The organism is Sphingomonas sp. 1F27F7B (assembly GCF_005503355.1).
GTDB lineage: Bacteria > Pseudomonadota > Alphaproteobacteria > Sphingomonadales > Sphingomonadaceae > Sphingomonas.
Window position 1 is genome coordinate 220,074 of the sequence record NZ_SCMK01000002.1, and the last position, 105,072, is coordinate 325,145.

The 105,072-nt window shown below is 67.8% G+C and carries 102 protein-coding genes, 1 tRNA gene and 1 pseudogene (1 of these 104 cut by a window edge); 67 read left to right on the top strand and 37 right to left on the bottom strand.

Going from position 1 to position 105,072, the window contains the following annotated elements:
- On the top strand, nt 1–821 hold the 3' portion of the coding sequence (locus tag FFS08_RS02820; RefSeq protein ID WP_137861874.1) for an Hsp70 family protein. Its footprint begins 469 nt before the window's first position; 821 of the gene's 1,290 nt are visible here — the last part of the coding sequence; its start codon lies off the left edge, out of view; it ends in the stop codon at nt 819–821.
- On the opposite strand, the gene FFS08_RS02825 is transcribed toward FFS08_RS02820, so the two are convergent.
- The 3 genes from FFS08_RS02825 to copC form a co-directional block, all read right to left on the bottom strand.
- The gene (locus FFS08_RS02825) at nt 818–1,303 is read right to left on the bottom strand and encodes a hypothetical protein (RefSeq protein WP_137861873.1); all 486 of its coding nucleotides are present in this window, start codon (nt 1,301–1,303) and stop codon (nt 818–820) included. The genes FFS08_RS02820 and FFS08_RS02825 overlap by 4 nt on opposite strands.
- Nucleotides 1,304–1,505: 202 nt before the next feature.
- Complete coding sequence (copD, locus tag FFS08_RS02830) at nt 1,506–2,423, bottom strand: copper homeostasis membrane protein CopD (protein WP_137861872.1); 918 nt, start codon at nt 2,421–2,423, stop codon at nt 1,506–1,508.
- Between the two features lie 2 nt (nt 2,424–2,425).
- The gene (gene copC / locus FFS08_RS02835; protein WP_137861871.1) at nt 2,426–2,794 is read right to left on the bottom strand and encodes a copper homeostasis periplasmic binding protein CopC; all 369 of its coding nucleotides are present in this window, start codon (nt 2,792–2,794) and stop codon (nt 2,426–2,428) included.
- Between the two features lie 290 nt (nt 2,795–3,084).
- Between copC and FFS08_RS02840 the strand changes: the two genes are divergently transcribed.
- The 5 genes from FFS08_RS02840 to FFS08_RS02860 all read left to right on the top strand — a co-directional run bounded on the left by FFS08_RS02840 (nt 3,085) and on the right by FFS08_RS02860 (nt 7,353).
- Nucleotides 3,085–3,360, top strand: coding sequence for a hypothetical protein (locus FFS08_RS02840; RefSeq protein ID WP_137861870.1), 276 nt, complete (start codon nt 3,085–3,087; stop codon nt 3,358–3,360).
- Entirely contained in the window at nt 3,357–3,797 is a 441-nt protein-coding gene (locus FFS08_RS02845; protein ID WP_137861869.1) for a periplasmic heavy metal sensor, read from the top strand. The genes FFS08_RS02840 and FFS08_RS02845 overlap by 4 nt, the downstream gene beginning before the upstream one ends.
- A complete protein-coding gene (locus FFS08_RS02850; RefSeq protein WP_137861868.1) occupies nt 3,794–4,405 on the top strand; it encodes an RNA polymerase sigma factor in 612 nt (203 codons plus the stop codon). Before FFS08_RS02845 ends, FFS08_RS02850 begins: the two co-directional genes overlap by 4 nt.
- Nucleotides 4,406–4,477: 72 nt before the next feature.
- On the top strand, nt 4,478–6,355 hold the full coding sequence (locus FFS08_RS02855) for a copper resistance system multicopper oxidase (RefSeq protein ID WP_137861867.1): 1,878 nt from the start codon (nt 4,478–4,480) through the stop codon (nt 6,353–6,355).
- Nucleotides 6,352–7,353 carry a copper resistance protein B gene (locus tag FFS08_RS02860; protein WP_137861866.1) on the top strand — a complete coding sequence of 334 codons (1,002 nt, stop codon included), beginning with the start codon at nt 6,352–6,354 and terminating at the stop codon, nt 7,351–7,353. The genes FFS08_RS02855 and FFS08_RS02860 overlap by 4 nt, the downstream gene beginning before the upstream one ends.
- Before the next feature lie 18 nt (nt 7,354–7,371).
- Here the strand turns inward: FFS08_RS02860 and FFS08_RS02865 are convergent, their stop codons facing one another.
- Nucleotides 7,372–8,613 carry an MFS transporter gene (locus tag FFS08_RS02865; protein ID WP_502701995.1) on the bottom strand — a complete coding sequence of 414 codons (1,242 nt, stop codon included), beginning with the start codon at nt 8,611–8,613 and terminating at the stop codon, nt 7,372–7,374.
- Nucleotides 8,614–8,684: 71 nt separating this feature from the next.
- On the opposite strand from FFS08_RS02865, the gene FFS08_RS02870 reads away from it, so the two are divergent.
- The 11 genes from FFS08_RS02870 (at nt 8,685) to FFS08_RS02920 (ending at nt 23,626) form a co-directional block, all read left to right on the top strand.
- Nucleotides 8,685–9,461 carry an AraC family transcriptional regulator gene (locus FFS08_RS02870; RefSeq protein WP_137861864.1) on the top strand — a complete coding sequence of 259 codons (777 nt, stop codon included), beginning with the start codon at nt 8,685–8,687 and terminating at the stop codon, nt 9,459–9,461.
- 90 nt (nt 9,462–9,551) lie between these two features.
- A complete protein-coding gene (locus FFS08_RS02875) occupies nt 9,552–10,646 on the top strand; it encodes a membrane dipeptidase (protein ID WP_137861863.1) in 1,095 nt (364 codons plus the stop codon).
- Nucleotides 10,647–11,020: 374 nt separating this feature from the next.
- Nucleotides 11,021–11,785 carry an APH(3') family aminoglycoside O-phosphotransferase gene (locus FFS08_RS02880; protein WP_171012445.1) on the top strand — a complete coding sequence of 255 codons (765 nt, stop codon included), beginning with the start codon at nt 11,021–11,023 and terminating at the stop codon, nt 11,783–11,785.
- Nucleotides 11,786–12,207: 422 nt separating this feature from the next.
- Nucleotides 12,208–12,702 (top strand): RNA polymerase sigma factor, encoded by a 495-nt coding sequence (locus FFS08_RS02885; protein ID WP_171012436.1) that lies wholly within the window; start codon nt 12,208–12,210, stop codon nt 12,700–12,702.
- Between the two features lie 40 nt (nt 12,703–12,742).
- Nucleotides 12,743–13,618, top strand: a complete 876-nt coding sequence (locus tag FFS08_RS02890; protein ID WP_171012437.1) for a FecR family protein — start codon at nt 12,743–12,745, stop codon at nt 13,616–13,618.
- A 121-nt stretch (nt 13,619–13,739) separates the two neighbouring features.
- Entirely contained in the window at nt 13,740–17,102 is a 3,363-nt protein-coding gene (locus FFS08_RS02895; protein ID WP_212741944.1) for a TonB-dependent receptor, read from the top strand.
- A gap of 103 nt (nt 17,103–17,205) precedes the next feature.
- Complete coding sequence (locus FFS08_RS02900; RefSeq protein WP_137861859.1) at nt 17,206–17,700, top strand: PraA/PraB family alkane oxidation protein activator; 495 nt, start codon at nt 17,206–17,208, stop codon at nt 17,698–17,700.
- Nucleotides 17,701–17,768: 68 nt separating this feature from the next.
- A complete protein-coding gene (locus FFS08_RS02905; RefSeq protein ID WP_137861858.1) occupies nt 17,769–18,146 on the top strand; it encodes a hypothetical protein in 378 nt (125 codons plus the stop codon).
- A gap of 25 nt (nt 18,147–18,171) precedes the next feature.
- Nucleotides 18,172–19,803 carry an alkaline phosphatase D family protein gene (locus tag FFS08_RS02910; RefSeq protein ID WP_137861857.1) on the top strand — a complete coding sequence of 544 codons (1,632 nt, stop codon included), beginning with the start codon at nt 18,172–18,174 and terminating at the stop codon, nt 19,801–19,803.
- A gap of 28 nt (nt 19,804–19,831) precedes the next feature.
- A complete protein-coding gene (locus tag FFS08_RS02915) occupies nt 19,832–21,379 on the top strand; it encodes an amidase family protein (protein ID WP_137861856.1) in 1,548 nt (515 codons plus the stop codon).
- A gap of 183 nt (nt 21,380–21,562) precedes the next feature.
- Nucleotides 21,563–23,626: a porin family protein gene (locus tag FFS08_RS02920; protein WP_171012438.1), complete on the top strand. Its 2,064-nt coding sequence runs from the start codon at nt 21,563–21,565 to the stop codon at nt 23,624–23,626.
- 320 nt (nt 23,627–23,946) lie between these two features.
- On the opposite strand, the gene FFS08_RS02925 is transcribed toward FFS08_RS02920, so the two are convergent.
- The 3 genes from FFS08_RS02925 to FFS08_RS02935 form a co-directional block, all read right to left on the bottom strand.
- Nucleotides 23,947–24,408 carry an SMI1/KNR4 family protein gene (locus FFS08_RS02925; RefSeq protein WP_137861854.1) on the bottom strand — a complete coding sequence of 154 codons (462 nt, stop codon included), beginning with the start codon at nt 24,406–24,408 and terminating at the stop codon, nt 23,947–23,949.
- Nucleotides 24,409–24,487: 79 nt separating this feature from the next.
- Entirely contained in the window at nt 24,488–25,345 is an 858-nt protein-coding gene (gene nadC / locus FFS08_RS02930; protein WP_137861853.1) for a carboxylating nicotinate-nucleotide diphosphorylase, read from the bottom strand.
- Between the two features lie 201 nt (nt 25,346–25,546).
- Nucleotides 25,547–26,098 (bottom strand): carboxymuconolactone decarboxylase family protein, encoded by a 552-nt coding sequence (locus FFS08_RS02935; RefSeq protein ID WP_137861852.1) that lies wholly within the window; start codon nt 26,096–26,098, stop codon nt 25,547–25,549.
- Between the two features lie 85 nt (nt 26,099–26,183).
- Between FFS08_RS02935 and FFS08_RS02940 the strand changes: the two genes are divergently transcribed.
- Together FFS08_RS02940 and FFS08_RS02945 are read left to right on the top strand one after the other, a co-directional pair.
- The gene (locus FFS08_RS02940) at nt 26,184–26,516 is read left to right on the top strand and encodes a winged helix-turn-helix transcriptional regulator (RefSeq protein ID WP_212741945.1); all 333 of its coding nucleotides are present in this window, start codon (nt 26,184–26,186) and stop codon (nt 26,514–26,516) included.
- A 274-nt stretch (nt 26,517–26,790) separates the two neighbouring features.
- Nucleotides 26,791–27,201, top strand: coding sequence for an Lrp/AsnC family transcriptional regulator (locus FFS08_RS02945; RefSeq protein ID WP_137861851.1), 411 nt, complete (start codon nt 26,791–26,793; stop codon nt 27,199–27,201).
- 364 nt (nt 27,202–27,565) lie between these two features.
- Here FFS08_RS02945 and FFS08_RS02950 read toward each other — a convergent pair.
- Nucleotides 27,566–27,656, bottom strand: a tRNA-Ser gene (locus FFS08_RS02950).
- A gap of 78 nt (nt 27,657–27,734) precedes the next feature.
- On the opposite strand from FFS08_RS02950, the gene FFS08_RS02955 reads away from it, so the two are divergent.
- Nucleotides 27,735–28,607, top strand: a complete 873-nt coding sequence (locus FFS08_RS02955) for a peptidylprolyl isomerase (RefSeq protein WP_137861850.1) — start codon at nt 27,735–27,737, stop codon at nt 28,605–28,607.
- 3 nt (nt 28,608–28,610) lie between these two features.
- Here FFS08_RS02955 and FFS08_RS02960 read toward each other — a convergent pair whose 3' ends face one another.
- From FFS08_RS02960 to FFS08_RS02975, 4 genes are read right to left on the bottom strand one after another with little or no spacing between them, the layout of a single operon-like run.
- On the bottom strand, nt 28,611–29,210 hold the full coding sequence (locus FFS08_RS02960; protein WP_137861849.1) for an ABC-type transport auxiliary lipoprotein family protein: 600 nt from the start codon (nt 29,208–29,210) through the stop codon (nt 28,611–28,613).
- An 8-nt stretch (nt 29,211–29,218) separates the two neighbouring features.
- Nucleotides 29,219–30,184 (bottom strand): MlaD family protein, encoded by a 966-nt coding sequence (locus FFS08_RS02965; RefSeq protein WP_137861848.1) that lies wholly within the window; start codon nt 30,182–30,184, stop codon nt 29,219–29,221.
- On the bottom strand, nt 30,184–31,011 hold the full coding sequence (locus FFS08_RS02970; protein WP_137861847.1) for an ABC transporter ATP-binding protein: 828 nt from the start codon (nt 31,009–31,011) through the stop codon (nt 30,184–30,186). Before FFS08_RS02970 ends, FFS08_RS02965 begins: the two co-directional genes overlap by 1 nt.
- Nucleotides 31,008–32,120, bottom strand: a complete 1,113-nt coding sequence (locus FFS08_RS02975) for an ABC transporter permease (protein ID WP_137861846.1) — start codon at nt 32,118–32,120, stop codon at nt 31,008–31,010. Before FFS08_RS02975 ends, FFS08_RS02970 begins: the two co-directional genes overlap by 4 nt.
- Before the next feature lie 61 nt (nt 32,121–32,181).
- On the opposite strand from FFS08_RS02975, the gene FFS08_RS02980 reads away from it, so the two are divergent.
- On the top strand, nt 32,182–32,853 hold the full coding sequence (locus FFS08_RS02980; protein ID WP_137861845.1) for an HAD family hydrolase: 672 nt from the start codon (nt 32,182–32,184) through the stop codon (nt 32,851–32,853).
- A 233-nt stretch (nt 32,854–33,086) separates the two neighbouring features.
- Here FFS08_RS02980 and FFS08_RS02985 read toward each other — a convergent pair whose 3' ends face one another.
- From FFS08_RS02985 to FFS08_RS02995, 3 genes are read right to left on the bottom strand one after another with little or no spacing between them, the layout of a single operon-like run.
- The gene (locus tag FFS08_RS02985) at nt 33,087–34,343 is read right to left on the bottom strand and encodes a DUF445 domain-containing protein (RefSeq protein WP_137861844.1); all 1,257 of its coding nucleotides are present in this window, start codon (nt 34,341–34,343) and stop codon (nt 33,087–33,089) included.
- 37 nt (nt 34,344–34,380) lie between these two features.
- On the bottom strand, nt 34,381–37,533 hold the full coding sequence (locus tag FFS08_RS02990) for an efflux RND transporter permease subunit (RefSeq protein ID WP_137861843.1): 3,153 nt from the start codon (nt 37,531–37,533) through the stop codon (nt 34,381–34,383).
- 10 nt (nt 37,534–37,543) lie between these two features.
- Nucleotides 37,544–38,725 carry an efflux RND transporter periplasmic adaptor subunit gene (locus FFS08_RS02995; RefSeq protein WP_137861842.1) on the bottom strand — a complete coding sequence of 394 codons (1,182 nt, stop codon included), beginning with the start codon at nt 38,723–38,725 and terminating at the stop codon, nt 37,544–37,546.
- A gap of 263 nt (nt 38,726–38,988) precedes the next feature.
- Here FFS08_RS02995 and FFS08_RS03000 point away from each other — a divergent pair, with 263 nt between their 5' ends.
- Entirely contained in the window at nt 38,989–39,249 is a 261-nt protein-coding gene (locus FFS08_RS03000; RefSeq protein WP_086127930.1) for a GlsB/YeaQ/YmgE family stress response membrane protein, read from the top strand.
- 80 nt (nt 39,250–39,329) lie between these two features.
- Nucleotides 39,330–40,052: an SIMPL domain-containing protein gene (locus FFS08_RS03005; RefSeq protein ID WP_137861841.1), complete on the top strand. Its 723-nt coding sequence runs from the start codon at nt 39,330–39,332 to the stop codon at nt 40,050–40,052.
- A gap of 61 nt (nt 40,053–40,113) precedes the next feature.
- Here the strand turns inward: FFS08_RS03005 and FFS08_RS03010 are convergent, their stop codons facing one another.
- The 3 genes from FFS08_RS03010 to FFS08_RS03020 form a co-directional block, all read right to left on the bottom strand.
- Nucleotides 40,114–40,368 (bottom strand): GlsB/YeaQ/YmgE family stress response membrane protein, encoded by a 255-nt coding sequence (locus FFS08_RS03010; protein ID WP_137861840.1) that lies wholly within the window; start codon nt 40,366–40,368, stop codon nt 40,114–40,116.
- 179 nt (nt 40,369–40,547) lie between these two features.
- Nucleotides 40,548–40,847 (bottom strand): CtrA inhibitor SciP, encoded by a 300-nt coding sequence (sciP, locus tag FFS08_RS03015; protein ID WP_086127932.1) that lies wholly within the window; start codon nt 40,845–40,847, stop codon nt 40,548–40,550.
- A 104-nt stretch (nt 40,848–40,951) separates the two neighbouring features.
- Nucleotides 40,952–41,179 carry a hypothetical protein gene (locus FFS08_RS03020; protein ID WP_249341014.1) on the bottom strand — a complete coding sequence of 76 codons (228 nt, stop codon included), beginning with the start codon at nt 41,177–41,179 and terminating at the stop codon, nt 40,952–40,954.
- Nucleotides 41,180–41,336: 157 nt separating this feature from the next.
- Between FFS08_RS03020 and mnmA the strand changes: the two genes are divergently transcribed.
- On the top strand, nt 41,337–42,446 hold the full coding sequence (gene mnmA, locus FFS08_RS03025; protein WP_137861943.1) for a tRNA 2-thiouridine(34) synthase MnmA: 1,110 nt from the start codon (nt 41,337–41,339) through the stop codon (nt 42,444–42,446).
- A 216-nt stretch (nt 42,447–42,662) separates the two neighbouring features.
- Here the strand turns inward: mnmA and FFS08_RS03030 are convergent, their stop codons facing one another.
- Nucleotides 42,663–43,553, bottom strand: a complete 891-nt coding sequence (locus tag FFS08_RS03030) for an alpha/beta fold hydrolase (RefSeq protein WP_249341013.1) — start codon at nt 43,551–43,553, stop codon at nt 42,663–42,665.
- 172 nt (nt 43,554–43,725) lie between these two features.
- On the opposite strand from FFS08_RS03030, the gene FFS08_RS03035 reads away from it, so the two are divergent.
- Complete coding sequence (locus FFS08_RS03035; RefSeq protein ID WP_137861838.1) at nt 43,726–44,208, top strand: nuclear transport factor 2 family protein; 483 nt, start codon at nt 43,726–43,728, stop codon at nt 44,206–44,208.
- A 266-nt stretch (nt 44,209–44,474) separates the two neighbouring features.
- Here the strand turns inward: FFS08_RS03035 and FFS08_RS03040 are convergent, their stop codons facing one another.
- From FFS08_RS03040 to pdxH, 3 genes are read right to left on the bottom strand one after another with little or no spacing between them, the layout of a single operon-like run.
- Nucleotides 44,475–45,272 (bottom strand): PhzF family phenazine biosynthesis protein, encoded by a 798-nt coding sequence (locus tag FFS08_RS03040; protein ID WP_137861837.1) that lies wholly within the window; start codon nt 45,270–45,272, stop codon nt 44,475–44,477.
- Nucleotides 45,269–46,180: a cation diffusion facilitator family transporter gene (locus tag FFS08_RS03045; RefSeq protein WP_137861836.1), complete on the bottom strand. Its 912-nt coding sequence runs from the start codon at nt 46,178–46,180 to the stop codon at nt 45,269–45,271. The genes FFS08_RS03040 and FFS08_RS03045 overlap by 4 nt, the downstream gene beginning before the upstream one ends.
- Nucleotides 46,177–46,755, bottom strand: coding sequence for a pyridoxamine 5'-phosphate oxidase (pdxH, locus tag FFS08_RS03050; protein ID WP_249341012.1), 579 nt, complete (start codon nt 46,753–46,755; stop codon nt 46,177–46,179). Before pdxH ends, FFS08_RS03045 begins: the two co-directional genes overlap by 4 nt.
- Before the next feature lie 89 nt (nt 46,756–46,844).
- Here pdxH and FFS08_RS03055 point away from each other — a divergent pair.
- Both FFS08_RS03055 and ligD read left to right on the top strand, forming a co-directional pair.
- Nucleotides 46,845–47,186 (top strand): annotated as a pseudogene (locus FFS08_RS03055) (Ku protein); the annotation flags it as partial.
- Nucleotide 47,187: 1 nt separating this feature from the next.
- Nucleotides 47,188–48,399, top strand: coding sequence for a DNA ligase D (gene ligD, locus FFS08_RS03060; RefSeq protein WP_502701998.1), 1,212 nt, complete (start codon nt 47,188–47,190; stop codon nt 48,397–48,399).
- Here ligD and FFS08_RS03065 read toward each other — a convergent pair.
- A complete protein-coding gene (locus tag FFS08_RS03065) occupies nt 48,378–49,532 on the bottom strand; it encodes an acyltransferase family protein (protein ID WP_171012439.1) in 1,155 nt (384 codons plus the stop codon). The genes ligD and FFS08_RS03065 overlap by 22 nt on opposite strands.
- Nucleotides 49,533–49,721: 189 nt before the next feature.
- Here FFS08_RS03065 and FFS08_RS03070 point away from each other — a divergent pair, with 189 nt between their 5' ends.
- The 10 genes from FFS08_RS03070 to FFS08_RS03115 all read left to right on the top strand — a co-directional run bounded on the left by FFS08_RS03070 (nt 49,722) and on the right by FFS08_RS03115 (nt 60,911).
- On the top strand, nt 49,722–51,851 hold the full coding sequence (locus tag FFS08_RS03070; protein WP_249341011.1) for a TonB-dependent siderophore receptor: 2,130 nt from the start codon (nt 49,722–49,724) through the stop codon (nt 51,849–51,851).
- A gap of 23 nt (nt 51,852–51,874) precedes the next feature.
- Nucleotides 51,875–52,501, top strand: a complete 627-nt coding sequence (locus tag FFS08_RS03075; RefSeq protein WP_137861832.1) for a DUF4198 domain-containing protein — start codon at nt 51,875–51,877, stop codon at nt 52,499–52,501.
- A gap of 104 nt (nt 52,502–52,605) precedes the next feature.
- On the top strand, nt 52,606–55,089 hold the full coding sequence (locus tag FFS08_RS03080) for a circularly permuted type 2 ATP-grasp protein (RefSeq protein WP_137861831.1): 2,484 nt from the start codon (nt 52,606–52,608) through the stop codon (nt 55,087–55,089).
- The gene (locus FFS08_RS03085; protein WP_137861830.1) at nt 55,089–55,979 is read left to right on the top strand and encodes a transglutaminase family protein; all 891 of its coding nucleotides are present in this window, start codon (nt 55,089–55,091) and stop codon (nt 55,977–55,979) included. Before FFS08_RS03080 ends, FFS08_RS03085 begins: the two co-directional genes overlap by 1 nt.
- Nucleotides 55,980–56,076: 97 nt before the next feature.
- Nucleotides 56,077–57,030 carry a DnaJ C-terminal domain-containing protein gene (locus tag FFS08_RS03090; RefSeq protein ID WP_137861829.1) on the top strand — a complete coding sequence of 318 codons (954 nt, stop codon included), beginning with the start codon at nt 56,077–56,079 and terminating at the stop codon, nt 57,028–57,030.
- Between the two features lie 6 nt (nt 57,031–57,036).
- On the top strand, nt 57,037–57,987 hold the full coding sequence (locus FFS08_RS03095) for a YihY/virulence factor BrkB family protein (RefSeq protein WP_249341010.1): 951 nt from the start codon (nt 57,037–57,039) through the stop codon (nt 57,985–57,987).
- Nucleotides 57,984–58,787: an enoyl-ACP reductase FabI gene (fabI, locus tag FFS08_RS03100; RefSeq protein WP_137861828.1), complete on the top strand. Its 804-nt coding sequence runs from the start codon at nt 57,984–57,986 to the stop codon at nt 58,785–58,787. Before FFS08_RS03095 ends, fabI begins: the two co-directional genes overlap by 4 nt.
- Nucleotides 58,784–59,308 (top strand): GNAT family N-acetyltransferase, encoded by a 525-nt coding sequence (locus FFS08_RS03105; RefSeq protein ID WP_137861827.1) that lies wholly within the window; start codon nt 58,784–58,786, stop codon nt 59,306–59,308. The genes fabI and FFS08_RS03105 overlap by 4 nt, the downstream gene beginning before the upstream one ends.
- Nucleotides 59,308–60,378, top strand: a complete 1,071-nt coding sequence (gene aroC, locus FFS08_RS03110) for a chorismate synthase (RefSeq protein WP_137861826.1) — start codon at nt 59,308–59,310, stop codon at nt 60,376–60,378. Before FFS08_RS03105 ends, aroC begins: the two co-directional genes overlap by 1 nt.
- Nucleotides 60,379–60,638: 260 nt before the next feature.
- A complete protein-coding gene (locus FFS08_RS03115; protein WP_137861825.1) occupies nt 60,639–60,911 on the top strand; it encodes a hypothetical protein in 273 nt (90 codons plus the stop codon).
- Nucleotides 60,912–61,006: 95 nt separating this feature from the next.
- Here FFS08_RS03115 and FFS08_RS03120 read toward each other — a convergent pair whose 3' ends face one another.
- Together FFS08_RS03120 and FFS08_RS03125 are read right to left on the bottom strand one after the other, a co-directional pair.
- Nucleotides 61,007–62,296, bottom strand: coding sequence for an adenylosuccinate synthase (locus FFS08_RS03120; protein ID WP_137861824.1), 1,290 nt, complete (start codon nt 62,294–62,296; stop codon nt 61,007–61,009).
- A gap of 138 nt (nt 62,297–62,434) precedes the next feature.
- Nucleotides 62,435–65,788: a PAS domain-containing protein gene (locus FFS08_RS03125; protein WP_249341009.1), complete on the bottom strand. Its 3,354-nt coding sequence runs from the start codon at nt 65,786–65,788 to the stop codon at nt 62,435–62,437.
- Between the two features lie 97 nt (nt 65,789–65,885).
- On the opposite strand from FFS08_RS03125, the gene FFS08_RS03130 reads away from it, so the two are divergent.
- Nucleotides 65,886–66,890, top strand: coding sequence for a fumarylacetoacetate hydrolase family protein (locus FFS08_RS03130; RefSeq protein WP_137861823.1), 1,005 nt, complete (start codon nt 65,886–65,888; stop codon nt 66,888–66,890).
- 36 nt (nt 66,891–66,926) lie between these two features.
- Nucleotides 66,927–67,499 (top strand): methylated-DNA--[protein]-cysteine S-methyltransferase, encoded by a 573-nt coding sequence (locus FFS08_RS03135; RefSeq protein WP_137861822.1) that lies wholly within the window; start codon nt 66,927–66,929, stop codon nt 67,497–67,499.
- Here the strand turns inward: FFS08_RS03135 and FFS08_RS03140 are convergent.
- From FFS08_RS03140 to FFS08_RS03155, 4 genes are all read right to left on the bottom strand, one after another.
- Nucleotides 67,496–68,029: a 2'-5' RNA ligase family protein gene (locus FFS08_RS03140; RefSeq protein WP_137861821.1), complete on the bottom strand. Its 534-nt coding sequence runs from the start codon at nt 68,027–68,029 to the stop codon at nt 67,496–67,498. The genes FFS08_RS03135 and FFS08_RS03140 overlap by 4 nt on opposite strands.
- Nucleotides 68,029–71,382, bottom strand: a complete 3,354-nt coding sequence (locus FFS08_RS03145; RefSeq protein ID WP_137861820.1) for an error-prone DNA polymerase — start codon at nt 71,380–71,382, stop codon at nt 68,029–68,031. The genes FFS08_RS03140 and FFS08_RS03145 overlap by 1 nt, the downstream gene beginning before the upstream one ends.
- Entirely contained in the window at nt 71,379–72,908 is a 1,530-nt protein-coding gene (locus FFS08_RS03150) for a DUF6504 family protein (RefSeq protein ID WP_249341008.1), read from the bottom strand. The genes FFS08_RS03145 and FFS08_RS03150 overlap by 4 nt, the downstream gene beginning before the upstream one ends.
- A 208-nt stretch (nt 72,909–73,116) precedes the next feature.
- The gene (locus FFS08_RS03155) at nt 73,117–73,866 is read right to left on the bottom strand and encodes an ImuA family protein (protein WP_137861818.1); all 750 of its coding nucleotides are present in this window, start codon (nt 73,864–73,866) and stop codon (nt 73,117–73,119) included.
- 125 nt (nt 73,867–73,991) lie between these two features.
- Between FFS08_RS03155 and FFS08_RS03160 the strand changes: the two genes are divergently transcribed.
- The 8 genes from FFS08_RS03160 (at nt 73,992) to FFS08_RS03195 (ending at nt 82,387) form a co-directional block, all read left to right on the top strand.
- Nucleotides 73,992–76,130 (top strand): M3 family metallopeptidase, encoded by a 2,139-nt coding sequence (locus tag FFS08_RS03160; protein WP_249341007.1) that lies wholly within the window; start codon nt 73,992–73,994, stop codon nt 76,128–76,130.
- A 303-nt stretch (nt 76,131–76,433) separates the two neighbouring features.
- Entirely contained in the window at nt 76,434–77,705 is a 1,272-nt protein-coding gene (locus FFS08_RS03165) for a 3-methyl-2-oxobutanoate dehydrogenase (2-methylpropanoyl-transferring) subunit alpha (RefSeq protein ID WP_137861817.1), read from the top strand.
- Nucleotides 77,706–77,846: 141 nt separating this feature from the next.
- On the top strand, nt 77,847–78,851 hold the full coding sequence (locus tag FFS08_RS03170; RefSeq protein WP_137861938.1) for an alpha-ketoacid dehydrogenase subunit beta: 1,005 nt from the start codon (nt 77,847–77,849) through the stop codon (nt 78,849–78,851).
- Between the two features lie 5 nt (nt 78,852–78,856).
- The gene (locus FFS08_RS03175; protein ID WP_137861816.1) at nt 78,857–80,167 is read left to right on the top strand and encodes a dihydrolipoamide acetyltransferase family protein; all 1,311 of its coding nucleotides are present in this window, start codon (nt 78,857–78,859) and stop codon (nt 80,165–80,167) included.
- 2 nt (nt 80,168–80,169) lie between these two features.
- The gene (locus tag FFS08_RS03180; RefSeq protein WP_137861815.1) at nt 80,170–80,742 is read left to right on the top strand and encodes an MAPEG family protein; all 573 of its coding nucleotides are present in this window, start codon (nt 80,170–80,172) and stop codon (nt 80,740–80,742) included.
- A 9-nt stretch (nt 80,743–80,751) separates the two neighbouring features.
- On the top strand, nt 80,752–81,252 hold the full coding sequence (locus FFS08_RS03185; RefSeq protein ID WP_212741947.1) for a GNAT family N-acetyltransferase: 501 nt from the start codon (nt 80,752–80,754) through the stop codon (nt 81,250–81,252).
- 9 nt (nt 81,253–81,261) lie between these two features.
- Complete coding sequence (locus tag FFS08_RS03190; RefSeq protein WP_137861814.1) at nt 81,262–82,086, top strand: protein phosphatase 2C domain-containing protein; 825 nt, start codon at nt 81,262–81,264, stop codon at nt 82,084–82,086.
- A gap of 1 nt (nt 82,087) precedes the next feature.
- Nucleotides 82,088–82,387 carry a YciI-like protein gene (locus FFS08_RS03195; RefSeq protein ID WP_137861813.1) on the top strand — a complete coding sequence of 100 codons (300 nt, stop codon included), beginning with the start codon at nt 82,088–82,090 and terminating at the stop codon, nt 82,385–82,387.
- Between the two features lie 6 nt (nt 82,388–82,393).
- Here the strand turns inward: FFS08_RS03195 and FFS08_RS03200 are convergent, their stop codons facing one another.
- A complete protein-coding gene (locus tag FFS08_RS03200; protein ID WP_137861812.1) occupies nt 82,394–83,332 on the bottom strand; it encodes a hypothetical protein in 939 nt (312 codons plus the stop codon).
- A gap of 115 nt (nt 83,333–83,447) precedes the next feature.
- On the opposite strand from FFS08_RS03200, the gene rarD reads away from it, so the two are divergent.
- The 5 genes from rarD to FFS08_RS03225 all read left to right on the top strand — a co-directional run bounded on the left by rarD (nt 83,448) and on the right by FFS08_RS03225 (nt 86,411).
- Nucleotides 83,448–84,356 (top strand): EamA family transporter RarD, encoded by a 909-nt coding sequence (gene rarD, locus FFS08_RS03205; protein WP_137861811.1) that lies wholly within the window; start codon nt 83,448–83,450, stop codon nt 84,354–84,356.
- A gap of 352 nt (nt 84,357–84,708) precedes the next feature.
- Nucleotides 84,709–85,044 (top strand): ArsR/SmtB family transcription factor, encoded by a 336-nt coding sequence (locus tag FFS08_RS03210; RefSeq protein ID WP_137861810.1) that lies wholly within the window; start codon nt 84,709–84,711, stop codon nt 85,042–85,044.
- The gene (locus FFS08_RS03215; RefSeq protein WP_137861809.1) at nt 85,041–85,436 is read left to right on the top strand and encodes a VOC family protein; all 396 of its coding nucleotides are present in this window, start codon (nt 85,041–85,043) and stop codon (nt 85,434–85,436) included. The genes FFS08_RS03210 and FFS08_RS03215 overlap by 4 nt, the downstream gene beginning before the upstream one ends.
- Nucleotides 85,437–85,444: 8 nt before the next feature.
- Nucleotides 85,445–85,879 (top strand): SRPBCC family protein, encoded by a 435-nt coding sequence (locus tag FFS08_RS03220; protein WP_212741948.1) that lies wholly within the window; start codon nt 85,445–85,447, stop codon nt 85,877–85,879.
- On the top strand, nt 85,872–86,411 hold the full coding sequence (locus FFS08_RS03225) for an SRPBCC family protein (RefSeq protein WP_212741949.1): 540 nt from the start codon (nt 85,872–85,874) through the stop codon (nt 86,409–86,411). Before FFS08_RS03220 ends, FFS08_RS03225 begins: the two co-directional genes overlap by 8 nt.
- A 223-nt stretch (nt 86,412–86,634) precedes the next feature.
- Here FFS08_RS03225 and FFS08_RS03230 read toward each other — a convergent pair whose 3' ends face one another.
- A complete protein-coding gene (locus FFS08_RS03230; protein ID WP_137861807.1) occupies nt 86,635–87,828 on the bottom strand; it encodes an acetyl-CoA C-acyltransferase in 1,194 nt (397 codons plus the stop codon).
- Between the two features lie 97 nt (nt 87,829–87,925).
- Here FFS08_RS03230 and FFS08_RS03235 point away from each other — a divergent pair, with 97 nt between their 5' ends.
- Nucleotides 87,926–88,294 (top strand): DUF427 domain-containing protein, encoded by a 369-nt coding sequence (locus FFS08_RS03235; RefSeq protein ID WP_137861806.1) that lies wholly within the window; start codon nt 87,926–87,928, stop codon nt 88,292–88,294.
- Here FFS08_RS03235 and FFS08_RS03240 read toward each other — a convergent pair.
- Genes FFS08_RS03240 through FFS08_RS23365 form a run of 5 tightly spaced genes read right to left on the bottom strand, consistent with a single transcriptional unit; the run spans nt 88,284 to nt 91,723 of the window.
- Nucleotides 88,284–89,060 carry a crotonase/enoyl-CoA hydratase family protein gene (locus tag FFS08_RS03240; protein WP_137861805.1) on the bottom strand — a complete coding sequence of 259 codons (777 nt, stop codon included), beginning with the start codon at nt 89,058–89,060 and terminating at the stop codon, nt 88,284–88,286. The two genes, FFS08_RS03235 and FFS08_RS03240, sit on opposite strands and share 11 nt — an antisense overlap.
- A gap of 39 nt (nt 89,061–89,099) precedes the next feature.
- The gene (locus FFS08_RS23965) at nt 89,100–89,696 is read right to left on the bottom strand and encodes a winged helix-turn-helix domain-containing protein (RefSeq protein WP_249341006.1); all 597 of its coding nucleotides are present in this window, start codon (nt 89,694–89,696) and stop codon (nt 89,100–89,102) included.
- A gap of 49 nt (nt 89,697–89,745) precedes the next feature.
- Nucleotides 89,746–90,624, bottom strand: a complete 879-nt coding sequence (locus FFS08_RS03250) for a transposase (RefSeq protein WP_137861804.1) — start codon at nt 90,622–90,624, stop codon at nt 89,746–89,748.
- Complete coding sequence (locus tag FFS08_RS03255) at nt 90,612–91,529, bottom strand: hypothetical protein (protein WP_137861803.1); 918 nt, start codon at nt 91,527–91,529, stop codon at nt 90,612–90,614. Before FFS08_RS03255 ends, FFS08_RS03250 begins: the two co-directional genes overlap by 13 nt.
- Before the next feature lie 32 nt (nt 91,530–91,561).
- Nucleotides 91,562–91,723: a hypothetical protein gene (locus tag FFS08_RS23365; protein ID WP_171012440.1), complete on the bottom strand. Its 162-nt coding sequence runs from the start codon at nt 91,721–91,723 to the stop codon at nt 91,562–91,564.
- A gap of 123 nt (nt 91,724–91,846) precedes the next feature.
- Between FFS08_RS23365 and FFS08_RS03260 the strand changes: the two genes are divergently transcribed.
- Together FFS08_RS03260 and FFS08_RS03265 are read left to right on the top strand one after the other, a co-directional pair.
- A complete protein-coding gene (locus FFS08_RS03260; protein WP_137861802.1) occupies nt 91,847–92,287 on the top strand; it encodes a PaaI family thioesterase in 441 nt (146 codons plus the stop codon).
- Complete coding sequence (locus FFS08_RS03265; protein WP_137861934.1) at nt 92,287–92,658, top strand: PaaI family thioesterase; 372 nt, start codon at nt 92,287–92,289, stop codon at nt 92,656–92,658. The genes FFS08_RS03260 and FFS08_RS03265 overlap by 1 nt, the downstream gene beginning before the upstream one ends.
- A 2-nt stretch (nt 92,659–92,660) precedes the next feature.
- Here FFS08_RS03265 and FFS08_RS03270 read toward each other — a convergent pair whose 3' ends face one another.
- Nucleotides 92,661–93,893, bottom strand: coding sequence for a PQQ-dependent sugar dehydrogenase (locus tag FFS08_RS03270; RefSeq protein ID WP_137861801.1), 1,233 nt, complete (start codon nt 93,891–93,893; stop codon nt 92,661–92,663).
- Between the two features lie 166 nt (nt 93,894–94,059).
- Between FFS08_RS03270 and FFS08_RS23370 the strand changes: the two genes are divergently transcribed.
- The 12 genes from FFS08_RS23370 to truB form a co-directional block, all read left to right on the top strand.
- The gene (locus FFS08_RS23370) at nt 94,060–95,973 is read left to right on the top strand and encodes an alpha/beta hydrolase family protein (RefSeq protein ID WP_171012441.1); all 1,914 of its coding nucleotides are present in this window, start codon (nt 94,060–94,062) and stop codon (nt 95,971–95,973) included.
- Between the two features lie 282 nt (nt 95,974–96,255).
- On the top strand, nt 96,256–96,804 hold the full coding sequence (gene rimP, locus FFS08_RS03285) for a ribosome maturation protein RimP (RefSeq protein WP_137861800.1): 549 nt from the start codon (nt 96,256–96,258) through the stop codon (nt 96,802–96,804).
- The gene (nusA, locus tag FFS08_RS03290) at nt 96,804–98,414 is read left to right on the top strand and encodes a transcription termination factor NusA (RefSeq protein ID WP_137861799.1); all 1,611 of its coding nucleotides are present in this window, start codon (nt 96,804–96,806) and stop codon (nt 98,412–98,414) included. Before rimP ends, nusA begins: the two co-directional genes overlap by 1 nt.
- Complete coding sequence (locus FFS08_RS03295) at nt 98,414–98,641, top strand: tautomerase family protein (RefSeq protein WP_137861798.1); 228 nt, start codon at nt 98,414–98,416, stop codon at nt 98,639–98,641. The genes nusA and FFS08_RS03295 overlap by 1 nt, the downstream gene beginning before the upstream one ends.
- A gap of 61 nt (nt 98,642–98,702) precedes the next feature.
- Entirely contained in the window at nt 98,703–99,386 is a 684-nt protein-coding gene (locus FFS08_RS03300; protein ID WP_249341004.1) for a DUF448 domain-containing protein, read from the top strand.
- 8 nt (nt 99,387–99,394) lie between these two features.
- A complete protein-coding gene (infB, locus tag FFS08_RS03305; RefSeq protein ID WP_137861796.1) occupies nt 99,395–102,115 on the top strand; it encodes a translation initiation factor IF-2 in 2,721 nt (906 codons plus the stop codon).
- 106 nt (nt 102,116–102,221) lie between these two features.
- Nucleotides 102,222–102,695 (top strand): PaaI family thioesterase, encoded by a 474-nt coding sequence (locus tag FFS08_RS03310; RefSeq protein ID WP_137861795.1) that lies wholly within the window; start codon nt 102,222–102,224, stop codon nt 102,693–102,695.
- The gene (gene rbfA / locus FFS08_RS03315; RefSeq protein ID WP_137861794.1) at nt 102,692–103,102 is read left to right on the top strand and encodes a 30S ribosome-binding factor RbfA; all 411 of its coding nucleotides are present in this window, start codon (nt 102,692–102,694) and stop codon (nt 103,100–103,102) included. The genes FFS08_RS03310 and rbfA overlap by 4 nt, the downstream gene beginning before the upstream one ends.
- Nucleotides 103,095–103,499, top strand: a complete 405-nt coding sequence (locus FFS08_RS03320; protein WP_137861793.1) for a hypothetical protein — start codon at nt 103,095–103,097, stop codon at nt 103,497–103,499. Before rbfA ends, FFS08_RS03320 begins: the two co-directional genes overlap by 8 nt.
- An 11-nt stretch (nt 103,500–103,510) precedes the next feature.
- Nucleotides 103,511–104,086 (top strand): thymidine kinase, encoded by a 576-nt coding sequence (locus FFS08_RS03325; RefSeq protein WP_137861792.1) that lies wholly within the window; start codon nt 103,511–103,513, stop codon nt 104,084–104,086.
- Nucleotides 104,087–104,142: 56 nt separating this feature from the next.
- Nucleotides 104,143–104,538: a DUF6491 family protein gene (locus tag FFS08_RS03330; RefSeq protein WP_137861791.1), complete on the top strand. Its 396-nt coding sequence runs from the start codon at nt 104,143–104,145 to the stop codon at nt 104,536–104,538.
- Nucleotides 104,539–104,577: 39 nt separating this feature from the next.
- A partial coding sequence (gene truB, locus FFS08_RS03335; RefSeq protein ID WP_137871808.1) for a tRNA pseudouridine(55) synthase TruB occupies nt 104,578–105,072 on the top strand: 495 nt, incomplete at its 3' end.

The window sequence follows — 105,072 nt, forward strand, 5'->3', positions numbered from 1 at the left end:
GGTTCGGCGCCGAGATCCACTATGTCTACGAGCCGCTCGGCGCGGCGTTCAGCTATGCGACGCGGATCGAGGAGCCGGCGACTGTGCTGGTGGCGGATTTCGGGGGCGGCACCAGCGATTTCTCGGTGGTGCGGATCGAGGCGCCGGGCGCGGCGCGCCGCTGCACGCCGCTCGCCCATGCCGGCGTCGGCATCGCCGGCGACCGGTTCGACCAGCGGATCGTCGAGCATCTGATCCTGCCGCTGCTCGGCAAGGGCGGGAGCTACCGCTCGTTCGACAAGGTGCTGGACATTCCGGCGGGATGGTTCGCCGACTTTTCGGACTGGTCGCGCCTGGCGCTGATGCGCAACCGGAGGACGCTGGCCGAGCTGGAAAAGCTCAGGCGCGCGGCGCTCGATCCGGAAGCGATCGGGCGGATGATCGCAGTGATCGAGGGCGAGCTCGGCTATCAGCTCTATCATGCGGTCGGGGCCCTAAAGCGGGCGCTCTCCGCCGAGGACGCGGCGCATTTCCATTTCGACGGCGGCGACCTCGCGATCGAAGCCGATGTCACCCGCTGCGAATTCGAAGCGTGGATCGCGCCCGACATGGTGCGGATCGAGGCGGCGGTGGACCGGGCGCTGGCGCTGGCGGGCATGGAGGCGCGGGCGATCGATCGCGTCTTCCTGACCGGCGGCACGTCGCTCACGCCCCGGGTCCGCCGGCTGTTCGAGGAACGCTTCGGCGCGCTGCGGATCGCGACGGGCGGCGAGCTCACCTCGATCGCGCACGGGCTCGCGCTGATCGGCTGCCAGGAGGACGTGTCCGCCTGGAGCGCCTAGCGCCCCGGTCGCGGCTTCGCGACGCGGAATGCCTGCTTGGCGCGTGCGAGCAGGCGCCGCTCGATCGGTGCCCAGCGGTCATTGATCCGTTCGCCGGCGATCAGGTCGGTCGCGGCAACGCCTTCGCACGCCAGGTCTTCCATGTAGAACAGCAGCATCTCCTTGCGGCCCGTGCCGGTATCGCCCGCATCATCGGCCAGATGGACGAAGCGCACGTTCATCATGTCGGATGGGAAGATGTAGCCGGCCCGCGCGAGCAGACCGCGCACATGCGCCGCGTCGCTGCCGGGCTGCGGCGCGTCGGCAGTCGACCCGAAGCGCGCGCGGGTCCGGAAGGGCAGGTTCCACAGCTGTTGGCGGAGATTTAGCGGAGTCGAATAATCATATCGCACATCGGGCGCCGCGGGCAGGTATTTCTCGAACTGGATCCAGTAGAAGCGGCGGATCCGGCGATCGGCGCCGGCGTCGACAAAGACATGCACCTCGCAGTCTATCGCATCATATTGGATCCAGCGCTCTCCGCCGGCATCGCGGCGCCGGCGAGGACGATCGGCAGCAGGAAATGGGGCAACGTCGTTCCTTCCGGCGGCATCGGTCGAAGCGCGACCGTCGCGGGATCCTATTCTCCTCCGCCGGTTCGGAAATCCCGCCCCGCAGCGGAGCGCCGCAGTGGCGCCGCCATGGTCATCCCGCCGATATGATCGGCTGCAACGTCCCGAGCCATGCGACGAGTGCGAGGACGATCCCCGCGCACCCGGTTTCCAGCGCGAGGCTGACGCGCAGCGCGACGATCGCACTGCGATGGTCGCTCTGCGCGATGCGCGCGGAGAGCATCGGTGCGAGCCGATACCGGTTCATGGCCGCGCAGCCGAGCATCGCCGCGAACAGCGCAAGCTTGGCAAGAAGCAACTGCCCATAGAGTGTGCCCGGCAGCGCCCCGAGCCCGGACGGGCCGACGAGCAGCCATGCGTTCGCCAGCCCGCTGGCGACGATGACCGCCACCACGATCGTGCCGATGCGTGCGAAGCCGTCCAGCGCGCGGTGGGTGGCCCTTAGGTGGCCGGCATCCGTGCCGGCGGCGGGCCGCGCGACCAGCAGCAGGAGCGATAGGAGCGCGCCGATCCAGGCGCCGGCGGTGACGAGGTGCGCAATGTCGGCGGCCAGGTGGAACCAGCCGACAGCACCTTCGTCCATGGCGCCATGTCCCGCCCAGGCCAGGCTGGCGAGCGCGGTGGCGCCGCCGGCGGACGCGGCGACGAGTGCGGCGGCGGGCCGGCTTGCGATCAGGAACCCCGAGAGCACCAGAAGGGCAAGTCCGGCGATGCGCGCCGCCCAGGCGCTGCCCAGCGGCATGCCGGTCAATATCGCCGATATGCTTTCGGCATCCACTTGTCCGATCGGTACACCCGCCATGGCCGCCGCGATCACCACCAGGCCGAATGCCGACAGTCCCATGCCGACAAGGCCGGTTGCAATCATGATGCCGCGCAGGGGCAGCGCCGTGCGCACCCCGGCGGCGCACAGGGCGAAGAAGGGCACGCCGAACGCCGCGGCGAGGTCGGCATAAAGCGCGAACCGGACCGCGACGTCGAGCGCGGCCATGTTCACTTCACCTTGAAATTGTAGCTGCCCTGCACCCGGTGCGTGTCGTTGGAGACTGCATGCCAGTCGAGCTTGTAGGCGCCGCGGGGCAGGGGCTTGGCCAGCGTCACGACCAGGGTCTTGCCGTCCGGCGAGAGCGCGGTGGTGAGCTGCATCTTCATCGGCGCGGACATCTTCATGCCGGGCATGTCCGTCATCATCAGGTCGACGCCCGAGAATTTGTCGACCAGCGCCTCGGAGAAGACCAGTTGCAGCCTGGCCGGCGCGGCGACGAGCGAATCGGGCGCGGGCGTGGCGGACATCAGCTTCGGATGGGCCAGCGCGGGTGTGGCCATCACGAGCGCGGCGGCGGCGAGGATTGCAAGACGCATTGCGGAAACTCCGTGAACCGGCCAGGCGCCGGCAGGATCGATACGCGGCGACGGGATCGATCCCTCGCCGGGTGCGATCGCGCCGTTCCCGATCCCGGTCGAAGTTCGGCCGGCGGCGGCTTGCAATGTGGGATTCGGCTTGGTTGGCTGATGCGATCGAGCCGGGGCCGGCGACTCCTTTGGCGATCGGCGTCGCCTGTGATGTAGGATGGCGAGTCGAGCGCCGGTCTGGATGTGCGAGGGCTCTCGCGCTCGCCTGCGTATTGCAACCAAGGGAAGTGGAGCGGACTATGGAAACCGAGATCGACACCGCGCTGCGCAGGTTGGCCACCGCGGACCATCCCGGGCTCGACGGCATGGAGGATGCGGTGCTGACCGGGGTACGGGCGCGGCGGGAAGCCCGGGCGAGTGTCCGCATGGCCGCAATTGCCGGAATCGGCGCCGTGATGCTCGGCACGGTGGCCGCCGGTCCCGGCACTTCGCCGGCCGCCGCCGCGGCCCCGCTCGCACCGCTTGGCAGCGGCGCTTCGCTCGCGCCGTCGACGCTGCTGCTGGCCGAACGATGAGGCCGGGAAAGCTTGCGGCGATCGTCGCCGCCATCGCCTTTGTCGCCGCCATCGCCGGGGTCTGGGTGGGGCGCACGCTGATACCGGCGCAGGGCAGGCAGGGTTCGGAGCTTCACGAAGTCCTGCATCACCAGCTGAAGCTCGACGACGATCAGAAGGCTCGCATCGAAGCGCTCGAGCGGAACTTCGCGGTGCGCCGCCAGGCGCTGGAGCTCGAAATGAAGTCGGACAATGCCCGGCTGGCCGAAGCGATCGAAGCGGAGCATGGCATCGGCCCGGGCGTTACCGCCGCCGTCGATGCTTCGCATCGCGCGATGGGCGCGCTGCAGAAGGAAACATTGGCGCACATCTTCGCGATGCGGGCGGTCCTGCGGCCCGATCAGCAGGCCGTGTTCGATCGCGCGGTGGTGCATGCGCTCACCCCCGACGCGCGGTGAGGCCGGACTACGGTTCCCTGTCGGATGGCGATCTCGCCACGCTGGCCGTGGGGGGAGCCGATGCCGCCTATGCCGAAATCGTGCGCCGCCATCGCAGCCATGTCTATCGAGTGATCCTGGGCAATGTCGCCGATGCCGACGAGGCGCTGGACCTCACCCAGGAGACCTTCGTCTCGGCGCATGGGGCGCTGCGCCGCTACGATCCGGCCCGGCCGATGCGCGGCTGGCTGGCCGCGATCGCGCTCAACAAATGCCGGGATTGGGGCCGGCGCCGGACAGTCCGCCGGTTCTTCACTTTCGCCCGCGACATCGACGACGCGGCCGAAGCGATCGCCGATGACCGGCCCGATCCGGAAAGGGTGGCGGGCGATCGCCAGCAACTCGCCCGGCTTCGCCGCGCGATCGCCGATCTTCCCGCGGCGCTCCGCGAACCGCTCGTGCTCCATGCCGTCGAGGGCATGAGCCAGGCCGAAACCGCCTCGGTGCTGCGGATCACCGGAAAGGCAGTCGAGACGCGGCTTCGGCGCGCCCGCATCCGCCTGGAAGAGGCGCTTGGGCGGCGATCCGCGCGCGGCGGCCCCGGATCCCGGTCCGCATCCGCCGATTGACGCAAGCCGGTGAGGGCGCACCGCGCTCGCTGCGTAAGGGATAGCAAGGACATCACCCGGAGCAGGGACATAATGACGAACAGGATCGACCGGCGGGCATTGTTGCGCGGTGCCGGGCTTGGCGCCGGAGGGCTCGCGCTCGCCGCATGGATGCCGGCCTGGGCCCAGAGCGTGTCCGCCGGCCTGGCACCCGACCTGCCGACGGTCTCCGGCGAAGAGATTGCGCTCAGGATCGCCCGGCAGGCGATGGTGATCGACGGCAGGCGGTCGCGGGCGATCGGCATCAACGGCACCGTGCCGGGGCCGCTCATCCGCCTGCGCGAAGGACAGAATGTCCGCCTGCGCGTCGAGAATGCGCTCGACGAGGACAGCTCGATCCACTGGCACGGCCTGATCCTGCCGGCCCAGTTCGATGGCGTACCCGGCGTTTCCTTCCCCGGCATCGCGCCGCGCTCGACGTTCCTGTACGCGTTTCCGATCCGGCAGAACGGCACCTATTGGTATCACAGCCATTCCGGCGGCCAGGAACAGCTGGGCCTCTATGGTCCGCTGGTCATCGATCCCGCAGGGCCCGATCCGGTCGGCTATGATCGCGAGCACGTGATCGTGCTGTCGGACCACAGCCGGTCCAGCCCCGAGGCGATCCTGCGCAACCTCAAGGCGATGCCGGGCTATTACAATTATCAGCGCCAGACGCTGGCCGGGCTGCTGGCCGGGCGCGACCAGAAGGGCAAGGACCGCGCCGATTGGGGCAGGATGCGGATGGATCCGGCGGACATCTCCGACGTGACCGGTGCCGCCTATACCTATCTCGTCAACGGGCACGGTCCGTTCGACAACTGGACCGCGCTGTTCAGGCCGGGCGAGCGCGTGCGGCTGCGCATCGTCAATGCCGCGGCGATGACCGGCTTCAACGTGCGCATTCCGGGGCTGCGCCTCACCGTTGTCCAGGCGGATGGCCAGCATGTCGTCCCGGTCGAAGTCGACGAGTTCCAGATCGGCGTAGCGGAGACCTATGACGTGATCGTCACGCCGGAGGAGGACAAGGCGTTCACTCTGGTCGGCGAGGCCGTCGACCGATCGGGCATGGCGCGTGCCACGCTGGCGCCCCGGCCCGGCATGACCGCCGCGGTGCCGCCGCTGCGCCCGCGCCCGCTCGCGACCATGAAGGACATGGGAATGGACATGTCGTCGATGGGCGGCATGCAGGGGATGTCGCATGGCGCGATGTCCGGACCGCGGGGCGTCGACCCCAGCGTAGAGCGGAACGCCTCGGCGAAGCTCGGGGCCGTTGCTTCCGCGATGCCGGGCACGGATCATTCGCGGATGGATCATTCGGCGGCGGGCGGCGCGCCGGGTGCCGGCATGGACATGGCCGGCATGGACATGGGCGCGATGAAGATGCGCGACTTCTCCTATGTGCCCGAAGTGCGGAAGACCCCCGGCGTCCAGACGATCTCGCCGATGCCGATGGATCGCACCGGCGAGCCGGGCCAGGGACTGGAGGATGTCGGCCACCGGGTACTGGTCTACAAGGATCTGAGGGCGCGCGACCGGAACCCCGATGTCCGCGCGCCGTCGCGCAGCCTCGACATCCATCTCACCGGCAACATGGAGCGCTTCATGTGGGCGTTCGACGGGGTGAAGATGTCGGACACGATGGAGCCGATCCCCTTCGTCGAGGGCGAGCGCGTACGGGTCAACCTGATCAACGACACGATGATGGCGCACCCGATCCATATCCACGGGCATTTCTTCGAACTGGTCACCGGGCACGGCGATCACGCCCCGCGCAAGCATACGGTGATCGTGCAGCCGGGCGGCAAGGTGACCTGGGACTTCACTGCCGACGCCGTGGGCGACTGGGCGTTCCACTGCCATCTGCTGTACCACATGATGGCGGGGATGATGCGGACGGTGAGCGTGCGGCCGAAGGGAGGGGCGGCATGATCCGGCTCGCCGCGCTCCTCGTTGCCGGCATGGTCCTGGCGGCGAGTCCGCCCGCCGCCGCGCAGGACCATAGCATGCACGGCATGCCGATGCCGAAGGTCCCCGCGAAGCCGAAGCCCGCCGCCCCGAATGCCTCGCCGCCGCAACAGGATGCGAAGCCCGGCACGGACAAGCCCGTGCACGCCGAGCCGATCGATCATGGCGGGATGGACCATGGGACGATGCCCGCGGTGCAGCCGGCCGGCACTGCGCTCGAGGCCGGCGACGCTCCGGCTCCGGCGGCGCCGACCGACCATTATGCCGATCGCTTCTTCCCGGCATCCGCGATGGAGCGGTCGCGAAGAATGTCGATGCGCGAAATGGGCGGCCGGCCCTTTGGCTCGGTGCTGTTCAACCTCGCCGAATTCCAGCCGGGCGCGGGAGGCGATGGCTATCGCTGGGATGGCGAAGGCTGGTTCGGCGGCGACGTCAATCGCCTGACCGTCAAGAGCGAAGGCGAGGGGCGGGTCCGCGGCGGCATCGAAAGCGCCGAGGTCCAGCTGCTCTACAGCCGCGCCATCGATCCCTATTTCAACTTGCAGGCCGGCGTGCGGCACGATTTCCGGCCGGGCCCGTCGCGGACCTACGCCACGATCGGATTCGAGGGGCTGGCGCCCTATATGTTCGAAGTCGAGGGGGCGGTCTTCCTGTCGACCAGGGGCGAGCTTCTCGGCCGGCTGGGCGGCTATTACGACCAGCGCATCACCCAGCGGCTGATCCTCCAGCCGCGCGCCGAGTTCAATCTTTCGGCCCAGGACATGCCGGCGCAGCGCATCGGCGCCGGGCTGACGAGCGCGGAACTCGGCCTGCGGCTGCGCTACGAGATCACGCGGCGCTTCGCTCCCTATGCCGGCATTTCCTGGGAAGCGAAGGCGGGGCGCACGGCGGATTATGCCCGGGCCGATGGCGACAAGCCGTCCGCGTTCGGCCTGGTGGCGGGCGTCCGCTTCGGGTTCTGACCTTGCCCGATGCCCCGATCAGCGCGGCGCCGGCAGCGGGTCGGCCTTTGCCCGCTCCATATTGGGAAGCAAGGCGGTGAGGAGGCCGATCGCCGGCAGGAAGGCGCAGATCCGGTACACCGTCTCGATGCTGGTCGCATCGGCGAGCCATCCCAGCGCCGCGGCGCCGAGCCCGCCCATGCCGAAGGAGAAGCCGAAGAACAGGCCCGAGATCATGCCGACCTTGCCGGGCACCAGCTCCTGCGCGAAGACCACGATCGCCGGGAAGGCCGAGGCGAGGATCAGGCCGATCGGGAGCACCAGCAGGCCGGTCCAGAACAGGTTGGCATAGGGCAGCAGCAGCGTGAAGGGCAGGGCGCCCAGGATCGAGAACCAGATCACATATTTGCGCCCGAACCGGTCCCCCAGCGGCCCGCCCGCGATCGTGCCGATCGCCACCGCCGCGAGGAAGGCGAACAGATAGAGCTGGGCGCTCTGCACCGACACCTGGAAACGATGGATCAGATAGAAGGTGAAGTAGCTCGTGAGGCTGGCGAGATAGACATATTTGGAGAAGATCAGCGCGAGCAGGATGAGGATGCCGCGTGCCGCATGTCCCTTGGGCAGCAAGTCGGCCGTGGCGGTGCGGCGGCCCGCGTGCAGCCGCGCCAGCCCGTGATGACGATACCAGGCGGCGACGTTCCACAGCACCGCGCCCGAGAGCAATGCCAGCAGCGCGAAGAAGGCGAGGCTCGACTGGCCCCAGCGAACCACCACCAGCGCGGCGGCGAGCGGGCCGAGGGCCTGGCCGGCATTGCCGCCGACCTGGAACAGCGATTGGGACAGGCCGTGGCGCCGGCCCGCCGCCATGCGGGCGACACGAGAGGATTCAGGGTGAAACACCGAAGAGCCGATGCCGAGCAGCGCCGCCCCCGCCAGCACCATGCCGTAGCTGTGCGCGACCGACAGGATCGCCAGCCCCGCCAGCGAGAACAGCGTGCCGCCAGGGAGCGCCAGCGGCGTGGGACGCTTGTCCGCGTACAGCCCGATCGGCGGCTGCAGGATCGACGCGGTGATCTGATAGGCGAGCGTCACCAGGCCGATCTGGCCGAAGCTCAGCCCCAGGTCGGTCTTGAGATTGGGATAGATCGCCGGAAGCAGCGATTGCATCATGTCGTTCAGCAGATGGCAGAAGCTGATCGCGACGATCACCCCGAATACCGTGCCGTTCATTTCCGCCTGCGGAGTGTCCATCGCCATTGCCCGGGTGTCGCTCATCATTCGCTCCTTGTGAGCGCGGCACTAGCGGTCCAGAAAGCGTCCCGCTTCGTTGCATGGGATAAATAGTTTTGATGGTGGGACAGTCGCATTATCGCGCGCCGGACGATTATGAGGACGTGCCGCGCCCCGTTGTCGGCATCGGCAATGATTATCCCCCGGCGTTCGAACTCGCCGAGCACCGGCATCGCCGCGCCCAGTTTCTCTATGCCGCGAGCGGCGTGGTCGCGGTCAGCACGCCCGAGGGGGCATGGGTGGCGCCTCCGGAGCGCGCGGTATGGATCCCGGCCGGAACGCCGCATGCGGTGCGCATGGTGGGAGCGGTCCAGACGCGCAGCGTGCTGATCGAGGCGGGGGCCTGCCCGTCGCTCGGGCACGCCTGCCGAGTCGTCGCGGTATCGCCGTTGCTGCGCCAGCTGCTGGTCTGCGCGGCGGAAGTGCCGGTCGAATATGACGAGGCGGGACGCGATGGGCTGGTGATGCAACTGCTCGTGGCGGAGATCGACCGGGCGCCGATCATCCCCATATTGGTGCCGTTCCCGCGCCATGCCGCGCTCGCAGCGCGATGCCATGCCTTTCTCGAGGCGCCACGGGCAAGTGCCACGATCGACGAATGGGCGAACGGGCTGGCGATGAATCGCCGCCGCTTCACGCGGCTCTTTCGCCGCGAGACGGGCATGAGCTTCGCGGAATGGCGTCAGCAAGCCTGTCTCTCGGTTGCGCTGCCGAGGCTCGCCGCGGGAGAGCCGGTCACTGCTGTCGCGCTGGATCTCGGCTATGAGGGCCCGGCCAATTTCTCGACCATGTTCAAGCGCGTGCTGGGGGCGCCGCCGAGCCGCTATCGACAATGACCTTCCCTGGCGGGTTGGCGGCCGGGGCTGGCGCGGTCGGCGCGCGCGCGGCTATGAAATGGGCGGCAGGAGCTTGGGGAGGGGAGCCCGATGTGGACGAGACGATCGGTCGCCGGCGCGCTGGCGGCCACGCTTGGAATGCCGGCGCTGGCGCGGGGGACGGAGCGGAGCCGGCTGTTCTTCGACTCGCTCAGCTTTCTTCCCGAGGATCTGCGCCAGATCGCGGCCGCCGGGCTGGGCGGGATGATCGCCGACATCTCCGATCTGATCGCTTCCCGCGATCCGGATGGCGTTCCGCGCTACAGCCGCAATTTCGCGGCCAACGACCCCGCGATCGACAGGGCCGTCGAACGGTTGCGGAACACGCCCTTCGCCTATCTCGCCGAGAAGGGCAGCGATATCGGGACACGGCCCGGTTGCGCGGTGTTCCTGCAGTTCCAGTCGACCGAGATGATCGAGCGCGATCTCTCGCGGATTGCCTATTTCCATGAAAAGGGCCTGCGGGTCCTGCAATTCACGCATCACAACGATACGCCGTTCGCCGGCGGTGCGCTCGAGACGAGGCAGACCGGGCTCACGCCGCTCGGCATCGATGGCCTGGCCGAGATGAACCGGCTGCGGATATTGCCGGATGTTTCGCACGGCTCGGTTCCCACCATGATCGAGGCGGCGACGCGATCGAAGACGCCGATAGCACTGAGCCACGGCGCGGCGCGGGCGATCGTCGATCATCCGCGCTGTGCGCCGGACGAAGTGATCCGCGCGATCGCCGAACGCGGCGGCGTGATGGGGATCTTCATGATGAGCTTCTGGCTCACGCGCCGGAATCCGCCGACGGTTGCCGATTATGTGGCCCAGATCCGTCACGTCATACGGGTAGGCGGGCTGGAAGCGGTCGGTGTGGCGAACGACTTTCCGATGGCCGGCCAGCCCAACCTGATCAAGCTCGGCAACGACAATGGCAAGGGCGTGCAGGAATATCTCGATTGGTGGCTCGCCTTGCGGCGTCAGGGCGTGCCCGGGTTCGAATGGACGCCCCAGCACGTCGTCATTCCGGAGCTGAACCATATCGACCGCATGCTTCGAATCTCGCAGGCGCTGGAAAGGGCGGGCTTTCGTCCGCGTGAAGTCGACAAGATCATGGGCGGAAACTGGAAACGGCTTCTGACCGATGTCCTCGGATAGGCCGGGCAGCCACGCTTGCTGCCACCGGGGCTTGCGATCTGAGCCAGGCAGTGAAGTAATTATGGGCGATGCCCGTGGGGCTGCTGAAACGCGGCCGCAAGTGGCAGCGCATATTGTTGATTGCAAGCGTAACGTTCTCGATCTCCCCCGTAGAAAACGATTGTGGCGAGACAGGTTGCATGGACAAACGGCTGCTTTCGAGGGGCATTACCCTGCCGTGAACGTCCGATCAGGGAGCGCGTTGCCGTGCCTCAGGCTTGAAAGGCGATAGATCGGAACCTATCCGCCTGTACCTGCTCAGAACCCCCGGAACCCTCATGTCGCAGCTCCAAGATTTGCCGTCCGTAGCAGTTTCTCCGGACGCTGTGCGCCCGATGCCGCGCGCTTGGGGCGACCGGCTGCGGGGATATGCGTGGCACGCGCAGACCATCGGCTGTTCGGAAGCAGAGGTATTTCGCCTGACCGGCGATGGTCTGCCGTCGCTGTTCGTGAAATCCGAACCGATCGGTCCCTTTGCCGAGCTTCGGGGAGAGATCGACCGGCTGCGCTGGTTGGCGGGTCAGTCCCAGCTGACGCCGACCGTTGAAGCCGAGGTGGAAGAAAAAGGGCGGCTGTGGCTGCTGATGTCCGAAGTTCCGGGCCGTGACCTCGCCAGTTCCCCGGATCTTTCCCCGTTGCAGATCACCGAGATCGCTGCCGATTCGCTGCGCGAGCTCCACGCGCTCGACGTGGCACTCTGCCCATTCGATCAGCGGCTCGCGGCCAAGCTCGCCCAGGCCGAGGCCAATGTCGCAGCCGGTCGCGTGGACGAGGGGGACATGGACGAGCAACGGTTGGGGCGGACCGCAGCCAGTGTGCTCGAGGAGGCGCTTGCGCTGCGTCCCTCCAAGGAAGATCTCGTGGTCGCGCATGGCGACGCCTGCATGCCCAACCTGATGGCCGAGCGCGGGCGGTTCAGCGGCTTCATCGATTGCGGGCGTCTGGGCGTGGCCGATCGGCATCAGGATCTGGCTCTGGCCGCCTGGAGCATCGAGTGCAATTTAGGCGCCGCCTTCGTGCAACCGTTTCTCACGCGCTATGGCGGTACGGTCGATCGGGCAGGCCTGCACTATTACCGGCTTCTCGACGAACTCTTCTGAGCGCGTCGACGGATCGCGGCCAGCAGCCGGGACGCACGATCCGAACCCGAACAAACGTCAGCTTTCGGGAGCAGCCGGCGGTACACTCAATGACCGACATTGGGGCGCGTTGCCGTCGAGTCAGACCACGCGGTTCTCATCACCTCGAATGCCGCGCCGCCGCCGAGCAAGCGCTATGGCGTAGGCAAAGCCGTAACGGCATGATCCTCCATCACGTCGACGATGCGATGTGGCATTGCAATTGAACGTTCCGAGCTGACCCGAAGATCTCCTCCGCGACATCGTCCTCCGAAAGGCCGACGTGACGATCGACTTCTCCGCCAACCGCTCAAATCGGGAGGCGAGTATCCCTGAACCGACCGAAACCCCCATGTCACATCGAACGCATATGCACCTCTTCGATGGTTTCGAGTCCCGCCCATTTGAGCGCGCAACGCATTGGCCTGCTTGAATATGTGGGACGGCAGGTCCACGACTCGGCGCTCAGCGAGGACATTGTCCAGGAAGCCTATCTCCGGCTGCTGATCTTCGAAGCGAAGCCGGACAACAGCGTAAAGAATGCGCCTGCCCTGCTGCGTCGCATCTCGCTGAATCTGGTCAGGGACCATTTCCGCCGAGTCAGCCGGGCTCCGCTCGTTGAACTGTCCGACGCGATCCCCTGCCCCCAGCCGACGATAGATCAGCAATTGGCGCGCAAGCAGCTGATCGAGCTGATCGCGAACATCCTCAAGACCATGCCCTCCCTCAGACGGGAAGTCTTCATCCGGCGGCGGGTACGCGGACAATCGGCGAGCGAGGTGGCCATGGCCTTGGGCCTTTCCCCCAGCGCCGTGAGCAATCATGTTGCGCGCGCCATATTCGATCTCGATTCGGCGATCGAGAAGATCGAGAAGAGAGGCTGCCCTGTCCGAGACTAGCTCCATAAAATGGCAAGCGGCGCAGTGGATCGAGCGGCGCATGGGCGACGAGGCCTTCGATGAGGCTGCCTTCGACGCATGGCTTGCCGGCGATCCGCGTTGCCGACCTGCCTATGACACCATGTGGCGGCGCATCATGGGGTCCGACATGGACGCCGCGCTGCAAGCCTATGGGCGCCCGGGCAGATCGGGGCATGCCTGGCTGGTCGGCGGCATGACCGTCCTGCTCGTCATGCTGGGCGGCTACAAGTCGCTCCCCCTGATCGCTTTGTACCTCGCCCAGCCGCAGGACTATTCCGTGGCGGACGGCAAGGTGCGTGCAGTCACCCTTGCCGACGGTACGCAGCTGACCCTGGGAGGCAGCGCGCGGGTGAAGATCCGCTATACCCGCCATGACCGCGTGGTCGAACTGACCCAAGGCACTCTCTTCGCCAAGGTCGCACATGACGCGCAGCGTCCCTTCCGGATCGATACCGGAAACGCGCGTATCGTGGATGTCGGGACCAGCTTCGAGGTCTCGAACAAGCCGGGGAGCATCCGTGTCGCCGTCGCATCCGGCGTGGTTCGGTTCGGCAGGAACGGATGGTTTGACACGCCGATCCAGCTCCAGGCCCGGCAGGCAGCCATTCTGGACCAGGCGGGCCTCAACCGGATCGCCGACATGAAGCCGGATGAAGTCGCCCGCTGGCGCGGCGAGTGGATGGAGTATAGGGGGGCGCCGTTGCGGCAGGTGATCGCCGATCTGCAAAGCCTTTCCCCGCTGCCCATCGATATTGCCGACAAGGACCTGGCCGAGAAGCCGGTGAGTGGCCGGATAAGACTGACCGATCCGGTGGGCCAGCTCGAGAACCTGTCGATCACGCACGCATTCCGGGTTCACAAGACAGAGCGCGCATTGACGCTATCGAAGAGCTGATTGCTCTGAGCTACCCGCTCCAATCGCAACAAAACTGAAGCAAGAAACTTTGTGAAGTTTCGGCGTGCGCCGCGTCTTTCCCCTGAGGCCGCTCAATCCGAGCCCAAGGGGGGAATAGATAGTGCTGAAGTTCAAGGGGTCGCTTCGTACAGGCGTTGCCGTTTTCGCGCTCGCCATCGGCGCCATTTGCGCCGCTCCGCCAGCATTGGCGCAACATGGCATCACGCTTCCTGCAGCCAGCCTGGAGGATTCGCTGAACGTGCTGTCGCGCCAGTCCGGCGCGCAGATCCTGGTCGATCAGAATCTGGTGCGCGGCAAGAAGGCGCGCGCGATCAAGGGGGCTTCCTCCGTCGAGGTGGCGCTGATCCAGCTCCTGCACGGAACCGACCTGACCTATCAGAAGCGCGGCGATGCCTTCCTGATCATTCGGGGAGGCCATGCGCAACCTGCCGGGAAGACAGTCGCCGGTCCGCGGCCCAAGGCTGCAATCCGCGGGCAAGGCCCGGCCCTCGCGGCCGATGACGGACAGGCCTCCGAAGACGCCGGCAGCGGCAACGACATCGTCGTCACCGCGCAGAAGATGTCCGAGCGCCTGATCGATGTGCCCGCCGCGGTCTCGGCCTTCACGGCGCAGGACCTGTCGGACCAGAAGATCGAAGGCGGCCCCGAGCTGCTGCGCGCTATCCCGAACGTCTCCTTCTCGAAGGACAATTTCTCAGGCTATAACTTCACTGTCCGCGGGATCGGCACCAAGGCGATCTCCGTCACCGCCGATCCGGCGGTCGCGATCAGCTTCAACTATACGCCTTTGATCCGCAACCGACTGTTCGAGCAGGAATATTTCGATGTCGAGCGCGTCGAGGTGCTGCGTGGGCCGCAGGGCACGCTCTACGGTCGCAACGCGACGGCAGGCGTCGTCAACATGCTGCCGGCCAAGCCCAGGCTCGGCATATGGGGCGGCGAAATCCAGGGCGAGGTGGGCAATTATGCCTCCACCCGCCTGCGCGGGTTCGTCAACATTCCCCTGGGCGACACCCTGGCGTTCCGCGCGGCGGGCGCGTGGACGAAGCGCGACGGCTATGACTACAACACGGTAACGCAGAAGAATGTGAACGGCCGCAATCTCTATTCGACGCGGCTGTCGGCGCTGTGGGAGCCCGATCCGGCATTGCGCTTCAGCTTCTTCTGGGAGCATTTCAACGAGAACGACGACCGCGCACGCACCGGCAAACAGCTTTGCACGCGCGGCGAGACGCCGCAGAAGATCGATTATACCGACCGGAACGGCGTCGCCCAGTCGCAGCCCGTGGTCGGCGCGTGGAGCATTGGCGCGCTGACGCCGGGATGCCAGCAAAAGACCCTCTATTCCGATGCCGCCTATGGCGTGCCCAATGGCCGCGGATTTCCGATCGTGACGGCGCTCACCCTGGCGTTGGCCGGAAACCGGGGCCCCTATGGCAGCTACTATACCCCGATGGGTCTCGATCCGTTCGGTACCGTCAATGGGCAACAATCCCGTGACCTGCGAGAGATCGGCACCTTCTACGATCCGAAATACCGGGCACGGAACGACTTGTTCCAGTTCAACGCCGAGATCGACATCACCGATCGCCTGCATTTCACCGGTCAGCTTCTCTACACGAAGGACTATTACAGCGCTTCGCAGGACTTCTTCCGATTTCAGGCGGTGCCCTATTTCATTGCGCCGGAGCAATACGCCACCGGCGTCAAGGCAGCCTGGAAGCCATATCTCGGCTCTCGCAATGGCCTCGGCACGTTCAAGGATCCGCAGCTCGGCGAGCTGACCACCCCGGCGGCAATCGATCGCTCGGAGGCGCGCAGCGAGCAATGGGCACAAGAGGTCCGGCTGAATTCATCCTTTGACGGACCGGTCAACTTCAATCTCGGCGCCAATTACCTGTCCTACGAGACCACCGAAAACTATTACGTCTTCAGCAACCTCTTCACCATCGCCGCGCTGTCCGAGGGGCCGTATTGCGACGCCAAGGGCGTCGGCTGCGCCTATATCGACCCGAATCCCATCGACAAGATCAATGGCGAGGGACATAATTACTTCCGGAGCATTCAGCAGCTCAAGACCAAATCCTGGGCGACGTTCGGCGAAATCTACTGGAAGCCGACCGAGAATTTCAAGATCACCGGGGGCCTGCGCTACACCGACGATCAGAAGCTGATCATACCCTATGCCACCCAGTTGCTGAGCGACACCCGAGGGCTCAATAGCGGCACGGTTGATCGCGGCTATCCTGCGGATCCCGCCGAAACGATGCGATGGCGGCGCGTGACCGGCCGGCTTGCGCTGAACTGGAAGCCGCATCTGGCGTTCACCGACGAAACCGCACTCTACGCCTCCTATGCGCGCGGCTATAAGGGCGGTGGCGACAATCCCCGGGGGCAGGCCGACAAGCCCTGCGGCCCGAACGGGCTGCCGGTGGCGCCGGCGCTGGTGTGCGGAACCTATACGCGGCTTCCCACCAAATTCGAGCCGGAGGAACTCAACACCTTCGAAATTGGCATGAAGAACAAGATTGCCGGTGGCAAGATATTGCTGAACTTCTCCGCCTTCTTCAACGACTACAAGAATTACCAGATATCGCAGCTGATCAACCGGGCGATTAATACCGAGAACCTCAACGCTATCACCTATGGAGCCGAGCTGGAGGCTGCGTGGATACCCTCTCGGCACTTCAAGGTGGGTGCGACATTAGGGTATCTCAGGACCCGGATCGGCAACGGGCAAAGCTCGATCGACGTCATGGACCGCGTACAGGGCCATGACGACTGGATGACCGTCAATCCCTGGGCGCAGAGCCCGAACACCTGCATCGCGCCCAAGGCGCTGGTCGCCGCCTATCTCAAGAAGGTCAATCCCAAGGATATCAACAGCACCTCGGATTCGGGGATCAACTTCTTCTGCGAAGCGCCCCATGTATTCGGGTCCGCCGGCAATCCATTTGCACCTGGCGGGATAGGCCAGGCCCTTTACGGATTCACCTACAGCCCCACCGCGCCCTACGACCCGAGCAAGCCGGCGAACTATTACGGCCCGAACCCGTCCAACTATGGCGCGCCCAACAACGGCTATGGCTTCGCCGCCGATCTGAGCGGCCACGAACTGCCCAACGCGCCGCACCTCACCTTCAATATCGGCGCGGAATACACCCTGTTCCTCGACGATTGGCGGCTGTCGCTGCGCGGCGACTATTATCGCCAGTCGGCAAGTTTCGCCCGTGTCTACAACACCGATTATGATCGCCTGCGCGCCTGGGGCAACGCCAATCTGGCGATCACGCTCAGCCGCCCGGCCTCGAACCTGACGTACCAGTTCTACGTCAAGAACGTGTTCAACAGCACGCCGATCACCGACGCCTTCACCGGGCCGAACGAAGTCGGCACCTTCTCCAATGTATTCACACTCGACCCGCGCATCATCGGTTTCAGCGTGCGCGTGGGAATCAAATAACAATCACTAAAAATTCGAAGACGTGGTCGCACATATAACAAGAAACTACTCGTGAAGGACGTGCCTTGTTTCAAATTCATCCCAATTGAAAAGGAAACTCACGATGAATATCTTCACCAAGTCTGTCGCCGCTCTCATCAGCCTCGTTGCCTTCCAGTCGGCGGCGATGGCCCAGACCCTGTCGCCCGCCAACACGGCGGTGACCGCTTCGGGCCAGCTCACCCAGGACCTGAACGGCACCCTGACCACGGTGTGCAATGTCACGCTGAGCGGCACCACCGACTCGACGGGCATCACCTTCACCAGCTACACCGGTAGCGCCGTCAGCGGCCCGCTGGCGTGCGACGATGGCCTGGTGCTGCCGCTGCGCGTTCAGGCGAACTCCTCGACCAGCGTGACGATCAAGGACATGGCCGTCTCGACCCGCCTCGGCGACTGCGGTCCGCGCGATGTCGTCGGCCCGTGGAGCAACCTCACCTCGACCGCCGGCCCGCTCTCTGCGGCGCTGCCCGGCACCACCGGCTTCCTGGCCCTGATCGGCGGCGTCTGCAACGCCTCGGGCAGCCTCACGGTCTCGCCGGCGGTCACGATCAACTGACCCCCCAACTGGGCGATGCGGCGGCTCCACCCGCCGCATCGCTCCTTTGCTCAGCAAGGACAGCATGGATGCGCACGGGTTTTCGTATCTTGCAGCTCGCCATCGCCCTCCAGGCGATTGCCGCTCCGCTGCACGCCGTTGCCGGCCAGGACAAGCCCGCGTTCAGCACCAGGACGCCGATCGAGCAGCTCGCCGCCAATCCTGCGGCGAAGGCGGTGCTGGAACGCGAACTGCCGGGTTTCACGACCCACCCGCAATATGATCAATTCAAGGCGATGAGCCTGGAGACGCTGGAGGCGATGTTTCCCGATGCGATGCCGCATGAGCGCGTGAAGGCGATCGACGCGGCGCTGCGTGCGATCCCCGCTGCTGCGAAATCGCCCCCGGCCTCCGCCACGGCACCGTCGCCGTCGTCGTCGCCGTCGGCGCCGATCGATCCGCGATAGTCCCTCCTTTCCCGCGAGAACCGACATGACGATCATCATCGACCGCCGCAGCCTGGTCCTGGCAGGCAGTTTCGGAATCGGCGCGCTGGCGATGGGCGGTGCGGCACGTGCCCAGGCGTTGCTGACCGCGCGCGGCTTCACTCACAATGTCGCCAGCGGCGAGCCGGGACCGGACTCGATCCTGCTCTGGACCCGCTATGTGCCTGCCGATGGCGGCGACGTGCAGCTGACCGCGGAACTTTCCGAAACGCCCGATTTCCGGAAGAAGACGAGCGGCGGCGGCGGGGCGAGCAGAGCCGACGACCATACCGCGCGCGTCGTCGTTGGCGGCCTGCAGCCGGGGCGGACCTATTATTACCGCTTCATCGCCCCGGACGGTGCGGTTTCGCCGGTCGGGCGGACCAGGACGCTGCCGGCCGGGCCGGTCGAGCGCTTCGGCCTTGGCGTCTTCTCCTGCGCCAACCTGCCCTATGGCTGGTTCAACGCCTATGCCCATGCGGCCGCGCGGGACGATATCGACCTGATGGTGCATCTGGGCGACTATATCTACGAATATCAGCGCGGTTATTATCCCGGGGCGGACCAGGCGATCGCCGGCCGCCTGATCGAGCCGGCCGGCGAGGCGATCCGCCTGGCCGACTACCGTCTGCGCTATTCCAGCTATCGCGCCGATCCCGATCTGCAGCGTCTGCACCAGATGTTCCCGATGATCGTCCAGCACGACGATCACGAGACGGCGAACGACGCCTGGGCACATGGGGCCGAGAACCATCAGCCCGACGAAGGCGATTATGAGGAGCGCAAGCGCGCCTCGATGAAAGCCTGGAACGAATGGCTGCCGGTATCGGGCAAGCCCTGGTCGAGCTTCGAGATCGGCGACCTGGCGACGATCTTCCGCCCGGAAACCCGGCTGACCGCCCGCAGCGAACGGCTCGATCCGGTGGCGATCATCGGTACGAGCGGCGATCCGGTCGCCAAGCTCAAGGCGCTGCGCGACGGGCCATTGGCCGACCCGAAGCGGACGTTGATGGGGCCCGAGCAGGAGCAATGGCTCCAGGACGGGATCGCGCGCTCGAAGCAGCGCGGCGCGAAATGGCAGATCCTCGCGCAGCAGGTGGTCATGGGGCAGATGCGGCTGCCCGAGCTGCCGGCCGCATTTGTCGCCAGCCTCAAATTGCCACCCGAGCAGGCTGCGTTCCTCAACGTGCTCTCGGCCGCCGGCAAGGCCGGCACGGCACCCGACTTCGATTCCTGGGACGGTTTCCCCGCAGCGCGCGCGCGCCTGCTCGGCGCCGCCCAGGCTGCCGATGCGGACCTGGTCGTGCTGTCGGGCGACAGCCATAATGGCTGGGCATTCGATCTCGCTTCGCAAGGCAAGCCGGCGGGCGTCGAGTTCGGCGGGCACAGCGTCTCGTCGCCGGGGATCGAAGCCTATCTGGCGCTGCCGCCCCAGTTGACCGCCCAGTTCATCATGCGCGCCAGCCCCGAGCTCAAATGGGCCGATACCAGCAGTCGCGGCTACATGGCCGTCCAGCTCACGCCCGAACGGGTAACGGGCGAATGGGTGTTCATGGACACGGTCAAGGCACGCTCGCTCGCCATTCGCCCCGGCAAGACGATGTCGGTGGAACGGGGCCGCCGGATTTTCAGCGCCTGACCTCCAGAAAACCCGAAGGAAGCCGATCATGGTGGATTGCAACGACCTCTCGTCCGCCGGCACGCGCCGCGACTTCCTGCAGCGGGCCGGCGCCATGGGCGTCGGCGCGTTGCTCCCCGGCGCTGCCCTGGCGGGGCCGGCTGCGGCGAGCGACCTCGCCGAGATGGACGCGACGGCGCTGGCCGAAGCGATCCGCGCGCGCCGGATCCACCCGGTAGAGGCGCTGGACGCCGCCATCGCCCGCGCGGAAGCAGTGCTGCCCGACCTCAACTGCTTCAGCGAGAAGCTCTACGAGCGCGCGCGCAAGCGAGCGCTCGCCACGAAGCACTTCTCCGCGCCCTTCGCGGGCGTGCCGTTCCTGGTCAAGGACGAAGAGGACCTTGCCAGGACGCACGTGCATTTCGGTTCGCGGCTCGACAAGGTCACACCGATCGCCAGGCAGGACGGCCCGATGGCCGCGGCAATCGGCCAGGCGGGATTCAACGCCTTTGCGCGAACGACGATGAGCGAGTTCGGGGCATTGCCCACCGTCGAGACGCTGGCCTACGGGATCACGCGCAACCCGTGGGCGCTCGACCATACGCCGGGCGGCTCGTCGGGCGGATCGGCGGCCGCCGTCGCCGCCGGCATCGTGCCGATGGCCCATGCGGCGGACGGCGCGGGCTCGATCCGCATTCCGGCGAGCAATTGCGGTCTGGTCGGCCTCAAGCCGTCGCGCGGGCGCGTGCCCGATGCGCCGGGCCATCTCGCCCAGCTCGACCTGACCGAGCCGCTATGCGTCTCGCGGACGGTACGCGACACCGCCAATTTCCTCGCGGCGGTCGAAATCCGCCGAGGTGGCATCTATCCGCCGGTGGGACGCGTCGAAGGGCCGTCGACCCGGCGGCTGCGCGTCGGGTTGCTGATCGGCGGTCTCAGCGGGGCATTGCCGGACAAGGAAGCGCTCCTGGCGCTCGATGCCGCCTACAAGGTGCTGAGCGGCCTCGGCCATCCGGTCAAGGAAGTGAAATGGCCATTCGACACCAAGGCGTTCCTGGCCGATTTCACGCAAATCTACCTGCTCGAGGGCGCGCAGCTCAAACGCTATCTGCTCTCGGCCACCAAGCTCGACCCACAGCATCTCGCGGAACTGATCGAACCCGCATCCGCGGCGATCGGCGCGATGGGGGACCTCATCCCGCCTGCCAGTGCCGACCAGGCGCTCGGGCGCGTGAACGGCTATGCCAAGGGATATTACAGTGCATTCGACAAGGTCGATGTCCTTATGTCCCCGGTCCTGCTCAAGCCGCCGGTGAAGATCGGCGAGATCAACGGCTCGCTGCCGCTCGACATGCTGGCCTCGCGGCTGAACGGCTATGCCGACTACACGATGGTGCAGAATGCATTCGGCGGACCGGCGATCAGCCTGCCAGTCCACTGGACCGCCGAAGGCCTGCCGATCGGCGTGCAGTTCGCGGGCCGGCTGGGCGACGAACGGACGCTGCTGGAACTCGCCTTCGAGCTGGAACAGGCGGCACCCTGGGCCAGGCGGCGCCCGCCGCTCTGGGCGCCGGCGCGCGTCGCATCGCGAACCTAGAGCGCCTTCGGGAAGCCGCGAAACGGGCGTGGGCCGGGATGGCAGTTCGGCAGCTTGCCGGGCACGAGGAGGATGGCGCTTGCAATGCAGTTGCTAGTCTGCGCGCTTGCGGCTCTCGCGAACGTTGGGCAATCCGCTGGCTCCGCCCCCGTGCAGGACCATGGATCCCCGGCGGGACAGGAGGTGCCTGCCTCCCTGCCCCAGCACGACCAGATCGTGGTGACGGGACGCCGCGGAGCCGCGGACATGGCACCCGAGATCGAACTGAACGCGGATGAGATCGACGCGCTGGGCGCCTATGATATCGGCGAAGTGATCCAGCGCACTGTCCAGAGCAATGCGCTGGGAGACGATCCCGTCGTCATCGTCAACGGCCAGCGCGTCGCCAATCCCGGTGTCTTCTCCCGGTTTCCGTCGGATGCGCTGGTGCGGGTCGAAGTGCTGCCGCGCGGAGCGGGCGCGCAATATGGCGGCGATTCGTCGCGGCGCGTGCTCAACATCGTGCTGCAACGACGCTTCAAGAGCCGCGACGGCCAGTTCGACGCGCAGGCGCCCGCCGCCGGCGGGATGTCGAGCCTGTCCGGAGATATTCGCCAAGGCGCCATATCCGGCAACAGCACGACTCAATTCGGCATCCGCGCCGCACGGGATACCGCGCTGCTCGGCGCGGAACGATCGCAGTATCTGGAGGATCATCCCGGCCATGAGGCGGTCAGCCTTCGCCCTTCGGTACAGACCATGGACGCCAATCTGGCGCTGACCCGCGCCCTGGGGCGCTGGTCCTCGAGCCTCAACATCCAGGGTCAGGTACGAAGCGACCGCGCCATATCCCTGTCCGGCGGCGAACCGATCGAAAGCCGGCACAGCACGCGCAACTTGCTGGTGATCGGCGGCCTGAGCGGTTCGCTCCTGGGCTGGTCCCTGCAGGCATCGCTGACCGGCCAGCTCTCGGCGAGCAGCCAGTCAGGCTTGGCGGATACTGCTTCCCGCCAGCAATCGCTGGCGACCGCCATGTCGGCCAACCGCCGCATATTCAATCTTCCCGCCGGACCGGTGACCGTCAACCTGACCATGCGGGCATCCCTGTCCCGCACGTCCATCCTTGGAGCCGGGCCCATACGCGCCTTTTCCGCCCGCGACCTCAGCCTGGGCGGCACCGTGTCGCTTCCGCTCTGGCGCACGCCCTCGCCGGGCAACGGCTCGGCGATCGAGCGCCTGCTGGGAAGCATGTCCGCGACGTTCGGCGGCACCCTGCGCCAGACGGACGCCGGCCAAGGCAAGGGATTGAGCGCCGGCCTGATCTGGATGCCCATGACCAGGCTGCGGCTGATCGGCAACTGGTCGACCTCGATCGACAGCGTACCCGATGCGCAGCGCTTTGCGCCGGCCTATTATGGCGCCCCGATCACGGTGTTCGACTTCGTCACCGGGGAATCGGCACAGGTCCTGCCGATCCTGGGCGGCACACCGGATTTGCTTCCGCCGCGCTTCGACAGGATCGCGCTATCGGCATCGGCGGGCCCATTCTCCCCCTGGAACCTGACCGGGAGCGTCAGCCTGCAACGATCGAATGCCGTCAATGGCATCGGCTCCCTGCCGGAAGTCACGCCCGAACTGGAGGCGGCATTCCCCGCGCGGTTCACGCGCGATGCCGGCGGACGGCTCACCACCATAGACCGGCGCCCGATCAATTTCCGCTCCGCGCGTGCCGAGAGCCTGGCCTCGAACCTCAGCATCACCTTCCCGCTCGGCGGGGCAAAGCCGGGTACGCTGCGGATCGCGATCAACCACAATCTGCAATTGCGCAATCTCACCATGATTCACGCGGGCCTGCCGGAAATGGACCGGCTGGTTGGTGACGGCGGTGGCGTGCCGCGCCACCAGCTGGATGTGCAGATGGACGGGCGAGACGGGCCATGGGGCGTCAACCTGGCGGCGCGCTGGCGCAGCGCCTATCGCGTGCGGCGCGACACGGGGCGCGATGGCCCCGAAGATCTGCTGGTCTCCGCGATCGGCACGGTGGATCTGAAATTCAGCTATGCGCTGGCACGCACCATCCGACCGAGCCATGATGGCGCTACGCCACGCCGCGCCGCAGGCATGCAGTTCGGGCTGGATATCGACAATCTGTTCGATACGCGGCCCAGCGCCCGCCTGGGAAGGGGCAGCCCGGCGCCAGGCTATGGTCGTGACGACCAGGATCCGGTGGGCAGAACGATCCGCCTGACTATCAGAAACCGTTTCTAGTTCATTCCTCTCAACTGGAGGGAAGCGCAGGGCCGAGCGCAAATCGGCACGGCTTCGTGCCGCAATTCCGGTCGTGCAGTTCGCCCGCGGATGCTCCGAAAGGCCACCATTTGCTCAGGCGACGATCGGTCGGCGGCCATTGGGTAGTCGGCTGCTGTCCAGATTCGCCGCGGCCCCGATGCGGGGCAGCCGGACTGCGCTGCCCCCTTCAGGTGGACCATCGAGTAGGATGGAAATCACCGGGAAGGGGACGCTGCATGCCATCGAAGAAGCACAAACCCGAAGAGATCATCGGAAATAGCAGGCGTTCGTAATAGCGGTCAGCGCGACCACAGCCGCCCTGTCGTCAATGTATCGAAGAACGATCCGATTGAGGGGCTTGGCGGCAAGATGCCGTCGGCCCATCTCACGGGAGCATCGGGTTCGAGCAGGGAGCAGAGCACAACATCGGCAGAGAAACAGACGTCGCCAAATGCAAAATCCCGGTCGAGACCGCGTTCCCTTGCGTAGGCCAGGCCTTCTGCAACGGGCCGAATGGAGAAGAAGCTATCGACTTCAAAGTCGCCCCGGTCACACCCGTCAAACGCTTGATAGAGATGGACTATGTCGGGATGCACGGTGCCTTGGTAAGCGGCACGTAGTTCGTTCAACGCCTCCGTTGAGGCGGGCGGACGAAGGTGCACATCGTGCTCGACAAGCCAATGTTTCAGGGCGCCGATATCGAAGTGAGCCATATGGCAAGCTAACATGTCAACGACCGCTTTCCACCCAATGTCGGACATTCAGCCTTCTGCACAACTGAACGAGGTCGAACGCGATGCGCATGGCGACGTCTGCGATGTAATCTGGGGAGGCGCGCGCTTAAGCTATGGTAAAATCCAGCCCAATATCGGCGGCGGGTGCCGATTGAGTCAGCCTCCCGACACTCACATAGGTTACGCCTGTTTCGGCGATGCTGCGGATATTTTCGAGCGTGACTCCACCCGATGCCTCAGTCGGCACGCGCGCCCGGACAAGAGTAACCGCACCGCGCAGCACGGCGGGTTCCATATTGTCGAGCAACAAGTGCGTCGCACCCGCCGCTATGGCTGGTTCGATCTGGTCTACCAGATCAACCTCGACGCTGATCTGCGTGATACCGGCTGCTCTCACCGCGCCCACCGCCTGCCCGATGGACTGAGCCACCGCGATATGGTTGTCCTTTATCATCACTGCATCCCACAATCCCAGGCGATAGTTCTTCGCTCCGCCTGTGCGGGTGGCATATTTCTCCAGCAGGCGCAGGCCGGGAGTGGTTTTGCGCGTGTCGAGGAGGACGGCGCCAGTTCCCTCGATCCGATGAACATACTCGCGCGTCAGGGTCGCGATGCCGGTTAGGTGCTGCACCACATTGAGGGCCGAGCGCTCGGCGGTCAGCAAGGCTCGCGCATTGCCCCTTAGCCGCATCAATTCTGTGCCGGGTGGTACCTCTTCACCTTCGGCTACCAGCAACTCGATTTTCACATCCGGGTCGAGCGCCTGAAAAAAAGCGGCTGCCATGGGCAAGCCCGCCGCTACGATCGCGTCACGGCTAACCATCACGCCAGTGAAAACGGCATCGCTGGGAATTACGCATTCGGATGTCAGGTCGTGCCCGCCAGCGCCGGGAGGCCCGCCCAGATCTTCGGAGAGTGTCGCGGCGACGAAGGCGTCAACATCGAAATCGGGAATAGAGGTCATGACAGCTCGTTGTTTCCCCAAAGCATTGATATGGATGAAGCCCTCACGCCTATCATGAAGCACTTATCGTGGCCGGCCTGATTTCCAATGGTCCCCGCTGGACAGGCCGGCCCTTGCAAGCGCCGGCAGCGTCAGGACTGTATCGCCGCCGATCGCAGCGTCCAGGATGCCCGCCAGAATGCCGACGACGAGGAGCATGCCTCACGTCCGGTATTCGGCGAACCTCGCGCCGTCCGCCTCCAGCGGGAGGTCCAGTCCATTGGCGAGGTAAGATACGGTGCGGTAGAATCCCGCCAGCATGATGATCTCGAGTATCTGGTCATCGCCATAGTGCGTGCGAAGATTCCCGAACTCCTCGTCGGTGAGCGTCGCGCGCTCGTGCAAGGCGTCCACGGTGGCGATCAGCGCGGCCTCCGCCGCTGTCCAATGGCCGGTGTTCGCGGGCACGGCCAGCAACTCGGCAACGTCGGTCGCGGTGATCCGCGCCTTCTCCGCGAACTTCGCGACGTGCACGCCCCATTCGTACTCGCAGCCGGTCCGCGCGCAGGTTCGGTCAATCACGATCTCCCGCTCGCGCAGGCTGAGGAGCCTGCCGTCCAGGAGCGATCCGGCCCTGAACTTTGACCAAGCCCGCTCGCTTGATGCCATAGTCGTGAAGAGGACGAGTGGCGCCATTCCAGCCGGCATGATGGCGTCGAACGACTGCTGGACCGGGTCGGGGTAAGGTTGTTGCAGGGGTGAGATGCGTTGCACGGCCGCCTCCGTGTGCTATCGATACGGTAGCAATCAATATATGCTACTAGAATAATAGCAATGGCTAATTTCGAGGAGTGCCGTCTTGGTCGATCAGAAACTGGACCCGACCACTCGCAGGCCGATCATGGCGCTGCTCGAGCTCCTCGGTCGACGCTGGGCACTGCGTATCTTGTGGGAACTGCGGGATCGCCCCCTCAATTCGCGCGCGCTGCGCGCGGCGGCCGAGATATCGCCCACGGTGCTGCAGTCGCGCGTAAACGAGCTGCGCGAGGCCGGAATAGTGATCCATTCGGCCGGGGAAGGCTATGCACTGACGCCGCTCGGAAAGGAGATGCTTGAGGCCTTCGCGCCGCTATATAGCTTCGCCGACAAATGGGCCTCTGCGCAGATCGGCCGCACCAAGCCGGACCTCTGATGATTGTCGGCCTTCGCCGGGATGCGGCTCGTCCGTGTTATCTAAATGGGAACATCATGCCGCCGAGATCCGTAGAGTGCCGAAATGCCGTCCGCGATCGCTTTGATGCGTTCGAGCGCCGCAGGCGCGGCGATCGAGATGTCGACGCCCCGGTTGGCGCGACCTAAGAGAGGCGGCGGCCGCTAATAAGTGTCGGCATCGCGTCCGCACTCAGCCCATGAAGGTTGGCCGCGGACGCTAGTCGCCCCCATCACAATAGACATCGACCTGGAAGCTGAACGCCGCAAGGGCCTCAAAGGAGGTTGGCTTGTCGCCATCGCCCTGCCTGCGCCGGATCCGGCTGCTTGAAGAAGCGGGCATCATTGAGCGCTATGTTGCGTTGCTCAACGCGAGCAGCATCGGGCTCGGCATGACGGTGTTCGTCCGGGTGTGGCTCAAGGGCCAGGACGAAGACACGGTGCAGCGCTTCATCGTCAGCGTGCAGCAGCTTGGCCAGGTTGTGGAGTGTCATTTGATGGCAGGCGACTGCGATTTCCTGCTGCGCGTTATCGCCGCTGATCTGGAAGCCTATCGCCGCTTCCAGGCCGAGCACCTCGCCCGTATCGATGGCGTAAGCAGCCTCAAGACCGACATCCCCATGCAGCAAGTCAAGCGCACCTCCGAACTGCCCCTCGAGGTTAGATGAGCTTGCATCGGATTGAGCTGGAACGAGGTGGTTGCACTTGCGTCTGACCCCGGGTTCGAAATTCAACGAGGCCATCGCCGACAACAGCGCAATCCCGCCATACGCCAGCAGCTTGCGCAGATGGGTGGCGAGCGCTTCGGCGGTAGCGCCGATACCCGCCACTCACCGAGCAAGCGACGAAGCTGGGCATGAAGCTGTCTAGCGCCTCGCTATGGCCCTTTCGGGCTGGCGCTCAGCTCAACATGCTGCGGTTTGTTGTGACGCGATTCATGCCCGGTTGGCCACAGCGATCCGCCCGAATCCTGCGCCGAAACCCGGGCGCGGGCTCCGGATTTCGAAATTATCCAGTGAAATCAATAGGAAATGGCGGAGCGGGAGGGATTCGAACCCTCGATACGGTTTTGCCGTATACTCACTTTCCAGGCGAGCGCCTTCGACCACTCGGCCACCGCTCCGCATGTCCCGGAAGTTGCGTGCCCTAGCGATTGGCGGGGGCCTAGGCAAGCAGCTGGTGCCGTGCCACTCTTCGCGCCATGCTGAAGCCGATCCTCGCGCTTGCCGCGTTCGCCGCCCTTCCCGCTATTGCGCAGACCGCCGCGCCGTCGCCGGCCGATCCCGCGCCCGCGGACTGGAAGGCGATACCCGACAACGAGATGCTGGTGATGACCTTGCAGGGCGGGCATCAGGTCTTCATCCGCCTGGCCCCGCGCTACGCTCCCGTGCATGTCGCCAACATCCGCAAGCTTGCCGAGGCGCATTGGTGGGACGGCACGAGCGTCTACCGCGTGCAGGACAATTACGTGACGCAGTGGGGCGGCGGCGACGATAAGACCGCGCTCCCGCCCGGCGTGATCGAGAACCCGCCCGCCGAATATGAATGGCCGGGCTTCGACGCGGCGAAGAGCGTCAGCTTCGCCAGGCCAGACAGCTATGCCGCCAAGACCGGCCTCAGCGCCGATGGCTGGCCGCTCGCCAATTACGGCGCGACCAGTTCGCTGACTCATTGCTATTCGATGGTCGGCGTCGCGCGCGATCTGGCGCCTTCCACCGGAAGCGGCGCCGAACTCTACACGGTGATCGGCCACGCTCCGCGCCCGCTCGACCGCAACATCGCGATCGTCGGCCGGATCGTGGAGGGCATGCAATGGCTCTCCAGCCTGACGCGCGGCACCGCCCAGCTCGGCGTCTATGCCAAGGACCAGGCGCCGACGCCGATCCTCTCGGTGCGTCTCGCCAGCCAGCTGCCCGAGGACGAGCGCCCGCGCTTCCAGTATCGTGTGACCGACAACCCTCGCTTCGCCGCCTGGATCAAGGCACGCGAGAATCGCGACGGGCCTTTCTTCACCGTTCCGATGGGCGGCGTCGATGTGTGCAACGCGCTGCCGGCAGTGCGGCGGGCGCAATAGGCCCTATTTCCCGATCCAGTCCGCGACTTCCACGGCGACCTGGTTCGCGGCCCGGTTGAGCGCGGCGGCGACCAGATCGGGCTTCACCTCGGCAAGCGGTGCGCGCGCCTCGAAGCGCCGCTTCTGGAACTTGGTGGCGTCGTCGCCCTGCACCAGCAGCGCGTCGAACTGGACGACCGCCTCGTTGGTGTCGGCGTCCACGCCGAACCGGCGCAGCTCGCCCGAGAGCACGGCACCGGGGTCGATCTGCGACTGGCGATAGCTCAGCACCGGCCGGCCGGCGCGCGCCGAAATGGTATCGCCGACCAGCCGGGCAAACAGGCGCGGCGGCGCTTCCACCCATTGCGCGTCCTTCACATAGGCGACCGCATTCTCGCCCGAATGGACCGGCACCCGAGTCGTCGCCAGCTCGTGCGGCACCGTCGGGAACAGCACGGTCACCGTCGTGCCCGAGGCGGGCGTCTGCACGTCGCCGGGCTTGATCTGCGCCGCCGCCTCGAGCGTGAGGAACGGCACCTTGGGCGGCTTGCCGCCGAACGAGACGCAGCCGGAGAGCGTGGCGGCGAACGGGGCGGCCAGCAGGAGCAGGGCGAGCTTCTTCATCGCGGGCCTCACTTGTTGGGCTTGTAGTCAGGGAGTTTCGGGCTGCCGACCAGGCTGGACGCGCCGCCCTGGTCGATCTTGTCGGCGACCGAGGACAGCGACTGGGCCATCTGGCGAAGATCCTGGATCAGCTGGCCGATCTCGGGCACGGTCTTCTTCGAGAAGGCCTGCACGCCCGGCCGGGCATCGCCCAGCATCGCTTCGAGCGTGTCCATGCTCTTCTTGGCCGACGCGATGGTCTGGTTGAGATTGGCGATGGTCGGCTTGACGTCGTCGGCCACCACGCCGTTGGTCGTCTTGGCCAGCTCGCCGATCTGCTCGGTGGCAGTGCCGAACTTCTGGATCGCGATCCGCGTCTCGGCCAGCGTCGCGGCGATCTCGGGCCCGCGATCGGCGAGCGCGTCGGTCAGCCGGTTGGTGTTCGCCAGGATGCCGGCGATCGAGGCCTGGTTCTTGTCGCTCATCAGCTCGGTCAGCCGCTCGGTGAGCGTGGTCAGCCGCTCGAGCAGCTTGGGCGCCGACGAGAAGATCGCGCCGAGGCCGCCGGGCTTGGTCGGGATCACCGGCACGCCGAGCGGGCATGCTGCCTCGGGATGCTCGTGCGGGCATTTGATCGGCGGGGCGCCCTTCACCGCGCCTTCGAGCTGCACGGTGCTGGGGCCGGTGAAGCTGCTCTGGATCGTCGCGGTGGTGCCTTCGAGGATCGGCACTTCGTTGCGCACCGAGACGCGCACGCGCACCAGCTGGGGATCGGGCTTCCAGAACTCGATCGACTTCACCTGCCCCGAAGGCACGCCCGAAAAGGACACCGCCGAGCCCGCGCTGAGCCCGTCGACCGACTGGCGGAAGAAGATGTCGTACTCGCGCTCGTTGCCGCCGCTCAGCCGGGCGAGCCAGACGATGAACAGGGCGAGCACCGCGAGCAGGATCAGCACGACGGCGCCGACGAGCACGTGATTCGATCGAGTTTCCATCAGCCCCTGTCCTCAGCTCGATTCGCCTTGCTGCCGGCGACTGCCGCGCGCCCGCGCGGTCCGTTGAAATATTCCTGGATCCATGGATGGTCCAAGGCGAGCAGTTCGGGAATCGTTCCGACTGCGATCACTTTCTTGTCCGCCAGCACCGCGACCCGGTCGCAGATGGCATAGAGCGTGTCGAGATCGTGCGTGATCAGGAACACGGTGAGCCCCAAGGTCTTCTGGAGCGAGGCAGTGAGCTCGTCAAAGGCTGCGGCCCCGATCGGATCGAGCCCGGCGGTGGGCTCGTCGAGGAACAGCAGCTCGGGATCGAGCGCGAGCGCGCGCGCAAGGCCGGCGCGTTTCTTCATGCCGCCCGAAAGCTCGGCGGGATATTTGGGCGCCGCTTCCGGCGGCAGGCCGGTCATCACCACCTTGTAGGCGCCGATCTCCTCGAGCAGCGCCTGATCGAGCTGCGGATAATATTCCTTGAGCGGGACCTGGACGTTTTCCGAAACGGTGAGCGTGGAGAACAGCGCGCCGCCCTGGAAGAGAATGCCCCAGCGCCGGCGGATCGCGGTCGCCTCGGTCTCCTCGCGGCCGATCGTGTTCTCGCCGAACACTTCGATCTCGCCTTCCATCGGCGTCTGCAGCCCGATGATCGAGCGCATCAGCACCGACTTGCCGGTGCCCGAGCCGCCGACCACGCCGAGGATCTCGCCGCGGCGTACGTCGAGATCCAGCCCGTCATGGACGATCTGATCGCCGAAGCCGTTCTTCAGATCGCGGACGCGGATGACGATGTCGTCGCGGCCGGCGCGCGCGGTGGAGGCGGGGTCGCTCATATCCACCCGATCTGGCTGAAAAACACAGCGAAGAAGGCGTCGAGCACGATGACCAGGAAGATCGCCTGGACCACTGCGGTGGTGGTGCGCCGGCCGACCTGCTCGGCGTCGCCCTCCACCTGCATGCCCTGGAAACAGCCGGCGATGGCGATGATCGCGCCGAACACCGGCGCCTTGATCAGCCCGACCCACAGATCGTTGAGCGGCACCACTTCGCGGATGCGCTGGACGAAAGTGATCGGCGGGATGCCGAGCTGCACCCAGCAGAGCAATCCGCCGCCGATGATCCCGATCAGCGCCGAATAGAAGCCGAGCAGCGGCAGCATCGTCACCACCGCGATGGTGCGCGGCACCACCAGCGCCTCCATCGGCGAGACGCCGATCGTGCGCATCGCGTCGATCTCCTCGGTGAGCTTCATCGTGCCGATCTGGGCGGCGAAGGCCGAGCCCGAGCGGCCGGCAACCATGATCGCGGTCATCAGCACGCCGAGCTCGCGCAAGGTGATCCGGCCGACCAGGTTGATCGTATAGACCTCCGCGCCGAACTGGCGGAGCTGCACCGCCCCCTGCTGCGCGATCACCACGCCGATCAGGAAGCTCATCAGCCCGATGATGCCGAGCGCCGAGACGCCGACCACTTCGAAGCGGTGGACGGTGGCGTGGAAGCGGAAGCGGCGCGGATGGGTGGCGACGTTCCAGAAGGCGATCACCGTGGCGCCCATGAAGCCGAGCAGGCCGTAAAGCGTGTGCATCGCGGTGAACACCGCGTCACCGATCTCGGCGAGCAGATGGACGAAGGGGCTCTCCGGCTTGGGCGGCAGCTCGATCGGATGCTCGGCGGCGACGACCTGATCGAACAGATGCTGGCTGGCGGGGGCGAGGCCCTCGACCGCCGCCTCCCTGTCGCGCGCGAAGCGATGGATCACCCAGGCGCCGACCGTGTCGATCCGCTCGACCCGTGACAGGTCGAGCCGGGCGACCTGGCCGTCGATCCGGTCGAGCCGGTCGGGAAGATCGCCCAGGCTGGCGAGCGACAAATTGCCGGTGAAGCGGAGCACCGCCCCGCCGCTGTCGGAATCAACCCGTTCGAAATCGGCCCGGACGCTCATCGCCGGCACCTTTCCGCGATTCGGGCTGGATCGGCAAGCGTTGCCGCTCGTAGATGCTTCAATGCACTTTCTCGCAATCTACGACATGGACAAGACGATCACCGCGGCGCCGACCTGGACCCGTTTCCTGGTCACGGCGGCCAAGGCGCGTGCGCCGTGGCGGCTGGCGCTGTTCCCGGCGGTGGGCCTGGCCGGGATCGGCTATCTGCTCAAGCTGATCGATCGCGCCGGCCTCAAGCAATTCTCGCAGCGGCTGCTGCTCGGCGGGGCGCTGACTCCCGGCGAGATGGCGCGCGTGGCGGACGCATTCGCCGCGCACGAAGTGACTCACGGCGTGCTGCACGGCGCGCGCGCGCAGATCGCGGCGGACCGCGCCGCAGGGTATGGCCTGGTAATGGCGACTGCCTCGCACGGCTATTACGCCGCGGCGATCGGCCGGCTGCTGGGCTTTGACGATGTGATCGCAACCGAAGCGCAACGCGATGGGCAAGGCCGGATTCTCTCCCTGATCGAAGGGGATAACTGTTACGGACCCGTAAAGCTCCATCGGATCGAGCGCTGGATGGCAGAGCATGGAATCGCACGCGGCGATGCTCGCGTGCGCGCCTATTCCGATCATGTCTCGGACGCTCCCCTGCTCGGCTGGGCGGACGAGGGATTCGCGGTCAACGCGCATGGGCCGCTGCGCAGGCTCGCCGCGGAGCGAGGCTGGCCGCTGCTCGACTGGCGCTAGGGGCGCCGGTTGGGGCGATTCGCGCCGCATCGGGTCCAGGTTGAGGACTTACACACGTATCTGATTTTGCTTCGTCATCCCCGCGCAGGCGGGGATCCAGGGCCAGGTGTGGAGCGGGGGGTGGCAGGTTCTGCCCTTTCCCGACGGCGTTCGCGCGATGGCATCGGTATCCCGCACCACCCTGGATCCCCGCCTGTGCGGGGGTGACAAGGTTTGCTGAACGAGTCCCCACCCTAGAGCAGCGCATCCACAATGTGGATCAACACCCCGACCAGCCCGCCCACCAGCGTGCCGTTGATCCGGATATATTGAAGGTCGCGGCCGACGGCATTTTCCAGCCGGCCGGTGATCGTCCGCGCGTCCCAGCCCTTGATCGTGTCGGAGACGAGCCGGACGATGCCGTCGCCATAGTCGGTCGCGGCACCGACGGCGCTGCGCCGGGCGAAGCGATTGATCGTGTCGGCGAGCTTGCGATCCTGCTGGAGCGTGACGCCGAACTGGCGCAGCGTTTCGCCCATCCGCCCGCCCAGCGCCCGGCCGGGGTCGCGCGCCAGGCGGAGCAGGGCGGTTCGGCTCGTCTCCCACAGCCCGTCGATCCAGCGCTGGAAGGCCTGGTTCTCGAGCATCTCGAGCTTGAACGCCTCCACCTTCTCGCGCAGTTCGGGCCGGTGCTGCAGGTCATATGCGAGCCGTTCCAGCCCCTCCTCGGCCTTGGCGCGGAGCGGGTGGCCGGGGTCCTCGGCCATTTCGCCGAGCAGCTTGTCGAGCCCCTCGATGATCTTGTTGGCCAAAGTCTCGTCGAGTCCGGTCCAGCGCATGACCGCGCCGGCACGATTATGGACCATCTCGCGGATCATGTGCTCGTTGGCCGCCAGCACCTTCGCTGCCCAGCGGATCATTCCGTCGAGCAGGGGCAGATGGCGGCCATTGGCAATGGCCGCGCCGAGCGCCTGGCCGAACAGGGGCGCCACGTCGATCGCCCGCAGCCGCGCCGCGATCGCGCCCTTGGCCATGCCGCCCAGGCGCTCCTGGTCGAGCGATTCGAGGAAATCGGCGGCAAGCCGGCCGGCGCTGCGCCCGATCCGGCCGTCGCCGTGCACCGGATTGGCCAGCCAGCGCCCCGCCGCGCCGGCCAGGTCCAGCCGCTGCATCCGCCGGGCGACCACCTTGGGCGTGAGGAAATTGTCGCGCAGGAACTGGGCGAGCGTGCTTGCGATCCGGTCCTTGTTGCGCGGGATGATCGCGGTGTGGGGGATGGGCAGATGGAGCGGATGGCGGAACAGCGCCGTCACCGCGAACCAGTCGGCCAGGCCGCCGACCATGGCCGCCTCGGCGAAGGCCCGGACATAGCCGATCGCCGGATGGAGATGATCGAAGGCGCGGGTGAGCAGGAAGAGGATGGCCATCGCCACCAGCAGGCCGGTCGCCACCAGCCGCATCCGGCGAAGGCCGGCGGGGGCCGGCTCAGACGAAAGGGGAGTGCGCAACATGGTCACGCACTCCCCAATACATCAGACGGGATCAAGTTCACTCCGCGGGTTGCGGCGAATCGTCCCCGGGCTTGTGCTCGATCGTTCCGCCATGGCCATGGCCGATCACGCGGCTGCCATCGTCGCCCGGCCTGAAGGTGAGCAGGCGGCGCGACAGGCGCGGTCCGAGCCATTGCTCGAGGCCGACCGCAAGGCTGAACAGCGCGGGCACCATCACCAGCGTGAGCAGCGTCGACAGGATCAGGCCGCCGATCACGGTGATGCCCATCGGCGCGCGCCACGAGCTGTCGCCGCTGAGCGAGAGTGCGGTCGGGACCATGCCCGCGACCATCGCCACCGTGGTCATCACGATCGGCTGCGCGCGCTTGTGCCCGGCGTCGACGATCGCAGTGAACTTGTCGACGCCCTTGGCCATCTCCTCCAGCGCGAAGTCGACGAGCAGGATCGAGTTCTTGGCGACGATGCCGAACAGCATCAGCGCGCCGATCAGCACCGGCATCGAGATCGGCTGGCCGGCGATCCACAGCGCAATCAGCCCGCCCAGCGGCGCGTTGAGCAGCGAACCCATGTTGACCAGCGGCGACATGAAGCGGCGATAGAGCAGCACCAGCACCGCGAAGACCAGGAACACGCCCGACATCAGCGCGACGACGAAGTTCTTCACCATCTCGCCCTGCCACTTGGCCTGGCCCACGGTCATCTCCGCCACGCCGATCGGCAGGTTCTTCATGATCGGCAGCTCGTGGATCTTCTGCAGCGCGACGCCCGAGACGACGGCCTTGCCGGTCTTGGGATCGGTCGCCAGGTCGGCGCCGACGACGACGCGCCGCTGCAGGTTCAGCCGCTCGATCTTGGTCGGCCCGGTGCCGAAGGCGATGTCGGCCACGGTGCCGAGCTGGACCGAACCGCCATTCTGCGTCTGCACCGGCAGGTTCTTGATCGTATCGAGCTTGGCGCGGGCATTCTCCTGCAGCGCCACGCGGATCGGGATCTGGCGATCGGTCAGCGAGAATTTGGCGCTGTTCTGGTCGATATCGCCCAGAGTCGCGATGCGGATCGCGCTCGAGAGCGCTGCCGTGGTGACGCCCAGATTGGCCGCCAGGTCGAGCCGCGGCTTGATCACGATCTCGGGCCGGTTGAGGTCGCCGGCGATGCGCGGCGCGACAATCTCCGGCATCTTCGACATCTGGTCGACGAGCGTGAGCGCGGTCTTGGTGAGCAGCGCGGGATCCTCGCCGCCCAGCGTGATCGTCAGCGCGCGGCCGCTCGACCCCCAGCCGCCCTGGGCGCGGAACCCGACACGGGCATCGGGGATCTTGAGCAGATCCGGAGCGAGGCGGCGGGTGAACTGGTCGCTCGTCTCGGTGCGCTTCTCCTTGAAGATGACCAGCACACGACCGTTGCCGACGCCGGCGCGCTCGTAGAGATTCTCGACGTTCGGCTCGTGACGCAGGCGCTCGGCGACCTGATGGACGACGCGGTCGGTCTGCTCGAGCGTGGTGCCGGGCACCATCTCGACGTTCACGCTCACCTGGTCCTCGTCCTGCGTCGGCTGGAAGGTCATCGGCAGGATGAAGAACATGCCGACCGTCAGCGCCAGCGAAAGGCAGAAGCCGAGAATGGCCGACCAGCGATGGTGCAGCGTCCAGCGCAGCAGCTTCACATAGGCGTCCATGATCGGGCCTTCGCCGTGCGATGCATGGCCCTTGGCCTTGAGGAAATAGGCCGCGATCATCGGCGTGACGAGGCGCGCCACGGCAAGGCTCATCAGCACCGAGGCGACGACGGTAAGGCCGAAATTCTTGAAGAACTGGCCCGAGATACCCGGCATCAGGCCGACGGGGAGGAACACCGCGACGATCGACATGGTGGTGGCGAGCACGGCGATGCCGATCTCGTCCGCCGCGTCGATCGACGCCTGATAGGCCGATTTGCCCATGCGCATGTGGCGCACGATGTTCTCGATCTCCACGATCGCGTCGTCGACGAGCACGCCCGCCACCAGCGAAAGCGCGAGCAGCGTCATCTGGTTCAGCGTGAAGCCGAGCAGGTCCATGAACCAGAAGGCCGGGATCGAGGAGAGCGGAATGGCGAGCGCGGAGATCAACGTCGCACGCCAGTCGCGCAGGAAGATGAACACCACGATGACGGCGAGCACGGCGCCCTCGATCATCGCTTCCATCGCCGAATCATATTGCTGCTCGGCGTATTTGCTCCAGTTGGCCAGCAGCTCGAAATGAACCTTGTCGTTGTTCTTCTCGAGCTGCTTCAGCTTCTTCTGGGCCTCGTGATAGATCGTCACGTCCGAGGCGCCCTTGGCGCGCTGGATGTCGAACGAAATGACCGAATGGCCGTTGAACCGCGCGGCGCTGCGCAGCTCGGCATAGCCGTCGCTCACGCTGGCGATGTCGGCGAGGCGCACGGTGCGGCCATTGCCGACCGCGATCTGGGTCTGGCCCAGCGAATATGCGTTCTTGGCGTTGCCGAGCACGCGGACCGACTGCTCATAGCCGGAGATCTCGGCCCGGCCGCCCGCCGCGTTCATGTTCACTGCGCGCAGCTGCTGGTTCACCTGGCTGGCGGTGAGGCCATAGGATTGGAGCCTGGCCGGATCGAGCTGGACGCGAATCTCGCGATTGACGCCGCCATTGCGGTTCACCGCCGACATGCCCTCGATCGAGAGCAGGCTCTTGGCGACGGTATTGTCGATGTACCAGCTCAGCTGCTCGACGGTCATGTCGGGCGCGATCGCGGTGAAGCTGGCAATGTCGTTGTCGCTCGCCGAATCGACGCGGCCGATCTGCGGCTCCAGGATGCCGTCGGGCAAGTTGCCGCGCACCTGCTGGATCGCGCTGCGCACGTCCTCCACAGCGCGGTCGATCGGCGTGCCGATCGCCAGCTGGACGACGGTCTGCGAATTGCCCTCGGTCACCGTCGAGTTGATCTCGTCGATGCCCTGCAGGCTGCGCACGGCGCTTTCCACCTGCTGGGTGATCTGCGTCTCGAGCTCGCTCGGCGCGGCGCCCGGCTGGCTGATCGAGACCCAGACGATCGGGAAATCGATGTCCGGATTGTTGTTCACGTCCATCCGCGAGAAGCTGACCAGCCCTGCGACGGTGAGGAACAGGAACAGGACGATCGGCGGAACCGGGTTCCGGATCGCCCAGGCGGAGATGTTCCGGAAGCTCATCGCGTGGATCCTACTGCTTCTTGAGGAGCTGGGGGATGACCTTCTGCCCCGGGTTCAGGAAGGCGCCGGCCGTCAGCACGACGCGCTCGCTGCCGTTCAGGCCCTGGGTGATCGAGACGCCCGCATCGGTCACCTCTCCGGTGACGACGGGCGTGCGCACGGCCTGATCCTTGGCGTCGAGCGTGTAGACGTAATTGCCCTGCGCGTCGGTCTGGATCGCCGACTGGGGCAGGATCACCGCATCCTTCGCGCCGGTGATGATCTGCGTGCTGGCGAAGCCGCCCGGGCGCAGCGCGGGATCATAGCTGAGCTGGATGCGGGCGATGCCCTGACGGGTGTTCGGATCGATCACCGGCGAGACCTGCCACACCGTGCCGCTGAACACCTGGGCGCTGCCGGTCGGCGTGACCTGCGCGGTCGAGCCGACATGGGTGCGCAGGAGATCCGCCTCGGCAAGCTGCGCGCGCAGCTCCATCTGGCCGCCCATCGCCATGCGGAAGAGCACGCCCGAGCCGCCGCTGACGATCTGGCCGGGTTCGACCTGGCGGGTGAGCACGAGGCCGGCTTCGGGCGCGCGGATGTCGAGGCGGTGATTGCGGGCCACGGTCTCCGCAAGCTGGGCGCGGGAAACGCGGACGCGTGCGGAAGCCTGGTCGCGGGCGGCGGTCAGCCGGTCGATATCCGCCTTGGAGACGAAGCCGTTCGAGACGAGGCCCTTCGCACGATCGAGGTTCGCCTGGGCGAGCTTGGCATCGGCCTCGGAAACACGCACCGAGGCGGAAAGCGAATCGGCGGTCTGCGCCTGCACCGAACGGTCGATGGTGGCGAGGACCTGCCCCTTGGCGACCCAGGTGCCCGGCTCGACGAGCACGCGCGTGACGAGGCCGCCTTCGCCGACCACGCCCACCGGCATCTCGCGCTTGGCGGCGAGGCTGCCGGTGCCGCTGATCACCGTCTGGACCGCATGGCGGCCGGGAACCGCGATCGTGACGGTGGGGATCTGGGACTGGTTGGCCTGCTGGGAGGCGCCCTTGCCCGCGGCGGCCTTGCTGGCGCTGCCGTCCTGCTTGCCCATCATGAAGAAGGCGGCAATGCCGGTCAGCACCACCACGGCCAGGGTGATCCACAGCCAGCGCCGCGACTTCGGCGCATCCTCACCACTATATTCCAGCCGCTCCTGTCGTCCGAACATCCCTGCCTCGTAATTTGTGCGACATTCCGATCCGGCCAAGATGGCCGCTGCCCCCAATGAGATCGCACTGTATTAGATGAATAAGGCACCGGCCACAAGAGCCGTTTCGCGTGGAGCGGGCAAATGCCCGTTTCGGCCGTTTTCCGCAAGCTTCCGGAATGTTTCCAGAACCATTTCCGATAAGAAACGGTTGCAATGGCGGCGTTACGGCGCGACGTTCGCGCGCGGCCCGGGGGAGACGGGCCGAATCGAGGAGGAATTCAATGCCTCATGGGATTATTGGGTGGCTGCTCATCGGCCTCGTTGCCGGTGCGCTGGGCAAGCTGATCATGCCGGGCAAGGACCCGGGCGGCGTGATCGTCACGATCCTGATCGGCATCGCCGGCGCGCTGCTGGCCTTTTACCTGACGCCGATGCTCGGCCTCGACGTGCGCGACAGCACCTGGCAGGCCTATGCAGCGGCGACTGCCGGCTCGGTGGTGCTGCTGGCGCTGTACCGGCTGGTGATGGTCCGTCGGGTCTGAGGGGCCTTATTCCGTTCAGCTTCCATTTGTCCCGCGTGCGGCAAGCCGGGCGCGGGACAAATCGTTTTTGGAGCGTATCGATGATTCGGACTGTTCTTGCCACCTCCGCCGCGCTGCTCACGGTCGCGGCGCTGCCGGCTGCCGCACAGCAGGAAATGCGCCCCGTGCTGCTCGACGGCACGGTGCTCGACGTGAGCGCCACCGGGATCAGCACGCGCGTGCCCGATCTGGCGGTGATCCAGGCGGGCGTCGTCACCCAGGCGGCGACGGCGGCGGTGGCGATGCAGCAGAACAGCGCGCAGATGGCCCGGGTGCTGGCCGCGCTGCGCAAGGCCGGTGTTGCCGAGCGCGACATCCAGACCGCGACGATCGGCCTCTCGCCGCAATATCGTTATGCGCAGAACGAGCCGCCGGTGATCACCGGCTACCAGGCGTCGAACCAGGTCTCCGTCCGCTTCCGCGAGGTGGCGAAGAGCGGCACGATCCTCGACGCGCTGGTGCGCGAGGGCGCCAACAATATCTCCGGTCCCGAACTGACGGTCGACAAGCCGGACGGCGCGCTCGACGAGGCGCGGGTGGACGCAGTGACGAAGGCACGGGCACGGGCCGAGCTCTATGCCCGGGCGGCGGGCCTCAAGGTCGATCGCATCCTGGCGATTTCCGAAGGCGGGGCGATGCCCAATCCGCCGATGCCGGTGATGATGATGCGTGCCGCGGCGGCGCCGATGGCGGACAAGACCGAAGTGGCGGCGGGCGAGCGCGAGCTCAACGTCACCGTCACGGTGCGCTTCCTGCTCAAATGACCTTCGCGGAGAAGGGGCCGTCCCTTGCGGGGCGGCCCCTTTCGCCTGCGGTCGCCGGAGTTCAGCGCAGCGAGCCGCGGCGGACGAGGTTGACCAGCGCGAGCAGGATGATCGCGCCGACCAGCGATACCAGGAACGTCATCGGCGTGATGGCGCCGTTGATGCCGCCGCCGCCGAACAGCCAGCCGCCGATGAAGGCGCCGACGATCCCGACGATGATGTTCAGGAAAATGCCCTGCTGGGCATCGGTACGCATCACGATGCTGGCAAGCCAGCCGACGACGCCGCCGATGACCAGCCAAACGATAAGACCCACCATAAGTCCCTCCGTTGTTTCGGCCCGTTGATCGGGCGACGGAGAAGAAATGAGTGGGCGGTCATGTTGGTTCCGTACCGAAATTTTCGGCCGCGTCGGAACTTTTCGCGAATCCCCGAAAGAAGACGGCCCGCCCCGGCATGCCGGAGACGGGCCGATTTGCTCCCTGAGGGAGGGACTCAATATTTCTGCTGGCGCTCGTAGAGCGAGCGATAGTGCTGGATGCGGGTGACTCGCAGGCCGGGCATGCCCGAGCGGTCGATCGCGCGCTGCCAGCCGGCGAATTCCTCGACGGTGAGGCCATAGCGTTCGCAAACTTCGTCGACGCTGAGCAGGCCGCCGTTCACGGCCGCCACCACCTCTGCCTTGCGGCGTACGACCCAGCGGGTCGTCTCCGGCGGGGGAAGCGTCTCGAGCGTGAGCGGCTCGCCGAGCGGGCCAATCACTTTCGCCGGACGGATCTTTTGATTCTCAATCATCTACTCGCCTTTCGGGGCGGGGGGCCCCCGCTACGCAAACTCTGTGAACGACCGATATTCGTTGCACTTGAACATCGGCTAAATCGCCTCGGTAAATTCGATCTTCATTCTTCCCGACGGCGGGTCAGCGCGCGCGCCGCAAGGCCGTGAAAGGCCCCGTGCACCGGCGCGAGCAGCTGTTCGACCGGCGCGATCAGCGCCAGCCGGGCCTGCGCGCGCGCCGTGGGGCTCGCCGCCTGGCGCGCCGCCACGCCGACCAGCAGCACCGCCAATTCGGTCGGCATGGCCGTGATGGCCACATCGCGTTCCAGTCTGGCGAAACTCAGGTCCACGCTCTCTTACCCATCCGACAAGTCGATTTCGGATAAGGCGTTCTAGCCAAAAGTCTTGAAGGGTCCGTAAAGCAGGTGAAAACGCGCGCTTAACCAGCGTTACCGGAATCCCACCGGGGTGGCGCGCCGCCCCATGAGCGCCTAAATGCGCGCGATCATGATCGCAGGAGACTTCCAGCTCGAAGCGCCGCTCAAGGCCAGGCGCATCGTCGTCGCCATGTCGGGCGGCGTCGATTCCTCCGTCGTCGCGGCGCTCGCCGCGGCCACCGGCGCCGAGACGATCGGCGTGACGCTCCAGCTCTACGATCATGGCGAGGCGGTGGGCCGCGCCGGCTCCTGCTGTGCCGGCCGCGACATCCGCGACGCGCGCGCCGTCTGCGACCGGCTGGGGATCGCGCATTATGTCTTCGACCATGCCTCGCGCTTCAAGACCGAGGTGATCGACGATTTCGCCGACGAATATCTCGCCGGGCGCACGCCCATCCCCTGCGTGAAGTGCAACATGGGCCCCAAGTTCACCGACCTGTTCGCGCTCGCCCGCGACCTTGGCGCCGATTGCCTCGCCACCGGCCATTATGTCCGTCGCGTCATGGGGCCGCAGGGCGCCGAGCTGCACCGCGCGCACGATCCGGCGCGCGACCAGAGCTATTTCCTGTTCGCGACCACAGCGGCGCAGCTCGATTTCCTGCGCTTCCCGCTGGGCGGCATGCCCAAGCCGCAAGTGCGCGAGCTGGCCGCCGAACTGGGCCTGGGCGTCGCCGCCAAGCCCGACAGCCAGGACATCTGCTTCGTCCCCGACGGCGACTATGCCAGCCTGGTCAAGAAGCTGCGTCCCGAGGCGGAGGCGGGCGGCGATATCGTCGACGAAGCCGGCAAGCCGCTCGGCCGCCACAAGGGGCTGATCCACTTCACCGTGGGCCAGCGCCGCGGGCTCGAGATCGGCGGGGCGCCCGAGCCCTATTATGTGCTGCGCCTCGATTCCGTGAGCCGGCAGGTCGTGGTCGGCCCCAAGCGGGCGCTGGCGGTGCGCGCGGCGCGGATCGAGGGGATCAACTGGCTGGGCGGCGAGCATGCCGGGCCGCTCACCACCAAGGTGCGCAGCCTCGCCAAGCCGGTGCCGGCGCGGCTGGAGGGTGACCGGGTGGTGTTCGAGACGCCCGAATATGGCGTGGCGCCGGGCCAGGCGGCGGTGCTCTATGCCGGCGACCGGGTGCTGGGCGGCGGCTGGATCGCCGAGACCGAGAGGGCCGAGCTGCTCCCGGCCTGAGCCGCCCCGGGGCCGTGGAAGTTTAGGACACGGGGCCCCGGCTTCCTCTCCCCGACGCAGTGCCGCTGTCGCGGCGACACGCTCGACATGCGCGCGCGGAAGGACGGGAACGGCGCGCCGGTGCCGCATCCGCCAGCATGGATCAGACGAAATCCCATATTGCCAGCCGGAACGCGCCGCTCCCGCCGCGGCGTGCCGCCCCAATTCGGGGGCAGCCTATTTCAGGAACGCCACGATCGCGTCCGACGTGGCTTCGGGCTGTTCCTCCATCAGCCAATGGCCCGATGCCGGGATCACGACCTGGGTCACGCTGGTCGCGGCGGCGCGCGCGACCGTCGCCATGGTCGGCCCGAACGACTTCTCCCCGCCGATCGCCAGCACCGGCATGGTCAGCTTGCCGCGGGCGAGCAGCGCGCGGTCGTCGATCGCGTCCTGGTCGAAGGCGGCGAACTGGCTGAACCCGGCGTGCATCGCGCCCGGCAGCGCATAGAGCGCGGCATAATGGACGCGCGAAGCTTCGTCGAACTTCGCCGGATCGGCCGAGAATTCGTTCCAGAAGCGATCGAGATAGATGCGCTCGCGCCCGGCGACGAGGCGTTCCATGTCCGGGCCGCCGAAACGGAAATGCCAGAGCAGCGGGTTCTTGAGGATCTCCTCCCAGGGGCCGATGCCCGGGATCGGCGCATCCATCAGCACGAAATGCGAGACGCGCGCCGGATAGCGGGCGACGAAGGCATAGCCGACCATGTTGCCGATATCGTGCGCCACGACGTCGACCCGGTCGACGCCGAGCGCGGCGAGCACGCCCGCGACATCCTCGGCCTGGGTCTTCTTGTCATAGCCGCCGGCCGGCTTGGCCGAGAGGCCCAGTCCGCGCAGATCGGGGACGATCACGCGGTGGTTGCGCACCAGCCGCGCGGCCAGCGGCTCCCACATGTCGCCGGTCTCGCCATAGCCGTGCAGCAGCACCACCGCCGGCCCGGTGCCGCCGACGCGGACATGGATGGTGGTGCCGTTGGTCGTGATTTCCCGCGTGGTGAAATCGGCGGGATAGGGCGCCACCTGCGCCACCGCCGGCGCGGCGCATGCGAGCGCCAGAGCTGCCAAGCCAAATTTCCACATCGCACTTCTCCTCCGCAGAGGGACGACGATTCGCCCGGGCCGCGATGATGACTCCGAAACGATCCGCGCGCCAATCTCTTCCCGCGCCGGTCCGGAGATGCTTTGCGCGGGCGGCGCCCCCCGTGCCATATGTACGTGGCACACAAGGGAGAAAGCCATGTTCCTGGCCGCCGCGCTCGCGCTGCTTGCCCCCCAGTCCGCGCCCGCTTCCCCGGACCCGGCGCTGCTCGCCGAAGTGAAGGCGGCGGATGCCGCGCTGTTCGACACATTTTTTGAGCGCTGCGATCCCACGCGGCTGGCATCGTTGGTGACGCCCGATTTCGAGATGTATCACGACAAGGACGGCGTGGTGGCGACCAGCGGCGCGGCGTTCGTCGCGCTCTATGCCAAGCAGTGCGAAGCGCGGAAGGCGCCGGGCGCCTGGCGCAGCCGCCGGGCCTTGCTGCCCGTGTCGCTGCGAGTCGATCCGGTGCCGGGCTATGGCGCGATCGAGGAAGGCGACCATTTCTTCTACGAGCGGCGCGGCGACGGGCCGGAGAAGCTGGTGGGCCGTGCGCATTTCGTCCAGCTGTGGAAGAAGGCGCCGGACGGCTGGCGCGTGGCGCGCATCCTCAGCTACGCGCACCAGGCGGTGGACTGACGCGGGTGGGAGCAGGGGTGACGGCAAATCTTGAACGCCGATCCGCCCTAGGTTGAGAACCCAAACAAGTATCTGATTTTCCGTCGTCATCCCCGCGCAGGCGGGGATCCAGGGCCAGGCGCGGAGCCGGGGTGGTGGGGTCCTGTCCTCTCCGGACAGCGTTCGCGCGGTGGCGCCGATATCCCGCATTACCCTGGATCCCCGCCTGCGCGGGGATGACGAAAGAAATCAAGGTCTTGATCGCGGTCTAACCCTAGCCCTGGAACCTAGAGCGCGAATTCTCCCACGATGACGGTTGCGCATTTGCCGCCGAGGATCACCCGGTCGCCGGCCAGCCCGCAGGCGAGATGGCCGCCACGCTTCGAAGCCTGGAAGGCGCTGAACGTATCGCGGCCGAGGCGCTTCGCCCAATAGGGCACGAGCACCGAATGCGCCGATCCGGTGACCGGATCCTCGTCGATTCCCGCAGCGGGCGCGAAGACCCGGCTGATTACGTCGGTATCGGTGCCCGGCGCCGTCACGATGTTGAGCGTATCGCCGATTGCGGCGAGCGCGGCGAAATCGGGGCGCAGTGCGAGCACTGCCTCGGCGCTTTCCAGCACGGTCAGGTCATAGCCGTTGGGATGGCGCAGCGTCTCACCCAGCCCGACGCCGAGCGCGGCGAGCAGGCCGGGTATCTCGGCCGGCGCGGGCGGATAGGCGGGCAGGGCCATCGCATAGCCGCCGGCGGCCATGTCGCGGCGCACTTCGAGGATGCCCGCCTTGCGGGTGCGGAACGTGACGCGATCGCGCGCCGGATCGGCGGAAAGGATGAAATGCCCGCTCGCCAGCGTCGCATGGCCGCACAGCGCGACTTCTATGGCGGGGGTGAACCAGCGCAGCTCGAAATCCGCCGCGCCGCTTGCATCGGGCAGGAGGAAGGCGGTTTCCGAGAGGTTGTTCTCCTCGGCGATCTGCTGGAGCACCGCATCCGCGAGCCATTCGCGCAGCGGCATCACCGCGGCGGGATTGCCGGCAAAGGGGCGGTCGGCAAAGGCGTCGATCTGGGCGAAGGGCAGGTTCACTCGGTATCCTTCAGCAAATTGGCTTCGATCATCGAATTCTCGGGTGCGTCGACATGGCCCTCCGGATCGACATGGATCAGGATCTCGGTGCCCGGAAAGGCCGCGCCCAGTTCCTTCTCCAGCACCTCGACCACGTCATGCGCCTGCCGGATCGTCATCGTCGGGTGCATCGCGATGTGGAACTGGACGAAGTCGCGCGCGCCGCTGCTGCGGGTGCGCAGGTCGTGCAGGCTCTTGAGCGCGGGGTTGCGGGCGGCGACCTCGACAAAGGCGCGGCGCTTCTCCTCGGGCCATTCCTTGTCCATCAGCTGGTCGATCGCCGCCTCGCTGGCGCGCCAGGCGCCGAACAGCAGCCAGAAGGCGATGGCGATGCCGAACAGCGGATCGGCGCCAACCATGCCCCAGGCATCGAGCACCAGCGCGACGATCACCGCGCCGTTGAGCAACAGGTCGGATGTATAGTGGATCCGGTCGGCGCCGATCGCGACCGATCCGGTCTTCGCGATGACGTGCTTCTGGTAACGGGTGAGCGCGAGCGTGACGACGATCGCGATCATGCTGACGACGATGCCCGCTTCGGGGGAGGCGGAAACGTTGCCCCCCTGCAGCCGCTCGATCGCGCGCATCAGGATGGCGAGCGCGGAGATGGCGATCACCACCACCTGGAACAGCGCGGCCAGCGCCTCGGCCTTGCCGTGCCCGAAGCGGTGCTCCTCGTCGGCCGGCTGCGCCGCCCAGTGGACGCCGCCCAGCGTGACCAGCGAGGCGAACAGGTCGAGCACCGAATCGGCCAGGCTGGCGAGCACCGCCACCGATCCGGTCTCGAACGCGGCCCAGGCCTTGAGCGCGCCGAGCAGGACCGCGCTGCACACGCTGGCGATGGCGGCGCGGCGGGCGAGGTTGGTCACGGGTACAACAGGCCCTCGGACCAGCCCGTGACGGTGTGAGTGAACAGCCGGCGCTCGTGCAGGCGATGAGCGCGGTCCTGCCAGAATTCGATCCGGCTCGGGGTGACGCGAAAGCCGCCCCAATGCGGCGGGCGGGGCACGTCCCCGCCTTCGAAGCGTGCCTTCGCCGCCTCGAACCGGGCTTTGAACGTCTCGCGATCGGCGAGTGGGCGCGACTGGTCCGAGGCCCAGGCGCCGAGCTGCGAATCGCGCCCGCGGGTGGCGAAATAGGCGTCGCTCTCGGCATCGGTGGCTAAGCCCGCGCTGCCCTCGATGCGGATCTGGCGGCGGAGCGACTTCCAGTGGAAGAGCAGGGCGACCCTGGCGCCCTCGCCCAGTTCGTGCGCCTTGCGGCTCTCGCGGTTGGTGTAGAAGACGAAACCGTCGGGGCCATGCCCCTTCAGCAGCACCATCCGGGCCGAGGGCTGGCCGGTCGAGCTTACCGTCGCCAGCGTCATCGCGTTGGAATCGTTGGGCTCGCTTTCGCGGGCCTCGCGGTACCAGCTGTCGAACAGTTCGAACGGATCGGTGCTCATGGCAGCGGCTCTAATGGCCGCCCCGACCGGTGTCGAGGAACGACTCCCCCGCTGGCACATTGAATCGGCTTCGCGGCAAGGAGGCGAGGATGGCGGCGCGTGCCTATTGGCAGGGACAGATCAGGCTGGCGCTGGTCTCGATCCCGGTCGAGATCCATGCCGCGACCAAGTCGGGCGCGCAGATCAGCTTCCACCAGATCCACGAACCGAGCGGCAAGCGGATCCGCTACGAGAAGGTCGCCCCCGGCGTGGGGCCGGTCGAGCCCGATGAGATCGTCAAGGGCTATGAAGTGGAGAAGGGCGAATATGTCCTGCTCGGCCAGGACGAGATCGATGCGGTGAAGCTCGAATCGAAGAGGACGCTCGAGCTCGCCCGGTTCGTCGGCATGGACGAGATCGACGTGCTCTATTTCGAGCGGCCCTATTTCGTGGCTGCCTTCCTCGGCCAAGGAGCGCGGCTTCCGTTCGCTGCTGCTGGGCGTGCACGGGCCGGATGGGCTGGCCTATGCGGGCAAGGTGGGCACCGGGTTCGGCAGGGTGGCGCTCCAGGACCTGCGCAGCCGCTTCGTCGGGATCGAAGCGGAGAAGCCCGCTGCCGACGTCCCCCGCGCCGAGGCGCGCGGCGCACACTGGCTGAAGCCGGAGCTGGTCGCCGAGATCGCGTTCAGCGAATTCACTGCCGACCATGTCGTGCGCCATGCCAGCTTTCTGGGCCTGCGCGAGGACAAGCCGGCGAAGGAGGTGGTCGTGGAGGAGCCCGTTCCGCTATCCGGACCGCCGGGATCGGCGGTCGAGATCAGCAGCCGCGGCCGTGTGATCTTTCCCGGCGACGGCCTGACCAAGGGCGACCTGGCCGATTATTATCGCGCCGCAGCGCCCATTCTGCTGCCCTGGCTCGCCGATCGGCCGATCAGCCTGGTCCGCTGCCCCCAGGGCCGGGCGCGCGCCTGTTTCTTCCAGAAGCACGATGCCGGCAGCTTCGGCGAGCATGTCCATCATGTCGACGTGCGCGAGAAGGACGGGTCGGTCGAACCCTATCTCTATGTCGACGATGCCGACGGCATCCTGGCCTGTGTCCAGATGGGGACGATCGAGTTCCATGGCTGGGGCAGCTCGGTCGCCGACATCGAGAAGCCCGACCGGCTGGTGTTCGATCTCGATCCCGACGAAGGGCTCGACTGGGCCGATGTGAAGAAGGCGGCGGCCGATCTGAAGGAACATCTCGCCGAGCTGGGGCTTACCAGCTGGCCGATGCTGTCGGGCGGCAAGGGTGTGCATGTGGTGGTGCCGCTGGTGCCGCGCGCCGAATGGCCCGAGGCGAAGAGCTTCTGCGAGCGCTTCGCCCGCGCGCTTTCGGAAGCCGAGCCGGGCCGCTTCACCGCCAACCTCAAAAAGGTGCATCGCAAGGGCCGGATCTTCATCGACTATATGCGCAACCAGCGCGGCAGCACTGCGGTGCTGCCCTATGTCGTCCGCGCCCGCGAAGGCGCGCCGGTGGCGGCGCCGGTCGGCTGGAGCGAGCTGCGCGACATCGACGGCCCCGGGCGCTTCACTCTGCGCGACGGTGCCCAGCTGCTGGAGCGCGCCGCCGGCCGTGCGCTGCGCGGCTGGGGCGTGGCGGATCAGGTGCTGCCCGAAATCTGATCCCGGCCCAGCCAGCCGCGCAGCCGCGCACGGATCGGCAGGTCCCACCAGGCATGGGCCGCCCAGGCAACCAGCAGCAGGAACGGCACCAGCGCCGTGCCGATCGCGACGAGCGCGGCCGGCGAGGCGCTGCCGTTCGCGACGAAGTTCATCCAGACATAGAGGAAGGGGAAATGAGTGATGTAGATCGGGTAGGAGAGGCGCCCGCTCGCCTTGCACAGCCACAGCATCCCCCGTCCGGCCTCGGAATGGCGGCCGGCGACGATGATCGCGGGGAACAGGAGGATCACGCACGCCGCCTCGTAGAGGCCGTTGAGCTTCACTCCACCCACCGCCGGCAGCGTCGGGAAGGCCATGGCACCGAGCATCGCCAGCGATAGCGGCAGCCAGCCGATCCGCACATCGGGAAGCCGGTCGCGAACCCGGTACAGCCACAGTCCGGTCAGGAACGGAAAGAACAGCCGCACCGGCGCCATCCAGAAGGTTTCCCAATACGAACCCTGGTCGAGCGTGCCCTGCATCGCCGCGCCGATCGCCAGCGCCGCGCCGCACGGCACCGCCAGCACTGCGAGCCAGCGCGCGCGCAGGCGGCGCAGCACCAGGGCATAGGCGAGATTGCCGACATATTCCTGGAACAGCGTCCAGATCGGCCCGTTCAGCGGATGCGTGTCGGTCCAGCGATTGGGCAGCGACCAGCTGGGCAGGGCGAACAGGCACAGGGCGAAGGCGCCCAGCACTGCGCGCAGCGGAACCGCCTGGGCCTGGCCGGCAAAGGGGTCGAGCAGATAGCTGGCCAGTCCGAGCAGCGCGCCGAGGATGACGAGCGGATGGAGCCGGATCAGGCGCAGCGCCAGGAAACGCCCCGTACGCATCCTGCCCCAGCGATCGTCATAGGCATAGCCGATCACGAAGCCCGACAGCGCGAAGAAGAAGTCCACGGCGAGCGGCGCATGGTGCAGCACCACCCGGGCGCCGTCCCATTTCACCGTGATGCCCTGGATGTGGAAGAGCACCACGATCAGCGCGGCGGTTCCGCGCAGGCCGTCCAGCACCTCGAAATGTGCCTTGCCGGTCGCCGTCCTGTCGGGGGCGTCCGCCTGCCCCGTCGCGGCGGGCCCGAGCGCCGCCGCCATAACCATGCTTTCCGTCACCTGGTTCCCCCGCTCTCCCGCAAGGGGTGGTGTCGAGTCCGCCGCCAAACTGCAAGGCTGATCGCGCCCGCGGACACCTGCATTGCCAGTTGCAAACGATTCTTAATATCACTAATGGCCTCGGCAAGGCGCGCGGGACGGCGCGCGGGTTCGTTCAAAGGGGTCATCGACTTGCATGTGAAGCTTTCCCTCTGCCTGGGCGCGGCGCTGGCGGCGCTGGCCACCCCTGCCTTCGCCCAGACCGATGATGCCCGGAAGCCGGCCGAGGACGGCGAGATCGTCGTCAGCGGCCGCTACACGCTGCCCGACAAGATCGACACCGCGACGGGCCTGGGCCTGACGGTGCGCGAGACGCCGCAATCGGTGAGCATCGTCACTGCGCAGCGCATCCTCGACCAGAATCTGATCAGCATCGCCGACGTGATCCAGAATGGCGTGGGCGTGACCGTCAACGAAGTCGACGACGTGCGGAACAGCTTCTACGCGCGCGGCTTCGAGATCCGGAACACACAGCTGGACGGCGTGCCGACCAACTGGACGCTGGCCGGCAGCGCGGGCGAGACCAATATCGACGTGTCGATCTTCGAGCGGGTCGAGATCGTGCGCGGCGCGACCGGCCTGCTGAGCGGCGCGGGCGACCCCTCCGCTTCGGTCAACCTGGTCCGCAAACATGCCGATGCGCGCGACTGGGGCGGCTATGCCAACGCCAGCTATGGCAGCTGGAACACCTGGCGCGTCTCGGGCGATGTCGGCGGCGCGATCACCGCGGACGGGCGCGTCCGCGTCCGCGCGGTGGGCCGCTATGAGCAAGGCGATTCCTATATCGACCTCTACCGCAACAAGAAGTTCGTGCTTTACGGCGTGATCGACGCCGATGTGACGGACGATACGCTCGTACGGGTCGGCATCAGCCACCAGGAAGCCAGGCCCGACGGCGCGACCTGGGGCGCGCTGCCGACCTTCTACAGCGACGGCAGCCTGACGAACTGGCCGCGCGACAAGACGCCGGCGGCACCGTGGACGCGCTGGGACACCACCAACCAGAACATCTTCGCCACGATCCGCCACGAGTTCAGCGACCGCTGGAGCGTCGTCGCCAACTATAACCGCGTGAAGAATGCCCAGCAGACCGAGCTGCTCTATCTGTCGGGCCTGGTCGACAAGACGACCGGCCGGATCCAGTTCGCCTTTCCCTACAAGGACCAGGGCAACAACATCCAGAACAGCTTCGACGGGCAGATCAAGGGCCTGGTCAACCTGTTCGGGCGCGATCACGAAGTCGTGCTCGGTGCGCTGCACAGCACCCAGGACCGTGACACCGCGACTTTCGCCGCGCTCACTTTCCCGCCGGGTACCGATTTCGAGCGGTTCGGCGGCAGCTCCTATCCCTATCCCGGCTTCTCGACCACGCCGGCGGTGGGCGAGAAGACCAAGATCAGGCAGGAAGGCTATTATGGCGCGGTGCGCCTGAACCTGACCGACCAGCTGAAGCTGATCGGCGGCGGGCGCCTGGCGAGCTGGAACATCACCGGCGTCCAGTTCGGCGTGACCACCGACTATGGCAACAGCAACGAATTCATCCCCTATGTCGGCGCGCTGTACGACATCGCGCCGAACCACCGGCTCTATGCGAGCTACACGCGGATCTTCCAGCCGCAGAACGCCCGCGACCGCAACTTCAACCTGCTCGCACCGCTGAACGGCAAGGCCTATGAGATCGGGCTGAAGAGTGCCTTTTTCGGCGAGGCGCTGCAGACGTCGGTCGCGCTGTTCCGCATCGAGCAGGACAATGTCGCCCAGAACGACATCGTCGTCACGCCGCCGAACGGCGGTCTGCCGCAGCAGACCTATGTCGCGGCGCAGGGCGTCATCAGTCGGGGCTTCGAAGTGGAGATCACCGGCCGGCCGCTGCCCGGCTGGAACGTCAATTTCGGCTATAGCCAGTTCAAGGCCGAGGACCGCAACGACGTGCCCGCCAACACCGATCAGCCGCGCCGGCTGCTCAAGCTGTTCACTACCTATACGGTGGACCGCCTCACCTTCGGCGGCGGCATCAACTATCGCAGCAAGGCCTATACGCCGAGCACCAACCCGGTGACGGCCGCGCCCTTCGACTTCCAGCAGGACGGCTATGCGCTGGTCAATCTGATGGCGCGCTTCGCGGTCACCGAGCGGCTCCAGCTTCAGGCCAATGTCGAGAACCTGCTCGACAAGACCTATTACAGCCAGGTCGGTTTCTTCAGCCAGTATCGCTACGGCGCGCCGCGCAATTTCACCGTGAGCGCCAATTACCGCTTCTAGGCAATCAGGACCGGAGAGATGAGATGAAGACACTGTTCCTTGCTGCCATCGCCATGCTGGCGGCCATTCCCGCGGCGGCGCACGAGGTCTGGATCGAACGCGACGGCACGGGCCCGGCGCGCATCTATCTGGGCGAGCCGGCCGAAGCGGTGCCCGCCGATGGCGACCCCGAATGGCACCATCTCCAAAAGCCGCAGCTGATCGGCGCCACCGGCACGCTGACGCGCCGCGCCAATCATATCGAGGCGGCGGTTTCGGGCGGCGGCGACCTGCGGGTGCGCGACGATGCGGTGTTCGCCCCCTGGCAGGCGGGCGAGGCGAAGCAGGGCGCGATCTTCTATGCCCGTGCCGGCCGCACCGAGACCGGGCACGCGCTCGATCTCGAGCTGGTGCCGGTGGCGGCGAATGGCGACACGTTCACACTGCTGTTCCGCGGCAAGCCGCTCGCCCATGCCAAGCTGTCGATCATCACGCCCGATCGCTGGCAGAAGCAGTTCGCCACCGATGGCGCGGGACAGGTCACCGTGCCCCGGCTGGGTGCCGGCCGCTATCTGGTGAGTGCCTCGCACGTCGAGGCGGCGCCGGCGAAGCTGGGCGGCCAGGACGTGGCGAGCGTGATGCACATTTCGACGCTCAGCTTCGTGCGCTGAAGCGAACGGGGCGCTGCGTGAGGCAGGGCCTCGCGCAGCGCATCCCATGTTGCCTCGCAGCAGCGATTGCCCCATCAGTCGGCGCGGATAGCTGGGGACGAAGCTTGGCGAGCAGCGCCGCACCTCTGTTCGACGCGCGGACGATCGCCGATCGGTGGATCGCGGACTATTGCGCGCCCGGCACGGCGGCCGACATGCTCTGCGCCCGTGCCCCGGACGATGCCGCCTGGCGTGCCGCGCTGGAGGAACTGGCCGGGCTCGCGGGCGAGAATCTGGAAGGCGCGCGCGAGCGGGCGCGCCGCCATGCCGAGGATATCGGCACCGGCTTCCGCGTCGCCGGCGAAGGCGAGGAGCGCCCCTGGCCGCTCTCCCCGGTGCCGTTGCTGATCCCCGAGGCGGAATGGCGCGGCATCGCCGCGGGCGTCGTCCAGCGCGCCGAAGTGATGGAGCGGGTGCTCGCCGATCTCTATGGCGAGGCCCGGCTGGTCGCCGACGGGCAGGTGCCCGCCGCGCTCGTCACCGGCAGCCCTTTCTTCCTGCGTCCGCTCACGCGTCTCGTGCCGCCGGGCGGCTGCCATCTCCAGGCAGTGGCGATCGATCTGGGCCGCGGACCCGACGGCACCTGGCGCGTGCTCGCCGATCATCTGCGGGCGCCGGCGGGCGCCGGCTATGCGCTCGAGAACCGGCTGGCGATGGCGCAGACGCTGGACGGGCTTCAGGTCCGGCTCAACATTGCCCGGCAGGCCCCGTTCTTCGCCGCCTTTCGCGACGGGCTGGCCGCGCGCTGCCGGCGGGCCGAGCCGCGCATCGCGCTGCTCACGCCCGGCCGGCTCGATCCGGGCTATGCCGAACAGGCGCATCTCGCCCGCTATCTCGGCTGGCTGCTCGTCGAGGGCGGCGATCTCGCGGTGCTCGACGACCGGCTCTATGTCCGCACCATCGCCGGGCTGAAGCGGGTGGACGCGCTGTGGCGCCGGCTCGATCCGCGGCTGCTCGACCCGCTGGCGCTCGACAGCCATTCGACGATCGGCGTCCCCGGGCTGGTCGACGCGATGGCGGCGGGCAATGTCGTGATTGCCAATGCGCCGGGCGCGGGACTGCTCGAGGCGCCGGCCTTCGCCGCCTTCCTCCCGCGGCTCGCCGAGCTGCTGACCGGCGCGGCGCTGACGCTGCCCGGCATCGCCACCTGGTGGTGCGGGCAGGACGACGCGCGCGCGCATGTCGAAGCGGCGCTCGACACGCTGCTGATCGCGCCCGCCTTCGGCGTCGCGCCGCTCGGCCTGCCCGAAGGCAGGCCGGTGCTCGGTGCCTCGCTCGGCGGCGCCGCGCGGGCGGCGCTGCTCGCCGATCTCGCGCGCCGGCCGCAGGACTATGTCGGTCGGGAAGTCGCCCATCTTTCGACCATGCCGGTGGTGGCGGACGGGCGGCTCGTCGCGCGACCCTTCACGCTGCGCGTGTTCGCGGCGCGCGGTGCCGATGGCGCGTGGACGGTGCTCCCCGGGGGCTTTGCCCGGATCGGCGCGCATGCCGATGCCCGCGCCGCGGCGATGGGCGAGGGCATGTGGTCGGCCGACGTCTGCGTCCATGGCGCCGAGCCGGTCGAGCCGGTCTCGCTGCTTCCCTCGGGCGATTCCACTCGGCTGCGCCGCAACCCGGGCACGCTGCCCAGTCGCGTCGCCGACAATCTGTTCTGGCTCGGCCGCTATCTGGAGCGGGGCGAGGCGCAACTGGGCGTGATCCGGGTGCTGCTCGGCAATTCGATCAGTGCGGACACCGGCGCCGCCCTCGCGGCAGACACGGTGCGCCGGCTTGCCGATATCCTGGTCGCCGGCAACGCGGCACCGGCTCCACAGGCGCTCCGCCGCGCCGACCTGATCCAGCTCGCCCATGCGGCGCTCGAGGGTGGCGAGGGCTGGTACAGCGTCGCCGCGATCAATGCCCAGGCGCGGATGATCGGCGAAGTCTCGCGCGACCGGCTGGCGGCGGACATGGTGCGGCTGCTCGACGCGCCCTTCCCGGCGCGCGGAGCGCTGCTGGACAAGGCGGGGTCGCTCCAGCGGCGCTACTCGGCGCTGGCGGGGCTTGCGGCCGAGCATATGGGGCGCAGCGATGCCTGGCGCTTCCACGACATGGGCCGGCGGATCGAGCGGGCGCTGGCGACGCTCCGCTTCCTGCGCGGCTTTGGCAGGGCAGAGGCGAACGGCGACGATCTCGGCACCCTGCTCGACCTGGCGGACAGCCAGATCAGTTATCGCCAGCGCTATCTGACCGGCATCGCCCGCGTGCCGGTGCTCGACCTGGTCACGCTCGATCCGGGCAATCCGCGCGGCATCGCCTATCAGGCGGCGGCGATCTCGGGCCATCTGAACAAGCTGCCGGTACTCTCCGACGACGGGCTGGCCGAGCCGCAGCAGGAGCAGGCGCGCGAACTGGCGGCGATCCTGGTGACCGCGCATGCGACGCGGATCGACGATGCGATGCTCGCCGACCTCGAACTGCGCCTCGCCCGGCTCTCCGACGCGATCGCTCGGCGCTATTTCCTGCAAGGCGCCGAGCCGCTGCGCGCCGCCGGGCTGGTCCTCGCCTGATGCTCTATCGCATCCGCCACGTGACTCGGTTCGACTATGCCCAGCCCGCGGCGTTCGCGCGCTGCAATCTGCGATTGAAGCCGATCCTCTGGTCGGGCCAGGAAGTGCTCGATTATGCCCTGTCGGTCGAGCCCGGCGGGCGCGTCTTCCCGGCGCGGGCCGAGGCGGGGCTCGCGAATGTCGTGCGGCTGGTGCTCGAAGCGCCGACGGGCGCGCTGACGATCGAGAGCAGCGCGCGCATCCGCGTCGACCGGCCGATCCCGGTGCCCGCGCCCGGTGATCCCAGCCTGGCCGAAATCGCCCGGCTGGCGCGCGCGAGCAGCGATGCTTCGCCCGCCAGCCCCGCCGCCTATCTCTTTCCCTCGCCGCAGATCCCGCTCGACGCGGCGATCGCCGAATGGTGCGCGGCCGATCTGGCGCCCGATCGGGGCGTGCTCGATGCCGCCCATGCGCTGGCGGCCAGGATCCAGCGCGGGTTCGACTTCGATCCCAATGCCACTTTGGTCGACACGCCGCCGCGCGCCGCCTTCGACAAGCGGCGGGGCGTTTGCCAGGATTTCGCGCAGATCATGATCTCGGGCCTGCGCGCCGCCGGCCTGCCCGCGGCCTATGTCTCCGGATATCTCCGCACGCTGCCGCCGCCGGGGCAACCGCGGCTGGTGGGGGCCGATGCGACCCATGCCTGGGTGCTGGTCTGGGCCGGGCCCGCACTGGGCTGGGTCGGCATCGATCCCACCAACGGCATCTGGATGGCGGAGGATCATGTCGTGGTCGCGATCGGCCGCGACTATGCCGAGATCGCGCCGATCGACGGCATCGTCCTGGGCGCGGGCGCGCAGGACATGCACGTCTCGGTCGATGTCGAGCCGCTGGAGGAGCCGGCGAGCTAGCTTCTCCATCCCGCCTGCTTCGGGACGGGGAGTTTGCCGGCAACCCTTGCGTTAGCAGGCGGACACGCCGAAATACGGCGCGTTCGAAGGGGTTTTGATGGCAGCTGATCCGTATTCCGTCCTGAACGTGGCGCGTGGCGCGAGCGAGGCCGATATCAAGAAGGCCTATCGCAAGCTCGCCAAGGAACTGCATCCCGACCGCAACAAGGACAATCCCAAGGCGGCGGAGAAGTTCAGCCAGGTCACCCAGGCCTATGACCTGCTGACCGACAAGGACAAGCGCGCCCGTTTCGATCGCGGCGAGATCGATGGCGACGGCAATCCCGTGAATCCGTTCGGCGGCTTCGGCTCGGGCATGGGCAGCGGCGGCCAGGGCGGTTTCCGCGCCGATTTCGGCGGCGGCGGCGAAGCGGGCGGCTTTGGCGACATTTTCGAAGGGCTGTTCGGCGGCATGGGCGCGCGGCGGGGCGGCGGGGGCTTCTCCGGAGGCTTTGGCGATTTCGGCCGCCGGGCGGCGCCCAAGGGCGCGAACATCGCCTATCGCCTCGCCGTGAGCTTCGAGGATGCGGCCACGCTGGCGGCACAGCGCATCACGCTGCGCGACGGCAAGACGATCGACCTGAAGCTTCCGGCCGGGCTCGAATCCGGCACCCAGATGCGCCTTGCCGGCAAGGGCGAGGAAGGACCCGGCGGCGCCGGCGACGCGATCGTGACGATCGAGATCCAGCCGCATCGTTTCTTCCAGCGCGAAGGCGACGATATCCGTCTCGACCTGCCGGTGACTCTGTCCGAGGCGGTGCTCGGCGCCGAGGTGCGCGTGCCGACGCCCGACGGCGCGGTGATGCTCAAGGTGCCCAAGGGCTCGTCCTCCGGCAAGACGCTGCGCCTCAAGGGGCGCGGCTTCCACAAGAAGGCCGCAGGGTCCGCTGGCGGGCGGGGCGACCTGCTCGTCACGCTGATGGTCGAGCTGCCGGTGGACGACGATGCGCTGATCGAGTTCGCCAGGGGCTGGCACGACAAGGGGAACCCGCGTGGCCGCATGGGCGTCTAACACCTTGTGACAACAGGGGAAGATTCGGGTGCCGCGGAGGCGGGGCCGGGGCTTGGGCCCCGCATCCTCGCCTTGCTCGCCCGGATCGGCCTGGGCCCGCGCTTCTGGCATGTGGTCAAGCGCGTGCTGGTCGGCACTTTCCAGGACGGCTTCACCTATGCCGGCAACCTGGCCTATCTCAGCCTGGTCACGCTCTTCCCCTTCTTCATCGTCGCCGCCGCGATCGCGCAGCTGATCGGCCGCAGCTCGGAGGGGATACATACGCTGGAGGCGTTCCTGCGCACCGTGCCGCCCGACGTGGCCGAGCTGCTGCGCAAGCCGGTGTCGGACGTGCTGATGGCGCGTACCGGCAACCTGCTCTGGTTCGGCGCGATCGTCGGCCTGTGGACCGTGGCCGGCTTCATCGAGACGATCCGCGGCATATTGCGCCAGGCTTACGGCGTCCGCTCGGGCACGCCCTTCTGGCAATATCGGCTGGGGGCGATCGGGATGATCATCGCCTCGGTGATCATCACCATGGCGGCGTTCAGCTTCCAGGTGATCCTGACCGGCGTGGAGCAGTTCCTCTACAACATCTTCCCCTGGGCATCCGAAGCGCAGCGCATCGTCTCGCTGAGCAAGATCGCCCCCGCGATCGCGCTGTTCGGCGCGCTCTACATCCTGTTCTACTCGCTCACCCCCGGCCGGTACCGGAAGAGCAAATGCCCGAAATGGCCGGGCGCGCTGTTCACTGCGGTGTGGTGGCTGCTGGTCACCGCCCTGCTACCGAAGATCCTGGGCACGCTCGGCAATTACGACCTCACCTATGGCAGCCTGGCCGGCGTGATGATCGCGCTGATCTTCTTCTTTCTCGTCGGACTGGGGCTCGTCGTCGGTGCCGAGTTGAACGCGGCTCTGGCGGAAACGCCCGAGAACGGGCTAGAGGAGCCCAGAGAAAGGGAGAATACGCCGTCGTGACCGGATTGATGCAGGGCAAGCGCGGGCTGATCATGGGCCTCGCCAATGACAAGAGCCTCGCCTGGGGCATCGCGAAGAGGCTCAGCGAACAGGGTGCCGAGCTGGCGTTCAGCTATCAGGGCGACGCGCTGCTGAAGCGGGTGAAGCCGCTCGCCGAGCAGCTGGGTTCCGACACGCTGATCGATTGCGACGTCGCCGACATGGACGCGCTCGACGCGGCGTTCGACACGCTCAAGGCGAAATGGCCGACGATCGACTTCGTCGTCCACGCGATCGGCTTTTCGGACAAGTCGCAGCTGCGCGGGCGCTATTACGACACGACGCTCGACAATTTCCTGATGACCATGAACATCTCGGCCTATTCCCTGGTCGCGGTGGCCAAGCGCGCGCGCGAGATGATGCCGGACGGCGGCTCGATCCTCACGCTGACCTATTACGGCGCCGAGAAGGTGATCCCGCATTATAACGTGATGGGCGTCGCCAAGGCTGCGCTGGAGACCAGCGTGAAGTATCTCGCCGTCGACATGGGACCGGAGAACATCCGCGTGAACGCGATCTCCGCCGGCCCGATCCAGACGCTGGCGGCGCGCGGGATCGGCGACTTCAACTACATCCTCAAGTGGAACGAGCTGAACTCGCCGCTCCGCCGCACCGTGACGATCGAGGATGTCGGCGGCGCCGGGCTCTACATGCTCTCCGATCTGGCGGCCGGCGTCACCGGCGAGATCCATCATGTCGATTCGGGCTATAACGTGATCGGCATGAAGGCCGAGGACGCGCCGGACATCGCGCTTTCGTGAGCATCGCCATTCGCCCTGCGACGGGCGGGGACGTCGCCGCGATCGACGCCCTGCTCCGCCGGGCCTTTCCGGCGGAAGACGAGGCCAGGCTCGTCCAGCGCCTCTGCATCGATGGCGACATGGTCCTCACCCTGGTGGCGGACGACGAGGAGACCGGCGCTCTCGCCGGCATGGTTGCGTTCAGCCGGATGGACGTGGCGATAGCGGGCAAGCCGATCGCAGCGGTCGCGCTTGCGCCGCTGGCAGTGGAAAGGGCGTGGCGCAAGCAGGGTGTGGGCGAGGCGCTGGTCCAGGCCGGCGTCGCCCAGCTCGGCGCGGCCGGGGCGATGCTCGTCTTCGTGTTGGGGGAGCCCGGCTATTATGAGCGCTTCGGCTTCGCGGCCGAATGGGCGCGGGGATTTGCCTCGCCCTATGCCGGCGACTATCTGATGGCGCTGCCGCTCCAGGGCGGCGCCATGCCGTGCGGAGAGCGCGGCGCCGCGACGCACGCACCGGCGTTCGCACAGCTGGGCGGGGAATAGTGAGCTTCAACACCTTTGGACGCGTCTTCCGCTTCACCACCTGGGGCGAGAGCCACGGGCCGGCGCTCGGCGCGGTCGTCGATGGCTGTCCCGCGGGCCTCACTCTGTCCGAAGGCGACATCCAGCCCTTCCTCGACAAGCGCCGCCCGGGCCAGTCGCGCTTCACGACGCAGCGCCAGGAGCCCGATCAGGTCCGCATCCTTTCCGGCATCTTCGAAGGACGCACGACGGGCACGCCGATCGCGCTTCACATCGACAATGTCGATCAGCGTTCCAAGGACTATTCGGAAGTCGCCAAGGCCTATCGTCCCGGTCATGCCGATTATGCCTATGACGCGAAATACGGCTTTCGCGACTATCGCGGCGGCGGCCGCAGCTCGGCGCGCGAGACGGCGGCGCGCGTGGCGGCGGGCGCGGTGGCGCGGCTCGTCATCCCCGAAGTGACGATCCTCGCCTGGGTCGAGGCGATCGGCGGCGACGCGATCGACCCTGCCAATTTCGATGCCGCCGAGATCGGCAACAACCCGTTCTTCTGCCCCGATGCGCAGGCGGCGAAACGCTGGGAGGCGCTGGTCGACGGCGCGCGCAAGGCAGGCTCCTCGCTCGGCGCGGTGATTGCCTGCGAGGCGTTCGGCGTGCCCGCCGGCTGGGGCGCGCCGCTCTATGCCAAGCTCGACAGCGAGCTGGCCGCCGCGTGCATGTCGATCAACGCCGTGAAGGGCGTCGAGATCGGCGACGGCTTCGCGGCGGCGGCGCTGACCGGCGAGCAGAATGCCGATGCGATGCGCCCGGGCAATGACGGCGGGCCCGTCTTCCTCGCCAATCATGCCGGCGGGATCGCGGGCGGCATTTCGACCGGCCAGCCGGTGCGCGTGCGCGTGGCGTTCAAGCCGACCAGTTCGATCCTGACGCCGGTGGAAACGGTCACCCGCGAAGGCGAGGCGACCGAGATCATGACCAAGGGGCGTCACGACCCCTGTGTCGGCATCCGCGGAGTGCCGGTGGTCGAGGCGATGGTCGCGCTGGTGCTTGCCGATCAGAAGCTGCTCCACCGCGCGCAAATGGGCTGAGCTCGTCCCGCCCGGGCCGGATCAATTCCGGATCATGTCCGTGGCGGTCGAGCCACGCGCTTCCCAGGGATCGCGCGCGCCGCCGGCAGCCGGGATTCCCGCTCCGCCGGCCCTTCGCGTTTTCGGCCCGTCCTTCGTCCGGCTCGGTTCGCTGCCCAGCCGTGCGCGGGCCGGGGTTGGCTGCAACATGGGGAAACAATCCGGACATGCGCAGGGTCTCGAAGGGTCTTCGGCAAAAACCGAAGGAGGATTGCCCAGTTATGTTGCTCAAGACCCTGATCGGCGCCGCGGCGCTGCTGGCCGCCCCGGCGGCCTTCGCCCAGACCACGTCTCCCACCGATCCGTCCGCGACATCGCCGACGGAGCACCCCGCTCCCGCGCCGGCGCCCGATCCGAGCGCCAATCCCTCGGCGCCCGCGCCGGATGCCACCACGGCCACGCCTGCGCCGGATCCGGCAACCCCCGGCCAGGATCCGGCGACGTCCGAAGATGCCGACAAGCGCGGCAAGAAGGACAAGAAGAGGCCCCATTAAGGGCTCCTGACGCAGGGGATGCGCTACCCGCTCTTGGCCGGACGGGTAGCGCATTGCCTGATCGGTCCGCGAATTGATCGCGGGCCGGGCGCGGATCAGTCCGCGAAGGGGTCGCGGACCAGAATCGTGTCCTCGCGCTCGGGGCTGGTCGAGACCAGGGTCACCGGGCAGCGGATCAGTTCCTCCACGCGGCGGATATATTTGATCGCGGCGGCCGGCAGTTCGGCCCAGCTGCGCGCGCCCGCGGTGGTTTCCTGCCAGCCGGGCATCGTCTCCCACACCGGCTCGACCGCAGCCTGGTCGGCGGCGTTCGAGGGGTAATAGTCGATCTCCTCGCCGCGCAGCCGATAGCCCACGCACACCTTGATCTCGTCGAACCCGTCGAGCACGTCGAGCTTGGTCAGCGCGATGCCGGTGATGCCGGAGACGGCGGCCGACTGGCGCAGCAGCACTGCGTCGAGCCAGCCGCAGCGGCGCTTGCGCCCGGTGACGGTGCCGAACTCGCGGCCGCGCGTGCCCAGCCGCTCGCCCACGTCATTGTCCTGCTCGGCGGGGAAGGGGCCGGAGCCGACGCGCGTGGTATAGGCCTTGGCGATCCCCAGTACGAAGCCGACCGCGCCCGGGCCCATGCCCGAGCCCGAGGCGGCGGTGCCCGCCACCGTGTTCGACGACGTGACGAACGGATAAGTGCCGTGATCGATGTCGAGCAGCACGCCCTGCGCGCCTTCGAACAGAATGCGGCGGCCCCGCTCGCGGGCGGCATTGAGCGCGCGCCACACCGGCTGGGCGAAGGGCAGGACGAAGCCGGCGATCTCGCGCAGCTGATCGATCAGCGCCGCGCGATCGATCGGCGGCTCGCCGAAGCCGGCGCGCAGCGCGTCGTGATGCGCGGTCAGGCGATCGAGCTGGGGGCCGAGATCGTCGAGATGGGCAAGGTCGCAGACGCGGATGGCGCGGCGGCCGACCTTGTCCTCATAGGCGGGGCCGATGCCGCGCCGGGTGGTGCCGATCTTGCCCGCGCCGCTCGCATCCTCGCGCAGCCCGTCCAGGTCGCGGTGGAAGGGCAGGATCAGCGGGCAATTGTCCGCGACCATCAGCGTGTCGGGGGTCACGTCCACGCCCTGGGCGCGGATCCGTTCCACTTCGTCGCGCAGCGCCCAGGGATCGAGCACCACGCCGTTGCCGATCACGCTCGGCGTACCGCGCACGATGCCCGAAGGAAGCAGCGAGAGCTTGTAGACATTCTCGCCGACCACCAGCGTGTGGCCGGCATTGTGGCCGCCCTGGAAGCGCACGACCATGTCGGCGCGCTCGGCGAGCCAGTCGACGATCTTGCCCTTGCCTTCGTCACCCCATTGGGCGCCGATAACCGCTACATTTGCCATGGATACACGTCTCCGCCTGCCGGGGCGGGCCCGAAGCCGCCCTTCGACAGGACTCGGCGGCTGGGCGGTACGAGGGCCGGGGCGCGGGGCGCCGGAGCCGCGGCGCGCATGGCCCCTGGGGGCGATTCGGTCAAGCGTTTATGCGTCGAGCGCGGCGCGGACGGCGGTGGCGAGCCGATCGAGATCGAAGGGCTTGGCGAGGATCGTCTCGCCCGCCACCCGCGCCGTCTCCGGCGCATAGCCGCTGGTCAGCAGCACCCTGAGCTCGGGCAGCTTGGCACGGGCGCGCGCGGCCAGCTCATGGCCGGTCAGCTCGGGCATCACCACGTCGCTGAACAGCAGCGAGACGTGCGGGGCCTTGTCGATCAGCCGCAGCGCCTCGGGCCCGTCGCGGGCACCGAGCACCTGATATCCAAGCTCGCGCAGCGCCTCGATCGAATAGTTGCGGACCCGCTCCTCGTCCTCGACGACGAGCACCACTTCGCCGGGCCGCCCCCCGGCGGGCGCCGATCCGGAGTGCTCGTGCCGCGCCGCGGGTGCCTCACCCTGATGGACGGGCAGGTAGAGATGGACGGTGGTGCCCTTGCCCGGTGCCGTCTCGATCCGCACCGCGCCGCCGGACTGGCGGACAAAGCCGAACACCTGGCTGAGCCCGAGGCCGGTTCCCTTGCCGACGCCCTTGGTGGTGAAGAAGGGATCGAAGGCGCGGGCGGCGACTTCGGGCGTCATGCCGGTGCCGCTGTCGGCCACGGCGATCTCGACATAGCTGCCCGGTTGCAGTTCCAGGGCCGCGGCCTCCGCCGCCGCGAACCGCGCATTGGCGGTGGTCAGCACCAGCCTGCCGCCGCCCGGCATCGCGTCGCGCGCATTGACCGAGAGGTTGAGGATCACATTCTCGAGCTGGCTGGGATCGGCCAGCAGGGGCGCGATGCCGGCGGGCAGCACCGTCTCCACCGTGACGTCGTCGCCCAGGGTGCGGACCAGCAGCTCGATCATGCCCTCGACCATCGCATTGGCGTCGATCGCCACGGGGGCGAGCGGCTGCTGGCGGGAGAAGGCGAGCAGCCGCTGGGTGAGGCCGGCGGCGCGGGTGGCGCCGTCGCGCGCGGCGGTGATGTATTTGCCGATGTCGCGATTGCCTTGCTTCAGCCGCCGCTCGAGCAGGTCGAGCGCGCCGATCACCACGGCGAGCATGTTGTTGAAGTCGTGCGCGATGCCGCCGGTGAGCTGCCCCACCGCTTCCATCTTCTGCGCCTGGCGCAGCCGTGCTTCGGCGGCCATCAGCTGCTCGGTCCGTTCGCGCACCGCCGCCTCCAGCGCCTCGCGCGAACGGGCGAGCACTTCGCGCGCGTCGATAATGTCCTGGATGTCGGTGCAGGTGCCGAACCAGCGCGTGATCTCGCCCCGCTCGCCCCGTACCGGCTGGGCGTTGCCCAGTACCCAGCGATACTGGCCGGAACGATGCCGCAGCCGATACTCGATCCGGTAGCGCTCGCCCGTCGCCAGGCTCCGGTCCCATGCTGCCCAGGCGCGTTCCCCGTCATCGGGGTGGAACACGTGCTTCCACCCTTCGCCATCGGTGCTGCCATGCGGCGCGCCGGTATATTCGTACCAGCGATCATTGTAATAATCGTGATGGCCGTCGGGCAGGCTCGACCAGACCATCTGGTCGATCGAATTGGCGATGGCGCGGAACTTGGCTTCGCTTTCCCGCAGGGCCGCCACGGCCTCGATGCGTTCCACTGCGTCCCAGGCCGTCTCCGCCACCGCTTCGATGAAGGCGACTTCCTCGGCCGACCAGCGGCGCGGCGCGGCCGTGTTGATCGACATCACCGCCACCCATTGCCCGCCGCGCAGCAGCGGCACGCCCACGCCCGCGCCGGCGAGGTGCGCCAGCCCCGGCGCTTCGCGGGCGATGTCGTGGAGCACCGCGGTGCGGCCGGTCCGATAGGCGCGGGCATTGTTCCCCAGCGCGTCGATCGCCAGCGTGCCTTCCAGCGGCGGCAGCGCGCCGCTGTTCCAATAGGGGCCGAAGCGCACGTGTTCACCCTGTACCCGATAGAAACCCACCCGGTCGAGCCCAAGCTGCTCGCCCAGCGCCGCCGCGGTGAAACGCATCACGGCATCGGCCGAATCCAGTGCACGCTGCTGATCGGCGAGCGCGCCGAGGAACGCCTGCGCCTCGTTCGCCTCGCGCAGCTCCTCGGCGGCGTCGCGCGCGGCTTCCTCGGCCAGCTTGCGCTCGGTGATATCGAAGGCGACCCCGGGGAAGCGCAACGGCCTGCCGTCCTCATCGAAGGTCGCGCGGCCTTGCGCGCTCACCCAGCGGGCCGTGCCGTCCGGCTGGATCAGCCGGTATTCCGCGCTGAACGGCATGCGCTCGTCAAGCGTGCGGGCGATGCTCGCTTCGAGCCGGGCGCGATCGTCGGGATGCACGTTGACGAAGAACTGCGCGATCGGCGTGCCCTTGCCGGCCAGCGCTTCGTCGACGCCGTAGAGGCGCAGGAAGCGAGCGTCCGCCGTGACCATGTCGCCGGGCACGTCCCATACCCAGGTGCCGACGCCGAGCGAGGCGTTGAGCGCGAGCTGCAAGCGCTCCTCGCTCAGCCGCAGCGCCTCTTCCGCCGCGGCGCGTTCGCTGACGTCGTTGACGACGACGAAGATGTCCGTGGTGTTCCCATGGGCATCCTTGACCGGCTGGTAGACGAAATCGAGGAAGCGCGTGTCGGGCAGGGCGCCGGCGCGGCGTTGCAGCAGCACCCGCATGCCGTCCGCGCGGAAGGGCTCGCCGCTCGCATAGACGCTGTCGAGCAAGGCGACGAAGCCCTGGTCGACCATTTCGGGCAGCGCTTCGGCCACTGTCTTGCCCAGCACCGGGCGTTCGCCGACCAGCGCCAGATATTCCGAATTGGCGAATTGGAAGCGATGCTCCGGGCCGTGGAGCAGGGCCACCGCGCCGGGCGCCTGCTCGAACAGGTCGCGCAGCCGCGCCGCTTCCGCCAGGCGCCCCCGTTCGGCCAGCACCGAGCGAGTCGTCTCGTTGCCCTGGTTGATCAGCCCGCGCACGCGGCCCTCGCCGTCGCGGATCGGCGTGAAGCTGTAGTTCCACCAGGTCTCCTGGCGGCGGCCGGCGCGCTCCATGGCCAGGAACTGGTCGTAGATCGCGAAGCCGCGCCCGTCGGCGATCACCTGCTTCATCTGCGGGCCCACTACGTCCCAGATCTCGCGCCACACGGCGCGCGCCGGCTGCCCCAGCACGCCGGGGTGGCGCTCGGCGGGGATCGGCGCCCAGGCATCGTTGTAGAGCAGGTGGAGATCCTCGCCCCAATAGATGGCAGTGGGGAAAGTCGAGGCAAGCGCCAGGCCGAGCGCGAATCTGAGCGGATCGGGCCAGGTCTCGGGCGGTCCGAGCGGGTGGCTTGCCCAATCGAACGCGCGGATTCGCGCCGCCATCTCGCCTTCGTGATCCAGAAAGCGCAGCGCAGCGTCCATGGCCTCACCGATGCGGGGGGCTCGCGCCCGAGTCAACCAACTGAGTCAACTCGACTTGGCCGCGCGGGCGGCTATGGATGGGGCAAAGGAGAGACTGATGAAGCTCGCAAGCCTGAAGAATGGCCGTGACGGCAAGCTGGTCGTGGTTTCCAACGACCTGGCCTGGTACGCCAGCGCCGACATGATTGCCCCGACGCTGCAGGCGGCGCTCGACAATTGGGATCGGGTCGAGACCGATCTCCGGAACCTCGCCACCGATCTCGACCATGAGGTGATCCCGCGCGAGCGCTTCCACGAGCGGCTCGCCGCCGCGCCGCTGCCCCGCGCCTATCAATGGGCCGATGGCTCGGCCTATGTGAACCATGTCGCGCTCGTCCGGCAGGCGCGCGGGGCGGAGATGCCCGAGAGCTTCTGGCATGATCCGCTGATGTATCAGGGCGGCAGCGACGGCTTTCTCGGCCCGCGCGATTCGATCCCGCTCGCCGACGCGGCCTGGGGCTGCGATCTCGAGGCCGAAGTGGTGGTCGTCACCGGCGACGTGCCGCTGGGCGCGAGCCGCGAGGAAGCGCTGGCGGCGATCCGGCTGGTCGGCCTCACCAACGACGTCTCGCTGCGCAACCTCATTCCCGGCGAACTGGCCAAGGGCTTCGGCTTCTTCCAGTCCAAGCCGGCCAGCGCCTTCTCCCCGGTGTTCGTCACGCCCGATTCGCTGGGCGACTGGTGGCGGGACGGCAAGCTGCACCGCAAGTTGATGGTCGATGTGAACGGCAAGCCGTTCGGCCGGGCCGAGGCCGGCATCGACATGACCTTCGACTTCGGCACGCTGGTCGCGCATGCGGCGAAGACGCGCAGGCTGGGTGCCGGCACGATCATCGGCTCGGGCACCGTCTCCAATCGCGGCGAGGATGGCGGGCCGGGCAAGCCGGTGAGCGAGGGCGGCGTCGGTTATTCGTGCATCGCCGAGATCCGCACGATCGAGACGATCCGCGGCGGCAAGCCCGAGACGCCCTTCCTCAAGGCCGGCGACACGGTGCGCATCTGGGCCGAGGACGACCGGCACCACCCGATCTTCGGCGTGATCGAGCAGACCGTCGGAGGATAGGTTGCGAACCTCGCCCGGCCTCCCGATCTCCGCGTCATGACCATGGAGAACGGCTATACGGTGTTCGAGACCGCCGCGGGTTTCGTCGCGATCGGCTGGAACGCCAGGGGCATCAACAGCCTGAGGCTGCCGGCGGGCACGGCGCGCGAGGCGGAACGGGCGCTGCTGCGGCGCCTGCCGGACGCGAAACCGGTATCGCCGCCGCCGCCGGTGCAGGCCGTGATCGACGACGCACTGCGCTATTTTGCCGGGGAGCGCGTCGACTTCGCCGGCGTGGCCGTCGATCTCGGCATGCAGGAGCCGTTTTTCGAACGCGTCTATGCCGCCGTGCGCCGGCTCGGCTGGGGCGAGACGGCGACCTATGGCGCGATCGCCCGGATGCTCGAGGCGGGGCCGGAATTCGCCCGCGACGTCGGCCAGGCCATGGCGGCCAATCCGGTGCCGCTGATCGTTCCCTGCCACCGGGTGACGGCGGCGAACGGGCGGATCGGCGGCTTCTCGGCGCCCGGCGGTGCGCTGCTGAAGGCGCAGATGCTCGCGATCGAGGGCGTCGAAGTGAAGGACGGCGTCGTCACGCGGGACCTGCCGCAGCTGGGGCTGGGCTTCTAGAAGCCGAAACTGCCCTGCCGGTCGACCAGCGGCCAGCGGCCCAGCTCGATGTGGCGATGCTCGCCGAGTATCGAGTGGATCAGCACGAAATCGGCGGCTTCCCAGCCGATCGGCTCTATCGTGCGCGTGAAGGGACGGCCCTTGCGATAGAGCAGGGTGACGTGCGGATGGAAGTCCCAGGCGGCGCGCAACAGCCCGGCGCGCGACAGGCCGTCCTGCAGCTTGCGGCCCAGCTCGGCCAAGGCACGGATCTTGCGGCCGGGGCGCAGCGCGATCGTCTCGTTGCTGCCGGAGACGCGGTCGAGCCTCACCGGCACCGGCGCCGACGAGACCTGGTCGCCGATCTCGATCAGCCGCTGCATCTCGGCATAGGGCCGGCGCGCGAAATCCTCGGTGATGGCCAGCGTGATGTGCAGCCGGTCGTTCTCGACCAGGCTCTCGGCCAGTCCGAGCTGGTCGCGCTGCACGCCGATCAGGTTGCGGGCGAGCGGCGAAGGACGGAGCGCGTAGAAGAAGCGGTTCCCGGGCATCAGTGAAAGTCCCTGGAGCGCACCGGGATCAGGTCCGGCGCCTTGAGGCTGCGGCGCGGCGGCCAGCTTTCGGCGGGGCGGCGGGGGGATGCCGGCCGGTCGCGCGGATCGATCTCGCCGCCATGCGTCGCCCCGTCGCCGGGCATGGTGGTGCGCGGCAGATCGAGCTCGCCCACTTCGCGCAGCCAGGGCGTGAGGTCGGTGATCCGTTCGGCGACGAGATGGATCACGATGCCTTCGCGCTGCACCCGGCCGGCGATCGCCAGCATCGTCGCCGACATCACCGTGCGGCGATTGGCTTCGAACCGGTCGGCCCAGAGCACGGCATTGGCGATGCCGGTCTCGTCCTCCAGCGTGACGAACACCACGCCCTTGGCGCTGCCCGGCCGCTGGCGGACGAGGATCAGGCCGGCGACTTCCGCCCGGGCGCCGTCCTTCATGTCCAGCAGGTCCGCGCATTTCGCGATCCGCCGGTCCGCCAGCCGGTCGCGCAGGAAGGAAAGCGGATGCGCGCGCAGGCTGAGCTGAGTCGCGCGATAATCCTCCACGACTTCGCGGCCCGCGGTGAGCGGCAGCAGCGCCACCTGCGGCTCGACCGTCTCGGCCACCGTTGGGCCTTCGCGCGCATCGGCCGCGGCGAACAGGTCGAGCGGCGCCTGGCCCAGCCCCTTGATCGCCCAGAGCGCCCGGCGCCGGTCGAGCCCCAGCGCCCGGAACGCATCCGCGCGCGCCAGCCGCTCGAGCGCGGCCGGCTTCACTCGGGAACGGCGCCAGACGTCCTCGATCGAGACGAAGGGCGCCTGGGCGCGGGCGCGCAGGATCGCTCCGGCATCGTCCTCGGATAGTCCCTGCACGATCCGCATGCCGAGGCGGATCGGCTGGAGGCTCGCCCAGTCCTGGTCGGTGCCGCGGAAGCGCGTGTCCCGGGTGCGCGGATTCGCTCCCTCGGGCACCATCCGCGTGTCCCAGTCGCTGTCGTTTATGCACACCGCGCGTGCCTCCACGCCGTGTGTGCGCGCGTCGCGGATCAACTGGGCGGGCGCGTAGAAGCCCATGGGCTGCGCATTGAGCAGCGCCGTGCAGAACACGTCGGGATGATGGCACTTCATCCAGCTCGAGGCATAGGCGATCTTGGCGAAGCTGGCGGCGTGGCTCTCGGGGAAGCCGTAATTGCTGAAGCCTTCGATCTGCGCGACCAGCCGTTCGGCGAAATCCTCGCTGATGCCGCGCTCGAGCATGCCGGCGATCAGCTTGGGACGGAATTCGCCGATGTCGCCGCTCGACTTGAACGTCGCCATTGCACGACGCAGCCGGTCCGCCTCGCCCGGCGTGAAGCCGGCGCCGACGATCGCGACTTGCATCGCCTGTTCCTGGAACAGCGGCACGCCCAGCGTCTTCCTCAGCACGTCCTCCAGGGCGGGGGACGGATAGTCGACCAGCTTCGGATTCTGGCGGCGCTTGAGATAGGGATGGACCATGTTGCCCTGGATCGGCCCCGGCCGGACGATCGCGACCTGGATCGCGATGTCGTAGAAGCAGGTCGGCTTCATCCGCGGCAGCATCGACATCTGCGCGCGGCTCTCGATCTGGAACACGCCGAGCGTGTCCGCCTGTTGGATCATCTCGAAGGTGAGGGGGTCCTCGCCCTGCATCAGGGGGGCGGCGAGCGTGAGGTGCGTCGCCTTGTGCGCGGCGAGCAGGTCGAAGGTGCGCCGCATGCAGCCGAGCATGCCGAGGCCGAGAATGTCGACCTTCATGAAGCCCAGCTCCTCGATGTCGAGCTTCTCCCATTCGACGACGTGCCGGTCGACCATCGCCGCGGGCTCGACGGGGATCAGGTCGTGCAGCCGGTCGCGCGTGAGCACGAAGCCGCCGGGATGCTGGGAAAGGTGACGCGGCGTGTCGACCAGCTGGCGCGCGAGCTCGAGCGTCAGCGCCAGGCGCGGATCGTTGCGGTCGAGGTTGAGGGCGTCGGCATGCCTGTCGTCGACGTCGTTCGACCAGCCCCAGACCTGGGAGGAGAGCGCCGCGGTCATGTCCTCGGGCAGCCCCATCGCCTTGCCGACTTCGCGCAAGGCGCTGCGCGAGCGGAAGCGGATCACCACCGCAGTGAGCGCGGCATGGTCGCGACCATAGGTGTCGTAGATCCACTGGATCACTTCCTCGCGCCGTTCATGCTCGAAATCGACGTCGATGTCGGGCGGTTCCTTGCGCTCGGTCGAGATGAAGCGCTCGAACAGCAGCTGGTGCACGATCGGATCGATCGAGGTGATGCCGAGCGCGAAGCAGATCACCGAATTGGCCGCGCTGCCCCGCCCCTGGCAGAGGATCTGCTGGCTCAGCGCGAACTGGACGATCGAATTGACCGTGAGGAAATAGGGCGCATAGCCCATCTGCTCGACCAGGCCGAGTTCGTGCGTGAGCAGGTCCCGGTGCGCCTGGGAAGGCTTGCCGGCGAATTTCTGCTTGAGCCCGTTCCAGGCGAGCGCGGCGAGCGCTTCCTGCGCGGTGCGGCCATGGATGACCTGCTCCTCGGGATATTGGTGCTCGAGGTCGCGCAGCGAGAAGGTGCAGCGCTCGGTGATCGCGGCGGAGGCATGGATGGCCTCGGGATAGGCGCGGAAGCGGCGCGCCATTTCCTCCGGCGACTTCAAATGCCGGTCGGCGCTGCGCTCGCGGCGGAAGCCGAGCGCGTCGATCGTGCATTTCTCGCGGATCGCCGTGACTATGTCCTGCAGCATCCGCCGGTCGGGCGTGTCGTAGAGCACGTCGCCGGTGGCGAGCGGGGTGAGGCCGAAGCGGCGGGCAGCCAGATCGAGCGCGTGCAGCCGCATCGCGTCCCCCGGGCGGCGATGCCAGGTGAGGCAGACATGGCCGCGCGCCTCGAACAGGTCCGCCATCCAGCGCAGCGCCTGGGGATCGCCGGTATCCGCCAGCCCGGGGACCAGCGCGCCGACCATCCCCTCCGCTGCCCCGGCCAGATCGTCCCAATGGAGGAAGCACCGGCCCTTCTCGCCCTTCTGCGCATCGGCGCGCGACTTGCCGAGCGTGAGCAGCCGGGTGAGCCGCGACCAGGCGGCCCGATCCTCGGGCCAGACCAGCACCGAGCTGCCGTCGACCAGGTCGAGCCGGCAGCCGGCGATCATCCGGATCGGGATGCCGGCTGCGGAAAGCTGCTCGGCGGCGACGAGCGCGCGCACCACGCCGCCCACCGAATTGCGATCGACGATGCCGAGCGCGGGCAGGCCGAGCGCCGCGCCCGTGCGGAACAGGTCCTCGGGCGAGGAGGCACCGCGCAGGAACGAGAAATGCGTGGTCACCTGGAGTTCGGCATAGGAAGCCTTGGGACTCATCCGAACACGCCGTGGAGATACCAGCTGAGATCGCCGGTCGCCGCGCGCTCGCCATCGCCCGAGCGGAACAGCCAATAGCGGCGGCCCGTCTCGTCCTCGACGCGGAAATAGTCGCGCACGCTCATCCGCTCGGCATCGCGCCTCCACCATTCGCCCTGGATGCGCTCGGGCCCGTCGGCGCACACCACCCGGTGCGGGCGGCCGCGCCAGGTGAAGCGGCGCGGGGCGTGGTCGGGCAGCTCGGCCATGACATGGTCGAGCCGTTCGGGCCGGGCGAGCAGCCGCGCCGGGCGCGGCCAGCCGGGATGCCAGGGCGGCAGGGGCGGGTTGCGATCGAGCTGGCGGACATCGTCCGGTTTCGCGTGCATCGTCCCGCGGACGGGCGGATCGAGCACCGGCGCGCACGCCAGGGACCGTTCAGGCACGTCGCTCTCCACTGGGCGCATCCGCCACATGGCCGCCGGGCCGATCCGCGTCGCCAGCGTATCGACCAGCGTGGCCAGGTCGGGTGCGGCTTCCGCGTCGAGCCGCTCGACGACCGGCTGCGCTTCGAGCGCGGCGGCGCGGCGGACATGGAGCGCGATCGCATCGATGCCGTAGCCGGGCTCGACATCCTCGATCCGGCGCCGGAGCAGGCGCAGGAGGTGCGCGCCGTCACGGCTCGGCCGGGCGAGGCCGATGCGGATGCGCTGCGGCACGCCGTCGACGCGCTCGGCGATGCATTCGAGCGCCTGCACGCCCAACCCTTCGGCCTCAAGCGCTGCGGCGAGGCGCGGCGTGAGCACACCCAGCCAATGTTCGATCGCCTCGGCAGTGGCGATCGGCTCGGCGAAGCGCTGGCGGACGGCGATCGCCTCGGGCGGGATCACCGGATGGAGCGGTTCGGCGACCTGGCCCAGCGCCTGGTCGAGCCGCAGCACCGTGCCGCTGCCGAAGCGCCGGGCGAGCGGAGCGCGGGGCAGGGCGGCGAGCTGGCCGATCCGGTCGATACCCAGCCGCCGGAGCAGCTCGACCGCCGCTTCGTCGATGCGCAGCGCCGCAGTGGGGAGGTCGGCGAGCGCTTCGGCCTGCGCACCCGGTGGGCAGATGCACGTGCCCCGGAACCGCGCCAGCGCCCAGGCGGCGCCCGGCGTGTCGGCGATGGCGAGCCGTACGGCGAAGCCGGCACGAGCGAGCAGGCGGACGATGCGCCGGGCCATCTGCTCCTCGCCGCCGAACAGGTGCGCGGTGCCGCTCAGGTCGAGGAACAGGCCGTCCGTGCCCGACAGTGCCACGACCGGAGACCAGCGCCGTGCGGCGAGGATGGCGAGGGTCCGCAGCGAGCCGCGATCGCCTTCGGGATCGGCCGGGCGGATATCGAGTCCCGGCACCTGCGCGCGCGCCTGGGTGACTGCCATGCCGGGCCGCAGCCCCAGCGCCTGGGCGGCGGGGCAGGCGGCGGCGATCTCGATGCGGCTGCCGTTGCGGAGGGAAGTGACGAGGGGAGCATATTCCTCTCCCAGCGCGCTGGGAGAGGGGGACCGCACCCGAAGGGCGTGGTGGAGGGGAGCGCCGGGCACCGGCGCATTTGCGCCGGCCCCTCCACCATTCGCTACGCGAATGGTCCCCCTCCCCGAGGCAAGCTCGGGAAGGATTTGAGATTCCCCGTGCGCCCATCTGGCGCCCGGCCGCCAATGGCCCTCGTGCTGCGCGGGCTTGCGGAGCGGGGCCTGCGGCGTGGGGAGAGCGCGCGCGTCAGGCCGCGCGCCGACGCGCCGTTCCGCCCGCCACAGCCTTTCGATCGGCCACAGGGGAAGGAAGAGCGCAGCGACCCGTTGCATCGCATGCCTCCACTATCGTCTCGAAACCCTCGCCCCCCTTTTGCCGCGCCAGCTCCAGCCGCCAGCGCGGCCGCCCGACGCCTTCCACCGGCAGCGGTGCCGAAGGCGCGCAGGTCACGCGCCAGCGGGTCACTGCCGCCGAAGGCATGCCGATCGGGTCGGCGCCTTCGCGTGCGGCGCGCTTCAGCAGCAGTGCGATCGTCCGTCCGCCCTCTGCCGCGAGCTGGAGCCGGCGCGTCGCGGTCATGTCCGCCCGCTTGGCTTCGCCGATCACCGCGCCCAGGCCGCGATGGCGCAAGCCCTCCTCCATGATCGCGAGCAGCTCGGCATCGTCCCTGGCCTCGGCATAGATCAGGCGCTTGTGATCGAGCCCCGACTGGGCGAGGCCGGGCGCGAACAGGTCGCGCCGCCGCACCACCCAGAGCACCGGGCCCCAGGCGCGTGCCGCGATTCCGGCAAGGAACAAAGTTGCCGCGCAATCATCGGCCATGTCGCGCGTGCCCGCCGCCACTTCGTGCAGCGCATCGAGCCTGAGGCCGCCATCGGCGAGCCGCGAATCGATCGCCTCGATCCCGAAGGGCAGCGCCGGGCGTCGGCGGAAACCGCCGGTCTCCAGACCGCTCAGGGTCTCGCGCAATTGCTTCAGGACGGCAGGATCGGCCATGCTGCTCACGACTCGGGAACAAGAATGTTCCTATTCTGTTCCTTATTGCCCGAGAGTCAATTGCCATTCCGCGGCACGTCCCTAAGCTCGGCTTGATTCACCGTTTTCCAGGGAGCCTTCGGAACTTGATCCGCAACCTTAGCCGCCGCCAGGCGCTTCTCGGCACCAGCGCCTTGCTCGCAACGCCTTTCATGGGGAGCTTCATGGCTCACGCCGCCGACACCGCAGACGCCTCGCCCCTGCTCGCGCCCTGGCCCGGCGGCTATGGCGGGATGCCGCCCTGGGACAAGTTCCGCGTCGAGATGTTCCCCGCCGCCTTCGAGGTTGCGATCGCCGAGCAGCGCCGGGAGATCCACGCGATCCGCGATGCGCGCGCCGCCCCCACCTTCCACACCGTGATCGAGCCGATGCAGAAGGCGGGCGACACGATGGACCGCGTCGAATCGGTCTGGGGCGTGTACGAAAGCAACCTCGCCGACAAGCAGGTCCAGGCGATCGATCGGGAATGGAGCCCGAAGCTCACCAAGGCGAATGACGAGCTGTTCCTCGACCCCCTGCTCTTCGCCCGGGTGAAGAGTGCGTATGACACGCGCGCCGGCCAGAAGCTCGATGCGCAGCAGCTGCGCCTGCTCGAGCGCAGCTATCGTGGCTTCGTCCGCCGTGGTGCGGCGCTGTCGGACGCCGATCGCGCCGAAGTCAGCCGGCTCAACCAGGCGCTCGCCAGCACTTTCTCCGATTTCAGCCGCAGGCTGCTGGCCGACGAGGAGACCTGGATCGTCCTCGATGGCGAAGCCCAGCTGGCGGGGCTCCCCGACAGCTTCAAGGCCTCGCTCGCCAGCGCGGCGGCGGATCGCGGGCTGGCCGGCAAATGGGCGGTGGTCAACACGCGCTCCTCGGTCTCGCCCTTCCTCACTTATTCGACCGACCGGGGGCTGCGCGAGAAGGTGTGGCGCGCCTTCGTGATGCGCGGCGACAATGGCAATGCGAACGACAACAAGGCCGGCATCGCCGAGATACTGAAGCTGCGCCAGCAGCGGGCGAAGCTGCTCGGCTTCAGGAACCATGCCTATTACCGCATGGACGACACCATGGCCGAGACTCCGGCCAATGCGCTGAAGCTGATGATGGCGGTATGGCCCGCCGCCCGCGCCCGCGTTGCCGAGGAAGTCGCCGACATGCAGGCGCTCGCCGATCGGGAAGGCGCCGGGATCACCATCGAGCCCTGGGACTATCGCTTCTATGCCGAGAAGGTCCGCAAGGCGAAGTACGACCTGGATGAGAGCGAGGTGAAGCCGTATCTCGAACTCGGCAACATCCTCCAGGGCGCCTTCTATGCCGCCGGCCGGCTCTACGATCTCGGCTTCCGGGAAGTGAAGGACGTGCCGGTGTTCGATCCCGCGGTGCGCACCTTCGAAGTGACCGATACGCGGACGGGAAAGAATGTCGGCATCTTCTATTTCGACGGCTATGCCCGGTCGGGCAAGCGCTCGGGCGCCTGGGCGACGCGCTATCGCGGCCAGCAGAAGTTCGGCGGCGTGCGAAACACACTCGCCTCGAACAACAATAATTTCGTCAAGGGCGGCGCGGGCGAGCCGACGCTGATCAGCCTCGACGACGCAACGACCCTGTTCCACGAGTTCGGCCATGCGATCCACAGCCTGCTCCAGAACGTGACCTATCCGGGGCTGGCCGGCACGCCGCGCGACTTCGTGGAATATCCCAGCCAGGTGAACGAGAACTGGCTGCTCACCCGCGACGTGCTGGACAAATACGCGAAACACTACAAGACCGGCGCGCCGATGCCGCAGGCGCTGGTCGACAAGATCGAGAAATCGTCGACCTTCAACCAGGGCTTCGGCACGGTCGAATATCTCGCCTGCGCGATCCTCGACATGCAGTTGCACGACCGCGAGGTGCCGGTGACTGACATCGCCGCCTTCGAGAAGGAAGCGCTGGCGGCGCTCGGCATGCCGAAGGAGATCGTGCTGCGCCACCGCATGCCGCAGTTCGGCCATCTCTTCTCGTCCGACGCCTATTCGGCCGGCTATTATTCGTACCTGTGGTCCGAGACGATGGACGCCGACACCTGGGCGGCGTTCCAGGAGACCGGCAATGTCTGGGACAAGCCGACCGCCGACCGTTTCCGCGCCACATTGCTCTCCACCGGCAACGAGACCGACCGCAAGCTCGCCTATCGCGCGTTCCGGGGCCGCGATCCGGACGTGTCGGCGCTGTTCAAGCGGCGCGGGTTTCCGGTGACCTAACCAAAGGCGATTTCGGTTCCCCGGCGAAGGCCGGGGTCCGGTTTCGGTGGAGTCGGTTGGGGTGGTCAAACCTCTCGAACGACATCGCAACTGGGCTCCGGCCTTCGCCGGGGATCAGCGGAGGGCGACAGATCCCTGATGCCGAGAAGCGGCTCTCACTTCGTCCCCGAATTCCCAGCATTCCACCCGGCATTTCAGGTCAGCACCGCTGACCTTCTTGCGCGAGGCTTTGAAATTTTATAACAATGGCGCGAAACGTGATTCCCGCGCGTTTGGCGACGGGAGCCTATGTCCGGAGAGCCCATGTCGATCGAGCGCGATCGCGCCAACCTGCCCCCGCTTGCGCTGCACGTGCCCGAGCCGCGATTCCGCCCGGGCGACGAAGCGGATTTCAGCGACATTGTGGTGCCGCCCGCGGGCGCCACCCGCCGCCCCGACACCGCCGACCGTGCCGACAGCTTCCACGAGCTGGCCTATGGCCTGGTCCGCGTCCTCGACGACGAGGGCAATGCGGTCGGTCCCTGGGATCCGCGGCTCGATGCCGAGGCCAAGCGCCGCATGCTCCGTTCGATGGCGCTCACCCGCGCGTTCGACGAACGCATGTTCCGCGCCCAGCGGCAGGGCAAGACCAGCTTCTACATGAAGTCCACCGGCGAGGAGGCCGTGTCGATCGGCGCGGCGATGGCGCTGGCCGGCGACGACATGTGCTTCCCTTCCTATCGCCAGCAGGGGATCCTCATCACGCGCGGCTATCCGATCGTGCAGATGATGAACCAGATCTACTCGAACAGGGCCGATCCGCTCGAGGGCCGCCAGCTGCCGATCATGTATTCGTCGAAGCAATTCGGATTCTTCTCGATTTCGGGCAACCTGGCGACGCAATATCCCCAGGCAGTGGGCTGGGCGATGGCGAGCGCGGCCAAGGGCGACACGCGCATCTCCGCCACCTGGTGCGGCGAGGGCTCGACGGCAGAGGGCGATTTCCACTCGGCGCTGACCTTCGCGACGGTCTACAAGGCGCCGGTCATCTTCAACGTCGTCAACAACCAATGGGCGATCTCGAGCTTCTCCGGTTTCGCCGGGGCCGAGGCGACCACCTTCGCCGCGCGCGCGATCGGCTATGGCATTGCCGGCCTGCGCGTCGACGGCAATGACGCGCTGGCGGTCTATGCCGCCACGGAATGGGCCGCCGAGCGCGCGCGGACCAACCAGGGTCCGACGCTGATCGAGCATTTCACTTATCGCGCCGAAGGCCATTCGACGTCGGACGATCCCACCGCCTATCGTTCGGCGGGCGAGCCCAATGCCTGGCCGCTCGGCGACCCGATCCGGCGGCTGAAGGAACATCTCATCGCCATCGGCGAATGGGACGAGGCGCGCCACGCCGCGCAGGACCTCGAGCTCGCCGAACTGGTCAAGGCGTCGCAGAAGGAAGCCGAAAAGAACGGCATCCTCGGCCACGGCATGCACCAGCCCTTCGAATCGATGTTCGAAGGCGTGTTCGAGACGATCCCCTGGCACCTGAAGGAACAGCAGCAGCAAATGCTGGACGAGCAGAAGGCGGCCGGCCTGTGAGCGACATGCATCTTCCATTCGTCATCCCCGCGCAGGCGGGGATCCAGGGTTTCTCTGTCCTGACGGTTCGCTCTTGGCTCTGGATCCCCGCCTTCGCGGGGATGACGGAGGTGGGTAATGACTGAAGAAACCACCACCCAGATGAACATGATCCAGGCGATCAACTCCGCCATGGACGTGATGATGGCGCGCGATCCGAACGTGATCGTGATGGGCGAGGATGTCGGCTATTTTGGCGGCGTGTTCCGCGCGACCGCCGGGCTCCAGGCCAAGTACGGCAAGGCCCGCGCCTTCGACACGCCGATCACCGAGATCGGCATCATGGGCGTGGCGATCGGCATGGGCGCCTATGGCCTGCGCCCGGTTCCCGAGATCCAGTTCGCCGATTACATCTATCCGGCGCTCGACCAGCTCGTCTCCGAAGCGGCGCGGCTGCGCTATCGCTCGGCGGCGGACTTCACTGCGCCGATCACGATCCGCTCGCCCTATGGCGGCGGTATCTTCGGCGGGCAGACGCACTCGCAGTCGCCCGAGGGCATCTTCACCCATGTCTCGGGCATGAAGACGGTGATTCCCTCGACGCCGTACGACGCCAAGGGCCTGCTGATCGCGGCGATCGAGGACAATGATCCCGTCCTCTTCCTCGAGCCCAAGCGCATCTACAACGGCCCGTTCCACGGCCATTATGATCGCCCGGCCAAGACCTGGGCCGATCATCCCGGCGCCCAGGTGCCCGAGGGCTATTACCGCGTCGAGCTGGGCAAGGCCGCGGTGGTCCGCCCTGGCGAGGCCGTGACGATCCTCTGCTACGGCACGATGGTCCATGTCGTCGCCAACACGGTCGAGGAACTGGGCGTCGACGCCGAGATCGTCGATCTGCGCACGCTGGTGCCGCTCGACATCGACACGATCGAAGCGTCGGTGAAGAAGACCGGCCGCTGCCTGATCGTGCACGAGGCGACCCGCACCTCGGGCTTCGGCGCCGAGCTTTCGGCCCAGGTGCAGGAGCGCTGCTTCTATCATCTCGAAGCCCCGATCGCACGGGTGACCGGCTTCGACACGCCCTATCCGCACAGCCTGGAATGGGCCTATTTCCCTGGCCCGGTCCGCATCGGCACCGCCCTCAAGAAGATCCTGAAGGACTGATCGCAATGGCTCGTTTCACGTTCCGCCTGCCGGACATCGGCGAAGGCATTGCCGAGGCCGAGATCGTCGCCTGGCACGTCAAGGTCGGCGACCGGGTGTCGGAGGACCAGCAGGTCGCCGACATGATGACCGACAAGGCCACGGTCGAGATGGAATCGCCCGTCTCCGGCGTGGTGGTCGAGCTGGCCGGCGAAGTCGGCGAGATGGTGGCGATCGGCTCGGGCCTGATGGTGATCGAAGTCGAGGGCGATGCCGCCGAGACTGCGCCGGCGGAGGAGCAGGTCGAGGCCGAGACTCCGGGCGTGGAAGAGGCTCAGATCCTCCCCGGAACGGGGAGGGGGACCGCCGACGAAGTCGGTGGTGGAGGGGGAGAGCCACAAGCGATTTCCTCTGCGGAGCCCCCCCTCCACCATCAGCCTGCGGCTGATGGTCCCCCTCCCCGTGCCGGGGAGGATCATAAAGTCCTGGCCTCCCCCGCGGTCCGTGCCCGTGCCAAGGATCTCGGCATCGATCTCGCCGTGGTGAAGTCGGACGGCAACCATATCCGCCACGCCGATCTCGACGCCTATCTGCGCTATGGCTCGGCACAGGGCTATCACGCCCCGCATGCCAGCCGCGCGCGTGACGACCAGCCGATCAAGGTCATCGGCATGCGCCGCCGCATCGCCGAGAACATGGCCGCCTCGAAGCGCGCCATCCCGCACTTCACTTATGTCGACGAAATCGACGTCACGGCGCTGGAGGACATGCGCGGCGACCTCAACGACAATCGCGGCGCGCGCCCCAAGCTGACCATGCTGCCTTTCCTGATCGTCGCGATCTGCCGGGCGCTGCCCGCTTTCCCGATGATCAATGCGCGGTATGACGACGAGGCCGGCGTGGTCACGCGCCATGGCCGCGTTCACCTCGGTATGGCGGCGCAGACCGATGCCGGGCTGATGGTGCCGGTGATCCGCGACGCGCAGGACAGGAATGTCTGGCAGCTCGCCGCCGAGATCAGCCGCCTGGCCGAGGCCGCGCGCACCGGCAAGGCCAAGTCGGAGGAGCTGTCGGGATCGACGCTCACCGTCACCTCGCTCGGCCCGCTCGGCGGCATCGCCACCACGCCGGTGATCAACCGTCCCGAAGTCGCGATCATCGGGCCGAACAAGATCGTCGAGCGCCCGATCTTCCGGGGGGACGAGATCGTCCGCGCCAAGCTGATGAACCTGTCGATCAGCTGCGACCACCGTGTCGTCGACGGCTGGGATGCGGCGAGCTTCGTCCAGGCAGTGAAGAAGCTGCTCGAGACGCCCGTACTGCTGTTCGCCGACTGAGCATGGCGGGGCGGGCCACCATCGCCGGTGCCGTCGCCGCCTCGCTCCCCGTCGCGATCGGCCTGTGGCTGGCGCTGCGTCACGGCCTGCCGCCGATTGCGGCCCAGCCGATGCTGTTCGCGCTCCAATGCTCGGGCGCGGTGGTGCTGCTCGCGCTGGTGCCCGGCATCGAAGCGGTGGCGCATGAGCGGCTGTTCCACCGCTCGATCGATCCGCTGGCCGGCGCCGATTCGCCGCGGCTGATCGTCAACCAGCGCTATATCCAGAACACGCTCGAGCAGCTGGCGGTGCTGCTGCCGGGCCTGTTCCTGCTCGCGCATTACGAGCCGGACCTGCGCCCGCTCGCCGCCACGGCGATCGTCTGGACGATCGGCCGCTGGGCATGGTGGATCGGCTATCACATCCATCCGCTGTGGCGCGGGCTCGGCGTCTATTCGATGTTCCTCGGGATGGTCGTGCTGCTCTGGGGCGTCGGCCGGTTCGGGTTCGAGCTGGCCGGCTGGGCCGGCGTGGCGGCGCTGCTCGGCCCCTTCGCGCTGATCGAGCTCTGGCTCTTCCGGGTGCTCCGCCGCTAGGGTGCGGCAATGCGAGACTCGCTTCAATGGCGGCCGATGACGGTGGAGGACCTCGACGGCGTCGTCGCGGTCGCCCGCATCGCCTTTCCCGACCATCCCGAGGGCCGCGCCTGTTTCGTCGAGCGGCTCGCGCTCGCGCCGGGCACCTGTTTCGTGCTGGCGCGCGCGGACCGGGTGGCCGGCTATCTGATCGCCTATCCCTGGCCGCTGGAGGCGATCCCCCCGCTCGACACGCTGCTGGGGGCATTGCCGGCGAATCGGGACAGCTGGTATCTTCACGACCTGGCGCTGCTTCCCGAAGCGCGCGGCGGCGGCAATGCCCGGGCGGGGCTCGACCTGCTGTTCGCCGGGATCGACGCCCCGATCGCGCTCGTATCGGTGAACGAATCCGCCGCCTTCTGGCAGGCGCAGGGCTTTGCGCCGATGGACGGCCCGGCGCTCGCGGCCAAGCTTTCCAGTTATGGTCCCCATGCACGTTACATGGTGCGGAGCGTCACGAAGCCGGTGTAAAGCCGGGACATGCACTTCGATCTCCTCCAGTCGATCAGCCTCGCCGGCGACATCTCCGTTCCCAATGACGACCGCGCCGGCAGTGCCCGCGGGCACGCCTGGGTGATCGACGGCGCCACCGATCTCGGCCCGCCCGGGCTGGTCGGCGCGCAGGGCGGGGCGGCCTGGCTGGCGAGCGTGGCGCAGGCGGCGTTCACCGGTTCCGTCGCGGACACCATCGGCACGCTCTATGCCGATGTCGCCGCGCACATCCTCGCCGCCTGGGCGCGCGACCGCACGCGCGACCCCGAGGATCGCTGGGAATATCCGCTCGCCTCATCGCTCGCGGTCCGGCTCGGCGCGGATGGGCTCGAGATCGGCTGGCTGGGCGATTGCGTCGGCTTTCTTCGCTCCGGCGACCAGGTCGTGCGGCTCGGCCCGGAACGGGAGATCCGCAATTCCGAGGCGGAGCGCGCCGCCAGCCTGGCCGAGCATGGCCTGGGCAGCCCCAAGCGCTCGGCGCCGATCCTCGCCAATCTCCGCGCGACTCGCGGCCGCCCCGGCATGCGGGTGCTCAGCGTGGATCCCGAGCACATGGCGCAAGTCGATACCGCCGCCGTCGCCTGCGCTCCCGGCGACGAGGTCTTCCTGATGAGCGACGGCTATGCCGCGCTGATCGACAGCTATGCCGCCTATGACGATGCCGCGTTGGTCGAGGCGATCCGCTCCCGCGGCCTCGCCGCCATTGCCGAGGAGCTGCGCGCGATCGAGCGCGCGGACGCCGCCTGCACCCGCTTTCCGCGCTTCAAGGCATCGGACGACGCCACGGCCCTGTGGCTCCGCATCGGAGGCTGAGATGCACTGGATCCTGCGCTACGCCATCGCGCCCGACTATCTCGAGCGCCGCACCGCCTTTCGCGACGCGCATCTGGCCCTGGCCTGGGCCAGCGCGGACGCAGGCGCGCTGATCCTGGGCGGCGCGCTCGGCGATCCGCCCGAGAGCGCCTTGCTGCTCTTCGCCAGCGAAGCGGCCGCGCGGGCCTTTGCCGGTGCCGATCCCTATGTCGCGAACGGACTGGTGACGCATTGGGAAGTGCTGCCGTGGAACACGGTGGTCGGGCGCGAGGCGGCGAACCCGGTGCGGCCCGCCGCCTGAGCCCGGCTATTCCCTGGCGTAGATCGAGCGGCTGAGCGCATCGCGCACCTGGTCGCGGCCGGCGGTGACGCGCTCGCGGCTCTCCCGGTCGATCGCACCGGCCTGTTCGGCCACTGCCCGGCGCCTGGCGCCGAGCGCGGCGAAGGTCGCCGCATCCGCGCCGTTGCGGAAGCCGAAATAGCCATTGGCATTGTACCAGCTCTTGCGGGCGAGCAGCGTGCAGAGTTCGGCGGTGGCGTCGAGCATCGCCTGCTGGTTGGCGAGCAGCGGATCGGCCTTCGCGTCGCCGGCGATCCTGGCGATGCCCAGCTTGGCCGCCCTGGGCAGGCTCGCGCTTCCGATCATTTCGGCCAGCGCCTTGTGCCGTGCCATGCGTGCCAGGCTCTGCTCGGCGGCCAGCGTCCGGATCGGCTCGATCGCCTTGCAATTGCCGATGGCATGCGGGTTCTGCTGCAGCAGATAGGGGCTGTTGAGCGCTCCGGCGCCGAACTTGTCCAACGCATCGGCAAAGGCGCGCTGCGCGGCGACATCGGCCTGCACCGCCTCGGCATAGAGTTGCGAGACCGGGCCGCGCGCGGCCGCTCCGGCGGGCAGGAGCGGGGTTCCGTCCGCCGCCAGCTCGATCTCGGCGAAGCTGCTCGCATCGGCGCGCGACTGGGTCTGGAACTGGCCGTGTGCGATTGCCGCCGCGCCGGCCCCGGCGCCGATCAGCAATGCCAGCGAGCCGAGCTTCCACACCAGGCTCGCCCGGCGCGTCGTCGCCAGAAAGCCGATCAGCCACAATACCAGCCCCGCTGCGGCGCCGCCGATCAGCAGCGCCGGAAACGGCAGCGGCGAGCCGAAGCGCGGCCCCAGCAACGCCGCGAGCACCAGCACGGCGCCCCCGGCAAGAGTCGCGATCAGCGGATGGCCGTGCGGGCCTTCCTCATCCCAATTGTCCGACATGATTTCCCCCAGTTCTTGGCGACAGCCTAGCGGCGAAGCGCTTCGGTGCAATCGCTTTGGCGGTCCCAAGCGGGCCTTGCTTGCGCCGCGCGCCCGCCCCGCGCAAGGAGCCCGGATGACCACCGCCACCGCTACCGAACGCGCATCCGGCCACAGGGGGCTTGCCCTCGCCATCGGCGCCTATGGCATCTGGGGTTTCCTGCCGCTCTATTTCCATGTCCTGGCCAGCGTGCCGGCGCTGCAGATCCTGGCCCACCGTATCGTCTGGTCGGTGCTGTTCCTCGGCGTGCTGGTCTTCGCGCTCGGCCGGGCGGGGGCGATCTGGCGTGCGGCGCGCGGGCGCACCCTGTTGCTGCTCTGCGCCAGCGCCACGCTGATCGCGATCAACTGGTTCGTCTATATCTGGTCGGTCGAGACCGGCCATGTGCTCGAAGCGAGCCTGGGCTATTTCATCAACCCGCTGGTCAATGTCGCGCTCGGCATGCTCGTACTCGGCGAGCGGCTGCGGCGTTGGCAGGGGGCGGCGATCGCGGTGGCCGGCGCGGGTGTGCTCGTGATGGCGCTCGACGGCGGCGGGGCGATCCTGATCTCGCTCGCGCTCGCCTTCAGCTTCGGCTTCTACGGGCTGGTCCGCAAGATAGTGGCGATCGATTCGCTGGGCGGGCTCACCGTCGAGACGATCCTGCTGGTTCCCTTCGCCGCCCTGTGGCTGGTCTACAGCATGGGGCAGGGGACGAGTGGCTTTGGCGTATCGACCGGGCAGAGCGCGCTGCTCCTCGCCGCGGGCGTGATCACCGCGACGCCGCTGCTGATGTTCGCCGCCGCCGCCCGGCTGATGCCGCTCTCGATGCTCGGGCTGCTCCAATATATCGCGCCAACCATCCAGTTCTTCGTCGCGATCGCGCTGGGCGAGCCGCTGCGCACCGTGCACCTGATCACTTTTGCGCTGATCTGGACGGGCTGCGCGCTCTATGCCTGGGACAGTCTGCGCGCGGCCCGCGCCCCCCGGCCCGCGGACGTCTAGGGTGAGAACCCGATCAAGACCTTGATTTCGTTCGTCATCCCCGCGGAGGCGGGGATCCAGGGCCAAGGTTGGGGTGCGCGCGGCAGGTCCAGCCCTCTCCAGAGAGCGTTCGCGGGATGGCATCGATGTTCCATACTACCCTGGATCCCCGCCTGCGCGGGGATGACGGGGTTCGCTGAATGAGTCCTCAGCCTAGACCCCGCTTCGGATCCAGGATTTTCGCCGACGGAGCTGCCTCTGTCGGGCCCCCTGTCGCGCCCGAAGCCCGTGCCGTCGCGGAAACAGTGCAGATCCGTCGAAATATTCAACCGATCGGTTGACTATTGCCGTCGTCGATGGAATATTAAACCATATGGTTGAATATAGACTCGACGCCACGTTCCATGCGCTTGCCGATCCCACGCGGCGCGGCATGCTCGCTCATCTCTCGCTCGGCGAGAAATCGATCGGCGAGCTGGCCGAGCCCTTCTCGATGACGTTCGCCGGGGCGGCCAAGCATGTGAAGGTGCTCGAGGGCGCGGGCCTTGTCGCCCGCCGCAAGGTGGGACGCAGCTATATGTGCGCCTTGAAGCCCGATCCGCTCGCCGAGGCCGAGAAATGGCTGAAGCAATGGGAGAAGTTCTGGACCATCCGCCTCGATGCGCTCGAAGCGATCATCGCCGCGGACCAGCGGGAGAAGCCCGAATGACGCATGCCACGCCCTTTCTGATGTTCCAGGGCGGCAAGGGCCAGGCGGCGCTCGATTTCTATGTCGAGACCGTTCCCGGCAGCCGGATCGAATCGGTCGAGCGCTTCGGGCCCGACGGGCCGGGGCCGGAAGGCACGATCATCCGCGCCCATGCGGTGATCGCGGGGCAGAAGGTGATGGTCCATGACAGTTTCGTCACCCATGGCTTCGATTTCACGCCGTCCTGGTCCTTCTTCCTCGACGTGGAGGATCGCGAGACGTTCGACCGGCTGTTCGCGGCCTTGTCCGCGGAGGGCGGCGTGCTGATGCCGCCCGATGATTATGGCTGGAGCAGCCGGTTCGGCTGGGCGAACGACCGGTTCGGCATCTCCTGGCAGGTCAATCTCGCATGAGCGCGCCGGTGATCCTCACCGTAACCCGCGCATTCGCGGCACGCCCGGAGCGGGTGTTCGACGCGTGGCTCGATCCCGGGCAGGCGGCGCGCTTCCTCTTCGCCACCCCTGAGGGCGAGATGATCCGCTGCGACATCGATGCCCGTGTCGGCGGCCGGGGACTGATCGTGGAGCGGCGCGTCGGGGGCGACGCACATCACCGCATCCGGTTCGAGGCGATCGATCGTCCGCGCCGCCTCGTCTTCCTCTTCTCGGCCGATCCGGCGGAGGAAGGCGAATGGACGCGCGTCGCGATCGACATCGCGCCCACGCCCATGGGCTGCGCGCTCACTCTCACCCATGAAATGGACCCCGCCTGGGCAAGCTATGAGGAGCAGACCCGCAAGGGCTGGACGATGATCCTCGAAAGCCTGGGCCGTATCACGGAGACGGAAAATGGCTGACACACTGACTGCCGACACGATCACCCCGCAGATGCTCCGATTCGAGCGCGACCTTGCCGCGCCGATCGAGACGGTGTGGCAATATCTGGTCGATCCCGAGCTGCGCGCCCGCTGGTTCATGGGCGGCCCCACCGAGCCGCGCGTAGGCGGCAAGCTCGGCCTGACCTTCAACCATCAGGACCTGTCCGACGGCGATGTGCCCAATCCCGAGCGCTATGCCCAGCACGAGGGCAAGGCCTGGTCGGAGACGATCCTGGAGATCGAGCCGCCGCATTTCCTGGTCTTCACCTGGGACAATGGCGAGGCGGGCGAAGTGAAGATCGAGCTCTTCGCCTTCTCGCCGGAGCGCACGCGCCTCGTCCTCACGCACAACCGCCTGCGCGGGCCGGAGGATGCGCGCAACTTCGGCGGCGGCTGGGCCGCGCATCTCGCGGTGCTGCAGAAGCGCCTGGCCGGCGAGCATGTCGCCAGCTTCTGGGACCTGCACGCGGAGGCGGAGCGGCGCGCGGCGGAGGCCGTCGGGCTCGGCTGAGGCGGGGCGCGGCCGTCCGGCCTTGCAATGTAGGATTCCGCCCGCTTGGCTCGTGCGGCCGGGCCGCTCGCCCGGCCGCTCTTTCTCAATGGGAAGAATTCGGGGAAGCTCCCCGATCCGGGTGTGTCGCCGCGCGAGAAGTCGGGATCGCACACCCCATAAGTGCGTGACCTTCGCGACCTTTGGCGTCCGATAGGGACAAGTTCCGCCTCGAGTACGGACCCTAGGGCAGCTCGAACAGCCCCGCCGCGCCCATGCCGCCGGCGGTGCACATCGAGACGACGACATGGCGCACGCCGCGCTTGCGCCCCTCGATCAGCGCATGGCCGACGAGGCGCGATCCGCTCATCCCGAATGGATGCCCGATCGCGATGGCGCCGCCATTGACGTTGAGCCGCTCGGGATCGATGCCCAGCGTGTCGCGGCAATGGAGGCATTGGCTGGCGAATGCCTCGTTGATTTCCCACAGGCCAATATCCTCGACCGTGAGGCCGGCGCGCCTGAGCAGCTTGGGCACTGCGAAGACCGGGCCGATCCCCATCTCGTCGGGCTCGCAGCCGGCGACCTGGAAGCCGCGATAGATGCCGAGGATCTCCTTGCCCTCGGCCTCGGCGGTCTTGCGGTCCATCAGGATCTGGGCGGCGGCGCCGTCGGAGAGCTGGCTGGCATTGCCGGCGGTGACGTGCCGGCCCTGCGCGACGAACTGGCCATCCTTCCACACGGCCTTGAGTGCCGCGAGCACTTCGGCGGTGGTGCCGGCGCGAATGCCTTCGTCCTGGGTGACGGTAACGGTCTCGCTGCCGGTGCGGTTGCCTTCCTTGTCGAAGAGTGCCTTTTCCACGGTGATCGGCGCGATCTCCTCGGCAAAGGCGCCGTTGGCGAGGCCTGCCGCGGCGCGCTGCTGGCTCGCCGCGGCGAAGGCGTCCTGCGCCTCGCGGCTGATGCCGTAGCGCTCGGCGACGATCTCGGCGGTCTCGATCATCGGGATATAGGCGGCGGGCACGCGATCGGTGACGGACTTGTTCGGATGGCGCGGCGCGTTCTTCATGGTCAGGCTGATCGATTCCATGCCGCCCGCCAGCGCGACGTCGATCTCGTCGGTCATGATCGAGCGCGCAGCCAGGGCAATGGCGGTAAGGCCCGATCCGCATTTGCGATCGAGGCTGAAGGCGGGCACGCTGTGCGGCAGGCCGGCGGCGAACAGCGCCATCCGCGCCATGTTCGCGCCCTGCGTCCCCCATTGGTTGCCCATGCCGTAGAAGACGTCGTCGATCCGCGCGGGATCGATGCCGGCGCGCTCCACCGCCGCGTTCATCACATGCGCGGCGAGCACCGGCGCCTCGGTGTCGTTGAAATAGCCGCGCCCCGCCTTGCCGATCCCCGTTCGTGCGGTGGAGACGATCACAGCTTCACGCATTGCGGGCACTCCTCATTTTCGAAGATGCGGTATGGCCTTGGGGCGTGACGATTGCAATGGCTCCGCGCCGTCCCATATCCGCGGCCGGAGGTACGCCATGGCAAGCAGGCCGATACGGATTCCGGGGCCCGATCATCCCATCGCGATCTCGCGGTCGGATGCGCATGTGGTGGTCCGCGCAGGCGGCAAGGTGATCGCCGACACGCGCCGCGCGATCGAGCTGCGCGAGGCGAGCTATCCGCCGGTCTTCTACATCCCGCGCGCCGATGCCGACATGACGCTGCTCGAGCGGACCGATCACGCGAGCTATTGTCCCTATAAGGGCGAGGCCAGTTATTTCTCGATCCGCGGCGGGGCCGAGAATGCCGTGTGGAGCTACGAGGCGCCCTATGCGGCGGTAGCCGACATCCGGGGCCATCTGGCCTTCTATCCGGACCGGGTGGAAGCGATCGCGATCAGTCGCTGAACGCCGGCGGCCGCTTCTGCATGTTCGCCATCACTGCCTCGATCTGATTGGGGGTGCGCAGCAGCGCGGCCTGCTCCCGACTCTCGGCGAGCAAGGTATCGGCGGCGCCGGCCTCGAGATTGGCGAGCCGCTTGGCGGCGCGGATCGCATGCGGGTTGCGCCCGGCGATGGCCCGCGCCAGCGCCATCGCCTCCCGGTGCGGATCCTCGGCGATGCGCGTGACGAAGCCGAGCGCCACCGCTTCCTCCGCATCGAATTCGCGGGCGGTATAGGCGAGCTCGCGCAGCACATCGTCGCGGACATTGCCGCGCCAGAGCGCATAGCCGGCCATGTCGGGCACGATGCCCCATTTCATCTCCATCACCGAAAGCCGCGTGCCCGGCGCGGCGATCCGCACGTCTGCGCCGCTGGCGATCTGCAATCCTCCGCCGAACGCCACGCCGTGCACCGCGGCGATCACCGGCATGGGCAGGGCGCGCCAGCCCCAGGCGACCTGCTGGAAGTCATTGGCCAGCCCATGGCTGCGCCGGGCGAGGTCGATCCCCGATCCGCCGGCGGCCATGCTGGCCATGTCCAGGCCGGCGCAGAAGCCGCGCCCTTCGCCGGAGAGCACCACGGCGCGGATGCCGGCTTCGCCCTCAAGCCGGGTAATCGCCGCGATGATCGCCGTGAACATCGCCGGATCGAGCGCGTTCAGCTTGTCGGGCCGGGCCAGCCGCACGTCCGCGACTCCGTCGCCGATCTCGATCCTGACGCGCTCTTCCATGCTTCCTCTCCTTTGCGTTGCCTGCAGAATAGCGTGCAATCAGGCCACGCAAAGCCGGTAGCCGCGTCCCTTGTCGGTGCGCAGCATCGGCATGGCGAAGCCCCGGTCGAGCTTGGCGCGCAGCCGCGAGACATGCACCTCGACGACATTGGTGCCAGGATCGAAGCCCAGGCCCCAGACGGCCGCCAGCAATTCGGAGCGCCCCGCCGGGCGGTCGCCCTGGCGGACCAGGTGGAGGAGCAGCGCATATTCGCGAGGCAGCAGCGATATCGGGCGGCCGGCGCGGGTTACCCGGCGCTCGACCGGATCGATGCGAAGCTCGCCAAGCACGATCTCGGGCCGGCGGATCCGTGCGGCAAGGCGAGCCGCCACTTCCTCGGCGGTGGCGGAAGCGGGCATCGCATCGTCGGCGCCCGCGTCGAGCGCGTGCGCCACGCTGCCTTCGGCGGGCAGCAACAGCAGGAGCGGCGCTTGCCAGCCCAGCGCCCGAATCCGCGCCACGCCTTCGCCGGTGCCCGCGAACAGGCCCGCCGCCGCTGCCACGCCAGGCGCATAGGGGACGAGCCCCAGGCCGCGCGCCGCAACGGCTCGGGCAAGGTCAGGCAGGTCGACTGTGCAGGCGACACGTGCGGTCACGACACCGAGGCTAGCGGCGATGACACCATTTCGGCGGCAACCATGTCCGTTACGGAGCTAGTCTCGCCCGGGCATGGCCGGCGACGAAGCGGTCGGGGTCGCCCGTCGCGCGGGAAAGCAGCATCGGTGCCTCGCCGGGAAGTGCCGAAACGAGCGCGTCGAGCGCAGTCACGCGCATCCGGGCACAGGGATGATGCCGAACGAAGCGCTCGGCCAGGTCGAGGCCGTTGCCGACATGCACCGCGATGGCGACCAGCGCTTCCGCCGCAGTCACCGTCAGCCCCTCGGCGATCGTGCCGCGTCCGATGTCGAAGCGACGCTGGTCGAGCCAGGGTTGGGCGGGATCGGCGCCGAGGATGTTGAGCGAGACCGACATGCTGTCCGGCGGCAGCTGGACATGAACGTCGCGCCGCATCCGATAGAGCATCAGCTTGCCGGGGTCGAGCCGCGCACGCTCGACGAAGCGGAGCCCCGCATCCTCACCGGGCAGGCCGGTGAGCGGCGCGGGATCATATTCGTAATAGTCGCTCCAATAGCCCGGGCCGAGATAGCCATAAGTGAGAAAGGGGAAATTATGGTCGTGCGGCAGGTCGTAGAAGAATGCCGCCGGCCCGCTGCTGCGCGTGGCGGAATCCGCGCGCGCCGGCCAGAAATTCGCGCGCAGCACATAGCGGCCGTTCGGCGGATGCAGCAGGAAGACCTGTGCGCCATAGCTGTTGCCGGCATGCTGGGCGGCACAGCGAGTTTTGAGCTCCTCGATGGCCAGGTCGGCGAGGAAATGGGAGTTGCGCCCCAACCGGGCGAGCAGCGGGCCCCAGCTTGCGAAGGCGTCCTCGTCGTGCGCGTCGACGGGATAGGCGTCGAGCGTCTCGATCAGCTCGTCCAGTTCGATCGCGCCGCCCTGGCCGGGATCGATCAGGCGCGGCATGGTACCCCCGGCCGCAGGCGGATCGTCGCGAGGGTGCGCGCGGCCGCCTCGCGTATCTCGACATGGGGATCGGCGACCATCATGGCCTCGAGCCGCGGCATCGCGGCGCGCGCATCGAGCGCCAGCCATTCGCGCATCGCTGCCCAGCGCAGATGGAAGGCCGGATCGCGCGTCGCCGCGTCGAATTGCGGCCCCGCATCGGCGCGGCCGGCAAGGCGGAGAAAGGCGAGCAACATCTCGGCGCGCGAGGCCCGGTCGTCTCCGCTGGCGACGCGAACCAGCCTGCCGTCGCCGATCGCATGCTCGCGCATCAGCGGCGCGGCACCGGCGCGGATCGTGGCCACCAGCGTGACAACGTCACCGCCGGCATCGGCGAGCAGTTGCGCCTCGCACCGACCGTCGATCGCATGCACGTCGCCATCGGCGAGCCGCAGCATCTCCACCTCCTTGCAGGGCGGGGCCTCCGCGGCGCGGAAATCCGGCCCGGCGGCCTCGGTCCGCCAGCGCCGCAGCACTGCGTTTCCGGCGCGGACATAGCGCGTCACGGCAAGGCGGCCGGAGAAGATGCAGGTGGCCGGCGGCGGCCGCCGCCGCATCGCCGCGGCGCCGGTGACGCAGGCGGAGATCGCTGCCGCCGGGCAATCGAACAACACCGCACCGATGCGGACGCCGTCGCGACTGGCCTTGAAGGGCGGCTCGAACAGGGGTGCGGCGCCGAGCGCTTCCACCAGCGGCTCGAGCAGCGCTTCGGCCCAGCCGCTGTCGCCGAACAGCCGTGTCGCGCGATTCAAGGCTTCCTCGGCATCGTCCGGGCCGCAATCGGCGAAGGTCGCCTCCAGCGCACGATGTGCGTCGCCGCGCCGCCAATCCCGGATCGTGTCGCGCGCGCCCGCTCGCGCAGCCATGAGCGCTGCGCGTATTCCGGCGTCCATCCCGTTCATGCGAAGTCGGGCGCGATCTCGTAGATCAGGATCGCGATGCCCACGATCAGCTCGAACAGATCGTCGATATCGGTCAGGCCCATGCGCAGCGTTCCGTGCATCGCCACGCTGGTGCCCAGCTCCGGGATCTCGCCCAGATCGATCTTCAGCAATCCCATGCTTCCCTCCCGCTCGAAGGTTCCCCGATGGGGCCACGCTAGGGCGGGACGGGAATGGTGCATCTTACAACGGTGTAATTGCCGCCATTTGCGTGCTTTCCGCTGCCGCGCTAGGGGGCGGCCATGCGCCAACCGGCCCCTTCCGCCTTCGATCCGCTGCGCTTCTTCGAGCTGCGATATGCCAGCCACGGCACCCGGCTGGGCATCGGCTATCGCGCGCACGGCCCCGATTGGGCTGAGCTGGAGCTGCCCTATCGCGACGACATGATCGGCGATCCGGCCTCGGGCGTGCTGGCTTCCGGGCCGATCCTGGCGCTGATGGACATGGCCACCGCCGTCTCGGTCTGGTTGCGTGCCGGCGCCTTCGTGCCGCAGGCGACGCTCGATCTCCGGATCGACTATCTGCGTCCCGCGACGCCGGGGCGCACGGTGATCGGCCGCGGCGAATGCTATCGGCTGACCCGTTCCATCGCGTTCGTGCGGGGCCAGGCGCATGACGGCGATCCCGGCGATCCGGTCGCGCATGTGGCCGGCACCTTCATGGCGACGGAGCGCTATCGGTGATCCTGCCTCCCTATGCCGAGCTGCTCGGCCTCACGGTCGAGCCGGGCGCGCAGGCGCCGGTGCTGGTGATGCCCTTTGGCGACGGCGTGCTCGGCCGCCCCGGCTTCCTGCACGGCGGCGCGATCGGCGGGCTGCTCGAAATGGCCGCGGTGGGCGCGCTCTGGCAAGCGCTCGGCAGCGACCGGATCCAGGTCAAGCCGATCAACCTGACCGTGGACTATATGCGCGGCGGCCGGGACAAGCCCACCCGGGCCCGTGGCCTGGTGACTCGGCTCGGCACGCGCGTCGCCAATGTCGAGGCGATCGCCTGGCAGGACGAACCCGACCGGCCGATCGCCGCGGCGCGGATGAACTATCTGATCGTCCGCTAGGGTCATTTGGGCGTGAGCCTGAACAGCCGCCCGTTGGCCTTGCCGGCATCCTCGAGCAGCCACACCGCCCCGTCCGGCCCCTGCGCCACGTCGCGGATGCGCATGTCCAGGTTCCACTGCTCGGCCTTGCTCGCCTTGTCGCCGTCCAGCGCGACCCGGATCAGCGCCCGGCCCGACAGCGCGCCGATCAAGAGCGAGCCCTTCCACGCGGGGAACATGCTGCCCGAATAATAGATCATCCCGCCGGGCGAGATGGACGGGTTCCAATATGCCGCCGGCGCCTCGAAGCCGTCGCCGGGCGCATGGCGAGGTATCGGCGTGCCGTCGTAATTGTCGCCATCGGAAACCAGCGGCCAGCCATAGTTCCTGCCCCTGCGGATCAGGTTGACTTCGTCGCCGCCCTTGGGGCCCATCTCGTTCTCCCAGAGCCGGCCGCTCGCGTCGAACACCAAGCCATAGGGATTGCGATGGCCGAGCGTCCAGGTCTCGGCGGGGACGAGATTGGTGCCTTCGACCGCCTGGGTGCGCGCCGGCGCGGTCTTGGCGAGTTCGGTGTTCCGGGGAGGATCGGTGACGGTCACGGTGGCGGTGCCCGTCTTGCCCGCCCAGGGATTGCCCGGCGCCGGCTTGCCGTCGAGCGTTAGGTGCAGGATCTTGCCGAGCGCCTGGTTGGGGTCCTGCGCCGGGGTGAAGCGCTGGCGCTCGCCCGATGTCAGGAACAGCGACTTGCCGTCGGGCGCGAAGGCGATGACCGCGCCGAACTGGCCGCCCCTGCCGTCCGAGCCCGCGCGCCACAGCACTTGCGGGTTGGCGAGCATCGGTGCCGTGCCGTCCACGAAGGTGGCGCGGGCCATCGCCAGGCTGGAGCCCTGGGGCCGCGGCTCGGCATAGGTGTAATAGACTTGGCGGCTCTTCGCGAAATCGGGTGCGGGAATCACGTCGAGCAGCCCGCCCTGGCCCTGGAAGACCACGTCGACATTGGCGATCACCTGCCGCTGTCTGCCGTCCGCCGAGACGAGCAGGATCCTGCCTGCCTTCTCGGTCACCAGCATGCGTCCGTCGGGCAGAAACGCCATAGCCCAGGGGGCGTCGAAAGCGGCGACCCGGGTCATGGCGAAGGGCAGCTCGCCGTCCGCCGCCGGGGCAGCGGTCTGCCGGGCCGAGAGCTCCGAGCCGGCATTGCAGGCGGCGAGCAATGCCAGCGCGGGCAGCGCCAGGCGAAGACTTTTCTGCATCGGATCGATCCCTCTCACTTCCGTTCCCGCCGCCTCAACGCCCTGGGGCCGGCGCGGCTCCGGGCGCCGGACGGCACCAATTCCGCTTGCTTCCCGGGCATCTGCCAAGTGAAGCTGGCACGGGAAGATGCAGGGGGCAATCATGGGGGCCGGATTCTTTCGAGGGATGGCGTTCACCTGCGCAGCGGCGCTCGTCGGGGCCGTGGCCGCGGCGCATCCGGATCCCGATCCGGCGGTGCCGAGCGCTGCCGATTTCGGCGCGCTGCCGGCGATAGGTTCGCCGGTGATCGCGCCGGATGGAAAGCTGATCGCCGCCAAGGGGCTGGTCCGGGGCAAGCCGGTGATGCTGATCTTCGATGCGGCCAACGAAGGACGCGAGCTCAAGCAGATTCCGATCCCCGACAAGCATCGCATCGAATGGATTCGCTGGGCGGGCAGCCGGCGCGTCCTCGTCAGCCTGAGCACCATGGCGCGGGTGCTTGAGGAGGATGCCCGCATGACCCGGATCGTGCTGCTCGACCTCGATTCCGGCAAGCACAGCTTCGTCGGGCCGCGCGAACAGGGCGTGGACGGCGACAATGTCGTCCATGTCGACCGGGGCGGGCAGTATCTGCTGCTCAACACCCAGCCGAGCATCTATGAATGGCCCTCGGTCTATCGCGTGGATCTCGGCACCGGCAAGTCGAGCAAGATCGTCAGTGCGCGCGAGGGCGTGTGGGACTGGTATGCCGATTCCGACGGCGTGGTGCGGGTCGGCATGGGCACCCGCGACGGGCGCTACTGGACTTATTATCGCGACAAGGACGGCGAGGATTTCCGGCGCAGCCAGCGCCGCGACGTCGGCACCGGCGCGGGCGACACGCGAATCGACAGCTTCACCCTCGCGCCCGGCAGCAGCCAGGGCTATGCCGTCGCCGCCGGCAGGAGCGGCCGCTTCGGCCTCTACCATTACGATTTCGGCAAGGAAGCGCTGGGCGAGCAGATCTACGAGAACCCCCAGGTCGACATCGACGATTTCGACCTGGGGCTCGACGGCAAGGTGCGCGGCGTCTTCTTCGACGAGGACAAGCCCGGGGTCACCTGGTTCGATCCCGAGATGCAGAAGCTCCAGGCCAGGCTCGACCGCGCCGTGCCCGGCCATCTCAACCGGGTCGTCTCGTCCAGCCGCGACAAGATGCGGCTGCTGATCTGGAGCGCCTCGTCGGACGATCCCGGCACCTATTATCTCTATGACCGGCGCACCCGGCACATGGATGCCTTCGCAGCGCCCTATGACAGCCTGGTCGGCAAGCGGCTCGCGGCGATGGAGCCGGTCCGCTACCAGGCCCGGGACGGGCTCGACCTGCGCGCCTATCTGACGATGCCGCCGGGCCGCGGGGACAAGAACCTGCCGATGGTCGTCATGCCGCATGGCGGCCCCTTCGCGCGGGACAGCTGGGGCTATGATGCCTGGGTCCAGTTCCTGGCGAGCAAAGGCTATGTGGTGCTCCAGCCCAATTTCCGCGGCTCGACCGGTTTCGGCCGCGATTTCGTCGCCAAGGGCATCGGCCAATGGGGCCGCGGCATGCAGGACGATATCGACGACGGCGTGAAATGGCTGGCCGGCCGGGGAATCGTCGATCCCAAGCGCGTCTGCATCATGGGCGCTTCGTTCGGCGGCTATGCGGCGATGTGGGCGGCGGTGCGCAATCCCGAGACCTATCGCTGCGCGATCAGCTTCGCCGGCGTATCCGACGTGGCCTCGATGCTGCGCTACGACAGCCGCTCGATGACCGCGACTCGCTATTTCCGCGACTGGCGCACCCGCGTGCAGGGCGACAAGCATTTCGAGCTCGATACCGTCTCGCCCCTGAAACAGGTCGAGCGGATGCGCGTGCCGATCCTGCTCGCGCATGGCGAGGACGACGACAATGTGCCGCTCTACCAGTCGCGCCGGCTGCACGAAGCGCTGCTCAAGCTCGGGCGGGCGCATGAATATGTCGTCTATCCCAAGGAAGGCCATGGTTTCGCCGATCCGGTGCATTCGACCGATTTCCTCACTCGGGTCGGCAAGTTCCTCGACGCGCACAATCCGAGCTGAGCGGCAGCCGGGCCGGGCGGCGGATTTACCCTGAAGGGGTGAGGGGTCGTCCCTGGTGGCGAGCGCGAGCATGCGCGCACCGTGTCGGACGCGATCCTGCATCGGGAGGCCATTCGTCCCTGGCCGCGGGAAGAACCCGTCCCGGGCGGAATCCGATTGCTCTTGCCGCCGCCGCGCCGAATGCGTATATCGCCCCTGCTTTCTCGACATCGTCAAACATGCCGAGGTCGGGGCCCGCAGGGCTCCGGCGCCGAAGCTGCTTGACCAATTCCGGAGTGCCGCGTGGCGAACATTGCCGACCTCACCAAGCTGATCGAACCCGAAGCCCAGGCGCTCGGGCTCGCGCTGGTGCGCGTCAAGATGTTCGGCGGCACCAGCGATCCGACGCTGCAGGTGATGGCCGAGCGCCCCGACACTCGCCAGCTGACCATCGATGATTGCGCCGACCTGTCGCGCCGCATCTCCGATGTGTTCGACGCGCTGGAGGAGGCGGGCAAGGACCCGTTCGACCATGCCTATCGCCTGGAAGTCAGCTCGCCGGGCATCGACCGGCCGCTCACCCGGCTCCAGGACTTCGAGGACTGGAAGACGCATGAGGCGCGGCTGAACCTGGCCGAGCCGCTCGAGGACGGGCGCAAGCAATTGACCGGCGACCTGATCGGCATCGAGGGCGATCTCGTCTCGATCGACGTCCGCAAATACAAGGTGGTCAGCGTTCCGTTCGGCAGCATCGCCGACGCCAAGCTGCTGATGACCGACCGACTGATCAACGCAACCGCGCCGCTCTCCCCCGAGGGCGCGGACGAATACGAAGCAGAGGAAAACGACTGATGGCCACCGCCATTTCCGCCAACAAGGCCGAGCTGCTCGCCATCGCCGATTCGGTCGCGAAGGAGAAGCTGATCGACAAGGCCATCGTCATCGAGGCGATGGAGGACGCGATCCAGCGCGCCGCGAAGAACCGCTACGGCGTGGAGAACGACATCCGCGCGAAGCTCGATCCGAACACCGGCGACCTGCGCCTGTGGCGCGTCGTCGAAGTGGTCGAGCTGGTGGACGATTATTTCAAGCAGGTCGACGTCAACCAGGCGCAGAAGCTCCAGAAGGGCGCGGCCGTGGGCGACTATATCGTCGATCCGCTGCCTCCGATCGAGTTCGGCCGCATCCAGGCCCAGGCTTCGAAGCAGATCATCTTCCAGAAGGTCCGCGACGCCGAGCGCGAGCGCCAGTATGAAGAGTTCAAGGACCGCCAGAACGAGATCATCACCGGCGTGGTGAAGCGCGTCGAGTTCGGCCACGTGGTCGTGGACCTGGGCCGCGCCGAGGGCGTGATCCGTCGCGACCAGCAGATCCCGCGCGAAGTGGTCCGCGTCGGCGACCGCGTCCGCTCGATCATCCTCAACGTCCGCCGCGAGAACCGCGGTCCGCAGATCTTCCTGAGCCGCGCGCACCCCGAGTTCATGAAGAAGCTGTTCGCGCAGGAAGTGCCCGAGATCTACGACGGCATCATCGAGATCAAGGCCGCCGCCCGCGATCCGGGCTCGCGCGCCAAGATCGGCGTGATCAGCCATGACAGCTCGATCGATCCGGTCGGCGCCTGTGTCGGCATGAAGGGTTCGCGCGTCCAGGCCGTCGTGCAGGAGATGCAGGGCGAGAAGATCGATATCATCCCCTGGTCGCCCGACACCGCGACTTTCGTCGTCAACGCGCTGCAGCCGGCAAACGTCAGCCGCGTCGTGATCGACGAGGAAGAGGACCGTATCGAAGTCGTCGTTCCCGACGATCAGCTCAGCCTCGCCATCGGCCGCCGCGGCCAGAACGTCCGCCTGGCCAGCCAGCTGACTGCCAAGGCGATCGACATCCTGACCGAGACCGACGCCAGCGAGAAGCGCCAGGCCGAGTTCGTCGCGAACAGCGAGATGTTCCAGAACGAACTCGACGTCGACGAGACGCTGGCCCAGCTGCTGGTCGCCGAAGGTTTCTCGAGCCTGGAAGAAGTCGCCTATGTCGAGCTTGACGAGATCGCTTCGATCGAGGGCTTTGACGAGGAGCTTGGCCAGGAGCTGCAGAGCCGTGCGCAGGAAGCGCTGGAACGCCGCGAGGAAGCCAATCGCACCGAGCGCCGCGCGCTGGGCGTCGAGGACGATCTCGCCACCATGCCCTATATGACCGAGGCGATGCTGGTCACGCTCGGCAAGGCGGGCATCAAGACGCTCGACGACCTCGCCGATCTCGCCACCGACGAGCTGGTGCAGAAGAAGCGCGCCGAGCCGCGCCGCCGCAACGAGGACGCCCCGAAGCGCGAGCAGGACAAGGGCGGGATCCTCGCCGAATATGGCCTGAGCGACGAGCAGGGCAACGAGATCATCATGGCCGCCCGCGCGCACTGGTTCGCCGAGGACGATGCCGTGGCGGTCGCGCCGGCGGAGGGCGAGGCCTGATGCCCTTCATCGACATCCGCCTGGCCGGCCCGGCCACCCGCGCGCAAAAGGCCGGCATCGTCGCCGATGTCACGGCCTCGATGGTCGCGCGCCTGGGCAAGTCGGCGGGTGCCGTGCAGGTCAACATCACCGAGCTCAGCCTCGAGAATTACGGTGCGGGCGGTCAGCTGATCGCGGATCGCGATGCGCCGGTGCAGGGAGACGCGCATGCGGAACCCTCACAATGACACGGCACGGCTAACGGCCAAGGCGACCCCTCCTCCCGCTGCGCGGGAGGGGCGGGATCCCATGCGCACCTGCGTGCTGTCGCGCGAGGAAGCTCCGCGCGACGGGCTGATCCGACTCGCGCTTTCACCAGACGGCGAGGTATTGCCCGACGTCCGTGCCAAGGCGCCGGGCCGCGGCGCCTGGATCGGCGTGACGCGCGCCGAGCTGGAAGCAAGCGGCAAGAAGCTGAAGGGCGTGCTCGCCCGCGCCTTCAAGGGGGCCGAGCTGCGCATCCCCGAGGATCTGGGTGCGCGGATCGCCGAGCAGCTCCAGCGCAACGCGCTCGACCGGCTGGGCCTGGAGTTCAAGGCCGGCCACGTCGCGATCGGCGGCGACCGCATCCAGGAAGCCGCGCGCGGCGGCCGGCTCCACCTGTTGCTCCATGCGAGCGATGCCGGCGAAGACGGCGCGCGCAAGCTCGCCCAGGCCTGGCGCGTGGGCAGCGATCGCGAAGGTAGCGGCCTGCAGGGCTTAACATTGCCGATCCCGCGCACCATATTGTCCTTGGCGCTTGGCCGCGAAAATGTGGTACATGCCGGCCTGACCGACGCCAAAGCGGCCGCCCGGACGAGCGAAGCGCTCGATCGGTGGCTGCACTTTATCGGATCCGATTCCACCCCTCGCCCTTGCGAAACCGCTTCGCAGGGCGCATCGGCGCTTCCGTCGGAAGCGTCCGAAGACGAACGACAGACTGAAGGACTTTAGGCAGCCGCATGAGCGACACCGATAACGAAAAGCCGAAACTGGGCATGCGCGCACCGCTGGGGCTGAAGCGCACGGTCGAGACGGGCAAGGTGAAGCAGAGCTTCAGCCATGGCCGCTCGAACACCGTGGTCGTGGAAGTGAAGCGCCGCCGGGTCCTGGGTCCGCATGGCACCCCGCAGGACGAAGTGCAGGCCGCGCCCGAGCCGGCCCCCGCGCCCGCTGCGCCGCCGGCGCCGCCCGCGCCGCCGCGCCCGGCGGCCGCCGCACCCGCGCCGCGCCCCTCGAACGAGACGCCGCAGGAGCGCCAGACCCGCCTGCTGCGCGAAGCCGAAGAGCAGCGCATGAACGCGCTCGAGGAAGCGCGCCGCCGCGAGGAGCGCGAACGTGCCGAGGCCGCCGAGGCCGAAGCCCGCCGCGCCGAGGAGCGCGCCCGCGCCGAGGCAGAGGCCGCCAAGGCGCCGCCCGCGCCCGAGCCCGCCCCCCAGGCGGAAGCGCCCAAGGTCGAGGCCGCGCCGGCTCCCGTGCCGACGCCGGCTCCGGCTCCGGCTCCGGCGCCTGCCCCGACTCCCGCTCCGGCCCCGGTCGAGCTCACGCTCGATCCGCGCCGCCCGGCGCCGCGCCTGTTCACGCCGGTGCAGCGCCCCGAGATTCCGAAGCCGCAGCCCAAGCCCGAGCCGAAGCAGCAAGAGGCCGCCGCGCCTGCGCCTGCGCCCGCCGCGCGTCCGGCCGGCGCCGCCCCGGCCTCGCGTCCCGCGCCCACGGGCGGCGCGCCGGTGCGCCGCGGCCCCGAACCCGCGCGTCCGCAGCAGCGCGACCGCAAGGGCGACGATCGCCGCCAGTCGGGCAAGCTCACCGTCAATCGCGCCCTGGGCGGCGAGGACGGCGCGCGTGCCCGCTCGCTCGCCGCGCTGAAGCGCGCCCGCGAGAAGGAGCATCGCCGTTCGTACGGTGGTTCGTCGGCGCCGCGCGAGAAGCAGGTCCGCGACGTGGTCGTCCCCGAGGCGATCACCGTGCAGGAGCTCGCCAACCGCATGGCCGAGAAGGGCGCCGACCTGGTGAAGGCGCTGTTCAAGATGGGCATGCCGGTCACCGTCAACCAGACGATCGACCAGGATACCGCCGAACTGCTCGTCACCGAATTCGGCCACAACCTGCAGCGCGTCAGCGAGAGCGACGTCGATCTGGACGTGGCGGAGGCCGATGCCGAGGACACGCTGCAGCCGCGTGCGCCGGTGGTGACGATCATGGGTCACGTCGACCATGGCAAGACCTCGCTGCTCGATGCCCTGCGCGGTACCGACGTGGTGAAGGGCGAGGCCGGCGGCATCACCCAGCATATCGGCGCCTATCAGGTCACGCTGAAGGACAAGTCGAAGATCACCTTCCTCGACACGCCGGGCCACGAGGCGTTCACCCAGATGCGCGCCCGCGGTGCCGACATCACCGACATCGTCGTGCTGGTGGTGGCGGCGAATGACGGCCTGATGCCGCAGACGATCGAGGCGATCAACCACACCAAGGCGGCCGGGGTGCCGATGATCGTGGCGATCAACAAGGTCGATCTCGACAGCGCCAATCCGCAGCGCGTGCGCGAGCGTCTGCTCGAGCATGAGGTCATCGTGGAAGAGATGGGCGGCGAGACGCAGGACGTCGAAGTCTCCGCGCTCAAGAAGATCGGCCTCGACGCGCTGATCGAGAAGATCCAGCTCCAGGCCGAACTGCTCGACCTCAAGGCCAACCCGGACCGCGAGGCCGAAGGCACGGTGATCGAGGCGAAGCTCGACAAGGGCCGCGGCCCGGTCGCGACGATCCTCGTCAACCGCGGCACGCTCAAGGTGGGCGACGTGTTCGTCGTCGGCGCCGAGAGCGGCAAGGTCCGCGCGCTGATCAACGACAAGGGCCAGCAGGTCAAGGAAGCCGGTCCGGCCGTTCCGGTCGAAGTGCTCGGCCTCTCCGGCGTCCCGATGGCGGGCGATCCGCTCCAGGTCGTCGAGAACGAGGCGCGTGCCCGGGAAGTCGCCGAATATCGCTCGGGCGTCGCGCTGCAGAAGCGCACCACCCAGGCGCCGGCCAGCCTCGAGAGCATGTTCTCGGCGCTCAAGGAAAAGCAGGCGATGGAATATCCGCTGGTCGTCAAGGCGGATACCCAGGGCACGGTCGAGGCGATCGTCGCGGCGATCAACAAGATCAGCACCGACGACATCAAGGCGCGCGTGCTCCATTCGGGCGTGGGCGGCATCACCGAGAGCGACGTGACGCTCGCGGCCGCCGCCGGTGCGCCGATCATCGGCTTCAACGTTCGCCCGAATGCCAAGGCGCGCGAGATCGCCGAGCGGAACAAGGTGGCGTTCAAATATTATGACGTGATCTATGATCTGACCGACGAAGTCCGCGCCGGCATGGCCGGGCAGCTCGGTCCGGAAGCGTTCGAGACCGTCGTCGGTCGCGCGGAGATCAAGGAAGTCTTCTCGGCCGGCAAGCACGGCAAGGCCGCCGGTCTGCTGGTCACCGAAGGCGCGATCCGCAAGGCGCTCAAGGCGCGCATTACCCGCGACGACGTCATCATCTACCAGGGCGAGATCGCGTCGCTGCGTCGCTTCAAGGACGATGTCGCCGAAGTGCGCGCCGGCCTGGAATGCGGCGTGACGTTCAGCCAGAACTTCACCGACATCAAGGCGGGCGACTATCTCGAAACCTTCGAAGTCGAGATGCGCGAGCGCACGCTGTAATGCCTGAAAGCCGGGGGAGACGACGCAAGTCATCGCCTCCGGCGCCGCGGCGGCGGAGCCGGTGGGGCAGGGCATTGTCCTCCGCGGCGGACGGTGCGAGCATCGGATGCCTGCCGCTGTTCGCCTGTCTCGCCTCGCCGGGCTGGCTGCTGCGATGAATTCGATCTTCGACGATTTCCCGTCGCCTTCCTCGGCCCGGCTGCTCGGCTGGGAGATGCGGGGGTTCGACGCGGCGGCGCGGACGATCGAGATCGGCTTTTCGATCGACGACCGGTTCCTCAATCCGGCGGGAACGGTGCAGGGCGGCTTCCTGGCTGCGATGCTCGACGACACACAGGGGCCCTGCCTGTTCGCGGCGAGCGAAGGGCAGGTCTATGCGCCGACGATCGATTTCCATGTGGTGTGCCTCAAGCCCGCGCGGCCGGGCCGCTTCACGGGCAAGGGCCGGGTGGTGAGCCTGGGCAAGACGATTGCGGTCACCGAGGCCGAATTGTTCGACGAAGGCGGCAACATGGTCGCCCGCGGCACCTTCACGGGCCGCGTGATGCAGGGCGCGATGGCGCGCCGGGGTGAGAAATGAAGACGCAGACCAACAGTGAAGAGCGCTCGGTTCGCGTGCTGCGCGTCGGCGAGCAGGTTCGCCACATATTGAGCGAGATCCTCCAGCGCGGCGAAGTGCATGACGATGTGCTGGCCAAGCACCTCGTCTCGATCACCGAAGTGCGCATGTCGCCCGACCTGCGCCACGCCACCGTGTTCGTGAAGCCGCTGCTCGGCAAGGACGAGGAAGTGGTGATCAAGGCGCTGCGCACCAACACCGCCTATCTCCAGCGTGAGGTCGCTGCCCGCGTGAAGATGAAATACGCCGCGAAGCTCAAGTTCCTCGCGGACGAGAGCTTCGACGAGGGCAGCCATATCGACAAGCTGCTGCGCGATCCCAAGGTAGCGCGCGACCTGGGTGAGGCGGACGAGGGCAGTGATGCCTGAGGCCGGCGCGGTCGCCACATTGCGCCTGAGCAATGCGACCGCGGCGCCCCTGTTCATCTGGCTCGAGCCCTGGGTTGACGAGCTGTGGCTCCCGCCGCGTTCCGAGCTCACGCTCCACACGGTGACGCTGGGCGAGCTCCAATGGCCAGAGATCGAGGCCAATGACGACGAGGGGCTGACGATCTGGGGCGTCGGCGGCAGCACGCTGCGGGTCGAGATCGACAATGTACCCCAGGACACCTTCTCCGCCGGCTATGCCTCGCCTGACTTGGGAGCGCTGAGCCCCAAATTCTTCGTGAACACCGTCTTCGGCGCCTTTCCTCAGGCGCGGCCCGGCGGACATCCATTGCAACCGGTGCGCAGGCGCGGCTGGCTTTCGCGGCTGCTCGGACGCTAAGAAGGGCCGATATGGCCAAGCTCTATTTCTACTATGCCTCGATGAACGCGGGGAAATCGACCACGCTGCTGCAGGCCGATTTCAATTATCGAGAGCGTGGCATGCGCACCTTGTTGTTCACGGCCGGCATCCATGACCGCGGCGGCAGGGGCGTGATCGATTCGCGGCTCGGCATCAGCGCCACCGCGGTCCCGTTCGAAGAGGCGACGGATCTGCGCCGCATCGCCGAGGACGAGCATTATCAGGCGCCGCTGGCCTGCATCCTGGTCGACGAAGCGCAGTTCCTGTCGCCTGCCCAGGTCCGCCAGCTCGCTCATCTCGCCGATGAACTGGGCATCCCGGTGCTCTGCTACGGCCTGCGCACCGATTTCCAGGGCCGGCTCTTCCCCGGCTCGGCCGAGCTGCTTGCGCTTGCGGACTCGCTGGTCGAGATCAAGTCGGTCTGCGAATGCGGGCGCAAGGCGACGATGAACCTGCGCGTCGATGCCGCGGGCAATGCCGTGCGGCAGGGCGAGCAGCGCGAGGTGGGCGGCAACGAGCGCTATGTGGCGCTGTGCCGCCGGCACTTCATGCAGCGTACAGCCTGACTATGGTATCGGGGAGGGCAAGAGTGCTCCCCATGGTCTTCGAAAGGAGACGAGCCATGTTCCGCAAGGCTGTTCTCGCGCTGGCGCTGCCTGCGCTGTTCGTCACCTCCGCTGCCGCTGCGCAGCAGGCCGGTCCCACGCCGGGACCCAAATCGGGCGAACCGGCGACGATTCCGTTCCTCACCCGCAACGACATCCGCACCTTCGAATCCACCGACGATGGCGACGGCGTCTATATCCAGGATGTCCGGCGCAACTGGTATTATGTGACCTTTTTCGGCCGCTGCAACGAGCTGCCCTGGGCGATCGGCGTGGGCTTCAAGACCTTTGCCGGCGGTTTCCAGATCGATCGCGGCGACACGATCATCGCCGGACGCGAGCGGTGCCGGATCGCCGACATCGTCCATAGCGGCCCGCCCCCCGCGAAGGCGAAGAAGGCCAAGGGCGCCTGATGCTGGCTCCGGCGGCCGGCCTCGGCTAGGGGCCGCCGGATGCATGGCTGGATCATCCTCGACAAACCGCTTGGCCTCGGCTCGACCCAGGGCGTGAGCGCGGTCAAGCGCGCGCTGCGCGACGGCAAGTACGGCAAGTTCAAGGTCGGCCATGGCGGCACCCTCGACCCGCTGGCGACCGGCGTGCTGCCGGTCGCGATCGGCGAGGCGACCAAGCTGGCAGGGCGGATGCTCGACAGCGACAAGGTGTACGACTTCGAAGTCACCTTCGGCGTCGAGACCGACACGCTCGATCGTGAAGGCAAGCCGGTCGCCACCTCGGAGGTGCGCCCCGCGCTCGCGCAGGTCGAAGCGGTGCTGCCGCGCTTCACCGGCCCGATCGAGCAGGTGCCGCCCGCCTATTCGGCGCTCAAGGTCGATGGCGAGCGCGCCTATGATCTGGCGCGCGCCGGCGAGGAGGTGAAGCTGGCGAGCCGCAGCGTGGTGATACACGACCTTCAAATCCTCCCCGGAACGGGGAGGGGGACCGCCGGC

What these genes read in the sequence shown, in the direction of transcription:
- copD (WP_137861872.1), bottom strand. Translation starts at nt 2,423, where the DNA reads ATGGCCGCGCTCGACGTCGCGGTCCGGTTCGCGCTTTATGCCGACCTC.
- copC (WP_137861871.1), bottom strand. Translation starts at nt 2,794, where the DNA reads ATGCGTCTTGCAATCCTCGCCGCCGCCGCGCTCGTGATGGCCACACCC.
- FFS08_RS02840 (WP_137861870.1), top strand. Translation starts at nt 3,085, where the DNA reads ATGGAAACCGAGATCGACACCGCGCTGCGCAGGTTGGCCACCGCGGAC.
- FFS08_RS02845 (WP_137861869.1), top strand. Translation starts at nt 3,357, where the DNA reads ATGAGGCCGGGAAAGCTTGCGGCGATCGTCGCCGCCATCGCCTTTGTC.
- FFS08_RS02855 (WP_137861867.1), top strand. Translation starts at nt 4,478, where the DNA reads ATGACGAACAGGATCGACCGGCGGGCATTGTTGCGCGGTGCCGGGCTT.
- FFS08_RS02860 (WP_137861866.1), top strand. Translation starts at nt 6,352, where the DNA reads ATGATCCGGCTCGCCGCGCTCCTCGTTGCCGGCATGGTCCTGGCGGCG.
- FFS08_RS02865 (WP_502701995.1), bottom strand. Translation starts at nt 8,613, where the DNA reads ATGATGAGCGACACCCGGGCAATGGCGATGGACACTCCGCAGGCGGAA.
- FFS08_RS02870 (WP_137861864.1), top strand. Translation starts at nt 8,685, where the DNA reads ATGGTGGGACAGTCGCATTATCGCGCGCCGGACGATTATGAGGACGTG.
- FFS08_RS02875 (WP_137861863.1), top strand. Translation starts at nt 9,552, where the DNA reads ATGTGGACGAGACGATCGGTCGCCGGCGCGCTGGCGGCCACGCTTGGA.
- FFS08_RS02880 (WP_171012445.1), top strand. Translation starts at nt 11,021, where the DNA reads ATGCCGCGCGCTTGGGGCGACCGGCTGCGGGGATATGCGTGGCACGCG.
- FFS08_RS02890 (WP_171012437.1), top strand. Translation starts at nt 12,743, where the DNA reads ATGGGCGACGAGGCCTTCGATGAGGCTGCCTTCGACGCATGGCTTGCC.
- FFS08_RS02900 (WP_137861859.1), top strand. Translation starts at nt 17,206, where the DNA reads ATGAATATCTTCACCAAGTCTGTCGCCGCTCTCATCAGCCTCGTTGCC.
- FFS08_RS02905 (WP_137861858.1), top strand. Translation starts at nt 17,769, where the DNA reads ATGCGCACGGGTTTTCGTATCTTGCAGCTCGCCATCGCCCTCCAGGCG.
- FFS08_RS02910 (WP_137861857.1), top strand. Translation starts at nt 18,172, where the DNA reads ATGACGATCATCATCGACCGCCGCAGCCTGGTCCTGGCAGGCAGTTTC.
- FFS08_RS02915 (WP_137861856.1), top strand. Translation starts at nt 19,832, where the DNA reads ATGGTGGATTGCAACGACCTCTCGTCCGCCGGCACGCGCCGCGACTTC.
- FFS08_RS02925 (WP_137861854.1), bottom strand. Translation starts at nt 24,408, where the DNA reads ATGTCCGACATTGGGTGGAAAGCGGTCGTTGACATGTTAGCTTGCCAT.
- nadC (WP_137861853.1), bottom strand. Translation starts at nt 25,345, where the DNA reads ATGACCTCTATTCCCGATTTCGATGTTGACGCCTTCGTCGCCGCGACA.
- FFS08_RS02955 (WP_137861850.1), top strand. Translation starts at nt 27,735, where the DNA reads ATGCTGAAGCCGATCCTCGCGCTTGCCGCGTTCGCCGCCCTTCCCGCT.
- FFS08_RS02960 (WP_137861849.1), bottom strand. Translation starts at nt 29,210, where the DNA reads ATGAAGAAGCTCGCCCTGCTCCTGCTGGCCGCCCCGTTCGCCGCCACG.
- FFS08_RS02965 (WP_137861848.1), bottom strand. Translation starts at nt 30,184, where the DNA reads ATGGAAACTCGATCGAATCACGTGCTCGTCGGCGCCGTCGTGCTGATC.
- FFS08_RS02970 (WP_137861847.1), bottom strand. Translation starts at nt 31,011, where the DNA reads ATGAGCGACCCCGCCTCCACCGCGCGCGCCGGCCGCGACGACATCGTC.
- FFS08_RS02975 (WP_137861846.1), bottom strand. Translation starts at nt 32,120, where the DNA reads ATGAGCGTCCGGGCCGATTTCGAACGGGTTGATTCCGACAGCGGCGGG.
- FFS08_RS02980 (WP_137861845.1), top strand. Translation starts at nt 32,182, where the DNA reads ATGCACTTTCTCGCAATCTACGACATGGACAAGACGATCACCGCGGCG.
- FFS08_RS02985 (WP_137861844.1), bottom strand. Translation starts at nt 34,343, where the DNA reads ATGTTGCGCACTCCCCTTTCGTCTGAGCCGGCCCCCGCCGGCCTTCGC.
- FFS08_RS02990 (WP_137861843.1), bottom strand. Translation starts at nt 37,533, where the DNA reads ATGAGCTTCCGGAACATCTCCGCCTGGGCGATCCGGAACCCGGTTCCG.
- FFS08_RS02995 (WP_137861842.1), bottom strand. Translation starts at nt 38,725, where the DNA reads ATGTTCGGACGACAGGAGCGGCTGGAATATAGTGGTGAGGATGCGCCG.
- FFS08_RS03000 (WP_086127930.1), top strand. Translation starts at nt 38,989, where the DNA reads ATGCCTCATGGGATTATTGGGTGGCTGCTCATCGGCCTCGTTGCCGGT.
- FFS08_RS03005 (WP_137861841.1), top strand. Translation starts at nt 39,330, where the DNA reads ATGATTCGGACTGTTCTTGCCACCTCCGCCGCGCTGCTCACGGTCGCG.
- sciP (WP_086127932.1), bottom strand. Translation starts at nt 40,847, where the DNA reads ATGATTGAGAATCAAAAGATCCGTCCGGCGAAAGTGATTGGCCCGCTC.
- mnmA (WP_137861943.1), top strand. Translation starts at nt 41,337, where the DNA reads ATGATCGCAGGAGACTTCCAGCTCGAAGCGCCGCTCAAGGCCAGGCGC.
- FFS08_RS03035 (WP_137861838.1), top strand. Translation starts at nt 43,726, where the DNA reads ATGTTCCTGGCCGCCGCGCTCGCGCTGCTTGCCCCCCAGTCCGCGCCC.
- pdxH (WP_249341012.1), bottom strand. Translation starts at nt 46,755, where the DNA reads ATGAGCACCGATCCGTTCGAACTGTTCGACAGCTGGTACCGCGAGGCC.
- FFS08_RS03065 (WP_171012439.1), bottom strand. Translation starts at nt 49,532, where the DNA reads ATGGCGGCGGCGCTCGGGCCCGCCGCGACGGGGCAGGCGGACGCCCCC.
- FFS08_RS03075 (WP_137861832.1), top strand. Translation starts at nt 51,875, where the DNA reads ATGAAGACACTGTTCCTTGCTGCCATCGCCATGCTGGCGGCCATTCCC.
- FFS08_RS03085 (WP_137861830.1), top strand. Translation starts at nt 55,089, where the DNA reads ATGCTCTATCGCATCCGCCACGTGACTCGGTTCGACTATGCCCAGCCC.
- FFS08_RS03090 (WP_137861829.1), top strand. Translation starts at nt 56,077, where the DNA reads ATGGCAGCTGATCCGTATTCCGTCCTGAACGTGGCGCGTGGCGCGAGC.
- FFS08_RS03115 (WP_137861825.1), top strand. Translation starts at nt 60,639, where the DNA reads ATGTTGCTCAAGACCCTGATCGGCGCCGCGGCGCTGCTGGCCGCCCCG.
- FFS08_RS03120 (WP_137861824.1), bottom strand. Translation starts at nt 62,296, where the DNA reads ATGGCAAATGTAGCGGTTATCGGCGCCCAATGGGGTGACGAAGGCAAG.
- FFS08_RS03125 (WP_249341009.1), bottom strand. Translation starts at nt 65,788, where the DNA reads ATGGACGCTGCGCTGCGCTTTCTGGATCACGAAGGCGAGATGGCGGCG.
- FFS08_RS03130 (WP_137861823.1), top strand. Translation starts at nt 65,886, where the DNA reads ATGAAGCTCGCAAGCCTGAAGAATGGCCGTGACGGCAAGCTGGTCGTG.
- FFS08_RS03135 (WP_137861822.1), top strand. Translation starts at nt 66,927, where the DNA reads ATGACCATGGAGAACGGCTATACGGTGTTCGAGACCGCCGCGGGTTTC.
- FFS08_RS03140 (WP_137861821.1), bottom strand. Translation starts at nt 68,029, where the DNA reads ATGCCCGGGAACCGCTTCTTCTACGCGCTCCGTCCTTCGCCGCTCGCC.
- FFS08_RS03145 (WP_137861820.1), bottom strand. Translation starts at nt 71,382, where the DNA reads ATGAGTCCCAAGGCTTCCTATGCCGAACTCCAGGTGACCACGCATTTC.
- FFS08_RS03155 (WP_137861818.1), bottom strand. Translation starts at nt 73,866, where the DNA reads ATGGCCGATCCTGCCGTCCTGAAGCAATTGCGCGAGACCCTGAGCGGT.
- FFS08_RS03165 (WP_137861817.1), top strand. Translation starts at nt 76,434, where the DNA reads ATGTCGATCGAGCGCGATCGCGCCAACCTGCCCCCGCTTGCGCTGCAC.
- FFS08_RS03170 (WP_137861938.1), top strand. Translation starts at nt 77,847, where the DNA reads ATGAACATGATCCAGGCGATCAACTCCGCCATGGACGTGATGATGGCG.
- FFS08_RS03175 (WP_137861816.1), top strand. Translation starts at nt 78,857, where the DNA reads ATGGCTCGTTTCACGTTCCGCCTGCCGGACATCGGCGAAGGCATTGCC.
- FFS08_RS03180 (WP_137861815.1), top strand. Translation starts at nt 80,170, where the DNA reads ATGGCGGGGCGGGCCACCATCGCCGGTGCCGTCGCCGCCTCGCTCCCC.
- FFS08_RS03185 (WP_212741947.1), top strand. Translation starts at nt 80,752, where the DNA reads ATGCGAGACTCGCTTCAATGGCGGCCGATGACGGTGGAGGACCTCGAC.
- FFS08_RS03190 (WP_137861814.1), top strand. Translation starts at nt 81,262, where the DNA reads ATGCACTTCGATCTCCTCCAGTCGATCAGCCTCGCCGGCGACATCTCC.
- FFS08_RS03195 (WP_137861813.1), top strand. Translation starts at nt 82,088, where the DNA reads ATGCACTGGATCCTGCGCTACGCCATCGCGCCCGACTATCTCGAGCGC.
- FFS08_RS03200 (WP_137861812.1), bottom strand. Translation starts at nt 83,332, where the DNA reads ATGTCGGACAATTGGGATGAGGAAGGCCCGCACGGCCATCCGCTGATC.
- rarD (WP_137861811.1), top strand. Translation starts at nt 83,448, where the DNA reads ATGACCACCGCCACCGCTACCGAACGCGCATCCGGCCACAGGGGGCTT.
- FFS08_RS03210 (WP_137861810.1), top strand. Translation starts at nt 84,709, where the DNA reads ATGGTTGAATATAGACTCGACGCCACGTTCCATGCGCTTGCCGATCCC.
- FFS08_RS03215 (WP_137861809.1), top strand. Translation starts at nt 85,041, where the DNA reads ATGACGCATGCCACGCCCTTTCTGATGTTCCAGGGCGGCAAGGGCCAG.
- FFS08_RS03225 (WP_212741949.1), top strand. Translation starts at nt 85,872, where the DNA reads ATGGCTGACACACTGACTGCCGACACGATCACCCCGCAGATGCTCCGA.
- FFS08_RS03230 (WP_137861807.1), bottom strand. Translation starts at nt 87,828, where the DNA reads ATGCGTGAAGCTGTGATCGTCTCCACCGCACGAACGGGGATCGGCAAG.
- FFS08_RS03235 (WP_137861806.1), top strand. Translation starts at nt 87,926, where the DNA reads ATGGCAAGCAGGCCGATACGGATTCCGGGGCCCGATCATCCCATCGCG.
- FFS08_RS03240 (WP_137861805.1), bottom strand. Translation starts at nt 89,060, where the DNA reads ATGGAAGAGCGCGTCAGGATCGAGATCGGCGACGGAGTCGCGGACGTG.
- FFS08_RS03250 (WP_137861804.1), bottom strand. Translation starts at nt 90,624, where the DNA reads ATGCCGCGCCTGATCGATCCCGGCCAGGGCGGCGCGATCGAACTGGAC.
- FFS08_RS03255 (WP_137861803.1), bottom strand. Translation starts at nt 91,529, where the DNA reads ATGGCTGCGCGAGCGGGCGCGCGCGACACGATCCGGGATTGGCGGCGC.
- FFS08_RS23365 (WP_171012440.1), bottom strand. Translation starts at nt 91,723, where the DNA reads ATGGGATTGCTGAAGATCGATCTGGGCGAGATCCCGGAGCTGGGCACC.
- FFS08_RS03260 (WP_137861802.1), top strand. Translation starts at nt 91,847, where the DNA reads ATGCGCCAACCGGCCCCTTCCGCCTTCGATCCGCTGCGCTTCTTCGAG.
- FFS08_RS03270 (WP_137861801.1), bottom strand. Translation starts at nt 93,893, where the DNA reads ATGCAGAAAAGTCTTCGCCTGGCGCTGCCCGCGCTGGCATTGCTCGCC.
- FFS08_RS23370 (WP_171012441.1), top strand. Translation starts at nt 94,060, where the DNA reads ATGGCGTTCACCTGCGCAGCGGCGCTCGTCGGGGCCGTGGCCGCGGCG.
- nusA (WP_137861799.1), top strand. Translation starts at nt 96,804, where the DNA reads ATGGCCACCGCCATTTCCGCCAACAAGGCCGAGCTGCTCGCCATCGCC.
- FFS08_RS03295 (WP_137861798.1), top strand. Translation starts at nt 98,414, where the DNA reads ATGCCCTTCATCGACATCCGCCTGGCCGGCCCGGCCACCCGCGCGCAA.
- FFS08_RS03300 (WP_249341004.1), top strand. Translation starts at nt 98,703, where the DNA reads ATGCGCACCTGCGTGCTGTCGCGCGAGGAAGCTCCGCGCGACGGGCTG.
- infB (WP_137861796.1), top strand. Translation starts at nt 99,395, where the DNA reads ATGAGCGACACCGATAACGAAAAGCCGAAACTGGGCATGCGCGCACCG.
- FFS08_RS03310 (WP_137861795.1), top strand. Translation starts at nt 102,222, where the DNA reads ATGCCTGCCGCTGTTCGCCTGTCTCGCCTCGCCGGGCTGGCTGCTGCG.
- rbfA (WP_137861794.1), top strand. Translation starts at nt 102,692, where the DNA reads ATGAAGACGCAGACCAACAGTGAAGAGCGCTCGGTTCGCGTGCTGCGC.
- FFS08_RS03320 (WP_137861793.1), top strand. Translation starts at nt 103,095, where the DNA reads ATGCCTGAGGCCGGCGCGGTCGCCACATTGCGCCTGAGCAATGCGACC.
- FFS08_RS03325 (WP_137861792.1), top strand. Translation starts at nt 103,511, where the DNA reads ATGGCCAAGCTCTATTTCTACTATGCCTCGATGAACGCGGGGAAATCG.
- FFS08_RS03330 (WP_137861791.1), top strand. Translation starts at nt 104,143, where the DNA reads ATGTTCCGCAAGGCTGTTCTCGCGCTGGCGCTGCCTGCGCTGTTCGTC.